Here is a 115,343-nt window from a genome sequence, read left to right as displayed (position 1 = left end):
AGTCGTAACTTCTCATGTAATCGAGAAATGCGCGCATGGCAGCGCTCGGGAGGCGGCGGCTGGGATAGTACAGAAACCAGTGCGGCAAAGTCAGGCTCCAATCGGAGAGAACCTCCACCAGCCGACCGCTCCGGATATGAGGTTTGGCATAATCGTCGAAGACATGTGCGAATCCTCTGCCGGCCAGCGCCGCCTGCAGCTCATTATGCGCCGAGCTGACCGTCAGGCGGCCTCTGGGTGAGATCGTCACCTCTTCATCCCCCTCGGCAAACCGCCAGGTGACGAGCGTACCGCCTGGAAACCTGCGCTTGATGCAGTCATGACTGACGAGGTCTTGCGGTGTCTGCGGCTGGCCGTGCCTTTTGATGTAGTCCGGTGACGCGACGATGGCATATCGAAGCGGGGGGCCAAACGGAAGCGCGATCATGTCCTGCGCGAGCTGCTTGCCAAACCGGACGCCGGCATCAAACCCGTGCTCCACAATGTCAATGACAGCTGCGTCGCTGATGATTTCAATCTTCACCTCACGGTGGATATCCATGAAGTCGAATGCCAGCGGACAGAGAAAATGATCGACGGCGGGGGCCGGCGCGTTGATCCGCAAGGTTCCGGAGGGGCTATCCCTCAACTCATCGACCTCTGCGATGGCGAGCCTGATCTCACTCAGTGCAGGGCTCAGACGTTCGAGGAGGCGTTGCCCTGCTTCCGTCGGAGACACGCTTCGGGTCGTCCGATTGAGGAGACGGATGCCGAGTGCCTCTTCCAGGGCGTTCATCGTTTGGCTCAAGGCCGAGGACGACACGCCTCGCTCGAGTGCTGCTGCGCGGAAGCCGCCGCAGCGGACAATCGCCACGAACACATCGAAGCTGTCCAGGCGAACCGGATCCATTGCGAAGCACTTCTTACCAAGCTTGTCAATTTTGTGCAGATTATCAGATCAATAGTCTCGTGTCATGGTTGTAGAAAAATCGGTCGGCGCGCCCTGACTGCTTCCTTTCACCGGTCGGATCGAGGCTGACGCTGAAACCCGGGCCGCTGTCGGCTTCGACGGGACTCACATCGAGCCTGCCAACCCCGCCAGTTCCGAATCTCAGGAAAGAGGAGAGATTTCATGAATCAGCCGAAGATCAACAGACGTCGTTTTCTCGGCACCATGGGGGCGGCGGCAACAGGGCTGGCCCTGGCTACCCACGCCACGGCACAGGTCCCAGGTCCGAATACGGTATCGCCAGTGTCAGGATCGATTCCCGATGTATTGACCCGCACCTTGCCGCGCACCGGCGAACGGGTCACGACCCTCGGGCTCGGCACCTTCCTGACCTTCGATCTGAAGCCGGGCGCCAGCCGCGATGGTCTCCGGCAAGTCTTCGAACGCTACATTGCAGCAGGCGGCCGCGTGGTCGACACTTCGCCGCTCTACGGCTCGGCCGAAGTCAGCGTCGGCCAGTTCATGGGCGAGCATCCGGGATCTGACGAGATCTTCCTCGCCAACAAAATCTGGGCCACCGGAGAGTATCTCGGCGATGAAAGCCACGCGGAAGAGAGCTTCCGGCAGTCGCGTCTGCGGACATGGCGCGACAGGATCAATCTTATGCAATGCCACAGCATCATCAATGCGCCAGTCATCATCCCACTCATGAAGGCCTGGAAGCAGGAGGGCCTCATACGCCATGTCGGCGTAACCCATCACGATTCGGCAGCACAGGACCAGTTGACGGCCATTGTGGAACGCGAAGATGTCGACTTCATCCAGACGAACTACTCAATCTTCAACCGCGACGCCGAACGCCGCCTGCTTCCGGCGGCCGCCAACAAGGGCGTCGGCGTGCTTATAAATCTACCGCTTGAAAAGGCGCGACTGATGAAGGTGGTCGAGGGTCAGCCGCTGCCAGGCTTCGCGCAGGAGTTTGGCGCGACGAGTTGGGCGCAGTTCTTCCTCAAATGGGTCATGGCGCATCCCGCCGTCACGAGCGTGCTGTGCGGTACGTCCAACCCCGACCACATGAGCGACAACGTCCAGGCGATGACCGGCCCGCTTCCCGACGAACGCATGCGCGCCCGCATGGTGGCACATATGGAGACGATCCCAGGCTTCGGATCTGTCGGCTCCATGCCTTGGTACCCCGGCAAGGAGAATATGTATTCAGGCCTGATCCGCGAGGCTCAGTCCAACGCCGCGCGACGCCTGCGGTGAGCGGCAGATGCCGGCGAGACACCAGAAACCGGCATCTGTCGGGATCGATCAGCCATCAGAGCCGGCTTTCCGGGTCGGCATCTACGGCAGGCCCGCCCCGTAAGAGGCCAGCCCCTCCAGACGCGAAACCTTGCCCACATAGCCCAGATCCCGCCGCGCGGCGCTGTCGTTGATCGTGAACGGGCTGCCGATCAGGCGCACCATCGTTCGGCTCAGCGGGGGATCCTGATCCGAGCGCCTGACGCGGGCGCCCAGTTCCATCATGCGCCCCATGAAGAAGGCCGCCCCATAGGGAACCGAACGAAGCGTGTCGATCGACAGCCCCTGCAGCTTCGCCAACCCGTCGATGAAGGCGCGGAAGGTCGTGTTCTCGGGATCGCGGATGAAATAGGCCCGGCCGCCCTCGCCCCGGTCGAGCGCGCAGATCAGCGCTTCGACGACATTGTCGACATGGCAGGTGGAATAGGGATAGTCGCCGCGCGCGATGAAAGCGAACCGGCCCGACCTGATCGCGTGCGGGATGTTTCGGCTGAAGGCGTCGCCCGGCCCCCAGATGCCCGGGGGACGAATGGCGATGGTGCGGAGACCGGAGCCGCTGGCTGCCAGAACGCCGGCCTCGCTGGTCGCCTTGCTGGCGATGTAGGGCGAGAAACTCTTCGAAAAGGTCGGCGCCCGCTCGTCGGCATTGCGGATCGGCGAGCCATGATCGTCCATGATGACGGCCGCCGCCGTCAGATAGATGAAGGATGACGCCCCCGCTGCCCGCGCGGCCTTCAACAGCGCTTTCGTGCCGTCGACATTGACGCGGAAGTATGGCGCGCGCGGACCGGCAAAGCGGAAGTGAGCCGCCAGATGGATGACCGCGTCGACCGGCGGCATTGCCATGTCGCCGGGATTGTTCATGTCGCCGCGAACCGGCACCGCCCCAAGCGCCCGCAGCTTGCCATCGGCCAATGGCGAGCGGGCCATGGCCAGCACCTCGTGGCCTTCCGCCATCAGCCTGGGGATAAGGCGCGCGCCGAGAAAGCCGGACCCGCCGGTCACAAAGATTTTCATGCGTCTACTCCGGTAGAGCCGGGGTGCAGATCGCCTGCACGGCGCCATCGCGCAGCCGGGCGATGGGGACGGGATCGGGAGTGCCCATATCGACGCCGGGCTGAAGCGTGGTGCCGAGGAACAGCAGCGCGGCGGAATTCGCCGAGGCCCAGATGACCTGAACGGCCGCCTCGGGCGCGATCGCCAGCCGGCCGGCAGCCTCGATCTGCGCAATGCGCTGGCGCAGCATGGCCTGTCCCTCCCGCGCTGCCGGCAGATCGGCGCCCGAGAGGAACCGCGCCATCATCGCCGCGTAAAGGCGGGGGCGCGCCGCGGCGAATCCGACATAGTTGTCCCAGCCTTCGATCAGCGCCGCGACCGGATCCGTCGACCGGATGGCCGCCCTCTTCGATGACAGGAACTGTTCGAACGCTTCGGCGATCGCCGCGCTCAACAGACCGTCGGCGCTCCGGAAATGATGATAAAGGGTGGGCGCCGTCACCTTCGCGATGTCGCAGACCGCCCGGGTCGAGAAAGCCGCCGCGCCCTCCTTCTCGATCAGCGTCAGGGCCGCCGCCACCAGTGCCGTCTTCGTATCCATATCGGGTGCCGCCCTCCTGACCGTTTTCAGACTATAGCACCGCTATAGGATCGAGTCTATAGCAGTGCTATATCGGCCTTGGGATCAGCTCTACTGGCACAAAGCGGCGACGACGGTCTTTCGCCGATGGGCCCGATGAAGCCGACGATCCCAAGCCGGTGGAACAGGTCGAAACTCAGGAGCAAGTTGTCCGGTAAGGCTGTGAGTCCTGGAAGACGAAAACCGCCGAAGCTTTCGCCCCGGCGGTTTCCCTCAGTCCAGCGATCTGTCAGAGGCCGCGGCCCCTCACTCCCACTCGATCGTTCCAGGCGGCTTCGACGTCACGTCATAGGTCACCCGGTTGATGCCCTTGACCTCGTTGATGATCCTGTGCGCCACATGGCTCAGGAAGGCGTGGTCGAAGGGGTAGCTGTCGGCGGTCATGCCGTCGGTGGAGGTGACGGCGCGCAGCGCGCAGACATTGTCGTAGGTGCGGCCGTCGCCCATCACGCCCACCGAGCGGACCGGCAGCAGCACCGCGAAGGCCTGCCAGATCGCGTCGTAAAGGCCAGCATTGCGGATCTCTTCCAGATAGATCCGGTCGGCCTTGCGCAGGATGGCGAGGCGGTCTTCGGCCACGGCGCCCAGCACGCGGATGGCGAGGCCCGGTCCCGGGAAGGGATGGCGGCCGACGAAGCCGTCGGGCAGGCCCAGTTCGCGGCCGAGGTCGCGGACCTCGTCCTTGAACAGTTCACGCAGCGGCTCGACGAGCTTCATGTTCATGCGCTCGGGCAGGCCGCCGACATTGTGATGCGACTTGATGGTCACGCTCGGGCCGCCGGTGAACGAGACCGATTCGATCACGTCGGGATAGAGCGTGCCCTGGGCCAGGAACGAGGCGCCGCCGATCTTCTTCGCTTCAGCCTCGAACACGTCGATGAAGGTCGCGCCGATGATCTTGCGCTTGCGCTCAGGATCGTCCACGCCCGCCAGCTTTTCGAGGAAGAGCGGGCCGGCATCGACATGGACCAGCGGGATGTTGAAGGCGCCGCGGAACAGGTCGACCACCTGTTCGGCCTCGCCCGAGCGCAGCAGGCCGGTGTCGACGAAGACGCAGGTCAGCTGGTCGCCGATCGCCTCGTGGATCAGCTTGGCCGCAACCGCGCTGTCGACGCCGCCCGACAGGCCGCAGATCACCCGCTCGCGGCCCACCTGCTCGCGGATGCGCGCGATCGCGCTCTCGCGGAAGGCGGCCATGGTCCAGTCGCCGGGGCAGCCGCAGATGTCGCGGACGAAATGACCGATCAGCTTCGCCCCGTCCGGGGTGTGCACCACCTCGGGGTGGAACTGCACGCCGAAGAAGCGGCGGGTATCGTCGGCGATGGCGGCGAAGGGCGCGCCGTCCGAGGTGCCGACCACGCGGAAGCCCTCGGGCAGCGCGGTCACGCGGTCGCCATGGCTCATCCACACCTGGTGGCGCTCGCCCGGCGCCCAGACGCTGTCGAACAGCGGGCAGGCATCGCGGACATCGACATAGGCGCGGCCGAACTCGCGGTGATCATCGGCTTCCACCCGGCCGCCCAGCTGATCGACCATGGTCTGCTGACCATAGCAGATGCCGAGCACCGGCACGCCCAGGCGGAAGACCACGTCCGGCGCACGCGGCGTCGCCGCCTCGGTCACCGATGCGGGGCCGCCCGACAGGATCACGCCTGCGGGTGCGAAAGCCTCGATCCACGCGGAATCGACGCTGAACGGCTTGATTTCGGAATAGACCCCCGCCTCGCGCACACGGCGCGCGATCAGCTGCGTCACCTGGCTGCCGAAGTCGAGGATCAGGATGCGGTCGGTCATCGCGCCTCCTGAGGGTCGGGGCGGTGCCGCCGGACCATCGCGCCGGCCACCGCCCGGTGGAGCGGAGAGAACCACGACCGGGCGGGTTTGGCAAGGGCGCAGACGGCGCGGGCGGCCCATGCGATCAGCCGCGGACCATCTCGCTCTCCTCGTCGCCCGCGCGATCCGTCCGCTCTGCCCGGGTAACCGCCCGGCGGGCCATGCGCGCATGCTCCCACGAGATCATGAGCACGCTGGCGAGCACCACCACAAAGCCGGCCAGATGCACCATGCGGAACGGCTCCCCCAGCAGAATGTAAGACAGCACCAGTGCCGACATCGGCATCAACGCCATGAACCCCGCCGCCACGGCCCCCTGCACCCGGGCGAGCCCGGCATACCAGAGCCAGTTGCCCATGGCGAGGGTGCCGGCGCCGTACCAGACGGCCGCCGCCCAGGCCTCGCCACCCACCGCGCGCGGGGTGAAATCGGGCAGCTGCCAGAGCGCCAGCGGCAGGAAGACGATCAGCGCCATCCAGGCAGACAGGGCCGCGACGAGCACCGGATCCACCCGCTGCGCCGCCAGCTTGCCGAGCAGGGTATAGGCGACCTGGCAGCACACGGCGGCGAAGACCAGCAGCATGCCGATCCAGCCCGGCCCGCCGCTACCGCCACTACCGCCATTGCCGCCCTGGCCGCCGCCACCGGCCCCCTCGCCCGCAACGCCGCCGGCGCCCAGCTGCAGCACCAGGACACCCGCCACCGCCAGCGCCACGGCAACCACCGTCCGCCAGCTCACCCGATCCTTCAGCACCAGAACCGAGGCGAGCGCCGTCACCGCGGGCGTGGTGCTCATCACCACCGAGCCTTCGATGCCCGAGACCATCTGCATGCCGTAGAGCATGAAGACGGTAAAGCCGACCATGCCGAAGGCGGAAATGAAGACGATCAGCCACCAGCTCCGCCGGTCGATCGCGGCCAGCGCCTTGCGCCGCCGGATGATCACCGGCAACAGCAGCAGGGCGCCGATCACCGCCCGCAAGCTGCCGGCCACGAAGACCGGCATCGCCGCGGTCACGATCCGGGCGACCGGCGTCGCCGAGCCGAACAGGACCATCGCCAGGGCGAGTTCCGCCAGGGCACGCCGCGTGCTGCCCGATGCCTGGTCACCCTGCTGATCGGCGGCGCGCACGGCCGCCTTCCGGCCGGTTACCTCCGTCATAAGACCTCCTCGATTGCCGATACCGGGAGTGGTATCGGGTCGGGAGCAACGAACAGCGAAACCGAGTGTTCCTTGCGGTCGATCGACTACGGTCGTGCCCGCTCAGGCTGCCCCGGCGGCGGCGGTCGGGGTGCCGAGGAAGCCTGCGAGCACGGCGTTGAAAACCTCCGGCGCCTCGATGAACGGGAAATGCGCGCCGCCATCGGCTTCGTCGAGGATCACCAGTTCGGCCTCCGGCAACCGGTCGCGGATCCAGATCTGCGAGCGGATGTCGACATGGCTGACCCGGCCGCCGATCACCAGCACCGGCATGTCGAACCGCGCGAACACATCGCGCCAGTCGATCGAACAATGATCCGCGAACAGCGCGGCGATGGTCCGGGCCTCGGGGCGAAGGTTCTCGTCCAGCAGGAAGCGCCGCAGCTCCGACGGGATGCCCGGAGTGATCATGCCGTCGAGAAAAGCCTCCCGCGCCGCCGCACTGTCGGGCCCCGCCAGCTGGCTCGCGATGCCGATCATGGTCGCGGCATCGAACAGGGCGCCGGCATCGGCCGCCTCGTCGTCGGTCATGCCGGCCTGACGCATCACCGAGGCGGGCTCGTCGACGAAGACGCAGCGGTCGATCCGCCCGCTGCCGAAAAGATCGACATAGGCCCAGAGCACCGACGCCCCCATCGACCAGCCCAGAACAGTTGCCCGCCGGATGTCTTCCCGCTCGATCAGCTCGGCCAGATCGGCCGCAAAACGGTAGATGCGATGACCGTGGGCGCAGTCGGGGGATGTGCCATGCCCACGGAAATCGGGTGCGATCACCCGCCGGATCCCGGCGAACTCCGCAATCTGATGCCGGAACATCGCCGCCGACTGCGCCCAGCCATGCAGCAGGATCAGCACCTCGCCGGCCCCCTCGTCGACATAGCGGATGGTGGCGCCATCGGATGTGAGCATGGATTTGTGCATGGACATTTCCTCCCGCCTCCCTGCGGCCCGTTGAGTGGGCCTGGTTGTCATCAGGGCATGTCCGATTGTACGAGCGCGACCCTCACTGTTCCACGACGCACAGGATTTCATGCCGCCCATCAGGCAGGCGCCGGCGGATCAGGCGGTCGGCGAGGCGTGTCATCAGCGCCAGCACGACGCCGTTCATCACCCCGTCTTCGTCGACATGATCCTCGAGGCTCGGCTGTGGTCCGGGTTCGAGCGCCGTTCCCGTCCAGCTCAGCGACACTTCCAGGCGGTATTCATCCATGCGCGTGGTTACCGCGACCGGGCTTGCGCCGGCGAGCGCCGGGGCTGCATGGCTGAATTCGTCGGCCAGCTGGACGAGCCGCAGCATGGCATCGGCGCGCACGCCGCCGGCCTCGCCGCTTTCGCGCAGAAAATCACGCAGCGGCGCGAAGCCGTCGGCGGGCCGCCAGGCGAATTGCCGGGTCGTCCGGCTGCCGATCCGGAAGGCCGCGTTCAGCAGCAGGGCCGTCAGCAGCCCCAGAACCAGGGACGAGGTCACCACCGGCCGCAGCAGGTCGGGCAGGTTGTCCGCATAAAAGGCGGGCATCTGGTCGAACGAGACCCAGAGCAGCAGCCCGAGCCCGATGACGATCGTCCGGCGGGCATCCAGCATGCGCTGGCCGAGAATGGAGATTCCGGCCAGCACCACGAAACAGGATGCAAAGAGCAGCGCTGCGCCAAGCACGCCCTGCGGAATGGCCAGGACGAAGGTCGCCGAGCCGGGCAGGAAGGCGAGCACGACCCACCCGGCCCCCGCGACCAGCGCAACCCGTCGTGCCCGGATGCCGGTCACGACAGAAAGGCCGACACTGGCCGAATAGGTGTTGATGCCCATGGTGCCGATCACCCCGGCGAAGACGCTGCCGATGCCGTCGGCGAGCACGCCCGCCTCGATGTTCGGATAGTCCGGGCGCCTCCAGTCCCGATCTCCGGCCTTCTGACTGGCCACGACGTCGCCGAAGGCCCTGAGCGTGCAGGCGAGCGCCCCGACCAGGAAGCCAGGCAGGGCCGTGGCCTCGAAGGTGGGCACGATCAGCGGCCATTCGATCACTTCCAGCGGCGCCGCCCCGTCTGCAAAGGGCAGCCCCATAGTCAGGCTGGCGCCGAAATAGGCGATCGTCCCCAGCCCCATGCCGATCAGCACCGCCAGATTGCGGATACGCGCCCCGCCCCAGACCGACAGGCCCAGCATGACCGCAAGCGCCAGGATCGCCGTCCCCGTACCGCGCGTTTCGAGCGGCTGCGGCTGCCCGATCCCCGTGATCAGCCTGAAGGCCACGATCCCCAGAATGATGCCGATCATGAAAACGACCAGGCCCACGATCTCGATCGAGAGATAGGGCCGCAAGCGGCCGATCAGTCGGCTGAGCACGATCTGCGAGAGGCCGGCCGCGATGGTGAGCCCGGCCACCGCCTCAAGTCCGCCGGTCCGGGCCACCTGAAGCGCGGGCGGCAGATAGGCGGCGGCAAACACCGCCGGCAGAAGGAAACCGCTGCCGATCCTGACGCGCCCGAAAAGCCGTCCGCCCCAGGCCTGGATCAGCGTGCCCACCCCCATCGCCAGCATGGACAGCTGCATGTAGTGGCCCTGCATCGAGGCATCGGCCCCTGCCGCGCGGGCGATCAGCAGCGGGAAAACCAGCGTGACCGCCATCAGCCCCATATGCTGGGCAGCGGCCGCCAGAACCACCGGCAGGGGCGGATGGGACAGCCGGTCATAGACCATGGGGACAGCCCTCCGCCGCGCCGGCCTGCCATTTCTGCGCCTGCCTCTCAATTGCAGCCGCCTGCCATCGGCTGCTCCGGCCCGATCTGCCCATCCACACTGCCTGATCCCCCATCATCATGTCGGATCAGCAAACCGGGTGCGATGGCGATTGGCAAGCGCGCCCTGCATGCGGAGCAATGGATGTCGACAAGGACCGGCGGTCAGTCCTCCTCCTTGTCGCTCCCCGGAATGAGCTTCGAGACGATCCTGACCAGGGTGACGATGATCACCCCGAGCCCCACGCCCACCGCCACCAGACGCATCTGCCCCGCGCCCGAAGCTATGCCGATGGCTGCAGCAAGCCAGATGTTGGCAGCCGATGTCAGGTTATGGACGGCGGACTTCGAGACAAAAATCGCCCCGGCGGCGACAAAGCCGATCGCCTGGGCCAGGCCCTGGACCACGCGCAGCGGATCCAGATCGGGCTGCCCCGAGGCCCGCAGATCATCGTAGAGAATCAGCGCCGACACCGTAATCAGCGCCGAACTCATCGCCACCAGCGCATGGGTACGGATGCCGGCCGAAATCCCGCGCAATTCGCGGTCGAGGCCCAGCAGCAGACCGGCGGCAGTGGCGATGCCGAGGCGGAGGATGATTTCTGAGGTGTCCATGACGACGGCGTTGGCAGGCGGCCGGATAGCGGACCGCTTCACAGATCCTGGAATGTCCGGGCCGGCCGCCGTCACCTGCGGATCATGTGGCAGCAGAATCCGACCCTGTCTCCACCACAAAACCCGCCACCCGCGCACTTGTTCCCACATCATCGAGCACGGCTGCGCCGGCGCCCGGCCTGATCGAGACGATCCGGCATGCCCGGCCTTCGTCTTCGGGACGGACAACCGCGGTGACGCCTTCCGACACCAACACCTGCTGCCGATCAGGCGTCAGCCCTTCCCGCGGCCGCAGGACGCGAAAGATGCGCGGGGATGGCGGAGGATCAGTCCGCGCCGACAGAAAGCAGATCTGGGCACCGTCGCTCCAGGATGCATCGCGGGTGATGATCTCGGCAACGACATCGGCATCGGTGGTCGACCGGCACACTGGCCTTGGCAGACCACGCAGCCGATCGACCAGTCGCTGAAACCGGCCTTCCGGAATTGCAGCCGCAAGATCACCACCCGGCAGTTGCACCCAGCCGTGCCCCGATGGTGACGGATCCTGCCATCCGATCAACGTCACCCGCGCACGGCGAACCAGCCCTTCCGCAAACACCCCGGCCACGATCGCCGGAAGACCGGCATCCGGCGGCGGTGGATCAATCTGCCATTGCAGCCAGTGGCCATCTCCGGCCGCAAGCTGCCGGATGGAGACGGAGACGATCCGGGCCATCTCCAGCACTGCCTCTCAAGCCACGACTACCTATAGTTTCTCAGAGGCGCGGCTCTCCCCGGGGTCACCTTATCATGGCAAAAATGGGCTGACCAGGCGCTCAGCCGCCCGCCGTATCCCCCTGCACCGCCTCGGTCGGCGCCGGGTCGGCGATGCGTTCGAAGGCGACGGCATAGAAGCCGTCGGTGCCGTGGGTGGCGGGGTCGAGCGCGAGATCGGGGCCGTCGAGCTTCAGCGCGGCGGCCAGATCGCCTGGCAGGATCTCGCGGGCGTCGAGCCGGCGGAATTCGCTGCCATGGCTGGCGAGGAAGGCCTCGGCGCGCGCCTCGTTCTCTTCGGGCAGCAGCGAGCAGGTGGCATAGACGATCCGCCCGCCGGTCTTCACCAGCCGGGCGGCACTTTCCAGGATGCGGCCCTGCAGCTCGGTCAGCTCGGCGATGGTTTCCTCGGTCAGCTTCCACTTGGCATCGGGCGCGCGGCGCCAGGTGCCGGAGCCGGTGCAGGGGGCATCGACCAGCACCCGGTCGAACTTCAGCTTATGGCGACGGACCCACGGGTCGCGCTCGTGCTTCAGGGCGCGGCGCTCGATATTGTGCACGCCGGCACGGCGCATGCGCTCGGACATCCGCTCCAGCCGCGCTTCCGAGATGTCGAGCGCCATGATCCGGCCCTTATTGGCCATGGTGGCGGCCATGGCCAGCGTCTTGCCGCCGGCACCGGCGCAGAAATCGGCGACCTGATCGCCCGGCTTCGCATCGACCAGCAGGGCCACCAGCTGCGAGCCCTCGTCCTGAACTTCGGCCAGGCCGTTGCTGAACGCGCGGGTGTGGAAGATCGGCATGCGCCGGGCGAGCCTGAGGCCCATGGGCGAGAACGGGGTCGGCTCGGACTCGACGCCTTCACGTGCCAGCTGCTTCGCCACTTCGTCACGATCGGCCTTGATGCCGTTGGCGCGCAGATCGACCGGTGCAGGCGTGTTCATCGCCTCGCCCAACGCTTCCAGCCGGTCGCCGAACCGGGCCATCAGCCGGTCGGCAGCGATGCCCGGCAGGTTCAGGCGCACGGCGCGGGGCTGGCCTTCCACCGCCAGATCCTGGCCATGGAGCATCTGCACAGCCATCTGTTCGATGTCCGACAGTTTCGAGGGGCCGTGGGTCGAGCCGTCGAACAGGGTCGGCATCTCGTTGCCGGTGCGGTGGTCGATCAGCATCAGCGCCACGATCACCAGGCTGCGCGCCCGCGCCGGCAGGCCGACGCGCGCCGCCCACCATTCCAGCCGCTGCTTTTCGCGCAGCGAGGCATAAACCGCCTCGACGATCCAGCCGCGATCCTTGGAGCCGACATAACGCCGGCCGCGCAGCCAGTGGGCGATGACCTGATCGGCAGGACGGGTTTCGCGCAAAACGGTGTCCAGAAGCTCGATCGCGGCATCGACACGGGCGGCGGGGGTCATGGGGCTCTGGCTCCTGAACGGATGACGGCGGGACGATGACAGGCAGGGAATGAATGACCGATCGGGGCGCGCGACCATCGGCCGCCCGCCCCGATTGGAAAAGTCGTCAGTCGGGTGACCGGATAACGTCAGCCCTGGCGATAGTTCGGCGCCTCGCGGGTGACGGTCACGTCATGGACATGGCTTTCGCGCAGGCCAGCGCCGCTGATCCGGACGAAATTCGCCCGCTCCTGCAGATCGGTGATGGTCGGGCTGCCGGTATAGCCCAGCGCCGCGCGCAGACCGCCGACCAACTGGTGAACGACGCCGGCGACCGGGCCCTTATAGGGGACCATGCCTTCCACGCCTTCCGGCACCAGCTTCAGCGTGTCCTTGATTTCCTGCTGGAAATAGCGGTCGGCCGAGCCGCGGGCCATGGCACCAACCGAGCCCATGCCGCGATAGGATTTGTACGACCGGCCCTGATAGAGCACCACCTCGCCCGGCGCCTCGTCGGTACCGGCCAGCAGCGAGCCCATCATGGCCGCATTGGCACCGGCGGCCAGCGCCTTGGCCAGATCGCCCGAGAACTTGATGCCGCCATCGGCGATCACCGGCACGTCGCGCTTCTTCGCCACCTCGGCGCAATCCATGATCGCGGTCAGCTGCGGCACGCCCACGCCCGCCACCACACGGGTGGTGCAGATCGACCCGGGGCCGATGCCGACCTTCACCGCATCGGCACCGGCGGCAATCAGCGCCTCGGCGGCCGCGGCAGTGGCGATATTGCCGGCGACGACGTCGAAATCGCCCTTCATCTGACGGATGCGCTTCACCGCCTCGACCACGCCACGGCTGTGGCCATGGGCGGTATCGACCACCAGCAGGTCGACGCCGGCGGCAATCAGCGCCTCGGCGCGGCCGACGCCGTCGGGGCCCACACCCACCGCCGCACCGACGCGCAGCCGGCCCTGATCATCCTTGCAGGCATTCGGGAAAGCCTGGGCCTTCTCGATGTCCTTCACCGTCATCAGGCCGACGCAGCGATACTGGTCGTCGACGACGATCAGCTTCTCGATCCGGTAACGGTGCAGCAGGCGCTTGGCCTCGTCGCGGGTCACGTTCTCGGTGACCGTGACCAGGTTCTCGCGGGTCATCAGCTCGTGCACCGGCTGGCGCGGATCGGTCGCAAAACGTACATCGCGGTTGGTCAGAATGCCGACCAGCTTGCCCGAAGCCTCGGTGACCGGGATGCCGCTGATCTTGTGGCGGGTCATCAGCTCGTGGGCATCGGCCAGGCGCGCATCCGGGCGGATGGTCACCGGGTTGACGACGATGCCGGCCTCGAACTTCTTGACCTTGGCCACCTCGCCCGCCTGGGCATCGACGTCGAGGTTCTTGTGGATGACCCCCAGGCCGCCCAGCTGCGCCATGGCGATCGCAAGGCCGCTCTCGGTGACGGTGTCCATGGCCGCCGAAACCAGCGGGATGCCCAGTTCAATGTTGCGGGTCAGGCGGGTCGCCGTCTGCACCTGAGCGGGCAGCACGTCCGATTCGCCCGGAACGAGCAGGACGTCGTCAAAGGTGAGGGCTTCACGAATGGTCATCGGTTTCCAGCCTCGCGTTCTCGGCCGTGGGCGCCCGGCCGGCATACGCGCGCCGACCCGGCGGGTACGCGGAAAACCCGGATCGATCAGGCCGGGCAGACCGTGATCGGGCCGAGTGTGGCGGGGTGAACAGCGCGTACCGTGTATGGGCGCGCAATATACACCGATGCGGCCGCGCTTGAAGCCGGTTTCTGTTCCGCCGGACGCAGGGCCGCCCTTCGTGCGGCGCATGCGCCCGGAACGAACGTTTCAGTCCTCGGCGGCACCTCCGCCCTGGCGCGCCCGCTCGGCCGCGGCGACCTCGGGCCGGAAACCCTGAGCGATCACATACATCTCGGAACTTTCCGGCCGGCTGGCCGCCGGCTTCATGTGCTTCACCGTGCGGAACAGCCGCTGCATGCGCTTCACCAGCTCCCCCTCGGCACCGCCACGGAAGACCTTGGCGACGAAGGCGCCGTCTTCCGCCAGCACCTCGGCGGCGAAATCCAGCGCGATCTCCAGCAGATGCATGATCCGCAGATGATCGACCTGCGGATGGCCGCTGGTCTGGGGCGCCATGTCCGACAGCACCAGATCGGCCGGCCCGCCCAGCGCCTGTTTCAGAAGGTCCGGGGCGGCATCGTCCAGGAAGTCGAGCTGGATCAGCGTCGCATGCTCGATCGGCTCCACCGGCAGCAGGTCGATGCCCACAACCCGGCCACCGCCCGCGCGGCCCGCCTTCGTCCGATCCACGGCGATCTGGGTCCAGCCGCCGGGGGCGGCGCCCAGATCCACGACCCGCTGCCCCGGCTTCAGCAGCCCGTATTTCTCGTCCAGCTGCAGGATCTTGAAGGCCGCGCGCGAGCGGTATCCCTCGCGCTTCGCCGCCACGACATAGGGGTCGTTCAGCTGCCGCTCCAGCCAGCGGGTGGACGAGGCCGACCGCCGACCGGCCGTGCGGACCCGCTGCTTGACCATGCGCTGGCCGGCGATCGGATCGCCGCCGCCGCCACTGCGTCCGGCCCGGCCGGTACCACCGCGTCCCGATCCGTTACGGCCGCCGCGGCCGCCATTGCCCGTCGTCATGGGGATGGATCTCCCGTTATGCCTTGCCAGGGGGCCGCCGATATCCGGTTCAGCGGCCATGCCGCCCGCCACGCCGCCCCGGCCGGCGGCGGCTGGCCCGATGGGCCGCGATCATCTCGTAGAGCATGCCTTCGCGCAGGCCCCGATCGGCGACGGTGAGCGACGCCACCGGGAAGGCATCACAGACGCCTTCCAGGATCGCCGCCCCGGGCACCACCAGATCGGCGCGCGAGCGCCCGACGCAAGGATGCCGCCCGCGATCACTCAGGTCCATGGCCCTCAACCGCTCGGCCGTCTCCCGCATCGCCGCCACCGCCACCTCGCGACCGTCCACCTGGTCGCGATCATAGCTCGCCAGATCGAAATGCACGCCGGCAAGTGTGGTCAACGTGCCGCTGGTGCCCACCAGCTGCACGGCGCCATCGGCGATATGACGGTCCAGTTCGACCCGCGCCACCAGCTCGGCCAGCCGGCCCGACACCTCGGCGCGCATCGCCCGATAGGTGTCGGGCGGTACGTCACCGCCGCCGAAACGATCGGCCATGGTCACCACACCCAGCGCCAGCGACACCCAGTCCACCCGACGCAGCCCGCCGGGGGCCTCGGGATCGGGGGCGATCACCGTCAGTTCGGTAGAGCCGCCGCCGATATCGACCACGATCACCCGCCGGGCACCGCGATCGATCAGCGGTGCGCAGCCGATCACCGCCAGCCGGGCTTCCTCGTCGGCGGGAATGATCTCGAGGTCGAGCCCCGCCTCGTCGCGCACCCGCGCCCGGAATTCCGTGGCATTGCCGGCCCGGCGGCAGGCCTCGGTGGCGACCAGCCGCACGCCGGCCAGCGGCCAGCGGCGCAGCTTGGCGGCACAGACCTTGAGCGCACGAAGCGTCCGGTCCATCGCTGCCTCCAGCAGCACCCCGCCCGCCTCGACGCCCTCGCCCAGCCGGGTAATGCGCGAGAAGCTGTCCAGCACGACGAAATCCTCGCCGGACGGCCGCGCGATCAGCAGGCGGCAGTTGTTGGTGCCAAGATCCAGGGCCGCAAAGGGCGGCACCGTCGGTCGCGCCGCCGGATGTCCGCGGTCGTCCCGGGGATCGAGTGCCCGAGACGGCGCTGCCCGAGACGGCGCTGCCTGAGACGATGCCTTCTGGCCGTCGGGCCGCGCTGCCTTTTGCGAGGATGGCATGGCAGGTTTCGGGCGCGGCCGTGCCGGCTGCGCCGCCGGGGCGGCAGACGGCAGGGACACGGCAGGCGGCGGCGCAGCCGGCGGGGGAGGCGGAGGCACAGACGCCGGGGTGCCGGCTGCTGCTGCCTTCCGCCGGCCGCGACGCGCCCGCCTCCGCCGCCGCGACTGTCGCGCGGCACGGTCGTCAGGTGTCTCGGTCACTGCTCTTCCCGTCCGCGGAAACCGGATCCCGGCTCCGCGTCGTTGACTTGAAAGAAATATCTCGCCGATCCGTCATGAACCGGCCGTCCCTGCCGTTCTACCGCCTTTCCATCCGCTTTGAAAGCGCCGCCATGGGGCCGGCGCCGGCCACGGCGTGGTTTCAGGCCCGGGCAAAAAAATGCGCGAAGCCCGCTTGACATCACGAAGCCGTCTTATTAGGTTCCCCAACACGACGAGGGCGGCACAAAACACTGCCCGGCGGACGCGAAAGCGACACCGCAATCCTGATGGGGGATCGTCTAGCGGTAGGACTACGGACTCTGACTCCGTCAGCCTAGGTTCGAATCCTAGTCCCCCAGCCAGTACTGAAAGGCCCGGTTCTTCGGAACCGGGCCTTTTGCATTTCCCGGCAGAACTGCGGCATGATGATCGGCATCTCCTTGCAAGAATGGGGACTTGACCCGTGATTGCTCTGCGTCCGCCGCCCGCCCGCTGGGTCCGCGTCGATCCCGCCGGCTGGCTGGTCCGGCCCGTTGCCGCCGACAGCGACCCCCCACCCGTCATCCGCCTGGTGTGCTTCCCCCATGCCGGTGGCGGTCCCGCAGCCTTCAGACCCTGGGCCCTGGTTGCCGGCCGCGATGCGGCCGTCACCGCCATCCAGCTGCCCGGCCGCGAACAGCGGGCGACCGAAGCGCCGGTCGGTTCGATCGCCACGGCGGCCGATGCGGTGACCGCGGCGCTCATCGCCCATGATGACGGCCTGCCGCTGGTGCTCTACGGGCACAGCATGGGCACGCTGGTCGCGCTCGAGGTGGCACATCGCCTGCACATGGCCGGTCACACGCCCCGCCTGCTGGCGGTCGGCGCACGGATTCCGCCCGACCAGCCGAGCCGTGCCACGGCACTTCTCGATCTCGACGACGATCGCTTCTTCGATGCCCTCGACCGGCTCTATGGCGGCACACCGGTCGCGGTACGAAACGACCCGTCGCTCCGGGCGCATTATCTGCGGCTGATGCGCGCCGATTTCGCCATCGGCAGCGGAGCAGTGGCGGCAGCGGATGGCACGCCCCTGCCCTGCCCGATCCTTGCGCTCTCCGGCGCCGACGACAGGGCAGCTCCGGCTGCCGCCATGGCCGGCTGGGCGGCAGTCACGGCGGCCGGTTTCAGCGCCGTCACCCTTCCCGGCGGTCACTTTTTCGCGATCGAGCGGCCACGCCCTACCGTGGCGCGGATCCTGGCCGCGGCCAGATCCTGAAGTCAGATCCTGAAGACCAGCGGCGGCGGCAGCGTCAGGCGCGTGCCCGGGTATCGCCGCCGGCCGCGTCCCATTTCGCCTTCTCTTCGGCGACCAATTCCTTCTTCGACAGCTTGCCCACGGGCGTCTTCGGCAGTTCCTCGCGATATTCCACCGCCGCCGGCATCTCGTGCCGGCCCAGCTTGTCGGCCAGATAGCTGCGCCAGCCCTCGATATCCATCTCCTCAGCCCCCGGCTTCAGCTTGACGAAGGCCTTGGCCGACTGGCCGCGATAGGCATCGGGCACGCCGATCACGATCACCTCCGACACCGAGGGATGCTCGTAGATCGCCTCTTCGATCACCCGCGGATAGACGTTGAAGCCGCCGGACAGGATCATGTCCTTCTTGCGGTCCACCAGATACAGATAGCCCTTCTCGTCCATATAGCCGACATCGCCGGTGTGGAAGCGGCCGCCGGCAAAGGCCTCGGCCGTGGCGTCCGGGCGCTTCCAGTAGCCCTTCATGACATTCGGGCCGCGGATGCACAGCTCGCCGGTCTGGCCGGGTGGCAGCAGCCGGTCCGGATCGTTCAGATCCACGATTTCCAGAATCAGCCCGGGCAGCGGCAGGCCGCAGGAGCCGCGCGGCGTACGATAACCGTCCCGCGCCTGGCTGGCGGTCCCGGCGGGTGACGTCTCGGTCATCCCCCAGCCTTCCAGCACGGGAATGCCGGTCGCCCGTTCGAAGGCATCGCGCACCTCGACCGGCAGCGGCGCCCCACCCGACGCACAGGTCTTCAGCGCCGAGAGATCGGTCTGGCGGAACTCGGGCAGCGCCAGCATGGCGGTATACATGGTGGGCACGCCGGGGAAGATGGTCACCTTGCGGGCAGACAGATCGCGCAGCACCGTAGCCGCGTCGAAACGCGGATGCAGGATCACATGCCAGCCCGCATCGACCGCCCGCAGGAAGCAGGGGGACAGCGCGTAGATATGGAACAGCGGCAGGACCAGCAGCATGGTCTCTTCGCCGCGCTTCAGCAGCGCATCCTCTCCGGTCATCGTCCAGGCATGCTGCATCTCCGTCGCCACCATCAGATTGGCGTGGGTCAGCATCGCGGCCTTGGGCACGCCGGTGGTTCCGCCGGTATATTGCAGCACCGCCACCTCTTCGGCCGGATCGGCAATCGCGGCCGGCGTCACCGGGTCGGTACAGGCGATGACGTCCTGATAGTCATGCACCCGCGGGTCGTCGGGCAGCGGGACCGGCCCATCGCCGGGCAGACCGTCGGGCCGCCGGGCCATCACCAGCGTGCCGAGCCCGGTCTCGTCGGCCAGCTTCAGCGCGGTCTCGGCAAAGGGCGGCAGGGCCAGGGTCACCAGCACGGCCACCTGGCCGTCCTCCACCTTGTGGCGCAGCTCGCGCAGCGCGTCGAGCGGGCTCATATTCACCACGATCGCGCCCAGCTTCATCGCGGCAAAGAACATGATCGGATAGACGGGCGTGTTGGGCAGATAAAGCCCCAGCTGCCGCCCCGGCCCCACCCCCAGCCGCGCGAGCCCCGCCGCAGCGCGGTCTGACAGCCGGTCGATCTCGGCATAGGTGAAGCTGGTCTCACCGAAGGAGACCATCGGCTTCGGGCCGAATTCGGCCACGGCCGAGGCCAGCACCGTCGTCACCGCCCGCGGCTGCCAGGGCAGGCGCCAGTCGATGCCCGGCGGATAGCTCGATGCCCAGTAGGGCAGAGGCTCGTCGGTGACCGGGACATTGGCGCCGGTGGTCTCGGGATGACGGGACGACTGCGTCATGCGGCCCTCTTCGGCTGGGGTTTCCTCGCGGGCGGGGACGGCATCGCGTATGGCCGTCACCTCGTTCTTCTGAAAACAGTGTTACCGCCACCCCGGGCACGCGCAATGATCTTTTATGCCGGTGATTTTCCGCGGAATATGCGAGGGTATATCTACCGCAAATGCGAAAAAGATTACCGCACCGCGTCAAAGTGCAACAGCCCCCGATCAGTCGACGGCGAAGGGATGAATGGTCACACGGCTCGCCGGAACCATCGCCTCGATCTCTGCGCCGATCCGGCGGCTGCGGGCGGCGATCTCGCCGATCGAGAGATCCGCGGCGAACCCAAGCTCGATCTCCACCACCGCCTGACCGCCGGCCCGCCGGGTCCGGATGCGGCCCAGATCGTCATACAGGTCGAAATGCCGGCCCAGCGCCGTCACCACCGGCATGTGGACCTCTTCGCCGCAGGCGGCGTCGATCAGCTCGCCCAGCGCATTGCGCATGATCTGGAACCCCCACCAGGCCATGGAGGCCACGATCAGCAGGCTGGCGACGGGATCGATCCAGCCCCCGGCCGGATGGCCGGCCATCGCCCAACCCAGGCCCAGTGCCACCACCATCAGCAGGTTCGACGTGACCTTGTCGACGAACAGGCGGGCCTGCGCCTTCAGCAAGGGCGACGGGTCGGATGTCACTGCCCGGCGCAACCGGGCGAGGATGGTGGCGTTGACCACCAGATAGACGCCGTTGACCGCAAGCCCCAACGCCACCGCCGGGCCGGTCGGCGCCGATGCCCCTTCGACCAGATCGATCACCGCCAGCGTGATCACCAGCATCATCGACAGCACCAGGAAGATGCCGGTCCCGGCCGCCGCCAGGCTTTCCAGCCGCTCCAGCCCGTGTTCCAGGCGGATCGGCCGCCCCTGCCGCGCAAGCCGGGCCACCGTCCAGGCCACCGCCAGCGAGGCGGTATCGAGCATCGACAGCAGGAAATCGGCCAGAAGCGCCACCGAGGACGAGCCGAAGGCCGCCACCGCGGTCAGCGCCAGCATCGGCAGGGCCGAGATGATCGCGGCCCGGGCCACCCGCTCCCGCAGTGCCAGGCGATCGACCGTCACAGGGGTAGCGGATGCCGGGGGTGCGTCCGGGGCCTGATCGGCCGATGATGTCGTCGTCACGGAAATGGCACGTCCCCCGGGTTTACAGCTCCGCGCTCATTAGCCGATCATCGCACGGTCGAACACCCGCCCAGAGTGCAGAAAGATCAACGGCCGTCAACATGTCCAACCCGTCCGCCGCCCTGCTCGTCGTCGACGTCCAGGAAACCTTTGCACCCTCGGCCGCGCTGGTCGACCGGATCGCCGCCCTTGCCCGCCGCTACCCGTCGGTCGCCACCATCGAACTCCACGACGAGACACAGGTGCCGTTCGCGGCGCAGGTCGGCTGGACACCGCGGACCAGCGACCGCTGCCTGGTTCCGGTCGACCGGGTGTTCGTGAAACATGGCTATCTGCCGCCCGATGCCGCCATCCGGCATCTGGCGGCGCTGAAACCCGCACAGGTGCTGGTGGCCGGCATCCAGGCGGATACCTGCGTGATGGCCGCGGGCTTCCGGCTGTTCGATGCCGGGCTGCACCCCACCCTGCTCAGCTTCGCGGTCCGCGGTTCGTCGGCCGATCCGGATGCCGCCATCGCCCGCAAGCTCTGGGTGCATCATTTCCGCAAGGTCATCGACGATCCGGCCGACCTGCCCTGAGCCTCGTCAGCCGCCCGGCCGCCGGATGCCGTGGCGGCGCAACTTCTCGTAAAGCGTGCTCTTGGCGATGCCCAGCCGGCGGGCGGTCGCGGCAAGGTTCCAGCCGGTTTCGGTCGCCGCGGCCAGGATCGCCTGAACCTCGGCCTCGTCCAGGCTGACCGCCGTCTCTGCCGGCTGCGGCCGCAGGACATGGCCGGCCCCGATCGTGGCCGGCAGATCGGCGGCCTCGATCCGGTCGGCGAGGGTCAGGATGGTCGCCTGTTCGATCACATTGCGCAACTCGCGGACATTGCCGGGCCAGTCATGGGTGGCGAGCCTGGCCAGCGCCTCGTCCGCGGGCGGATGGCGGACCAGCCCGTGGCGCCGGGCGGCCGACGCGGCGAAATGACAGGCCAGCCGGGCGATGTCGGGGCCGCGTTCGGCCAGCGGCGGCAGGGTGATGGCCGTCACCGCGATCCGGAAATAGAGATCGGCGCGGAAGCGTCCGGCCGCGACCTCGGCCGGCAGGTCGCGATGGGTGGCGGCGATCAGCCGCACGCGGACTGGCCGCTCATGCGCCTCCCCCACCCGCACCACCGCCCCCTGCTCCAGCACGCGCAGCAGATGGGCCTGCAGCTCGGCCGGCATCTCGCCGATCTCGTCCAGGAACAGCGTGCCGTCATGGGCCGCCTCGAACTTGCCGGCCATGCCGCCCTTGCGCGCGCCGGTGAAGGCGCCCTCGGCATAGCCGAACAGCTCCGTCGCCAGCAGATCGCGGGCCAGCGCGCCGCAATTGACCGCGACGAACGCGCCCTGCCCCATCGCACTCGCCCGATGGATCGCCCGGGCGAAGACCTCCTTGCCGGTGCCCGTAGGGCCGGTCAGCAGAACCGGCACCTCCACCCCGGCCAAGCGCCGGGCGGTGGCCTTGGCCTTGATCATCGGCGGGCTGTCGCCGATCACCTCGTCGAAGGGGTCGGCCGGCCGCTCGCAGATCGGGGGCGGGGTCAGATCGCGCGCCCGCGCCCCGCCGGGCAAATGCGGTCGGCCCTGCGGCACCACGCAGACCGCCCCGATCCGGCGCGCAGCATCGAAAACCGGCTCGGCGGCTTCAATCTTCAGCCAGTCGGGCAGCGCCGCGCCGCCGGTGCCGGTCCGTGCCGGATCCAGCGCCATCTCCTTCAGCAGCCGCCGGGCGCGATCGCCGATCCGCACCGGCCGGCCGCGATGATCGAAAACCACCAGCCGGTCCATCGGCCAGCGCTCCTCGCTCAACACCGCCTCGATCAGCCGGGCGCGCAGGTTCAGATCGCGCTTGGCGATCCGCCCCTCGATCCGCCCCGCCGCCGTTACCGCCAGCGCCAGGCAATGGGCGTTATGGGCGCCCGAAAGCCCTGAGATGTCCAGTACGCCAAGCGCCGTGCGGTCCACCGGATCGCGGATCACCGCCGCCGAACAGGTCCATTGCTTGATGCCGGCGCAGAAATGCTCCACCGCATGGATCTGCACGGGCGCCCCCAGGGCCAGCGCCGTGCCGATCGCATTGGTGCCGCTTGCGGTCTCGGTCCAGTCGGCGCCCGGCATCAGGCGGATCACCTCGCCCCGGTCGCGGGTGCGGCCATCGCCTTCGACATCCAGCACCACCCCGTCGGGATCGGCCAGCACCATCATGGTGCCGGTCTCGGCCAGGAAGGCGCGGGCATCGCCCATCACCGGGGCGGCGGCGCCGCGCAGATCCTCGGCACGCTCCCGGCGCAGGCCCAGCCGGTCTTCGGAACAGACCAGCGGCGCCTCGCGTCCGGCGGGGTCGACGCCGGTCTTCAGGCAGCGGCGCCAGCTGTTTTCGACCAGATCCCGCACGCCGGCGACGGCGCGGGCATCACCGGTGACCAGCGTCTCCCAGGCGTCGAAAACCGACGGCACGGACGGCGGATCGCCCGGGGGTTGGGTTTCCCCTTGCATGACGGCGTCCTCCCCAACACGGATTTTTATCGTTGGGACAGCAGCTTGCACCACTCTCCCACGACCTGTCCACCCGCCTCGATACCGCAGGACGCCCCCATCCGCGCGAGAGGCGTCCGGTTTCCGGACGCCCGACCGACATCCGGACGGCCGCACGCGACCGGTGCGGCCGCGAAACGGCACCGCAACAGAATCCGCAATCCGATATGCCATAAGGCTTTGCGAAGATTTCGCCCGTCTGGCACGCCGCTTGCCATTCATGTCTTCCGAGGGCGACGCCGATCGCCCCCGCCAACGACAGATCCTGGGAGGACACATGACACGCGCACAGACGACGGAGGACGCCCGGACCCCGGTTCCGGTGCAGGTGATGGGCATCGATGCCGGCGGCACGATGACCGACACCTTCTTCGTGCGCGCCGACGGCCATTTCGTGGTCGGCAAGGCGCAGAGCAATCCCGAGGACGAGGCCCGCGCGGTGATGGAAAGCTCCGCCGACGCGCTGGAGCAATGGTCGCGCGGGGTGGAAGAGGTCTATGACGAACTCGTCACCTGCGTCTATTCCGGCACCGCGATGCTGAACCGCGTGGTTCAGCGCAAGGGGCTGGAGGTCGGGCTGATCGTCAATCGCGGGCTTGAAGACCATCACCGCATGGGCCGGGCGATCCAGAGCTATCTGGGCTATGGTTTCGAAGACCGCATTCACCTGAACACCCACCGCTACGACCAGCCCCTGGTGCCGCCCGAGCGGACCCGCGGTGTGACCGAGCGGATCGACAGCCAGGGCCAGGTGGTCATCCCGCTGCGGGAAGACGAGGTCCGCACCGCCGTCCGCGAGCTGGTCTCGGCGGGGGCGAAGGCGCTGGTGATCAGCCTGCTGCATTCCTACAAGAACGGCACCCACGAGCGGCGCGTCCGCGACATCGCGATCGAGGTCACCCGCGAGCTGGGCGCGGATGTGCCGGTCTTCGCCTCGGTCGACTACTACCCGGTGCGCAAGGAAAGCCACCGCACCAACACCACCATTCTGGAGGCCTATGCGGCGGAGCCCTCGCGCCGCACACTGACGAAGATCAGCGACCGGATGCGCGAGGTCGGCGGCCGGTTCGATCTGCGGGTCATGGCCAGCCATGGCGGCACGATCAGCTGGAAGGCCAAGGAACTGGCCCGGACCCTGGTCTCGGGGCCGATCGGCGGGGTGATCGGCGCGCGCTTCCTGGGCCAGATGCTGGGCTATGACAACATCGCCTGTTCCGACATCGGTGGCACCAGCTTCGATATGGCCCTGATCACCAAGGGCAATTTCGCCATCGCTTCCGACCCCGACATGGCCCGTCTGGTGCTGTCGCTGCCGCTGGTGGCGATGGACTCGGTGGGCGCCGGCGCCGGCAGTTTCGTGCGGCTCGACCCCCATACCGGCGCGATCAAGCTCGGCCCCGACAGTGCCGGCTATCGGGTGGGCGTGTGCTGGGCCGAGAGCGGCATCGACACGGTCACCGTCTCGGACTGTCATGTGGTGCTGGGCTATCTCAACCCCGACAACTTCCTGGGCGGGGCGGTCAAGCTGGATGTCGCCCGCGCGCATGAGGCGATCCGCCACCAGCTTGCCGAACCGCTGGGGCTGACGGTCGAAGCCGCAGCCGCCGGGGTGATCGAACTGCTCGATCTGTCGCTCCGCGACTATCTCCGGGCGACGATCAGCGCCAAGGGCTACAGCCCGGGCGATTTCGTGTGCTTCTCCTATGGCGGCGCCGGTCCGGTGCACACCTATGGCTATACCGAAGGGCTGGGCTTCCGGGATGTGGTCGTTCCGGCCTGGGCGGCGGGTTTCTCGGCTTTCGGCTGTGCCACTGCCGATTTCGAATACCGCTATGACAAGAGCGTCGACGTGGCGATCCCGGCCGTCGCCGACGACGAGGCCAAGACCCGCGCCTGCGCCACGCTTCAACAGGCCTGGGCGGAGCTGGCCGACCGGGTGATCGAAGAGTTCGCGATCAACGGCTTCAAGCCGGAAGACGTGATGCTCCGGCCGGGCTATCGCATGCAGTATCTGGGGCAGCTCAACGATCTGGAGATCATCTCGCCGATCACCAGCGCCGCCACGCCCGCGGATTGGGATGCGCTGGTCGATGCATTCGATGAGACCTATGCCCGGGTCTATGCCGATGCCGCCCGTTCGCCCGAACTCGGCTTCAGCGTCACCGGTGCGATCATGCGCGGCGTGGTCACCACCACCAAGCCGGTCCTGCCGGAAGAGCCCGAGGCCGGGCCGGTGCCGCCCGAAAGCGCACGCCTCGGCACCCGCCGCTTCTATCGCAGCGGCCGCTGGGAAGACGCGACCATCTGGCGGATGGAAGACCTGAAGGCCGGCAACCGGATCGAGGGGCCCGCCATCATCGAAAGCCCGGCCACGACCTTCGTGCTGCCCCGCGGTTTCGCCACCCGGCTCGACGGCCACCGGCTGTTCCACCTGATCGAGACCGGCCGCGGCTGACCGACACCCGCTTCCCTGAAAAACCTCATCAGACGAAGGACCTGCATCAGATGAACGTGATGTCGTCCGAACGACGCGAGGGCCTGGTCCGCGGCGGCCTGACCCTGAAGGAGAACCGGGCCCGGGTGCTCGATCTCACGGCAAAGACCGGCCACTATGCCGGGCTCGAGACCCTGGCGCTCAAGCAGTCCGACCCGATCGGCTATGAGAAGATGTTCTCGAAGCTCCGCGGCGGCCTGGTTCATGCCCGCGAGACCGCCAAGAAGATCGCGGCCTCGCCGATCGTCGAACAGGAGGGCGAGCTGTGCTTCACCCTTTATAACGCCGCCGGCGACTGCGTGCTGACCTCCACCGGCATCATCATCCATGTCGGCACCATGGGGGCTGCGATCAAATACATGATCGAGAATGGCTGGGAGACCAATCCCGGCATTTCCCCCGGTGACATGTTCACCAACAACGACTGCTCGATCGGCAATGTCCACCCCTGCGACATCGCGACCATCGTGCCGATCTTCTGGCAGGACAAGCTGGTCGGCTGGGTCGGCGGCGTCACCCATGTGATCGACACCGGATCGGTCGGCCCCGGCTCCATGTCCACCGGCCAGATCCAGCGCTTCGGCGACGGCTATCAGATCACCTGCCGCAAGACCGGCATCAACGATGTGCCCCTGCGCGACTGGCTGCATGAAAGCCAGCGCTCGGTGCGCACCACCAAATACTGGATCCTGGACGAGCGCACCCGCATCGCCGGCTGCCACATGATCCGCGATCTGGTGGAAGAGGTGCTGGAAGAACACGGCGTCGACCACTGGGAGAGCTTCGCCTACGAGGTGATCGAGGAAGGCCGCCGCGGCCTGCAGAGCCGGGTGAAGGCGATGACCATCCCCGGTACCTATCGCAAGGTCGCCTTCGTCGACGTGCCCTATGCGCATGAAGACATCGGCTGCCCCTCGGCCTTCGCCAAGATCGACAGCATCATGCATGCGCCGGTCGAGATGACCATCAATGCCGATGCCTCGTGGCGGCTCGATTTCGAGGGCGCGAGCCGCTGGGGCTGGCACACCTACAATGCCAATCAGGTCGCCTTCACCAGCGGCATATGGGTGATGATGACCCAGACCCTGGTGCCGACCGAGCGGATCAATGACGGCGCCTATTACGGCACGAAATTCCGGCTGCCCAAGGGCACCTGGATGAACCCCGACGACCGGCGCACCGGCCATGCCTATGCCTGGCATTTCCTGGTGTCGAGCTGGAGCGCCCTCTGGCGCGGCGTGTCGACCGCCTATTACGGCCGCGGCTATCTGGAAGAGGTCAATGCCGGCAACGGCAACACCTCCAACTGGCTGCAGGGCGGCGGCATCAACCAGGACGGCGAGGTGCATGCGGTCAACAGTTTCGAGACCGCGGCCACCGGCACCGGCGCCTCGGCGATCCGCGACGGGCTGAACCATGCCGCCGCGATCTGGAACCCCGAAGGCGATATGGGCGACATGGAGATCTGGGAGCTGGCCGAGCCCCTGATCTATCTGGGCCGCAACGTGAAGGCCAATTCGGGCGGCTATGGCAAATACCGCGGCGGCTGCGGCTTCGAGACCCTGCGCATGGTCTGGAAGGCCGAAGACTGGACCATGTATTTCATGGGCAATGGCTACATGGTCAGCGACTGGGGGCTGATGGGCGGCTATCCCTCCGCCACCGGCTACCGTTTCGAGGCCCATGACACCGGCATCGCCCGCCGGATCGCCGCGGGCGAGCCCCTGCCCTTCGGCGCAGATCTCGATCCCGATCATCCGGAATACGAAACCCGCATCGATCGCAGCGCCCGGGTCAAACGCGACCATCAGGCGATGACCACCGAGGCGGTATTCGAGAACCACGATCTCTACCTGAACTACATCCGCGGCGGGCCGGGCTTCGGCGATCCGCTGGACCGCGACCCGGCGGCGATCGAGCAGGATCTGAACGAGCGCGCCCTGCTGCCCCGCTATGCCGCCTCGGTCCATGGCGCCGTGGCGACGAAGGTCGCCGGCGGCCGCTGGCAGGTCGACCGCGAGGCGACCGCCCGGCGCCGCGCCGAGATCCGCCGCGAGCGCATCGCCCGCAGCCGCCCGACCCGCGCGTGGATGGCGGAGGAGCGGGAGCGGATCCTGGCCAAGGAGGCGTCGCTGCCGGTCCGGCACATGTACGCCACCAGCTTCGGGCTTTCGGGCAAGTTCCTCGACCAGTTCCGCAGCTTTTGGGATCTGCCGGCCGACTGGACGATCGAGGAGAGCGAACTGGGCATCCCCTCCTTCGGTTCGAAGCACCGCATGGACCTCTCGGCCCTGCCCGACGTGACCACGATCCGTCTGGTGGAGGAGTGAGGCGCGGGCATCGCCGGGCCGGTCTTCCTCCCCCGGCGCCCGCCCCGGCGATGCCCCCTCATTTTCCCGAAATCACAATCTCTTGTAAGGAAGTCCGCAGATGTCGAGCTATACCCCGAAACAGGTTGCCGATCTGGTCGACGGCCGCCTGGATCCGGATGTCGTCCATCGCATGCTCTCCATGCCCAAGGATGCCGACCGGTTCGTGAAATATATCGAGGTGCTGCAGTCGCGCGCCGCCTGGCCGGACCGGATCCTGCTGCCGCTGGGGCCGCACCTGTTCATCGTTCAGGATGCAGCGAAGCACTGGAAGATCAAGTGCAGCTGCGGCCATGTCTTCTGCGATCATGACCGGAACTGGAAGCTGGAAGCGCTGGTCTGCGTCCGTGACACCGAAGCGGCGCTGAACGAGGTCTACCCGAAGCTGATGGCGCCCGATCCGGCCTGGCAGGTCTATCGCGAATACTGCTGCCCGGACTGCGGCGTGCTGCTGGACGTCGAGGCACCGACGCCCTGGTATCCGGTGCTGCATGATTTCGAGCCGGATATCCCGACCTTCTACCGCGACTGGCTGGGGCTTGCCGTCCCCGAACGCGCCAGCGCCTGACGTTTCGACATCCGGAAAGCCGGCCGTCCGTTCAGGACGGCCGGTTCACCATCCAGATCCCGCCCGCGACCAGCACCAGTGCGATCGCGAAGGCGGGCGTCAGTGCGTCACCCAGCACGGCCGCCGCCGCCCCGACACCGAAGAGCGGGGTCAGAAAGCTGAAGGCCGAGAGCCTGGAGGCCGGATAGCGCGAGATCAGCACGAACCAGCCCAGATAGGACAGGCTGGCCACGCCGACGATCTGAAATGCCATGGCACCGATCACCGTATCGGTCAGCGGAATGGCGAGATCGGCGCCCATGACCAGCGCCAGCACCACCAGCGCCACGGCCGAGACGCCCAGCTGATAAAGCAGCGTCACCAGTGGCGCCGTGCGCGAGAGCACGCTGCCCTTGATCAGCAGGGTGGTCAGCCCCCAGGCGATGGCGGCCGCGACCATCAGCAGGTCGCCCGCGATCGATCCGCCGCCTTCGACCAGCCCGTCGGCGAAGGCCGCGACGATGCCGCCGAAGGCCGCCAGCAGCCCCATCACCTGCCAGCGGCCCAGACGTTCGCCCGGGATCAGCAGATGGCCGCCGATCGCGACCACGAAGGGGGCGGTGTACAGAAACACCACCGCCCGCGACGCGGTGGTCAGCGACAGCCCGGTATAGAGCAGCGCAAATTCCAGCGCGAAAAGCAGCCCTGCCCCGATCCCCGGCCAGATCGTGCCCATGGGGATCACGCCCCGGCGGCGGCCGAGTGCCAGCACCACCACGCCCACGATGATGGTGGCACCGATCGAGCGCAGCGCCGCCTGGGCCATGGGGGCGGCACCATCGGCGACCGCCATCTTCACGGCCACCTGCTGCAGGCCCCAACAGGCGCACAGCACCACCATCATCAGCGCCGCGCCGGCATCCAGCCGGTTGGGCTGCACCGGCCGGCAGCCGGCCTCGCTCACGCTCGCCATCGGTACGGGGGATCTCCTCGGGCGGTTCCTCGGGCCACCGGTGCGTTGCCGGTAAACCATTGTGTCTTCTGGTCATACGCGGAATTCCACCCAGGGGCAACCCGGCCGACCCATGCATGCAGAACATGATTGACGGGCAGGAAACGAGGGGCTTAAGCTTATTTGGAAACATGGTTTCCCAATAGGAAACTTCTTGATGAAGTCTTTGACCTCGGCCCTCGCCATCTACGGCGCCTTCTCCACCACACGTCAGCCGCTCGGCATCACCGACATCTGCGAGCGGACCGGGCTTGCCAAAAGCCAGGTCTCGAAGGTGCTGGCCACCTTCCGCGAGCAGGGTTTCCTGGATCAGGATCCGGTCACCCGCAAATACCGGGTCGGGCCGATGAGCTTTCTGGTCGGCGTCGCCTATGCCCATACGCATGTCCTCACCCGTCAGGCGCTGCCGATCATGCGGGAGCTGGTCGATCGCTGCGGCCATTCCGCGGTGTTGAGCGTGCGCGAGGGCGACACCGTCTTCCATCTGCTGGCGGTGGAAGGGCCGTTCTTCGTCGACAGCCGCTGGCGCGTGGGCATGTCGGTGCCGTTCCACGCCACCGCGGCCGGCAAGATCCTGACCGCCTTCGATGGACCCGAGGTGCTCGACCGGCTGATCGCGGCCCACGGCCTGCCCCAGATCACGCCCAAGACCATCACCGATCCGGCCGGCCTTGCCGACCATCTGGCCGAGGTTCGCGCCGCCGGCGCCGCCGTCACCGCGGGCGAGAGCGCGCCCGGCCTGGTGGCGATCGCGGTTCCGGTCTTCGGCGAGCACGAACACATCCGTGCCGCCCTCAGCTTCATCATGCCGCTTCAAGGCTACGAGCCCGACGCGGCCGAGGCCCATGTGGCGGATCTGCAGGCTGCCGCGCGCAGCCTGTCCTTCCGCCTGGGTGCCGAAACCTATCCCTTCGGCACCGCCTGACATCGACACATCCCGGCCGGACGGATCCGCCAGAGATCCGCCGCCGGATGGAGACCCGCCGCGCAAAGCCGGTGCCACGCCCCCGCGGGCACTGCCACCGCGCAAGACGCAGCCCATCAAGAAACACGTGAGGCTACATGTTCCGGACCATCGATCGCCGCATGCTCGGCGCCGCCGCCGTCGCGGCCCTGATGCTGCACGCAGCCCCCGGCTTCGCCGCCGACGAGGGCAAGCCGAAATCGCTCACCATCCTCGCCGGCCCGACCGGCAGCTCGTTCTATGCCACCGCCGCAGGCGTCGCCGCCATCCTGGGTGACGAGGGCGTGCGCGCCAATGCCGAAATGGGCGGCGGCACCTCCAACGTCGTCGGCGTCTCACGCGGGACGGGAGAGCTGGGCCTGACCATGAGCATCGTGCCCAGCGTCGCCGCCGCCGGCAAGCCGCCCTTCCAGGAGCCGATCACCAATGTCCGCGGCATCGCCTCGTTCACCTCGATGCTGGCCCATATCGCGGTCGCGGGCGATTCGGGCGTCCAGTCGATCGGCGACCTTGCCGGCAAGCGCTTCGCCTCGCAGCCGGTGGGCCAGGCCACCGCACTGATCTTCGACGACCTGCTCGCCGCCACCGGCACCGATGCGTCGAAGATCGACATCGTCCGCGGCGGTCTCAGCTTCCAGACCGACCAGATCAAGGACCATCATTCGGTCGGTATGGTCTCGGTCGCGAACTATCCGGCCAGCTTTTTCACCGAGCTTGCCAGCACCTCCGACATTCGCTTTCTGACCATCGATGACGCGCTGGCGGCAAAGCTTCAGGAGCTGAACCCCGGTTATGCCCGCGCCGAAATCCCGGCCGGCACCTATCCGGGCCAGGATGCCGCGATCCCGACCGTCGGCACCTCGATGATGATGATCGCCTCGGACGAGATGCCCGAGGACGAGGCCTATTGGCTGACGAAGACGCTGATCGAAAAGTTCAAGCGTCTGCAGGGCGCCCATGCCGCCCTGGCCCGGCTGGAGCCGGCCGACATGGCCGCCATGCCCGGTATCACCATCCATCCGGGTGCGCTGCGCGCCTATCAGGAAGCCGGCGTCCTCGCGAAGTGAGGCGCAGGGCGCGGGCGCCCGGTGACCCCGGCCCCGCCCGCGCCCGTCCGACGCATCCTCGTCCGGAAGAAGATCCAGGATGACCACCGTCTCCGCAGCGGGCGAGGGCTCAGGCCTTCGCACCGTGCTGCGCCATGCCGCCCACGCCGTCGCGATCGGCATGTCGCTCTTCCACATCCATGCGGGCATCTTCGGCGAAGCGCCGGCGCTGGCCTATCGTCCCATCCATCTGGCGCTGGCCTTCGCGGTGCTGCTGCTGACCGCCGCCTCGATGCGGGCGCCGGAGACCGGGGCAAAACGCTGGATCGGCCTCGCCTGGGATACGGCGATGCTGATCGTGGTGCTGGCCTCGACCCTGTTCCTGGTCTTCGACCAGACCCGCATTTCCGAGCGCATGGAATACATGACCCGGCTGCTGACCGCCGAGCGCGTGCTGGGCGCCCTGCTGCTGCTGGTGGTGCTGGATGTCGTCCGGCGCAGCATCGGCTGGCCGATGGTCGTGATCACCCTCGTCTTCCTGGTCTATACCCAGGTCGGCGACAGCCTGCCCTATCCGTTCTGGCACCGGGGCTATTCCATCGACCGGGTCATCGAGCAGATGTACCTCACGGTCGACGGCATCTGGACGGTGCCGCTGGCGGTGACCGCCAGCTACATCTTCCTGTTCGTGCTGTTCGGCTCGCTGCTGGTCGCCTCGGGCGCCGGCGAGTTCTTCACCGATCTGGCGCGCGCCCTCACCGGCCGGATCGTCGGCGGGCCGGCCAAGACCGCTGTCGTCTCTTCCGCCTTTTTCTCCATGCTTTCGGGCAGCTCCACCGCCAATGTGGTGACCACGGGCAGCTTCACCATCCCGGCCATGAAACGCGGCGGCTTCTCGGGCTCATTCGCGGGCGGCGTTGAAGCCGTGGCGTCCACGGGCGGGCAGATCATGCCGCCGATCATGGGCGCTGCCGCCTTCATCATGATGGAGACGCTGGGCGTCCCCTATGGCGACATCATGATCGCCGCGATCCTGCCGGCGATCTTCTATTTCGCCACCGTCTTCGTGATGGTCGATCTGGAAGCCCGGCGGCTGAACCTGCGGCCCGCTGAAGACGAGGAAATGCCGAAGGTCTGGCCGGTGCTGCGCTCGCGCGGCTATCTGCTGGTCCCGGTGATCTTCATGGTCTGGGCCCTGGTCTCGGGCTATACCCCGGCGCGGGCCGGCGTCTGGGCCATCGGCATGCTGGCGGCGATGATCGTGATCTTCGATCGCCGCAAGGGCGTGCGCGGTCTCGCCCGGATCTTCGCCGACGCCCTGATCAACGCGCCCAAGCTGATCGCGCCGATCACCGCCGCCTGTGCGGTGGGCGGCATCATCGTCGGCGTGGTGTCGATGACCGGCCTCGGCTATCGCATGGCCACGATCATCATCGAAACCTCGCACGGCATCCTGCCGCTCGCGCTGGCGCTCACCATGATGGTCGCGGTGATCATGGGCATGGGCATGCCGACCAGTGCCGTCTATGTGGTGCTGGCCGTGATCCTGGCCCCGGCCTTCGTCGATTTCGGCGTGGCGCCGATCGCGGTGCATATGTTCATCTTCTACTATGCCGTGATCTCGAACATCACACCGCCCTTGGCCGTCGCCTCCTTCGCCGCCGCCGCGGTCGGCAATGCCGATCCCTGGCGGACCAGCATGCATGCGGTACGCCTGGGCCTGCCGGTCTTCGCGATCCCCTATGTCTTCATCTACCACCCCGAATTCCTGGCCCAGGGCACGATCGGCGAGATCGCCTATGTCTGCCTGCTGATGGCGATCGCGATCTTCGCCATCTCGGTCGCCTCGATCGGCTGGCTGAAGGTGCCGCTGTCGCGCGCGACCCGTGCGGCGGCCCTGCTCTTCGCGCTGCTTCTGCTGCCCTCCGAACATGTCGGCCTGATCTATCAGATCGCCATCCTGGCCGGCAGCTTCGCCCTGTTCTGGCTGTGCTACACCCTGGACCTTCGCCGCAAGGCCGGGGCCGCCACGGCCGGAACCGCCTCCCCCCACGGAAGAGACCCCGCCTCGTGACAATCATCACCGATCATCTCGCCCGGCTCGCCCCCGCGAGCCGCGGCCAGGGCCGCCTGGTCGCCGGTTCCACGGCGACCGGCGCCGAGATTTCCATCCCGTATATCGCCGCCCGTGGTGCGGCCGACGGCCCCACCCTCTGGGTGACCGCCACCGTCCATGGCGACGAGGTCAACGGCACGCTGGCGGCACTCGATTTCGTCCGCAATCTCGACCTCGCCGCCATGCGCGGCGCCTGCATCGTGATCCCGGCCGCCAATCCGCTCGCCTTCGATGCCCGGGCCAAGACGGCGCCGCAGGACGGGCTCGACATCGACCAGCAATTCCCCGGCGCCGCCGGCGGCCTGACCACCCAGCGGGTCGCCGACCGGCTCTGGCGCGAGATCGAGCGCGCAGGCGACTGTCTGGTCAGCCTGCACACGCTCACCGCCCATTTCGAGGCGAAGCCCTATGGCGTCTACAAGCTGCATCCCGACGGTCCGGTGGCCGAGGATGTGCTGCTGCGCCACCTCTCCTTCTATGACCCCAGCGTCGCCTGCCTGATGCCGACGGTGAAGGCCGCGGGCGAGCTGCCGGGCAACATCTCAGGCGCCATCGACTACCAGTTCCAGGCGCTTGGCAAAGCCGCCTTCATGGTCGAGCTGGGTGCCGGCAGCCGGATCGAATGGCCCTATGTCGAACAGGGCTCGGCGGGTCTGCGCCGGACCGCCGCCGAGATCGGGATGTTCGAGGATCGCCCGGCCCCCGGCGGCATGCTGCGCAAGGTTCTGAAGCGCCGCCACGTCACGGCCGATACCGGTGGTCTGTTCCGGGCCGCCTGCACACCCGGTGACATTCTTCAGCCCGGATCGCCATTGGGCGTGATCACGGACATTTTCGGCGATATCGTCGACACCGTGACCTTCGCCGAGCCGGTCCTGGTCATCGCCGCCCGCCGTGATCCGGTGGTGGCGACCGGCGACCGCATCGGCTTCGTCGCCACCGCCTGGGAGTCCCGGACCCTCCAGAGCGCCTGATCATCCTGCCCCCGCGTCCGGGCCATCAGAACCGAGAACCGTGTCCGCCATGTCCGATATCCGCCGTGTTCCGACTGCCTCCCATTGGGGTGCCTTCACCGCCGTCGTCCGCGATGGCCGTCTGGTGGAGGCGATCCCGCGCGAAGGCGATCCCTACCCCTCGGACATGGTCCGGACCATGCCGGACGCGGTTCACAACCGGGCGCGGGTCGCCCGCCCGTCGGTGCGCCGCAGCTGGCTCGGCAATGCCCCCGATCGCGGCCGCGAGCGCCGCGGCGCCGAGGATTTCGTCGCCGTTCCCTGGGACGAGGCGCTCGACATGGTCGCGGCCGAGGTCGCCCGGGTGCGGCGCGAGCACGGCCATGAGTCGATCTTCGGCGGATCCTATGGCTGGTCCTCGGCCGGGCGTTTCCACCACGCCAAATCGCAGCTCCATCGCTTCCTGAACGTCGGCGGCGGCTTCACCACCCAGGTGCAGAATTACAGCTATGCCGCTGCGATCACGATCCTTCCCCATATCCTGGGATCGATCGATGCCGTCCAGGGCCCCGTCTCGTCCTGGGACGGGATCCTGCAGCACTGCCGGCTGATGATCTGTTTCGGCGGCCTGCCGCGGATCAACATGCAGATCGAAGCCGGCGGCATGGGCGCCCATGAAGGCCGCGACTGGCTGCAGAAGATCCTGGATGCCGGCATCCGCGTGGTCTGCATCACGCCGTCGAAGGAAGACGTGCCGGATGGTGCTGAATGGCTGACCATCCGCCCCAATACCGACACCGCCGCCATGCTGGCCATGATCCATGTCCTGCTCGATGACGGCGTGGTCGACCATGAGTTTCTGGCCCGCTGCACCGTCGGCGCCGACCGGGTGATCGCCTATGTCGAAGGCCGCGCCGATGGTGTGCCCAAGACCCCGGACTGGGCGGCGGCGATCACCGGCCTCGACGCAGACACCATCCGGGCGCTGGCCCGCGGCCTCACGCGCCAGCGTTCCTTCATCAATGCCTCCTGGTCCCTGCAGCGTGCCGATCGCGGCGAACAGGCCTATTGGGCGGCGATTGCGCTCGCCTGCATGGCCGGCCATGTCGGGCTGCCGGGTGGCGGCTTCGCCCTCGGCCTCGCCTCGCTGGGCAATATGGGCGTGCCGCGGCGGGGCATGACCTCGCCGCGCCTGCCGATGGGCATGAACCCGACCGGCAGCTTCATCCCCGTGGCACGCATCTCCGACATGATGCTGACCCCCGGCGGCCGCTATCGCTATGACGGCGAAGACCTCACCTATCCCGATATCCGCCTGGTCTACTGGTGCGGCGGCAACCCCTTCCACCATCACCAGGATCTGAACCGGCTGGTCCAGGCGTTCCGCCGGCCCGAGACCGTGGTCGTCCACGAACAGTACTGGACGGCGACCGCCCGCCATGCCGATATCGTGCTGCCGGCGACCACGACGCTGGAGCGCAACGACATCGGCGCCAGCGGCCGCGACCGCTTCATCCTGGCGATGCACAAGGCGATCGAGCCGGTGGGCGAGGCCCGCGACGATTTCGCCATCTTCACCGCCCTCGCCCGACGGCTGGGCCTGGAAGAGGCCTTCACCGAAGGGCTCGACGAGATGGGCTGGCTGCGCCGGATCTATGCCGAAGCCGCCGGGGCCAATGCCGCCCGCGGCATGCCTTTCCCGGAGTTCGACAGTTTCTGGGCGGCCGGCCATATCGAGGTGCCGCCCCTCGACGAACCCTTCACCATGTTCGGCGATCTGCGCCAGGACCCGGCCGCCCACCCGCTCAACACGCCTTCGGGGCTGATCGAGCTGTTCTCGGCCCGGGTCGCCTCGTTCGGCGATCCGCACTGCCCCGGCCATCCGGTCTGGATCGAGCCCGATGAATGGCTGGGCGCGCCGCTGGCCGCCCGCTACCCGCTGCACATGCTGAGCCACCAGCCCAAAACCCGGCTGCACGGCCAGCTCGATTCGGCCGAACTCAGCCGCAGCGCCAAGATCCATGGCCGGGAGCCGGTCCATATCCACCCGGAGGATGCCGCCCGGCGCGGCATCAGCGACGGCATGGTGGTGCGGGTCTTCAACGACCGCGGCGCCACGCTCGCCGGCGCGGTGGTCACCGCCGATGTCATGCCGGGGGTGATCCGCCTCGCCACCGGCGCCTGGTACGATCCGGCGGAACCGGTGGCTCCGGGCAGCCTGGACAAGCACGGCAACCCGAATGTACTGACCGCAGATCGCCCGACCTCGGCCGTGTCCCAGGCCCCCACCGCCCATTCGACCCTGGTCGAGGTCGAACCTTATCGCGGGGCGCTGCCCGAGGTGACGGCCTTCGATCCGCCCGTCGCCGACATCGCCGCCGAATGAGCCGCGCGCGGATCCCTGGCCGCCGCCAGCAGTGCCTGCGTATAGGGATCCCGCGCCTTCGCCCCATGAATATCCGCCCGGGTGAGTTCCTCCACCGCCCGGCCGCGATGCATCACCAGCGCCCGGGTGCAGAGATGGGCGACGACCGCCAGATCATGGCCGACCATCAGCAGGGTCAGGCCATGATCGGCGCGCAGCCGGTCGAGCAGGTTCAGCACCTCGGCCTGGACCGACACGTCCAGCGCCGAGGTCGGCTCGTCGAGCAGCAGAACCCTGGGCTCCAGGATCAGCGCCCGCGCGATCGCGACCCGCTGGCGCTGGCCGCCTGACAGCTGGTGCGGAAAACGGAAGCGCAGCGACGCATCCAGCCCCACCGCCGCCATCGCCGCCGCAATCCGCCGCTCCACCTCCCCCACCCCGTGGATCACCAGCGGCTCGGCCAGGATCCGGTCGACCGTGTGCCGCGGATGCAGGGCCGTGGACGGGTCCTGAAACACCATCTGCATCAGCCGCGCCCGCGCCCGCCGGTCGGCCAGGCTCTGGCGTCCGGCCGTGACCACCGGCCGGCCATCGAACATCACGCGACCGCCATCCGGCGACAGCAGGCCCGCGATCGCGCGCAGCAGGGTCGACTTGCCCGACCCGCTTTCCCCGACCACGCCCACCGCCTCGCCCCGGGCGACGCTCAGCGACACCTGGTCGACCGCGGCCAGGCCCTGAAAGCGCACGGTCAGCCCCTGGACCTCGATCATCATCCGTCCTTCCACGCCGGGTCGCGGACCAGCACCGGCAGCGGCGCCACATGGGCATCCAGCCGCGGCCGGCAGCCGATCAGCCCGCGGGTATAGGGATGTCCGGCATGATCGAGTGCGCCGGCGGCCAGCGTTTCCATCACCCGGCCGGCATACATCACCGCAACCCGATCGGCAAAGGCCGCCACCAGATCCAGATCATGGGAAATCAGTACCAGCCCCATGCCCCGCTCGGTGACCAGCCCGTCGATCAGCTCCAGAATCTCGCCGCGCACCGAGACGTCGAGTGCCGAGGTCGGCTCGTCGGCGATCAGCAGGTCGGGTTCCCCCGCCAGCATCATCGCGATCATCACCCGCTGGGCCATGCCGCCCGACATCTGGTGCGGATGCAGGTCCAGCACCCGTTCCGGCCGGTCGATGCGCACCGCGGCCAGCAGTTCCAGCGCCGCAGCCCGGGCCGCGCGGCGACCGAGGCCACGATGCAGCCGCAGACCCTCGGCGATCTGCGCACCCGCGGTCATCACCGGATCGAGTGCGGCCTTCGGATCCTGCATCACCATGGCGATGCGCCGGCCACGCAGGCGCCGGATGGACCGCTCGCCGCCCTCGATCAGATCGATGCCGTCGAAGGCCAGCCGGTCGGCGGTCATGCGGGCCTGGCGCGGCAGCAGCCCCATCACCGCCCGCATCGAGATCGACTTGCCGGAACCGCTTTCGCCCACGATCGCCAGCCGTTCCCCGGGGGCCAGCGACAGTGAGACCTCGCGTACCGCCCGGACCGGCCCCTCGGGTCCCGGGAACGACACCGCGAGATTGCCGATGTCGAGCAGAGCTGCGCCGCCACTCATGCCTCACCCCCGGTCTGGGCGCGCGGGTCCAGCACGTCGCGCAGCCCGTCGCCCAGCAGGTTGAAGCCCATGCTGACCACGAAGATCGCCGCACCCGGCAGGGTCGCCACCCACCATTGATCGATGATGTAATCGCGGCCGGTCGCGACCATCGCCCCCCATTCCGGCGCCGGTGCCTGGGCGCCCAGGCCCAGAAAGCCCAGCCCGGCAAAGATCAGGATCACGCCGGCCATGTCGAGCGTCAGCCGCACGATCACCGAGGACAGGCAGAGCGGCGCCACATGCAGCACCAGAATCCTGAGATCCGAGGCCCCGGCCAGCCGGGCGGCCTGGACGAATTCCCGCTCCCGCACCAGCTTCGCCTCGGCCCGGGCCAGCCGGGCATAGGCCGGCCAGCCGGTGACCGCGATCGCCACCACCGCATTGCCGATGCCGGGGCCCAGCACCGCCGCCAGCGCCAGTGCCAGCACCAGCCGCGGGAAGGCCATGACGATATCGGTCAGCCCCATCAGCACTGCATCGACGCGGCCGCCGAAATAGCCGGCGGCGATGCCGATCGCAAGCCCCACCGGCCCCACGATCACCGCGACCGACAGCACCACCGCCAGCGTGATCCGCGCCCCGTACAGGATGCGCGAAAGGATGTCACGGCCCAGATGGTCGGTCCCCAGAAAATGCTCTGCGCCAGGGGCTTGCAGCCGATCGTTCAGGACCTGATCGATCGGATCATAAGGTGCCAGCACCGGCGCCAGGGCAGCCGCCAGGATCAGGGCCAGCACGATCAGGGTGCCGATCACGGTCGCCGGATTGGCCAGCGCCCGGGCCAGGAAACCCGCCGCCGCATAGCGCCGCGCCTCGGCCCGGCTGCGGGGCGTGCGGGCAGCGATGCGGGCAAGGGACGCGACCCCGATCATGCCCGCACCTCCTGCCGCATCCGCGCATCCAGCCGGCGATGGATCAGGTCGGCCGTGCGGTTGATCAGCACGAAGCCGAGCCCGACGGCAAGCGTACCACCCAGCACCGCATTCATGTCGGCCGCGAACAGCGCCTGGGTGATGTAGAGCCCGATGCCGGGCCAGGCGAAGACGGTTTCGGTCAGCACCGCACCTTCCAGCAGATGGGCGAAGGTCAGCGCGATCACCGTCACCAGCGGGACCGCGACATTGCGGAAGGCATGGCCCCACAGGATCCGGACTTCGGGCACGCCCTTGGCCCGGGCGGCGACGACATAGTCCTGCGACAGCTCTCCGATCATGAGCGACCGGGTCATCCGTGCCACATAAGCCATGGAGAAATAACCAAGAATCGAGGCGGGCAGGATCAGGTGGCGCAGGGCGTCCACCATCGCCTCGGGCTCCCCCGCCAGCGCCGTGTCGATCAGCACGAAGCCGGTCACCTCGGGGATGGTATAGGCCCAGGCGACATCCAGCCGGCCGGGCCCTGCCACCCAGCCGAGCCGGGCGTAGAAGACCAGCAACCCGACCAGCCCCAGCCAGAACACCGGCACCGAATAGCCGACCAGGGCCACCGCCCGCACCGCATGATCGGCCAGCCGGCCGGCGCGTGCCGCCGCCAGCACCCCCAGCGGCACCCCCAGCCCGACACCGATCAGGGTGCCTGCAACCGCGAGTTCGATGGTGGCCGGGAAGACCCGTGCCACATCCTCGGCCACCGTCAGCCCGGTCATGGTCGATCGACCCAGGTCGCCGTTCAGCACATTCCAGACATAGACCGCCAGCTGTTCATGCAGCGGCAGGTCCAGCCCCAGCGCCGTGCGGGCTGCGGCATAGGCCTCGGGGCTGGCCCTGTCGCCGGCGACGACCAGCGCCGGATCGATCGGCACCACCCGGCCGATCAGAAAGGTGACGACGATCAGGCCGAGCAGGGTGACGGCAAGGCCGGCCATGAAGCCGGCCGTCACCCGCACCATGCGCAGCCCCGCAGGCGCTGCCTTCACTTCGTGATCCGCCAGTAGATATAGGTGTCGAAGGCCGGGCCCGAGATCCAGCCTTCAACCGGCTTGCGCATCGCGGTCGGCTCGGTCTGCTGGAACATCACCGCCACCGGCCCCTCCTCGCGCAGCCGGCGCTGGATGTCGTGATAAAGCTCGACACGTCTGGCATCGTCACGTTCCAGCACCGCCGCGCGGGCCATCTCACCCAACTCGTCATTCTTCCAGGCATTGCGCCAGGCAATGGTCTTGGCGGTGCCGGTATCGGCGTTGTCGGGGTTGCGGGCGAAATAGTCGACCGTCGAATTGGGGTCGCCATAATCCGGCGACCAGTACATCAGCAGCAGCTCGTGGCCGCGCGCCCGGTACTTGGTCAGCACCTGCCGGGTATCGGCGGTCACGATCTTCAGCCGGATGCCGATATCGGCCAGATTGGCCTGCAGTGCCTGGGCGATGTCACGATAGGGCGCCGTGCCCGAGACGTCGATGGTCAGGTCCAGCCCGTCGGGATGGCCGGCTTCGACCATCAGCGCTTTCGCCTTTTCCACATCGCGGGTATAGGGCAGATCGTCTAGGGCCGCAAAACTGCCGGCGCCCAGGATCGACTGATGCGGCCGGTAGAGCCCTTCCAGCAGGTTCGCGGCGATGCCCTGATAGTCGATCGCCCGGCGGATCGCCTCACGCACCTTGGGCTCGGTCAGCGCCGGCACTTTCTGGTTCATCGCCAGATAATAGATCGTCGCCTTGGGCTCGGTTTCGACCTTGAGATCGGGATTGCCGGCGATGCCCTTCAGCTGTTCGGTGCCGAGCCGGCGGGCGATATCCACATCGCCCTTCTCCAGCAGCAGTCGCTGGGCGGTGGGCTCGGGCACATGGCGGATGATCACCCGCTTCATCTTCGGCGCGCCCATGTAAAAATCCGGGTTCGCCTCCAGCACCACGGCCTCTTTCGGCCGCCAGGTCACCAGGCGATAGGCGCCGCTGCCGGCGGTGTTGGTCTTCAGCCAGCCATTGCCCAGATCGCCATCGGTCTCATGCGCCAGCGCCTCGGTGCGGTCGACCACGGCGCCGACGCTGGATGACAGGCTGTTCAGCACATAGCTCGGCGCGAAGGGCTCCGACATGGTCAGCACCAGGGTGGTGTCGTCCTTCGCCACCACCATCCGGTCGACGTTTTCGGGCGTCCAGCCCAGCGCGTTCAGGATGAAGACCGGCGATTTGGCAAGCTTCACCACCCGCTGCAACGAGAAGGCGGCATCATGGGCGGTCAACGGCCGTCCGGTATGAAATTTCACCCCCGGCCGCATGGTGAAGGTGTAGGTGAGCCCGTCATCCGAGATCGTCCAGCTCTCGGCCGCCCCGCCCAGGATCTTCGTGAAATCATCCGGATCGGGCACGGTCAGGCGCAGATAGACGTTGTTCAGAATCTCGCCGGTGGCCAGCTCGAAACTCTCCGCCGGGTCGAAACTTGTTACGTCATCAATATAATGCGCCATCACCAATGTGTCGGGTGGCGTGGCCGCCCGCGCCTCTCCGGCCGGTAGCCCCTGGGCTGCGAAAAGGCCGATGGCCAGGGCGGCACAGGCCCTCAGCAGACCATGGCGCAGCCGATGACACAGCGTCGCGGGCGCCGACATTCGGGCCGTCGTCGATTGGATCACGGTCGTCACTCCCGGCGTGAAGGGGCTGCGGCCCAAGCCGGCCGCATCTGTCACGCATCATGAAGCAACTGGGCCGCCCTCGCCAAGCCCGCCCGCCACGGCAGTCAGCCCAGGGCATCCTCCACCTCGGCGTCCGGACCGGCCGGGCCGTCGGGCCCGGCATCGTCCGACAGCGGCAGCACCAGCCGCGCGACCGTGCCGAAGCCGTAGGTGCTCTCGATCTCGATCCGCCCGCCCTGCAATTCCGCCAGGGCCTTGGCGACGGTCAGGCCAAGACCGGCGCCCTCGAAGCGCCGCGACAGGCCGTCATCGGCCTGGAAGAAGGCGTCCGTCACCCGGTCCAGGCTGTCGGCCGGAATGCCCGACCCGCTGTCGGTGATGGTGATCGCGCCGGTGCCGTCCTCGCGCCGCTCCACCAGCAGCACCACCTCGCCATCGGCCTCGGTGAACTTGATGGCATTGTCGATCAGATAGTCGAGCACCCGCACCGCCAGCCGCGGATCGCCCAGAACCTCCACCGGCCCGTCATCGACATGGTCCAGCCGGACACCGCCGCGACGCGCCCGATCTGCGGCACTCCGCATCGCCGACCGGATGGCGGACTGGGCATCGAAGCTGCGCAGCTCGCAGCGCTCTTCGCCGCCGTCGATCCGACCGAGCCCGATGATCGCGTCGACCACCGAAATCAGCCGCCGGCCGGCGCGGGAAATCTCGTCGACATAGCCGTCATAGACCTCGGAACCGAGGGGCCCATGCAGGCGCGCCGTCATCAGATCGGCATAGCCCAGCACCGCCGCCAGAGGTGTGCGCAGTTCGTGGCTCATCATCGAGATGAAGCGCGACTTCGCCCGGCTGGCCGCATCGGCCAGATCCCGCGCCTCGGCAAGCGCCGCCTGCACCGCGGCGCGTTCCTCGACATCGTGGAAGGTCACCACCAGGGCCGCCACCGCCGCTTCGTCGCGCAGGTCGCGGAGTTTCACGTCGCAGGCCCGCACCCCTCGGGCGCCCATATCGACACGCAATTCCTCGGTCGCCGTGCGTTCGCCACCGGTCAGCACACGCTCGAACAGCGCGCGCAGGCGCTCCCGATCCTCGGTGACCACCATCCGCGCCAGGGGCCGGGCGCGGGCGATCGCAACCAGATCGGCCGGGCCCACCACATCCCTGATCGCGTGATCGGCATCGGCAACCACGATCAGATCGGATCCGGTGGCCAGCAGCGCCGACATCCGCCGGCTGCCCAAGCGCAGCGTCTCCGCCTCGCGCGCGGCCGACAGGGCGAAGCGTTTGTCGATGGTGGCCGAGGCGATGATGATGGTCACCACCAGCGCGGCGCTGACCGCCACCAGCACGGCGATCACCTGGGGATGCACGGCATAGGCGGACGCCTCGAGCCAGAGCAGCCGGCCGAGCGCCATGGTCTGGCCGGGTTCGAAACGGGCTGCCGCCATGCCGGTGTAATGCATGCCGCAGATCGCCACCGCCATGACCACCGATGCGCCCAGCTTGGCCGGGATGGAAACCTCCCGCCGGGCAATGGCCAGTGCTGCGGTTGCCGCGACCAGGGCTATGGCGACACTCAGCGCGAAGGTCCAGGGCTCGTAGAGCAGCCGGGCGGGCATGCGCATGGCTTCCATGCCCATATAGTGCATGCCCACCACGCCGGCACCGGTGGTGATCCCGGCGCCCAGCAGGGCACCCGGGTGGTTCCCGGCCCGCGATACCCAGGCAAGCCCCAGCCACGTCATCAGCACGGCGATGATCAGGGAGCCGACGGTCAGGTTCAGGTCGTAATCGACCGGAAAGGGCAGTTCATGGGCAAGCATCCCGATGAAATGCATCGACCAGATGCCGCCGCCCAGCACCACGCTGCCAGCCGTGATCCACACGGCGCGCATCCGGGGCCCTGCAGTTGGAATCCGGCCGACGGTCTGCAGCGCCGCGTAGGACGCGAACAGTGCGACCGCGACCGACAGCACGACCAGCCGCGTATCGTAGCCGCTTTCGGCATAGTGCCCGCCAGCGCCGTGGACGAACTCCAGAAACATATGTCAGCCGCCCTTCCGAAGGCCGTCACCGGAAACCCGGCGCGAACGTCGCCGCCGCACCACACATGGTTCCGAAGCGCGTCGGGCAGGGCGCAACGGACCAATTTTCATGGCATTCTGCCCGACGAGAGTAAAGGAAACATGGACGGAACCCATGACGAATTCAGAAGATCCGGCCCGTATCGCCGCAGCCGTGGCGGCTGCATCGCGCCGCGTGGGAGAAACCATGGCCGGCCGGCGCAGCACCCGCGCCTTCCGACCCGATCCGGTCCCGCGGGAGACGGTGGAACGGATCCTGGCCCTGGCGGCCCGCGCCCCCAGCGGATCGAACATCCAGCCCTGGAAAGTCCACGTCCTGGCCGGTGCCGCCCGCGCGCGCGTGGTGGCTGCACTGACCGCCGACCACGCCGCCGGCGCCCCGCGCGCCGCCTGGGGCTATACATACTATCCGGTGAAGTGGCGGGCGCCCTATCAGGATCGCCGTCGGGCGCTCGGCTGGTCGCTCTACGGCCTGCTCGGCATCGGCAAGGGCGATCAGGATCGCATGCAGGCGCAGGAGCGGCGCAACTTCACCTTCTTCGACGCCCCGGTCGGGCTGATCGTCACCATCGACCGCGACATGGAACAGGGATCCTGGGTGGATGTCGGGATCTTCGTCGGTCAGGTCCTGCTGGCAGCCGAAGCGATGGGCCTGCAGACCTGCCCGCAGGCCGCCTTCGCCATGTATGACGGCATCCTGCGCGACGAGATCGGCTATCCCGAAACCGAACAGGTGGTCTGCGGCATCGCCATAGGCCATGGCGATCCCGACGACGTGACCGCCCGGCTCCAGACCCCGCGTGAACCGGTGGAAGGCTTCGCAACCTTCCAGGGTTTCGCAGACTGAGACGCGGAGGCCGGCGCTGGGAGGGTAGTCCCCGCCCTGCGCCGGCCGTCACTGCTGGTCAGGCGGCATCCCATTCGGGTGCGAAGGACGGATTGATCATCCGGCCGTTGCCGCGCAGCGCATCGATCTTCGCCCGCTCGGCATCGCTCAACCGGATGTCGAGTGCTGCCAGATTGGCGCGGATATGGGCTTCGCTGCCGGCCTTCGGGATGGCGCTGACCATGGGCTGATCGATCAGCCAGCGCAGCACCACCTGCGCCGGAGAAGCGTCGTGCGCCTCGGCGATCTCGCGGATCACCGGGTCGTCGGCGACCTTGCCGCGGGCCAGCGGGCTGTAGGCGGTGACCATCATGCCATGGGCACGGGCATAGGCCAGCACCGGATCCTGGTTCAGATAGGGGTGGTATTCCACCTGATCGGCGGCGACGTCCACGCCCAGCTCTTCGACCACGCGCTTCATCAGCGCGACCGGGAAGTTGCTGAGGCCGATCAGCTTCGCCCGGCCGGCCGCCTTCACGCCTTCGAGCGCGCGCATGGTCTCGGCCAGATCGATCTTCGGGTTCGGCCAGTGGATCAGCAGCAGGTCGACCTGATCGACCTGAAGCTTCTTCAGCGACTCGTCCACCGATGCCTCAAGCGTGCCGGCGGCCAGTCGTTCATACCAGACCTTGGTGGTCAGGAAGACTTCCGAGCGGTCGATCGCGGACTCGGCGATCGCCTCGCCCACCTCGGCCTCGTTGTCATAAATCTGCGCGGTATCGATATGCCGGTAGCCGAGGTCGAGCGCGGTGCGCACCGCACGTACGCAGGCCCGGCCGGTGATCTGCCAGGTGCCGAAGCCGAGCGCCGGAACCCGGGCACCCTTGACGTCGATGATGGTCTGGTCAGGCATGGCTCATCTCCGGAAGCGGAAGGATAGGGTCCGCCGCGTCGGCGCGCGGGCGGCGCAGGGGAGGACGTCTTGTTGTGTTTGCCCCCGATGCGGGGGGAGAGATGGTCCGGCGGCGGCGGGCGTCAATCCAGCGTGACGCCCAGGCGCTCGGCCAGGAAGTCGAGACGGTCCTGGCCCCAGAAGGGTTCGCCGTCGAAGATATAGGTGGGCGCGCCGAACACGCCGGCCGCAATGGCATTGTCGGTCATGGCGGCGCGCTTCGCCGCCAGATCCGCGGTCGCCGCATCGGCGCGATCGAGCAGCGCCGCATCCAGCCCCTCACGCCGCAGCAGGTCGGCGAGCGTTTCGGTATCCGTGATGTCCCGCCCCTCGGCCCAGACCGCGCCGAGCACGCCGCCGATCAGCCCGGCGGGATCCACGCCCTCGGCCATGGCCTGCAGCACCAGATGCGCCGCCCGGGTGTCGTCGACCGGGAAGAAGCGCGGCTCCAGCTCCAGCGGCACGCCCAGCCGGTCGCGCCAGCGCTTCAGCTCGTACATGCGATAGGTCTGGCGCTGCACCGGGCGCTGTTTCAGCGGCACCCCGCCCGACGCTGCGAAGATCTTCGCAAAATCCACCGGATGCCAGCGAATGACGGCGCGGCCACGATCGGCGATCGCCACGAAGCGGTCATGGCCCAGATAGGCCCAGGGCGACATCAGCGGCAGGTAGCAGTCGACGATCCGTGTCATGGAACGGCTCCGGCAAGGGATGTGGGGCGGCCGTCGCGACGATGCCGCCCGCGAGCGGGCTCGCGGGCGGCATCCGGCAGGCGGCGCTTACGGTATACCGTTCAGGCGGGTCGGACAACGTAGCCGATGCGGGGGAAGTGCACGGCGATCTCTCCCAGCGCGGGATCCTCGCGCCGGATGCTGATCCGCCGCCGGCTGATCGCGGTCACCTCGCCGGCCACCGGGTCCTTGCCGAAATCCTCGGGCGTGACCGTCACACTGGTGCCGGGCTGCGGGGCATTGTCGTCCGCCTCCCCCATCGTCTCGGGCGGCAGCGGGGTCGCTTCGCGGGCGATGGCGAGTGCGGCATCCGGCTCCATCTCGATGCGCGTGCCGTGGCGGAACTCACGCACACGGCCGTTCCAGGCCTGGGCGTTCAGATATTCGGCCATCACCCCGCCGACCTTGCGGCCGTTGTTCTCTAGGAACCAGATCGGATGATAGGCGGCGAAATCCGCCAGGCTCGGCTCGTCGCCGAACAGATAGAGCGTGCCCTGCCCCAGCGCATCGTCGAGCACGGCAAGCGCATTGTGGAGCTGTTCCTTGAACATCGGCGCCGCCGCCTTCATCCGCTCCACATCGGCCCGCGGCGCGCCGTTCATCCGCGCACGGTCTTCCAGAAGTTCCGGCGGCAGCTTGTCGGCATTGAACGCCATGGCATAGCGCACCGCCGGCCAGAACAGCATGCGCTCGGCCCAGAGCGAGAAGGCGAGCAGGCCGCCCCAGCCGCCGGCGGCGGTGCCGTTCTCGGGGAACAGGGTCGGCTGCGGATGGCGGCGCTCCAGCTCTTCGGCGATCAGATTGGTGTCGACATAAACGTCGGCCCCGATCTGCATGACCGGCGTGCGGCGATAGCCGCCGGTCAACGGCGTCAGCTTCGGCTTCGGCGCCCAGATCGGCTGGACCACCGAATTCCAGGTCAGCCCCTTGAAGCCCAGCATCAACCGGGCCTTCTCGGCAAAAGGCGACGAATCGTAGTGATGGAGGATGATCTCCGTCATCGTCCTCTCCTGTCTGCGCGACATCCCGGCCACCGGGCACGAGCCGCCGCAGGTCTGAGCGTCCGGACCAGTCTCGTTCTGGCACTCTTCTCGTTTTGAGAACTCTATCCGGCGATCATTATACCCATGGTTTATTTTCCCGCCAGTGACGGCGGGGCTCAGTCTTCGGCGCTGCGCGGCGGCAGGGGGATCGGGCGCACCCGCTCGAAGGCTCGCGCCACCCGCAGAACCAGCGCATCCGCCCCCACCGGCCCCACGATCTGCAGCCCGACCGGCAGGCCGTCGCGATCGAAGCCACAGGGGATCGAGGCCGCCGGCTGGCCGGTCAGGTTGAACGGGTAGGTAAAGGGCGTCCAGTCGTTCCAGGTGGTCGCCGCCGGATCGCCCGGATGGTTGCGCCCGGCCTTGAAGGCGGTATCCGGCAGGGTCGGCGTCAGGATCACATCGAAGCGCCGATGCAGCCCGGCCATATGCGCCGCCAGCCCCGCGCGGCGGAACTGCGCCTGGGCGAGTGTCACGGCATCGAAGCCCTGGCCGATATTGGCCGCCGCCATCAGGGTCTGGTCCAGCCGGCGGCGCTGGTCGTCGCTCATGCCCGCGGCCATCAGGGCCGCGCCCGTGGTCCAGATGATCTGAAAGATCCGGCGGGTTTCGGGCAGATCCACCGTCACCGGCTCGACCATCGCGCCTTCGGCACGGAAAACGTCGATCGCGGCATCGACCGCGGCGGCAACGTCGTCGTCGACCGGCTCGTCATTAATGGTCGGCGCATAGCCGATGCGGAGCCCGCGCACGCCCTCTTCCAGCTCGGCGGTGAAATCCTCCACCGGAAACGGTTTCGCGTACCAGTCGCGCGCATCAGGCCGGGCCAGCACCGCCAGCATCAGCGCTGCATCGCGCACGGTCCGGGTCATCGGCCCGACATGCGACACGCTGGACAGCGGGCTGGCCGGCCAGGCCGGCACCCGGCCGAAGCTCGGCTTCAGGCCGAAAATGCCGGTGAAGCTGGCGGGGATGCGGATCGACCCGCCGCCATCGGTGCCGATATTGAGCACGCCCAGCCCGGTCGCCGCCGCCACTGCCGCCCCGCCCGACGAGCCGCCGGGTGTGCGGTCGCTGTCCCAGGGATTGCGGGTGATGCCGGCAAGCGGGCTGTCGGTCACCCCTTTGTGGCCGAATTCGGGCGTGGTGGTCTTGGCGGTGAAAACCACGCCGCTTTCACGCAGCCGGGCCACGGCCGGCGAATCCTCGTCCCAGTCCTGCCCGGGGTCGACCGCGCGGCTGCCGCGCAGCGTCGGCCAGCCGGCCGAGAGGAGCAGGTCCTTGATGGTGGCCGGCACGCCGTCGAGCGGCCCCGCCGGCTCACCCGCGATCCAGCGCAGTTCCGAAGCCCGCGCCTGGGACCGGGTGGTTTCGGGGTCGAGGAAGGCGCAGGGGTTCAGCTCGGGCTGAACCTCGGCGATGCGCGCAAGGCAGGCCTCGGCCACCTCCACCGGCGAAACCCGCCGGGCGGCATAGGCCTCGACCAGCGATGATGCGTCGGCGAAGCAGAGATCGTCGGGCAGGCTCATGATGGTCGGCCTTTCAGGGGGGAGAGGTAGGCGCTCAGGAAACCGGTTCGGGGTCGTCTTCGTCGGCCGGGGGGCGGCGCCAGCCGATGGCCGCGATTTCGGCGGCGATCCGGCCGGCAAGTTCGGCGCCCGGGCCCTGGGCGTCGGGCTGGTCGGGCAGCACCCGGCCGCCATCGGCAATCCGCAGCAGGCTGCGGGCAACCGCGGCAAACAGCGCCTCGGGCGTGCCCGGATCATCCAGCACACCGGCCGCCCCGGCCGCCAGCAGGCCCGCGGCAAGCACGGCCGGCGGCCGGTCGCCTTCGGCCGCCACCACCAGCAGCCGGCGGGCCGGCAGCCGCCCGAGCAGGGCACGGATCCCGTCCTCGGCCGCCGTCAGCGGCCGGCGCAGCGGCATCACGATCAAGAGGTCCGGATGATCGGCCAGGCGTCCCGGCAGATCAGACGCCGTCACCTCGATCGGCGGCGTCGCGGTCACGGCGGCAAGGCCGGTCCGCCAGGCGGCGGCGGTCAGGGCATCACCCTCGGGTCTGACCAGCAGAACCTGCGGCAGGCCAGGCATCACCGCCTCATCTCCCGGGGGTCGTGGCAGCCAGCCCCTGCGCCAGCCGCCGGGCCAGACCGTCAATGGCGCTGCGCGCATCCGCGAACCAGGCGGTCATGTGCAGGAAGCCGTGGAACATGCCTTCGGCGCAATGGTGGTCGGCCGCAACGCCGGCCGCCTTCAGCACCGCGGCATAGGCCTCTCCCTCGCTCTGCAGCGGGTCGAAACGCGCGGTCAGAATATGGGCGGGTGGCAGCCCGGCCAGGCTTGGCGCGTGGATCGGCGACAGCCGCGGATCTTCCAGCGAAACAGCCTGATCGGGGATATAGCAGGCGCGGAACCAGCGCAGCAGCCGCTCGGTCAGGAACAGTCCTTCGCCGGGCTTCTTCTCGCGCTTTTCGCCAGTGCCCAGATCGGTTGCGGGATAGATCAGCAGCTGGAAGACCGGCTGCACCGCATCGCCGGCATCGCGGAGCGCGATCGCGGCCGCCGCGGCCAGATTGCCGCCGGCGCTGTCACCGCCGATCGCCAGCCGGGCCGGGTCGAGCCCCAGCGCGCCGGCCCGCCCCGCCAGATCGCGGAAGGCCGCGACGGCATCGTCGAACCCGGCCGGAAACGGATGTTCGGGGGCCAGACGATAATCGAACGAGATGACCACGGCCCCCGATCCGACCGCCAGCCGGCGGCAGATGTCGTCATGGGTATCCAGATCGCCCAGCACCCAGCCGCCGCCATGCAGGAACAGCAGGGCCGGCGCAGGGCTTCCGTCGCAACCATCCGGCCGATAGATGCGCGCGGGCCGGTCGCCGGCGGCCCCCTTCAGCACCAGGGCATTTACCGCCACACCGCCCTGCACAGGGCCGCGGAAGCGGAGCATGGTGTCGCGGAACAGGGCACGCGCCTCGCCCAGCGCCATCTGGTCATAGGGCGGTGGCGGGCTGGCGCGCAGCATGTCGATGAACAGCTGCGCCTGCGGATGCAGGCCGTCGAAAGTGAACACCGGCACTCCCCTGGCTGGTCGCGTGACCCGCCGATGATCCGGCGAGGTCGCCTCCGACGTCAAGCCGGCAGTCTGCAACCTCGCCGCATTATAGGGAACGGCCCGTGCCTCTATCTGCCGTCGAAGACCGGCGCCCGCTTCTCGCCGAAGGCCCGCCGACCCTCGACATAGTCGTCGCTGGCGAAGCAGGCATCGACCGCCAGATCGGCGGCCTCGGCCATGGCCGGGTCGCCCAGCAGCACATGTTCGACCGACAGCTTGGCCGCCATGATCGTCAGCGGCGCCAGACCGGCCAACATCTGGGCCCGTTCGGTGACCACATCGGCCAGCGCCACATGCGGCACCACATCCGACACCAGCCCCCAGGCCAGGGCCTGGCTCGCCTCCAGCCGGCGGGCCGAGACCACCATTTCCCGCGCCCGGGCCGGGCCGACCGCGGCGGCAAGCCGGGCCAGCGCCTCGCGGCCATAGCCCACGCCCAGCTTCGCTGCCGGAATGGCGAAGACCGCATGCTCGTCGGAGATCCGGATATCGCAGGCGAGAGCGAGGTTGAGCCCGCCGCCGACACAGGCGCCGTGGATCATCGCGATCACCGGCAGCCGGCTGCGGGCGATGCGATGCAGCACCGACCTCGTGGCCTCGGCATAGGCCTGCACGCCCGCCGGTTCCGACCGTTCCTGGTCGAAGCGGGAGATGTCGGCCCCAGAGGCAAAGGCACGGCTGCCCTCGCCCCGGATCACCAGGGCGCGGATGCTGGTATCGGCCGAAAGCTCGTCCAGCGCCTGGGCCATCGCGTGCCACATGTGCAGGCCGATGGCATTGCGCCGGTCGGGATTGTCGATGACCAGGGTGGCGACCGCGCCCTGGGTGTCGACGCGGATGCGCCCGGCTTCGGGCATGGACATAGGCGTGTTTCCCCTCGATCGAGGACGGTGACGGACCGGTCAGATCAGATCAGATGACGCCCCGGTCCCGCAAGCCGTCGATCGCATCGGCTGCAAGACCCAGATCGCTCAGCACGCGATCCGTATCGGCGCCGAGCGCCGGCGGCGGCCCCGCGATGCCGCCCGGGGTCGTGGTCAGCGTGACCGGCAGCCGCAGCAGCGCCGTGCTGCCAGCCGCGTGCCCCGGCAGGTCGACGGGGGTTGCGAGCCGCAGATGGCGGACCTGGTCATCGGCGAAGACCTGGGCCATGTCGTTGATCGGCCCGGCCGGCACGCCGGCGGCGTTGAACACACGCGTCCACTCGTCCGCCGTCCGGGCTTTCAACCGCTCGGCGATCAGCCCATTCAACCGGTCACGATTGACGAGCCGCGCCTCCCGATCGGCGAAATCCGGATCGGCTGCCAGATGCTCCAGCTCTGCCACTTTGCAGAAGCGCTGCCAGATCACCTCGCCTGCCACCGCCAGATTGATCGGCCGGTCCGCGGTCGGGAAAACACCGGTCGGGATCGAGGTCGGGTGGTTGTTGCCGGCCTGGGCCGGCACCTCGCCCTCGACCAGGGTGCGGGCGGCCTGGAAGTCCATCATGAAGACCTGGGCTTCCAGCAGCGAGGTGTGCAGCCACTGGCCCTCGCCGGTCGCACGCGCATGCAGCAGGGCCGCCAGGATGCCCAGCGCGCAGAACATCCCCGCCGTCAGATCGGCCACGGGGATGCCGGCTCGCACGGGCCCCTGCCCCGGCAGCCCGGTCACCGACATCAGCCCGCCCATGCCCTGGGCGATCTGGTCGAAACCCGGCCGCCCGGCATAGGGCCCGTCCTGGCCGAAGCCCGAGATCGAGGCCATCACCAGGGCGGGGTTGATCGGTTTCAGATCCTCCCAGGCGATGCCGAGGCGCTGTTTCACGTCGGGGCGGAAATTCTCGATCACCACATCGGCGCGCGCGACCAGACGGCGGAAGAGATCCAGCCCCTCCGGCGCCTTCAGGTCCAGCGTCATGCTGGCCTTGCCGCGGTTCAGATTGGCGAAATCGCTGCCCTCGCGCCCCATCATGCCGTCGCCACCCGAAGCGGTCTCGGGCGGTTCTATGCGGATCACCCGTGCACCCCAGTCGGCGAGCAGTCGCGTCGCCGCCGGGCCCGAGCGCACCCGCGACAGGTCGAGCACGGTCAGCCCGGCGAGGGGGCCGCGCGGGGCCCCCTCGCCTGCCGTCCGGCCCACCTGATCCCGATCAGGAGACCCCGGCATAGCGCTTCCACAGCTCCATCAGCTTGGCGCCGTCCTCGCCATGGGCATCGACATAGCCCTGATAGATCGGCTTCATCAGCTCGTCGATGCGGGCGCGATCCTCGGCCGAGAGATCCTGGCTCACCTTGGCCAGCTTCTTGATCTCGGCATAAAGCTTGTCCTGCTCGGCCTTGAAGTTCTCGGTCGACCAGGTGATGGTCTCGGCCACTGCCTGTTCCACCGCCTTCTGCTGCTCGGCATCCAGCGCCTGCCATTTGCGGCCGTTCATGATCAGCAGATAGGGCGAGCGCACCAGATTGGCGTCGACATGCACCGGTGCGACGGTCGCGAGATTGTTGTTCACATAGGACGACCAGGTGGTGGCGATGCCGTCCACCGTGCCGGTCTGCAGCGCCAGGAACTGTTCGGCCGCGCTCATGAACACGATCGAGGCGCCCATGGCACGCAGCGCTTCGTCGGAGAGGCCGCCGGCGCCGCGGATCTTGCGGCCGTTCAGGTCGGCGACGCTCTCGATCGGGTCGCGCATGAACATGCCGACATCGCCCGAGCTGTTGATCACGCCCAGCATGCGCACGCCGAAGCGGCCGAGCGAGCGGTCGATGACCTCACGGACCTCCGGATCGGACGCAAACTTCGCCTGGGCGGCATCGTCATAGCTCGCCGGCGGGAACGGCAGGGTGAAGATGTTGAGCAGCTTGGCCTGGCCGGTGATGTAGCCCGCATAGATGGAATACATGTCGACGGTGCCCTGAGCCGTCGCCTGCAGTCCTTCGCGGCCTTTCACCAGGCTCTCGGCCGGGAAGACCTCGACCTTGATCGTCTTCGACAGGGTCTGGATGCGGTCGGCCAGGTACTGCGCGGTACGGCCGCGGAAATCCTCGGTCGCGAAATAATGGCCGAAGCGGAGTGTCACCTCGGCGGCACTCGCGGCACCGGCCGAGATCAGGGCGAGGGTCGCCGCGGCGACACCGGCGGCGAGCCGGGCGCGCAGCCGCGGGCGGCGCGCATTGGTCCGGAACAGGGGCATGGCGTGTCCTCCCTTTGGACGAGTTCGACTGTCATTGGGTTTTGGGCCGGCAGCCTCGGGGCCGCCGGCCGGCAGGCGTCAGCGGATGAAGCCGGTGACGAGCTCGGGGAAAAGGCAGAGCACCACGATCACCGCCGCCAGCAGCCCCATGAAAGGCAACGTTCCGCGCACGACCTGGGAAATGCTGGTACCAGGCAGGCAGGATTTGGCGACATACAGGCAGAGCCCGACCGGCGGCGTGATCACGGCGAAGGACATGTTCACGATCAGCACCATCGCGAACCAGACCGGGTCGAAACCCAGCTTGATGATGGTCGGGTACACGATCGGCATGGTGATCAGGATGATCGAGGTGACCTCCAGGAACATGCCGAGCACGAAATAGGCGGCCATCAGCAGAGCGAAGACGGCCCAGCGCGACAGCCCCATATGCAGCACCCAGTCGCTCAACCCCTGGGGCACGCGCAGCAGGCCCAGCAGATAGCCGAACAGCATGGCGCCGATCAGCACGAACATCACCATGCAGGAGGTGCGGGTGGCATTGACAAGTGCGGTGCGGAAGGCCGGCCAGCTGAGCTTGCCCGACACCGCCGCCAGCAGCAGCGCGCCGATCACGCCCACGGCAGCCGCCTCGGTCGGCGTCGCGATGCCGACATAGATGCTGCCGATGACCGCCACGATCAGCACCACCGTCGGGCCGGCCAGACGGATCGAGGCCAGCCGCTCCGCCCAGGTGAAGCGCGGCCGCGGCGCGTCGGGCTCGATGCCGTGGCCCAGCGAGACGGCGACCATGATGTACAGGCAGAAGGCGGCGATGATCAGCGCCCCCGGCACCAGGCCGGCCAGGAACAGATCGGCGATCGGGGTTTCGGTCACCACGCCGTAGAGGATCAGCGGCAGGCTGGGCGGAATGATCATGCCGAGTGCGCTGGAGGCGGCGACCGTGCCGGTCGACATCTCGCGCGTATAGCCGCGACGGACCATTTCGGGGATGGCCACGCCGCCGATCACCGCGGCCACACCGACGCCGGTGCCGGCGACGGCGCCGAAGGCGGCACAGGCCACCACGCCGGTCATGGCAAGCCCTCCGGGCAGCCGGCCCAGCCAGCGCTCGATCGCCAGGAACAGGTCGCGGCCGATTCCGGTGAAGCTGATGATCTCGCTCATCAGAATGAACAGCGGCACCGCGGTCAGCACGAATTCCGAGGTGGCCCCCCAGCTGATGTTGGAAAGCGCGGTCAACGCCCCCGCATCGCCGAAGGCGAGCAGCCCGGCCAGCGTCGCACCCGACAGTGCGAAGCCGATCGGTACGGCAAAGAAGACGAAGCCCAGCAGCAGGATAAGAGCGACGACGCCACCGGTCATGACCGCACCTCGGGTGCCGCGGCGGAACCGGTCAGACGGGTGACGGCATCCAGCGCCCCGGCAAGCGCCGACAGGGTCAGCACCGCCGCCCCCACCGGGATCGCGGCCTGCGGCAGCCAGAGCGGGGTGGCGAGCATGGTGGGGCTTTCCCAGCCGAAATCCCAGCTGTCATAGGCCATCCAGGCGCCGGTCCAGGTCATGGCGGCGCCCACGGCGCCGGCGATCAGGTTGCCGAACAGCGCCAGCGCCGCCCGACCCCGCGGCCCGGTCATTTCTTCCAGCATTTCCATGCGGACATGGCCGCCCTGGCGCAGGACCCATCCACCGGCAAGGAAGGTGGTCGCAACCAGCAGATAGCCGCTGACCTCGTTCACCCAGATGGTCGGCCGGCCGACGACGTAGCGGGCGACCACCTCGTAGAACACGAACACCGCCAGGCACATCACCAGCACGGCCGAGAGTGCAAAGGCGGCACGGGCCAGGCGGTCGGCGCCGGCCAGGATCACTTTCATGAAGGTCCTCCCCGAGGGATCGCCGCCGGTTTGCCCGGCAGGCTTCGTGATGAACATCAGTGTAGGCGGCGCCGATCAAAGTGTATATACTTTTCTAAATACGGGATGCATTGCACTGCAAAAGGAATACTGTTGCGCCGCACCCGAAGCCGCGACACTTTGGACGACCGCACCCTAGAATGTGCAGACGCATGCACCCGCAAACCGGATCCGGGACCCGATGACCGAGCAGACCCGCCCACGCCGCCCGACGATTGCGGAAAGCGTTCAGAAGCGCCTGGCCGACGACATCCTGTCGGGCGAGCTGCCGCCAGGTTCCGTCGTCGAGGAAACCCATCTCGCCGAACGCTATGGCGTCTCGCGCACCCCGGTGCGCGAAGCGGTGCGGCGACTGGCGGAAAGCGGGCTGATCGAAACCCGCCCCCGGCAGCGGGCGGTGGTCGCCCGGCCCACGATGTCGTCGGTGCTGGAAATGTTCGAGGTGATGGCCGAGCTGGAAGGGCTCTGCGCCCGCCTCGCCGCCCGCCGGATCACCGAGCGTGGCCGTGTCGCCCTGCAGCAGGCCTGCGCCGACGCCCATGCCCAGGCGGTGAAGGGCGATGTGAACGCCTATTACGAGGTCAACGAGCGCTTCCACGAGCTGATCTACGAAGCCGCCCATAACCGCTATCTGGAACAGGAAACCCAGCGGCTGCGCGACCGGCTGCGGCCCTATCGCCTGCATCAGGGCCGCAGCCCCGGCCGGCTCGGCCGGTCTGACGACGAGCATGGCGAGGTGATGGCCGCGATTCTGGCCGGAGAGGCCGACCGCGCCGCCGATCTGATGCGCGCCCATGTCGTCATCCAGGGCGATGTGCTGCGCGACTTCATCCTTCGCCCGCCGCCCGGCCTTGCCGAGACCGGCTGAGTTTTCGTTCGACCCGGACTTCACGCCCCACAGATCCCCTCCCCGGAAGGCAGACAGATGACCGACCAGACCCAGGCCGCCGACACCCCGGCGGTCACGCTTTCCCTCGACCGCGGCGTTGCCGTGCTGGAAATCCGCAACCCGGCCAAGCGCAATGCCGTCAGCTACGGCATGTGGGTGGCGATGGCAGAGCATCTGGCCGGGCTGCGCGACATGAGGCCGGGCGAGCTGCACGCCGTGGTCGTGCGCGGCCATGGCGAGCGCGCCTTCGTATCGGGCGCCGATCTCAGCGAGTTCAACGAGGCCCGGTCGGGCACCGAGGGGCCGAAGCGGTACGATGCGGCGGTGGAAGCCGCCTCGGCGGCCCTGGAAGCGATGCCGGTGCCGACCATCGCGCTGATCCACGGCGCCTGCATCGGCGCCGGCATGGGTGTCGCGCTGGCCTGCGACCTGCGCTATGCCGACGAGCGTGCGACCTTCGGCATCCCCGCCGCCCGGCTCGGCATCGGCTATCACGAAACCGGCGTCCGCCGGCTGGTCGACGCGATCGGCGCCGCCCCCGCCCGCGAATTGCTGATGACCGCAAAGCGCTATGACGCCGCCGCGGCGAAGGCGATGGGGCTGGTGAACGCCGTGCTGCCGGTCGACGCGCTCGACGGCCATGTCGAGGCCATCCTCGACACGCTGCGCGAAAACGCGCCGCTCTCGATCCGGGCGTCGAAATACTCGGTCCGCGCCGCCACCCGCCCCGAGGACGCCGCCGCCGTCACCGCCGCCCGCGCGGCAATCGCCGCCTGCAATGGCAGCGCCGACTATGCCGAGGGTCTGGCCGCGCTGACCGAGCGCCGCGCGCCCGCCTTCACCGGCAACTGACCCTCCCGCTTTCACCCGCATCACCACCGGAAGCCCTCAGCCGATGACCCGTACCCTGCACGCCCTGATCGATGCGGGCCTTGCCCGCAGCCCCGACGCCATCGCCATCCGGACCGGCGATGGCGGCACGGTGACCGCGCGGGCGCTTGGGGTACGGGCCCGGGGCTTCGCCTCCGCCCTGGCTGCGGCCGGGGTGCAGCCGGGCGACCGGGTGGCGGTGCGGGTGGAGAAGAGCGTCGATGCCATCGCCCTCTTCCTCGGCACGCTGCGGGCAGGCGCGGTGTTCCTGCCGCTCAACACCGCCTACACCCCGGCCGAACTTGGCCCCCTGCTCGCGGATGCCGCCCCCCGGATCTTCGTCACCGACCCGGCAGCGGTCGATCAATGCCGCGCGGCAATCCCCGAGGGCACCGCGCTTCGCACCCTCGGCACCCGGGGCGAGGGCGATCTCGCCGCCGCGGCCGATGCCGCCATCGCGGGCGGCGTGGCGGCACCTGCACCTGAGCTCGGGCCTGACGATCCGGCGGCCATGCTCTACACCTCGGGCACCACCGGCAGGCCCAAGGGTGCGCTGCTCAGCCACGACAACCTGCGCAGCAATGTCGAGACTCTCTGCACCGCCTGGGGCATGACCTCGTCCGACGTGCTGCTGCACGCCCTGCCGCTGTTTCATGCCCATGGCCTCTTCGTCGCCGCCGGCACCATCCTTGCCGCCGGCGGCAGCATGATCCTGCTGCCGCGCTTCGACGCGGAGACGGTCCGGGCCCGCCTGCCCGAGTCGACGGTGTTCATGGGCGTACCGACCTTCTATGCCCGGCTGCTCGACCTGCCGGGTTTCGGGGCCGCCGACTGTCTGAAGCTCCGGCTCGCCACCGCCGGTTCGGCCCCGCTCGGCCCCGATCTGTTCCGACGATTCGAAGCGGCCACCGGCCACGCCATCCTCGAGCGCTATGGCGCGACCGAGATGAGCATCGTGGTGTCCAACCCGCTCGACGGCGAGCGCCGCCCGGGCAGCATCGGCTACCCCCTGCCCGGCATCGAGGCGCGGATCGCCGGCGCCGGCGACATGCCCCTGCCGGCCGGCGAGACCGGCGAGCTGCAGATCCGCGGGCCGGCGGTGTTCCGCGGCTACTGGCACCGCCCCGAAGCGACGGCCGAGGCCTTTACCGCTGACGGCTTCTTCCGCACCGGTGATCTCGCCCGCGCCGACGCCGACGGCCGGCTGTCGATCGTCGGCCGGTCGAAAGACCTGATCATCACCGGTGGCTACAATGTCTACCCCCGCGAGGTCGAAATCCTGCTCGACGACATGGAGGGGGTGGGCGAAAGCGCGGTGATCGGCCTGCCCCATGCCGATTTCGGCGAGGCGGTGACCGCCGTCGTGGAGCCGGCCCAGGGGGCGCCCCGGCCCGACGAGGCCCGGATCCTGCCGGCCCTGCGTGCCGCGCTTGCTGCCTATAAATGCCCGAAGCGGGTGCTGGTGGTCGACCGGCTGCCGCGCAACACCATGGGCAAGATCGAAAAGGCGCGGCTGCGGAGCGAGCATGCCGGGCTTTACACTGCGGCGCAAAAAAAGTGATGTGTGGCGCATCCGAACAGTCCGATCCCGTGTAACATGATTGAGTCACGTCGCGCCGGCTTGGCCTTCCACCCGGAAACCGACTAACTTGGCGCGGATGTGAGGCAATCAGCCGGGAGAGGTGCATGCCGACAGGCGCCGGACCGCGTCGATCCGACGCTTCCGACATCACACAGACCAATTCGCCCGAGACCCGTTGGCCCGAGGCCAGCTGGACCGACGGCCCCCACGGGCGCAGGCTCGTGGTCCGCGGCGACTGGACGACCGCAAGGCTCGACCGGATCGAGCGGATCCGGCGGGGCAAGGAACCGCCGGCCGGCGAGATCGATATCGGTGAGGTCACCGCCATGGATGCCAATGGCGGGCTGATGCTGCTGACGCTCGCCGGTGTCTCGGAAGCCCCTGAGCAGACCGACGGCCGGCTTGCGGTCGCCGGCGGCGATGACCGTTATCGCGATCTGCTGAAGACATTGATGCCGGCGGCCTCGGTCGATTGCGGCACCCGCCGCCGTGCCGGTGGCTTCCTCGGCATGGTCGAAACCCTGGGCCGCGCCACGATCGGGGCGTTCAAGGAAGCGCGCGACCTGGTGGCCTTCATCGGCCTCGTGACCATCGCGCTGATGCGCACCGTCTTCCAGCCACGGCGGATGCGCTGGACGGCGCTGGTCAGCCATATCGAGCGCACCGGCCTGGACGCCATGCCGATCGTAGGCCTGCTGGGCTTTCTGATCGGTGTGGTGCTGGCCTATCAGGGTGCAGACCAGCTCCGCCAGTTCGGCGCCGAGATCTTCACCGTCAATCTGGTCGGTGTCGGCGTGCTGCGTGAAATGGGCATCCTGTTGACGGCGATCATCGTCGCCGGCCGCTCGGGCAGTGCCTTCACGGCAGAGATCGGCTCGATGACGCTGAACGAAGAGGTCGATGCGATCCGCACGCTGGGCCTCGACCCGGTCGACCTGCTGGTGATGCCGCGCATGCTGGCGCTGATGATCACCCTGCCCCTGCTCACCTTCTTCGCCGACATGATGGGCATCTTCGGCGGCGCGGTGATGGCGCTGCTCGCCCTCGACATCTCGTTTTCGCAGTACTTCCGCCAGCTCGGCACGGCGATCACGCTGACCACTTTCCTGGTCGGCATGGTCAAGGCGCCGATCTTCGCGGCGATGATCGCGGTGATCGGCTGCTTCCAGGGCCTCCGGGTCGGCCGGTCGGCGGCGGCTGTCGGCCGGGCGACCACCGCCTCGGTGGTCGAAGGCGTGTTCGTGGTGATCCTGCTCGACGCGCTGTTCTCGGTCCTGTTCTCGATCCTGGGGGTGTGAGGGCATGACCAGTTCGACACGCAAACCCTCCGGGGAACCGATCGTCGAGGTCGAGGGGCTGGTGACCCGCTTCGGCAGCACCGTCATCCACGATCATCTGAGCTTCACCGTCGATCGCGGCGAGATCATGGGCGTGGTCGGCGGCTCTGGCTCGGGCAAGTCGGTGATGCTGCGGACGATCCTGGGCCTGATCCATCCGGCCGAGGGCCGCATCCGCCTGCTGGGTGAAGAAATCACCGGCTCCGACGATGCCGCGCGCAGCCGCCGCCAGCGGCGCATGGGCATGCTGTTCCAGGACGGCGCGCTGTTCAGCCAGCTGACCATTGCCGAAAACGTCGCCATGCCGCTGATCGAACATGCCAATGTCCGGGCCGACACCGCGCATCGGCTCGCGATCGAGAAGCTGGTGCTGGTGGGCCTCAAGCCGGGGGATGGCGGCAAGCTGCCCTCGGAACTTTCGGGCGGCATGCGCAAGCGCGCCGGCCTCGCCCGGGCGCTGGCGCTCGACCCCGAGCTTCTCCTGCTCGACGAACCGACCGCCGGCCTCGATCCGATTTCGGCCGAGGGCTTCGACCAGCTGATCCTGGACCTCAACCACGCGCTGGGGGTGACCGTCATGCTGGTCACCCACGACCTCGACACCCTGCACGCCATCTGCGACCGGGTCGCCGCACTCGTCGACAAGCAGATCCGCATTGCGCCGATCGCCGAGCTTGCCCGCGACCCGCATCCATGGCTGCAATCCTATTTCGGCGGGCCGCGCGGCCGCGCCGCGCTCAGGGCGACGGAGATGCCGCGGGCTTCGGCCGGCACTCCCGAACCCGAGGCGCGGCCGGATGCGCCGCCGGCCCGTTGAACACCGGGGACGAAACCGATGGAAACCCGTGCCAATCATCTGATCGTCGGCAGCTTCGTGCTGGTCCTGCTCATCGGGCTCGTGGGCTTCGTGCTCTGGGTGGCGGGCAGCCGCTCCGACCAGTCCTATACCCAGTACGACATCTTCTTCGCCCAGGCGATCACCGGCCTCAGGACCGGCGATCCGGTCAGCTATCGGGGCATCCCGGTGGGGCAGATCGCCTCGATCCGCATCGCGCCCCAGAACCCGGATTACATCCTGGTCACCGCCGACATCGCCGAGACCACGCCGATCGGTCCCAACACCGTGGCGACGCTCGCCCTGCAGGGCATCACCGGCGGCGCCTATATCCTGCTCGACACCGATGATTCCGGTGCACTCGCCACCACGGGGATACGGGCCGAAAGCCCCAGCGGCCATCGGGTGATCCCGTCCAAGGCCTCGCGGATCGACCAGATCATCGCCGGCGCTCCGGATCTGATCTCGCGCGCCATCACCCTGCTCGATCAGGCCAACGAGGTCTTCGGTCCCGAAAACCGCGCCATGATCACGGCCACCCTGTCGGATCTGAAGACGGTGAGCGGTGCGATCGCGCAGAACCCCGAACGGCTCGACAAGGTGATGGCTGATGCAGAGGCGACGGTCGCGGCGGCCCGCGCCGCCGCCGAACGCTTCGACGGCATGATGACGAAGCTTGAAGGCACGGCGGGCAATCTCGACAGCCAGCTGAGCCGGACGCTCACCGAGCTGCGCAGCACAGTCGGCAATATCGATCAGGGGGCGACCCAGCTGCTCACCGAGCTGCGCGGCACCAACCGCAACCTCAACAGCCTGATCGACGAAAACCGCACGCCGATCAACGACTTTACGTCCAACGGCCTTTATGAACTGACGGCGCTGCTGGCCGAGGCCCGCAGCCTCGTCACCACCTTGAACAGCCTCGCCGTGCAGATCGAGCGCGACCCGCAGCGCTTCCTGCTCGGCGGCCAGCAACAGGGATACACCCCCGGTGACTGACGCGACCGCACCCCAGATCAACCGTCGCGCCGTGTTGCGGACCGGCATGCTCGCCGCCACCGCGGCGCTCGTCCTCTCCGCCTGCTCGCCGGGCTCGCTGCTGCTCGGCGATCCGCCGCAGCTCTATCGTCTGACGGCGCCCGAACAGATCCCGGGGGTGGCGACCGGCGGCCCGGACTGGCAGCTGTCGGTCGAACGGCCCACGGCCTCCGCCGCCCTGGATACCTCGCGGGTGGTGTTGCAGCGCGGACGGTCCGAGATCGGCTATTTCGCCAAGGCCAACTGGACCGACCGCACCACCGGCATGATGCAGTCGCTGATGGTCGATGCCTTCCTGAACGCCCGCTCGCATGTCTCGGTGGCGCCGGCCTCGGTCGGGCTCAGGCCCGATTTCACCCTGCAGTCGGAACTGCTGAACTATCAGGCGCAGTACCCGGCCGAAGGCGCGGGCGCACCGGTGATCCGGCTGGAGGTCAACACCCGGCTGGTCACCATGCCCGACCGGCGGATCGTGGCCCAGAAGCGGTTCGAGATCCGCCAGCCGGCCGTGACCGACGGCGTGCAGCCGGTGATCAACGCCTTCGACGCCGCGACCGACCGGTTCCTGCAGGAGCTGGTGGTCTGGGCGATCGATGCCGGCACGGCGGCCCTGCCGCCACGCTGAACGATGCCGATGATGTAGCCTGTCATGGGGAGGTGGCGATGAGCGGCATGATCCAGGGCCTGGTTCCGACGCTCGCCGCTGCCGCGGGCGGCTGGGGCCTCGCCCGCTATGCCATCGCCGCCGCCATCGCCCGCAATGAAGGCCGCGCCGGCCCCGTCAGATCGCGCGTCGATCATCTCCGCCGCCTGATCACCCGCGGCCGCCGCGCCACCACGGCCGAAGAGGATGCCGAGGCCTGGCGGCACCAGCGGAACCGGCAGGATGCAGGGGCGATCGCACCCGAGGCAGACGGCTTCGGCTGGACGCCGCCGGCCTCCCCCGGTCGTGCCGCCCTGGGCGCCGGGCTGCTCGCCGCCCTGGCGGTTCTGGTCGGCCTGCTGATCGGCTCTCCCGCGCCGCCAGCACAGGTCGCGATCCTGGCCGCCGGCTGTGCCGCCCTCGGCGCGGCCGATCTGCTCCAGGGCCGCCTGCCCGATCCGCTGACCTGGGGGCTGCTGATCCTGGGTCTGCTCGCCTCCCCCGACGATGCCGCACTGGGCGAGCGCACGCTTGCCGCAGCCGCGGGCTTCGGCGGCATGTGGCTGGTCGCCATGGCCTATCGGCTGGGGCGCGGGCGCGACGGCATCGGCATGGGTGATGTGAAACTGGCGGCCGCCGGCGGTGCCTGGCTGGGCGCGGCGCTGCCCTGGGGGCTGGCGCTGGGGGCCGCACTCACCGTCGCCCTGGCGGGGCTGCTCGCGGTCAAGGTCTCGGCCGACCGCCGCCTGCCTTTCGGCCCGGGGCTTGCGGCCGGGATGGTGATCCTGTTTCTGGCGGCCCCCGCTCTCGGGTGAGCCGACCGCTCAGCCGGCCGCGAGCTTAGGGACCAGCCCGGTTACATCCTCAAGCCGGTCAAGCACCAGATCGGCGGCCGCGGCAACCGTGGGGTCGATGCGCGCCCCGCCCTTCACCACCACGGCAAGTCCTGCACCACCCGCCCGCGCCAGGGCGACGTCGTGCAGGCTGTCGCCCACCACGGCCACCACGGAAGCAGGCCGGCCGATCGTGGCGGCAAAGGCGGTCAGCATGCCCGGCCCGGGCTTGGCGCCATGGCCGCTGTCATAGCCGGCGACGAAGTCCAGATGGGCATGCAGCCCGCACTGGGCGACCAGGGCCTCAGCCCCTGCGGCGCTGTCATTGGTGGCGATGCCGAGCCGCAGGCCGCCGGCGCGCAATGCGCCGAACAGCGCCGGCAGATCGCAGACCGGCTGGGCCGCGCCGGCGCCGAAGCTCACGAACATGCGATCGATCTCTCGCGACAGCCGCAGCGCATCGGGCTGGCCGGGCAGGAAGGGCGACCAGGTCCGCGCCAGGCTGATGCTGTCGCCCATTGCAAACAGGGATCCGGGCAGCACCCGGTCGGTTTCGGGGTCGTGGCCGGCCGCTTCAAGCAGGCGATGGGCCAGGCGGAGATCGCCCCGCGCCAGACGCTCGGCGACCCGGCGATTGACAGGGCCCCAGCTGGCATCGAAATCGACCAGCGTGCCGTCCTTGTCGAACAGGATCGCTTCGATCCTGGGCCGTTCCGCCCCGATGGTCATGGCAGCTGCCCTCTCCCCCCTGGTTCCCGTCCTGATCGCCGGACCATGCCCGAGCCGGGCGGCGGGATCAAGCCTGCGTCCTGCGCATGGCTGCGGGCCGCCCCCGTCACCGGGCTTGCGATCCCCGCCATGGCCGGCCCACAATCCCGGGGCATACCTGCCCGGGCGTGACCGCCCGGCACCAACCGCTCCCGGACCCACCCCCCCATGGCCCGCAACCGGCTGAAGCCGCTTTTCCGTGCGCTCGCCGCACCCGCCTATCGCCAGTATACGATCGGCAATGCCACCTCGCTGATCGGCATGTGGGTGCAGCGCCTCGCCATCGGTTGGATGGCCTGGAAGCTGACGGGGTCCGGCGCCTGGCTGGGCGTGCTCGCCATGTGCGAGTTGCTGCCGACGGTGATCCTGAGCCCCGCGGTCGGCGCGCTGGCCGACCGGCTGGACCGCCGCCGGCTGATCATCGCCACCCAGGGCCTGATGCTGGTCCAGTCCCTGACCGCCTTCACCCTGGTGGCGACCGGGCTGATCACCATCGGCTGGCTGGTGGCGCTGGGTCTGGTGCTGGGCGTGGTCACCGCCTTCGGTCAGCCGGCACGTCTGGCGCTGGTGCCCGAACTGGTGCCGCGCGACGATCTGCCAGCCGCGGTCGCGCTGAATGCCAGCCTCTTTAACCTGGCACGCTTCCTGGGCCCGGCGATCGCCGCCCCGCTGCTGGCGCTGGAGGACGGCACGGCCGCTTTTGCCGCCTATCCGCTGACGCTGATCCTGTTCCTGGTGCAGCTGATTCGCCTGCGCGTACCGGTGGCGGAAGACGCCGGCAGCGGCCGCGCGCGCACCGCCACCCGCCCCGGCCTGATCGCCGATTTCCGAGACGGCCTGGCCTTCGCCGTGCGCCATGGGGGTATCGGGCCGCTGCTCGCTCTGCTCTGTTTCGCCAGCCTCGGCGCCCGCGCCTTGCCCGAGATCCTGCCGGCCCTGGCCGATGGCCATTTCGGTGCCGGTGCCGGCGGCTATGCCGCCTTCACCGCCGCCATCGGCATCGGCGCGCTGGCGGCGGGGCTGTGGATGGCGATCGGTGCGGGCGAACGACGCCTGGTGCAGGTGGCGGTGGTGGCCACCGCCCTCGGCGCCGTCGGTACGGCGCTGTCGGCCCTCGCCCCCACCGAACCGGTGGCGATCGCCCTGCTGACCCTGGTCGGCTTCGCCATCACCTCCAACGGCATCTCGATCCAGACCCTGCTGCAGCTGCATGCGCCGCCCGACCGCCGGGGCCGGGTGATCGGGCTTTATCTCGTCGTCATGCGCGGCGTGCCGGCGCTGGGCGCGCTCGCCATCGGCAGCGCCGCCGATCTGGTCGGCATCACCCTGCCCCTGCTCGCGGCCGCCCTGATCGCGGCGGCAGGGGCCGCATACGCCTGGACCCGCCTGCCGCGGATCGAGGCCGGCCTTGCAGGAAGTGCCGCATCGGGCCGGAGCGAGGGCTGAGCCTCGCCCCGGTTCCGACATCAATGCGCGAACAGCACCGGCAGCGGCGAACGGTGCAGCAGGTCGTTGGTGACGCCGCCGAAGATCATCTGCCGGAAGCGGCTCTGGGTATAGGCGCCCTTCACGATCAGGTCGGCGCCCATGGCATGGGCCTCGGCGATGATCACCTCGGCGACGCTGCGGTCACCCTCGTCCAGCGTGCGCGCGCCGGCGGCGACGCCGTTGCGGGCCAGATGCCGCGCCAGTTCCTCGGCCGAGGGACCGGGCACCATGCCGCCCTTCACCGCCAGCACCAGCACCTCGTCGGCGGTGGTCAGCCAGGGCATCGCCATCGCCACGCATTGCGCGGTCTCGGTGCTGCCGTTCCAGGCGACCAGCACCTTGCGGCCCAGCTCGGCGCGCGGGGCCTGCGGGGTGACCAGAACCGGCCGGCCGCCGTCGAACAGCACCGCCTCGGCGGTCACCCGCCAGAGGTCGCGCGCCGGATCGTCGGGGCGGGCGACGATGGTCAGATCGAAGACCCGCGACTGATGGCCGACCACCTCGGCTTCCTGGCCCGAAAGCTCGCGCCAGGAAGCGGTCGGGCAGCCGAGTGCCGCACCGCCGGCATCGATCTCGGCCTTCTGAATGCCCAGCCGGGTGACCGTCTCCTCATACACCTTGCGCACCCGCTCGGCCATGTTCTGCCAGCGATTGCCCATCTCGACCAGATAGTCCGACGGGATGACCAGGCCGTCACCGGCCAGGATCTGCGGGTCGTGGCGGATCAGCAGGGCTTCGATATGGCTCTTGAAATGCTGCGCGACGGAATGGGCGGTCTCGAGCGCCACGGCGTCGCCATCGTCGCCATGCATGGGGACCAGTATCGTCTTCATCGGCCGGCTTCCCTCGTTCCAAGGTGTCAGACGCTCCGGGACCCCGGAACGTCCGGTGTCGCGCGCCGGAGCCCTGGCACCGCAGATGCACAATCCGCGTGGCGGGCAGCACGGGCTCCGGAGCCGAAGTTTAGCGCCCGGACCGGCCCCGCGCCACGGCGGAAGCCGAAATTCGCCGCGGTGTCACGGATCGATACCGGGTCGTCAAAAAAGCGACACGCAATCGGACTATGGTGCGCCGGATCAGGGAGCGGGAGGGGCCTCCGTCGCAACCGGGATAGACCGCCACCCCAGGTGGTGCGGTCCCGTCTTTGCGAATGATCGGTGACGTGCGATGCTACCCCGCGCAGCGAAAGCGTTTCGGGGAGCGTGAACGTCGACCTGCATTGGCAGTCCATCGCGGGAAGACGTACGCCGGGCACAAGGTCACCCTCCGCAGCCCCTGCCTGAAACAGCCCTCCGGGTCGGGCGATACGCCCCGGTGCCGGATCCAGACTGCGTTCGAGAGGAGCCGACGATGACCGACAAGGTCGATGCCAACTCCGTGGCGGCCGGGACCGCCGCCGCGGCCCGTGCCTTCACCCGCCGTGGCCTGCTCAAGGCCTCGGCTCTCGGCGGCGCCGCCCTCGCCCTCACGGGTCCGGCGATCCTGAACCCGGCCCGCGCGGCAGGTGGCGAGGTCCGGATCTTCGCCTGGGCCGGCTATGTCACCGACGAGATGCTGGACGCCTTCAAGGCGGCCACCGGCATCACCCCGGTGCGCACTGAATACGGCACTAATGACGAGCTGCTGAACCAGCTCCGCGCCAGCCAGGGCGGCGGTTTCGACATCATCTGGCCGACCGTCGACCGCGTGCCCAACTATGTCGAGTTCGAGCTGGTGCAGCCGATCGACGAGGGCAAGGTCGCCTTCGACCGCCTGCTGCCCGCCACCATTTCGGGCTCGGCCGGCATGGGCGGCGTGATCAGCGGCAAGCGCTATATCGTGCCGGTCGACTGGGGCACCGAGGCGCTGACCTTCCACAAGCAGCAGGCGCCGCTGGAATACGGCAAGGCCAGCTTCGGTGATCTGTGGAAGCCGGACTTCGCCGGCAAGGTCACCGTCCGCGCCCATTCGGCCCTGGCGGGCCTGGGTCTCTGGCTCGAATCCGAAGGCAAGCTGCCCGCGCCCTATCGCGACAGCTTCAAGGACGAGGCCACGATGACGAAGAACTACGACGTCATCATCGCCGAGGCCATCAAGCACAAGAAGAATGTCGGCCAGTTCTGGAGCAACGAAAACGAGGCCCAGGGCGCCTTCCGCGCCAATGGCTGCGTGATCGGCCAGACCTGGGATTCGTCGTCGCTCGCCCTGTCCAAGGAAGGCCTGCCCTTCGGCTATGTGGCGCCCAAGGAAGGCGCGCTGGCCTGGATGGAAGGTGTGTGCCTCACCTCCAAGGCGCCCAACCTCGACAATGCCTATGCCTTCATCAACTGGCTGCTGACCCCGGAAGCGGGCGCGATGCTGGCCAACCACATGGGCTACAACTCCACCGTCAAGGGCGCCGACGCGCTGCTGACGCCCGAGAACAAGGCCTTCTTCGCCGCCGCCTATCCGGGCGACGCGCTGGACAAGCTGTGGTGGTGGCCGGTGCAGGAAAGCTGGTTCGTCGCCAAGCGCAACGGCTATCAGGACCAGTTCCTGTCCGCCTGAGCCGGAACGGCCTGAAGCGGCGCCCCCGGGCCCGGGGGCGCCGCTTTCGGAGTCCACCCACCGGAGACGAAACGGCACCCCATGAGCCACGGCGTCACCCTTGAACACGTCACCATGCGCTTCGGCGCCGGCCCTGCGGCCGTCGACGACGTCGACCTGACCATCGCCCCCGGCCATTTCTTCTCGATCCTGGGCCCCTCGGGCTGTGGCAAGACCACGCTGCTGCGCATGATCGGCGGGTTCCTGGAGCCGACCTCCGGCCGGGTGCTGATCGGTGGCCGCGACATGGCCGGCCAGCGGCCCGAACAGCGGCCGACCGCCATGATCTTCCAGAACCTGGCGCTGTTCCCGCTGATGACCGTGGCCGAAAATATCGGCTTCGGCCTGGAAGTCCGCGGCATCGCCGCGGCCGAGCGCCGCAAGCGGGTCGAGAAGCTGCTCGACGTGATCGCCCTGCCCGGCATCGCCGACAAGAAGGTCACCGACCTCTCGGGCGGTCAGCGTCAGCGCGTCGCCATCGCCCGCGCGCTGGCGGTGGAGCCCCAGGTGCTGCTGCTCGACGAGCCGCTGTCGGCACTGGATCTGAAGCTGCGCCAGCACATGCGGGCCGAACTCCGCGCCCTGCAGCAGCGCACCGGCGTCACCTTCATCTACATCACCCATGATCAGGGCGAGGCGCTGGCCATGTCCGACGAGGTGGCGGTGATGAGCGCCGGCCGCGTCCAGCAGGTCGCAGCCCCGGCCGAACTCTACGACCGGCCGCGCACCGCCTTCGTCGCCGGCTTCGTGGGCGAGGCCAACCGCATCCCCGGCCGGGTGACCGGCATGGACGGCAACGAGGCGGTGGTCGACACCGCCTTCGGCCCGATGGCCGGCATCGCACCGGCACCGCTCAAGGCCGGCCAGCCGGCCGCCCTGTTCGTGCGCCCCGAACGCATGCGCCTGACCGCCGCCGAGGGTCTCTCCGCCATCGGCGCCCTGCCGGCGGTGGTGACCGATCAGCGCTTCGAAGGCCCCTTCCTGCATCTGGTCGCCCGGCCCGAGGGCCATGGTCCGGGGCTACCGGCCGAATTCCTGGCCCAGCTGGTCAATGACGGCAATCTGCCGCCGCTGGCGCCGGGTGTGCGCATCGGCCTCGCCTTCGGGCCGCAGGATGCGGTGGTGCTGGCCGATGGGTGACATGATCCGCCGACGCGGCCCGGCCCTCGCCTTCGCCATTCTGGGGATCAGCGCGGTCTGGGTGCTGATCCTGGTGGTGCTGCCGCAGCTCTGGATGTTGGACTATTCGCTGCGCCCCAACCTGCCGCCCTCGAAGGTCGGCGGACCGGAGGACATCCGCAGCTTCGCCAACTATGCCGCGCTGTTCTCGAACCAGATCCATTTCGCCATCTTCATCAAGACGATCTGGGCGAGCGCACTGGTCACCCTGCTGACCCTGGTCGCCTGCTACCCCATCGCCTATTACCTGGCCCAGGTCGCCACCCGCAGGCGGGCGGCGACCGTGATGCTGATCCTGATCATTCCGTTCTGGATCAACGAGGTGCTGCGTACTTTCGCCTGGTACATCATCCTGGCGCTGAACGGGCCGCTGAACGGCCTTCTGCTCGGCCTCGGCGTCATCGATCAGCCGGTGCGCTGGATCGACGGCAACGGCGCGGTGCTGGTCGGCATGGTCTATGCCTATGTGCTGTTCATGGTCTTTCCGATCTACAACGCGATCGAAAGCCTGGACCGGGCGCAGATCGAGGCCGCCCGCGATCTGGGGGCCGGCTGGCCGCGCATCCACCGCCGGGTGGTGATCCCCCATGCCAAACCCGGCATCGCCACCGGCTGCATCATGACCTTCATGCTCGCCGCCGGATCCTATGCCGTACCGGCCCTGCTCGGCTCGCCCGGCAGCCGCTGGTTCACCCAGATCATCTATGACTGGTTCTTCGAGGGCGGCAACTGGCATATGGGTGCGGCCTATGCCTTCGTGCTGCTGCTGATCTGCATGGGCTTCATCATGATCATGATGCGGGTGTTCAAGGTCGGCGTGGGAGACATCGCGAGATGAGCACCGGAACCGCCACCGGCGAAGACCGTCTGGGCCGCATGATGATGCGGCTCTATCTGGGCCTGTTTCTGTTCTACCTCTTCCTGCCGCTGATCGTGATGGGGGCGGCCACCTTCAACGACAGCCGCCTGCCCACCATCACCCCCTGGGCCGGCACCACGCTCAAATGGTTCGACGCCCTCTGGTCCGACAGGCAGATGTGGGAAGGGCTGACCACCAGCCTGCTGGCCGCGGCCGGCGTGGTCGCGGTCACGGTGCCGGTCGGTACCGCCGCAGCCCTGCTGCTCGACGGGCTGCGCGGGCGGGCGCGCAGCTTCGGCTTCGCGCTGATGGTCTCTCCCCTGCTGACGCCGGGCGTGATCATCGGCATCTCGACCCTGGTCTTCTGGCGCCAGATCGAGGTCGGCGGCGGGTTGTTCCTGATCATCGTCGCCCAGTCCACCTATATCGCGGCCTATGTGATGCTGATGGTCCAGGCGCGGCTGCAGCGCTTCGACCGTGGGCTGGAGGAAGCCGCGCGCGATCTGGGGGCCAGCCCCTGGACCTCGTTCCGCCGCATCACCCTGCCCTTTCTGGCGCCGACCATGCTGGCCGCCGCCTTCATCGCCTTCCTGCAGAGCTTCGAGAACTACAACACCACCCTGTTCGTGCGCGGCTTCGATACGCCGCTCACCGTCTATATCGCAAGCAAGGTGCGCACCGGTGTCACCCCCGCGGTCAATGCGCTGGGGCTGATCCTGATCGCGCTCACCATTCTGGGCGCGGTGATCTGGGAGCTGAACCGCCGGCGGGCCGCCAAGCGCATCGCCCCCGCCGGCTGATCGCCCGTCCCGACCCCTGCCCCGTCCCGACCCTGGCCCCGACCCGCCCCTACCCCAGCCGCCACCAGCCAGGGCGGCGGCTGCGGTTCGGGATGTCCTCGTCCAGCGCGCCGGTCATCACATGCAGCATATCGGCACGCACCACGGCATTGTTGCGGAAATACTGGTGGCCGGTCGGGTCGTCCTCCCAGGCGCGATCCCCGGTCAGATTGCGCAGGATGGCCGGAGAGACGTTGATCGCGGCAATCTTGGCCGGCAGGGTGTCGGGCCTGAGCGGACCCGACAGGCCCAGCCGGTCGGGATTGCCCATCGCCACATCACTCGCCTTCAGCGCCAGATCCTGCTGGTTGTAATAGACCGTCAGCCGGCGGCAGCCGCGCAGCAGCGGCGCCAGTTTTTTCGGCGCGGTCAAGGTGTCGTCGTCCTCGTCCGCGGCCGTCAGGATCACCTCGTCGAACAGCGGCGGAATGTTGTCGCCGACGAAGGTGCGCATATGGCCGATGCCCCCACGCAGCACCCAGTTGCCCATGCTGTGGGCCAGAAGGTGAATCCGCGCGATGCACACCGCCCCGGGGTCCCCCGCCCCGGCCGGGCCGGCGCGCAGGAAATCGGCGGCCTTGAGCAGCAGCCGGCCGAGCGCCGGGCCCGACATCTGCGCCCGGCCGCGCTCGTCCCGATAGGTGCGGCCGCTCACCCCGCGGCCGAGCGACGGCCAGGCGAACAGAACCATCACCATGTCCCGCCCGCCATCGGCCAGCCATTGCTGGATCTGCACGGCCCGCCCCAGCGACTCGCGGAAGCTGTGATTGTAACCATGAACAAACAAAAGCACATCGCGATTGCCGGAAACGGCCTGGCGAATGGCGGCGAAGGCATCGGTGCTGCCCAGGCGATTGCGGGCCAGATTCTCGGGCCGGATCGTCACCTCGGCACTGGCGGCGACCGCGTCCAGCGGCGCGCGATAGAGCGCGGATCCGTCGAAGCTTGCGGTGCCGAAGCGCAGCTCGTCCGGGTCGTCGTTGAAGCTTTCCGAGAACACCGTCTTCGGTGCCGGTCTGCGGTTGGTCGCGAAATGGATCATGGTCGCCATCAGCCTCGCCCCTCTCCCTGTCGGCCGTGATGGGAGAGAGGTTCAGATTGGCGCACATAAAAATCAAGGCGCGTGGTGTTGCCGCATGCCAGACGTCAGGGTAATGCGGCGCGCCTTGCGGGCTATGGCGCCACCAGTCGCTGCGGCAGCAGGGTGACCAGGCCGAAGATCATGGCCGCCGCCACCACCACGGCGGGTCCGGACGGCAGATCCCAGAACAGCGAGGCGCCCAGCCCCAGCGTGACCGCCACGGCGCCGGTCAGGGCCGCGATCACCGCCATTGCCTCAGGGGTTGGCGCCAGCCGCCGCGCGGCGGCGGCCGGGATGACCAGCAGCGACGTCACCAGCAGAACGCCGACGATCTTCATGGCGAGTGCGATCACCAGCGCGATCAGTGCCATGAAGGCCAGTTGCACGCCCAGCACCGGCACGCCCTCCACGCGGGCCAGATCCTCGTCGACGGTGATGGTCAGCAGCCGGCGCCAGAGCAGCGCCAGCACCGCCAGCACGGCAGCGCCGCCCAGCCAGATCGACCAGAGATCGCCGCCATGGATCGCCAGGATGTCGCCGAACAGATAGGCCATCAGGTCGACCCGCGGATTGCCGGCCAGCGCCATGGCGACCAGCCCCAGCGACAGCGCCGAATGGGCCAGGATGCCCAGCAGCGTGTCTTCGGCAAGCGGCTGGCGACGCTTCATCATCACCAGCAGCACCGCGACCGACAGGCAGGCGATCACGATGCCCGGCCCGAAGCCGAGCCCGGTGACGGTGCCGAGCGTGATGCCGAGCAGCGCCGAATGGGCCAGCGTGTCGCCGAAATAGGCCATGCGCCGCCAGACCACGAAACAGCCGAGCGGCCCCATCACCAGGGCGAGACCGATGCCGCCGGCAAGCGCCCGGAGCAGGAATGCGTCGAAGATCATCAGGGGGACAGGGTCCGGTCAGTGGTGATGGTGGTGGCCGACGGCAGCATGATCATGCGGTACCTCGTCCGGCCCGCAGCCCGCGGTGCACCCCCCGGGCCCGTGGACATGGTCGTGCACATGGTCATGGGCGTGGTGATAGGGCGCCAGCGCATCCGCCCCCAGCGGCCCGAACAGGGCAAGGAAGGCCGGGTCGCGGCTGACATCGTCGGGGTGGCCCGAACAGCAGACATGGCCGTTCAGGCACAGCACATGGTCGGTCGCCGACATCACCAGATGCAGATCATGGCTGACCATCAGGATGCCGCAACCGCGCCGGTCGCGGATCGCCCGCAGCGTGCGGTAGAAGGCGATCTGGCCGGGCATGTCCAGATGGGCCGCCGCCTCGTCCAGCACCAGCAGATCGGGCTGCTGCAACAGGGCGCGGGCCAGCATCACCCGCTTGGCCTCGCCCCCCGACAGCTTGTGGAAGGACCGGGTCTCCAGACCTTCCGCCCCGGCTTCGGCCAGGGCCTCGGCGATCTCGGATGCCCTGGGCCGGCGGCCATGGACATCGGCAAGTGTCATAAAGCGCCGCGCGGTCAGCGGCAGGGTGCGATCTACGGCGAGCGATTGCGGCACATAGCCGATCCGCAGCCCCGGCCGCCGCACCACCGTGCCGGCGGACGGCGCCACCAGGCCGAGCGCCGCCTTGACCAGCGTCGACTTGCCGGCCCCGTTCGGGCCGATCAGGGTGACGATCCGCCCCGGTGCGATGGCAAGGTCGATGCCGTCCAGCAGCCGGCGGCCGTCGCGCTCCACCAGCAGGTTGCGGATCTCGACCAGTGGCGGCCCGGAGGGCCTGGTCGCCGGGCGACTGTCCGACATCAGGCCGACCGCGGTCATGCGGCATCCCCTTCGCCGGCCGCGGTGGTGCAGGCGGGGCAAAGCCCGTGCAGCTCCACCATCTGCCGCTTCAGCGTGAAGCCGGCCGCCCTGGCCAGCGCCGCCAGGCGGTCGCTGGTGCCGGCATCGGTCACCTCGGCCACCCGGCCGCAGGCATCGCAGATCAGGAACTGGCCGGCATGGCTGCGCCCGGCCAGACCGCAGCCGACAAAGGCGTTCATCGACTCGATCCGGTGCACCAGTCCCTGTTCGAGCAGGAAGTCGAGCGCCCGATAGACCGTGGGCGGTGCGGCGCCGCTGCGCTCGTCCTTCAGCCGGTCCAGCACGTCATAGGCGCGCACCGGCTCGTGCCCGTCCAGCACCAGCTCCAGCACCCGGCGGCGCAGATCGGTCAGCCGTGCGCCATTGGCCGCACAGATCCGCTCCGCCGCATCGAGCGCGGTGGCGACACAGGCGTGATGATCGTGGTCGCCCTGCGGAAAGGCGTCCGCCGCGCCCTCGGCGGGTGCGGGACGCGGGCTGGCATGGGCGTGGTCATGAGCGTGATCGGCCATCTTGCGCTACGCTATAACATTCCGTACTCTGCGGGTTCACTGAGTTATGTTATATCGATGCCCGGATCATTGCCAGCCCGGGCAGATCCTAGGAGGGCCTATGCGAGGCATGACGGGTGTGCAGGCAACCGCGGCGGCAGCCCTGCTGCTGGCCGGAACCGCCCTTGGTGGTGCGTCTTCGGCACGGGCTGACGTGCCCGTGGTCGTGGCGACGATCAAGCCGCTGCACGCGCTGGCGGCCGGCGTGATGGCCGGCGTGGGCACGCCCGACCTGCTGGTCCAGGGCGCCGCCAGCCCGCATGACTATGCGCTGAAGCCCTCTGATGCCCGCCTGCTCGACCGGGCAGGCGTGGTGATCTGGGCCGGCCCCGGGGTCGAAAGCTTCATGCCCCGGATCGTCGACGGTCTGGCCGGCAAGGCCCGCACGCTCGCCATGATCGACGCGCCGGGGGTGAAGCCCCTGCCGATCCGCGAAGGCGGGGTCTGGGAACCGCATGAACACGCCCATGGTGATCACGACAATCATGATCATGACCATGAAGATCATGGGCATGACGACGACGGGCATGACCATGACGACCATGCCCACGACGACCACGGGCACGACGACCACGGGCACGGGGATCACGACCACGATCACGGCGCCATGGACGGCCATGTCTGGCTGTCGCCGGCCAATGCCCGCGCGATGGTGGCTGAAATCGCCCATGTGCTGGCCGAAGCCGATCCGGAGCATGCCGCGCGCTATCGCGACAATGCCGCCGCCTATGATGCGCGTCTGGCAAAGCTGGACCAGACAGTCACGGCCGAACTGGCGCCGGTGAAGACGCGGCCCTTCATCGTCTTCCACGACGCCTATCAGTATTTCGAGACCGCCTATGGTCTGGCCGGCGTCGGCTCGGTGACCCTCAACCCCGAGCAGCCGCCGGGCGCACGCCGTATCACGGAGCTGCGCCAGCGGATCACCGATGGCGGCGTCGCCTGCGTCTTCGCAGAACCGCAATTCGATCCGCGCCTGGTGAAAACGCTGACCGAGGGCACATCGGCCAAAAGTGCCGTGCTCGACCCGGTCGGCGCCGATCTCACCCCCGGCCCCGACGCCTATCCGGAACTGATCACCGCTCTTGTGCGTTCCATGACCGACTGCCTCGCCCCCGGCGCCTGAAGCGCCGGGTGGGAGCAGTCGGTTCCTGACGCTTCCGCTTCTGCTCCGCCTGAGCAGCGACTGGCCCCGCCGCCCTTCCGGACGGCGGGGCGTTTTTCGTCAGCCGTGAGTGTGATCCTGCGCCGCCTGATTCTCGGCCTGCACGGTCGCCTTCACCTCGGTGCGCGGTACCCGGAACCACAGGGCGTAGATGGCCGGCAACGCCAGCAGGGTCAGCACGGTGGCACCCATCAGCCCGCCCATGATGGTCAGCGCCAGCGGCCCCCAGAACACGCTGTGCGACAGCGGGATCATGCCCAGGATGGCGGCCAGTGCCGTCAGCACCACCGGCCGCGACCGGCGCACGGTGGCATCGACGATCGCCTGGGCCCGGCTGTGGCCGGCACGGACATCGGCCTCGATCTGGTCGATCAGGATCACGGTGTTGCGCATGATCATGCCGGCGAGCGCGATCAACCCCAGCAGAGCCACGAAGCCGAAGGGCTGGTTGGTCACCAGCAAGGCGCCCACCGCGCCGATCAGCCCCAGCGGTGCGGTCAGGATCACCAGGATGAGCCGCGAGAACGACTGCAGCTGAACCATCAGGATGGTCAGCATCACGATCAGCATCACCGGCATCACCGCCGCGATCGCCTTGTTGGCCTTGGCGCTCTCTTCGATCGAGCCGCCGGTATCGATCCGGTAACCGGCCGGCAGCTCCGCCTTCAGCCCGGCCAGGGCCGGCAGCAGTTCATTGGTGACGTCGGGTGGCTGAACGCCGTCGATCACGTCGCCGCGCACGGTCAGCACGATCTCGCGGTTGCGGCGCCAGATGATCGGCTCTTCGAAGACATAGTCGATGCGCACCACCTGATCGAGCGGCACGGGTACACCGTCGCGCGTGGCGATCGTCAGCCCCGCCAGATGGTCCAGATCCAGCCGTTCCTCGGGCACCGCCCGGGCGACGACGTCGATCAGATCGTTGCCCTCGCGATACTGGGTGATGGTGTAGCCGTCGAGCAGGGTGCGGAGCGATTCCGAAATGTCGGCCGGCGTCATGCCCAGCGCCCGGGCGCGATCCTGATCCACCACCAGACGCAGGCTTTTCTGCTGCTCGTTCCAGTTCAGATGCGGGTCGACGACCTTGTCATTCTGCAGCATCACATCGCGGACCCGATAGGCGATCTCGCGCACCTTCAGCGGGTCGTCGCCCACCACCCGGAACTGGACCGGGAAACCCACCGGCGGGCCGAAGACGAAGCGGTCGACGCGGGCGCGCGCCTGAGTGACGGCCCCCTCTTCGATCGCCTTGTCGAGCCGCGCCTTCACCCGTTCCCGCGCCTCGGTGTCGCGGGTCAGGATCACGATCTGGGCGAAGGCGGTGTTGGGCAGCACCGGGTTCAGGCCCAGCCAGAAGCGTGGCGAGCCCTGGCCGACATAGGTGGTGTAAGAGAGGATGTCCTCGTCGCCGACCAGCAGCCGTTCCGCCGTGCGCGCGGCGGCATCGGTCACCCCGATCGCCGTGCCCTCGGGCATGCGCAGTTCGAAGAACAGTTCCGGCCGGGTCGATGTCGGGAAGAACTGCTGCTGTACCATGCCGGTGCCGACGATCGAGGCCGCGAACATGCCGACCGTCATCAGAATGACGATGATCCGGTGGCCGACGCACCAGCCGATCATCCGGCGGAGGATGCGATAGATCCGGGTGTCGTAGACCGCGTCCGGGTCGTGATGGGCGCCCTTCTTCTTCGAGAAATCGGGCAAGAGCTTGTAGCCCAGATAGGGCGTGAAGATCACCGCCACGAACCAGGACGCGATCAGCGCAATGCCCACCACCCAGAAGATTGCGCCGGCATACTCGCCCGAGCTGGATTTGGCGAAACCGACCGGCAGGAAGCCCGCGGCGGTGACCAGCGTGCCGGTCAGCATCGGGAAGGCGGTGGAGGTCCAGGCGAAGGTGGCGGCGCGCGCCCGGCTCCAGCCCTGTTCCATCTTCACCACCATCATCTCGATGGCGATGATCGCATCATCGACCAGCAGGCCGAGCGCGATGATCAGCGCTCCCAGAGAAATGCGGTGCAGGTCCATGTCGATCGCGAACATCACCAGGAAGACGATCGCGAGCACCAGCGGCACCGAGAAGGCGACCACGATACCGGTACGCAGGCCCAATGACAGGAAGCTCACCGCCAGCACGATCACCAGCGCCTCGATGAACACCTTCACGAATTCGGCGACCGATTCGTCCACGACATGCGGCTGATCGGCGATCTGGACGACATCGATACCGACCGGCAGTTCGGCACGGATATCGGCCATGGCCGCGGTCAGATTCTCGCCCAGAGTCAGGATGTTGGCGCCGTCTTCCATGGCAACGCCCACGCCCACCGCAGTCTTGCCGCCCTGGCGGACCAGATAGTCGGCCGGATCTTCATAGCCGCGGCGGACATCCGCCACGTCGCCCAGCCGGAACACCCGGCCGCCGGCCTGGATCGGCGTGGCGGCGATCCGCTCCACCGCATCGAAGGCGCCGGTGACGCGCAGATAGACCCGGTCGGCGGTGGTATCGACGGACCCTGCCGGTGCCACCGCATTCTGCCGGGCAACGCTTTCGAAGATCGCCTGCGGGGTGATGCCCAGCGTCGCAATGCGCGTGTGACTGAATTCCACCCAGACCCGCTGATCCTGGTTGCCGATCACGTCGACCTTGGTGACGTCGGGCACCTTCAGCAGCCGGCTGCGCATGCCCTCGGCCACCTTTTCAAGGGCGGCCGGGTCCAGCCCGTCGGCGGTGATCATGTAGAGCGCCGAATAGACGTCGCCATATTCGTCGTTGAAGAACGGCCCCTGCACGCCCGATGGCAAGCGGTTGCGTATGTCGCCGATCTTCTTGCGCACCTGGTACCACAGCCCCGCCACGTCGCGCGGCGGTGTCGCATCCGACAGAGTCACCTGCACGAATGTGGCGCCGGGCTGGGAATAGGTATCCAGCCGTTCGAGATGGGGCAGCTCCTGAAGCTTCTTCTCGATCTCGTCGGCGACCTGAGACTGCATCTCCAGCGTGGTCGCCCCCGGCCAGCGGGCCGAGACCACCATGGTCTTGATGGTGAACGACGGATCCTCGGCCCGGCCGAGCTGGATATAGGACCAGATCCCGCCCACACCCAGGATCAGGATCATGAACAGCACCAGCGCCCGGTGGCTGATCGCCCAGGCGGACAGGTTGAAGCGCACCGGCCCCTGATCCTGAGCAGGTGCAGCGTCATGGCCAGAGGGGGCGTCATGGCCAGAGGGGGCATCATGGGTGGAGGGGGCGTCGGCACCGGGGGCGCGGTGCGGCGTCTCTTCGGACATCGGGGCCTCTCGACGGCGGGCCTTCAGCAGCGGGTGACGGCGACGAAGCGGAAGCTCAGCCGTCCTTCAGCATCCGGACGGCAACGCCGTCGCGCAGCTGGTGAACGCCCAGCGTCACCACCTGTTCGCCGGGCTTCAGCCCGGCTTCGACCAGCGCCACCTCTTCGGTGAAGCTGCGCAGCGCCACCTTGCGGCGATGCAGGATCGAGGTATCGGGGTCGACCACGAACACCGAGGCGCCAGAGCCGTCATTCATCACCGCCGCCAGCGGCAGGCGCGCCACCTCGCCATTGCCCGGCAGCGCCAGGGTTACGGTCGCGGTCATGCCCAGTGCCGGAAGGTCGGCCCCGGCCGCATCGATGGTGAAGCGGGCGGCATAGGTGCGGGTCACCGGATCGGCCTGGGGGGCGAGTTCGCGCAGGCTGGCAGGCCAGGCATCGCCCCGATCGGCCCAGAGCCGGACAGCCGCGTTGGCGCGCCGCGCCTCGGTCAACCAGCTTTCCGGCAGGGCGACCTCGGCCTCGCGCGGGCCGTCGCGGGCGACCGTCACCACCGTCTGGCCGGTCGCCACCACCTGCCCCGGCTCGGCGCCCACCGAGACCACCACGCCGTCGGCATCGGCGACCAGGTCGCCATAGGCCAGCTGGTTGCGGGCCAGATCCAGCGACTGGCGGGCCTGTTCAACCCGGCTGGCGGCGGCGTCCAGTGCCGCCTTCTTACGTTCGTATTCGGCCACCGGGGCAAACCCGCGCGAGCGCAGGCTGGCATAGCGCGCCTCGTCGGATTTGGCCTGGGTGTAGTTCGACCGCGCCGCATCCAGCTCGGCCTCGGCGCTGCGCACCTGCAGGGCCAGATCGGTCCGGTCCAGCCTGGCCACCACCTGCCCCGCCGTCACCCGGTCGCCCACATCCACCGGCCGCTCGACCAGCTTGCCCGCCACCCGAAAGCCCAGCGCGCTTTCGGTGCGCGCACGGATCACGCCCACGAAATCGCGGGTCTCGGCCGTAGAGGCATAACGCACCGTCGCCACCTTCACCGGCCGTTCCGGCGGCGGGGCATCGGCGCGGGTCTGCTCCTTGCAGCCGGCGAGCCCCACCGCCGCCACGATCAGCGCCGCAGCGGACACGCTGCGAAACAGGACGGCCGGGCGCCGTGCAGAACGGGCGAGGTCAGGGCGTGCAGGCCCGGTTTCGGTGCGGTTCATGGATCGTCTGGCTCCTCGGCCGCGGTCTGCGGCGGTCAGGCTTTATGAACCACGGCCGGTGGGGGGGCGGCCGCAGCGCGAGGTCCGGTGGTCAACCGGCAGGGCGTCCGGCGGTTGCGAAACCCGCCAGCAGATAGCGCAGCATCTGCCTTGCCTCGGCATCCAGATCGTCGTCCAGATGGTCGGCGATCATCATCGGATGACAGAAGCGGGTCCCGGCGCTCAACAAGGCAGAGGCCGCATCTTCGGCATCCAGGCCCGGAAACTCGCCGCGCCGGACGCCGTCGGCCAGAATCCGGGCCATCACGGTGCGGATCCGGTCTTTATGGGCCAGGATCGCCTGCCAGTTCTCGCGAATCGCGATCACCACCACATCGTGGATGCGCTGTTCGCGCAGCACGATCCGGCGGTGATAGTCCAGCACCCCCAGCACCAGTGCCTCGATCCGTGCCGCCGCCGGCTCCGGCCGGTCGGCGATGCGATCGCAAAGCACCACCACCTCTTCCAGATAACGGCTGCAGATGCTTTCGACGATCGCGCCCTTCGACGGGAAGAAGCGATAGACATTGGCCGGCGACATGCCGAGTTCGGCGGCGATGTCGGCGACCGTGGTCTTGGCATAGCCCAGCCGCCGGAACAGCTCTTCGGCGACGTCGGCGATGCGGACGCGGGTTTCGTCGTGGTCGGTGCGGGGGGCCATGGCGTGCGGGCGAGCCTCGTTCTCCGGATCTGACGACTGATTCCTGACGAAAGAGATAATTCGTCAGCCTTCAGGCGTCAATGGACCCGTCGGCGAAATCTCGATGTGTGGTCACCGGGTTGGCGGTCACCGGGTGGGCAGGGCCCCCGCCACGCCCTCGTCCAGCAACTGCGGCGGCCCGGCCTCGCCGGCGGCGATCGTCGCGCGCACGCGCCCGCGGGCGATCTTGCCGGAACTGCCCAGCGGCCAGTCCTGCACATGCCACAGCATCCGCGGCAGCTTGTGGCGCGCCAGCCGCCCGGCCAGCCGGCTGCGCAGCTCGATCAGATCGACCGGCGGCGTCTCAGGCCCGGCCCGCAGCACGGCGGCCACCGCTTCACCCCAATAGGGGTCGGGCACGCCGAAGACCAGCGCCTCTCCCAGTCCGGGCAGGGCGGCGATCGCCGCCTCCACCTCGCCCGGATAGACGTTCAGCCCGCCGGTGATGATCATGCCGCCGGCCCGGCCCAGAATGTACAGATGTCCGTCTGCATCCAACCGGCCCAGATCGCCCACCGTGGACCAGCCCTCCTCCAGCGCCACGAAGCCGCTGCCGTCCTCGCCCCCCATCACGTACCCGGCCGAAACCATGCGGCTGCGGATGTCGATCCGCCCCACCTCGCCCGCGGGCAGTGCCTCGCCCGCAGGGCCGGTGATGCGCAGCTCCACGCCCCGGAAGGCACGCCCGACCGACTCCGCCGGGTCGCCCCGGCCGCTGCGGGCAAGGGTCACGAAGCTCAGCTCCGACGCGCCGTAATATTCGTGGATCTCGGCACGCGGCAGCGCGGCGCCAAGGCTTCGGGCCAGCGCCGGCGGCAGTTTGGCCCCGGCCGAGACCACAGCCCGCACGCCCGGCAGCCGGGCGCGCGCATGATCCAGCCCCCGCCCCAGCGCCTCGAACATCGTCGGCACGCCGACCAGCAGATCGGCGCGTTCCGCCGCGGCCACCGCGGCGGCGCGGGTCGCGTCGAACCGATCCAGCAGCACCGCCGTTGCGCCGGCGGCCAGCGCCTCCATGGTCGCATAGAGCGACAGGCCATGGACCAACGGCCCCATTGCCAGAACCGTCTCGCCAGGTGCGATGGCGAATTCGGCGATGCTGTTGCGGAAGCTCTCCGCCCAGCTCTGATGATCGCGGATGAATGCCTTGGGTTCGGACGAGGTGCCCGATGTGGTGGCGATCAGGAAGGGCTGATCGGGTGCCACGGCGGCCGGCAGATCTGCGGTTGCCGGCTGCTCCCCCATCGCCCGGTCGCGCCACAGCCGGTAGGGGCAGCCCATGCCGCCTGTCAGCGCCAGAAATCCGCCCGCCAGCAACCCGGCCTCGGGGCTCGACACCCAGCCGGCGACGGCGGGGTCGTGGATCACCAGATCCGGCGCCAGCCGCTCGAACAGTTTCAGCCCCTGGTCAGTGGTCAGCTTGGGGTCGACGACCAGCACCACCGCGCCGGCCATGACGGTGCCGAGAAAGGCTTCGACGAACTCGATCCGATTGCCGGCGACCAGGGCAACCAGCCGCAATGAACGCAAGGGCCGCGGCCGTCGCGCCATGGCAGAGGGCGACGGACGCGGCAGGCCGGCAATGGCGCCCGCCACCGCCAGGCCGCGGCTCAGCAGCCGGCCATAATCCAGCCGGACATGGCCCAGCACCAGAGCCTCGTCGGCAGGGCGGGCCCGGGCGCGCTCCGCGAAGGCCTGAAACATGGCGTGGTGCCGTGTGTTGCCGCTGGCCCGCATTGCGCATCTCCCCTCGGATGGGGCAGGCCGCGCGGGCGATGTCAGCCGCCCGTCAGCAGGATCTTGCCCCGACGGTCGCGGCGCCCGGCCGCGGCCAGCGCCGCCCGCCAGTCGTCGAGCGCGAAGGCCGCCTCGGCCGGCAGGCACAGATCGCCCGACCGGATGGCATCGAAGATCTCCGCAAAGCCATCCCGCCAGGCATCGGCGCCGGCCTGATCCTGCCAATGCCGCAACCAGAACGGTCTTACCGTTACACCGGATGCGACCTCTCCGGCAAGACCAGCCCCAAGGCTGCGGCCGGAAAGCAGGCCATAGAAGCGGAACGCGCCGCCCGCCGACACGGCAAGCGCCACGCCCGTCCCGATCTCGCCGCCCACGGCGTCCAGCCCGGCATCGATCCGCCCGCCCGCGGCCCGGCGCAGCCGGACCGCCAGCTCCACCGCCGGCTCGCCCGCTTCGGTCACCACCACAGCGGCAGCGCCGGCCGCCTGCAGGGCACCTGTTCGTGCCGCCGCCGTGGTCACCGCCACCACCTGCCAGCCATGCCGCCGGGCGAAGGCCAGCACACAGGCTCCGAAGGCCGATCCGGCGGCATCGATCGCGATCACCGCACCGGCCGGCAGGGCCAGTTCGTGGGCCAGCAGCGCCCAGGCGGTCAGCGGATTGATATAGGCCTGGGCCGCGGCCTCGTCGGAAATGGCCGCCGGCACGGCCACGCAGAACGACGCCGGCGCCGTCACCCGACTGGCCCAGGTACCGCTGCCGCGCAGCGCCAGCACCCGGTCGCCGGGGGCCAGAGCCGAGCCGCCCGGCGCCCGTTCGACGATGCCGACGCCCTCGTACCCCGCGATACGCGGCGGCGCCACGCGATGGGCATAGGCGCCGGTGATCGGGATCAGGTCCGAAGGATTGATCGAGCGATGGGTCATGGCGACCACCGCCTCTCCGGCAGCCGGTGCCGGTGCGGGCTGCGCCTCCAGCGCCAGCACCTCGGCCGGGTCGCCGAAACGCCGGAAAATCAGGGCCCGCCCGCCGGTGTCGGTCATGCGCCGCCCGGCGCAGCGAACGGACCGGGGCCGCCGGAGAAGCGCACCCCGAAAGAGTGAAGGTATGTGGAAGCGGCCCGTGACATGGGGTCAGAGATTACGCCAGACCGAAGCCGCCGTCGACGGTGACGACCGACCCGGTCATGAAGGCTGAAGCGTCCGACGACAGCAGCAGCAGCGCGCCGTCCAGATCGACCGCAGCCCCCAGCTTGCGCTGGGCCACCTTGCGCAGCAGCTTCTGGCCGCCCTCGGTCTCGAAGAACGAGGCGTTGATGTCGGTTTCGATATAGCCGGGGGCGATCGCATTGACCCGGATGTTGTAGCGGGCCAGTTCCAGCGCCATGGCCCGGGTCATGTGGTTGACGCCGGCCTTCGACGCGCAATAGGGCACCAGATTGCCCATCACCTCGGTTCCCAGCACCGAAGCGATGTTGACGATGCTGCCGCCGCCGGTCTCGACCATCCGCTTCGCCACCGCCTGGGCGACCAGGAAAGCGCCCTTCAGATTGGTGTCGACCGTCGCATCCCAATCCTCTTCCGTCAGCTTCAGGAAGGGCTTGGATACGGCGATGCCGGCATTGTTGATCAGCACGTCGATCCGCCCACCCAGCTTCTCGGCCGTCTCGGCGATTGCGGCATCGATGGCGGCGGCACCCGAGGTCACGTCCATGGCCACGGTTGCGGCACTGCCGCCGGCCGCCTCGATCTCGGCCTGAAGCGCTTCGAGCTTCGACACCTGGCGGGCGGCAAGCACCAGCTTCGCGCCATGGGCCGCAAGCGTGCGGGCGAAATTCGCCCCCAGCCCCTGGCTGGCGCCGGTGATCAGGATGCCGCGGCCGGCGACGTCGAAGGTGTTGCGGGTGGGCGTGGTCATCATTGGTTCCCGGGTCTGATCGTTTTGGAAAGCGGAACGTATAGGCAAAGGTCAGCCGCGCGCCTCGATCAGCCGGCGGCCGACATCGGCCACCAGCCGGGCCTTGCGGCCGCGTTCAAGTGCGTAAGGCGACGAGGCATTGCCCTGCAGGGCGCGGGCATAGACCCCTTGCAGGATGCCGACCGAACGGAACAGCGCGAAGGCGACGTGGAAGGTCCAGTCGTTGATCGCCGGCCGCCCTGTCAGCCGGGCGTAATGGTCCAGCAGCTCGGCCTCTGCCGGCAGGCCGAGGGCTGCGATATCGATGCCGACATAGCCGCCGAAGTCATCCGCCGGCATGTAGTGGTGCATCAGATGATAGCCCAGATCAGCCAGCGGCTCGCCCAGGGTCGACAGCTCCCAGTCGAGCACGGCGCGGATCTCGGAGCCGTCTTCGGCCGCGATGCAGTTTTCCAGCCGGAAATCGCCATGGACCAGGGTGGTGCGCTCGGGGTCCTTGGGCATATTGGCCGGCAGCCAGGCGATCAGGGCTTCCATACCCTCGATCCGGTCGGTCTCGGCCGCGCGGTAATTGCGGGTCCAGACCGCGATCTGCCGCTCGTAGAACCCGCCCGGCCGGCCGTAATCGCCCAACCCGACCGCCGCCACATCCACCTCGTGCAGGGCGGCGAGCGTCTCGATCAGCCGGAAGCACACGGTGCGGCGCTGATCGGGCGTCAGCTCCGGCAGGCGCATATCGCCGAAGGTGGCACCCGCCACATGCCCCATCAGATAGAAGGGCGTGCCCAGGATCGATGCGTCCTCGCAGTAATGCAGCGCCGCCGGCACCGGCACGGGCGTGGGCCCCAGCGCCGAGAGCACCCGGTATTCGCGATCGATCTGATGGGCCTTGGGCAGCAGCTTGCCGGCCGGCTGCTTGCGCAGCACATAGGACCCGCCATCGGTATCCAGCCGGAAGGTCGGGTTCGACTGGCCATTGGTGAAGCGATGCAGGCGCGCGGGGCCGCGAAAGCCGGGCACCGCCCGTTCCAGGTATGCGGTCAGGCGGTCCTGCACCTCTGGCCGGGCCAGGTCGAAGGGATCGGCGGTCATCGACGGGCATTCCTCCGCTGGGCGGCCGCCTCGGCCCGCCCGGCGGGCGGATGCCCTGCCGGAAGATGCGCGGCGGCTCTGTCATTCAGACGTTCGTTCAAAACGTCTGTCCGCGCATATTGCCCGACAGCTGAGCCTGCGTCGACTGATCAAGCGCAGGGTCAGGCCGCCGCCGCTTCCGTCCAGGCCATGCAATGGTCCAGGAAATCGTCATAGCCGTCGAATTTTTTCGGCAGTTTCAAGCCGCTGTCGGCATAGACCCGGCCGATGCCGTCGATCATCTCGGCCTCGCGGGCAAGCGCGCCGCGGACCTTGACCAGCGCCTGATCGATCGCCGACTCATCGACCGTCGACAGCCTGGGCAGGCGGGCGGCGAAGTCGGTCATCTGTGCTTCCGACAGGAACAGCCGCGCCACATAGGGGAACAGGCTGGTGGCCGGATGCGACCAGTGCCGCTCGCACAGCACTTCCGACAGGGTATAGATCCCGTCGACCGCCTTGCGGCTGAGGGGCGCCCAGCGTTCGGCCCAGCTGTTGCAGGCAGCGCATTTCGGCCGGCCCTGCTTCATGACCATGGCGTCCTCGGCAAGTTCGGTGCGGCAGCGCTTGCACCACCAGCTCTGGCTGTACTGGAATGGGATGTTGATGAAAAAATCCCAATCGGCCTCGGGCACCACCTCGATACCCTCGGGCGGGGAGTGGATCAGAGGTGCGCGTCGGGCCAGCTGAAAGCGGGTCGGCTTCACGGTCAGCACGTCCCGCCCCTTCTCGGTCAGGAAGCGGAACAGCGGCAGGACATGGTGGATGGGCTCACCCGGATAGCCCACGATGAAGAAGACATGGTTCCAGATGCCCGCCGCGGTGGTATTGGCCAGGCTGCGGGCATATTCGTCGGGCGTGTTGCCCTTCTTCATCGCCTTCAATGTGGCGGGCGCGATGCTCTCCAGCCCGAATTGCAGGAAGCGCCCGCCGGCCTCGCGGATCTGCACGCAGGTATCGGGCTCCAGATAGGCGCGCTCGAACCGCGCATAGGCCTCCCAATGGATCTCGGAGAGGCCGCGCCTGGCCAGGTGTTCCCCCAGTTCCAGCATTTCCGAGACCCGAAACCATTCATCGGTGAAGCTGAACCGGGTGCGGCCGGTCTCGCCATGCCAGACCGCCAGATCCTCGGCAACCATCTCGATCGGCCGGAGGCGCTTGCGGAACTTCACCTTCACCGCCCCGTCGGGCTGGGTCTCGTGGGTGACGCTGTCATAGCCCTCGTTAATGTCGCAGAAGCTGCAGATCCCCGAGTAATAGCAGCCGCGATAGATGTTCAGTGCCGTCACCGGCTCGGGCGTCCAGGGCGCATAGGCCTCGGGGTCGGGCCGCGGCAGGCGGTCGAGCGCGATCGGCATGGAGGGCGGGCCGGAGACCGGCCGCGTGCCGTCGAAACGGATCACTTGCGGCACCGGCCGGTTGGCGACCCGGCCATGGACCAGTTCCTGGAGCAGCTGGTCCAGCGGCTGTTCGCCCTCGTGATGGATGAAGCTGTCGACCACGGAGTAGAGCGCTGCGGTCTCGGGTTCGTCGGCTTCCAGCGAGGTCTTCAGCCGCGCGATCAGATTGCCGCCGATGGTGATATGGGTGTCGGGCAGCGCCTCGCGCAGCATCGAGGCCAGCACCATCGACGGGATCAGCTGGTGATGGTCGTTCACCGACAGCCCGACCAGCCGCGGCTGCAGCGCCCGGATCGCCGGTACCTCGACGTCGCGGTAATAGTCGTGGAAGAGATGGGTTTCGCGGTCGCGCACCGCCGCCATCACCCCCGCACGCCGGCGGGCATCATGGGCCGAGATGTATTGCAGCGTGTTGCGGAAGATGCGGAAGGTGTCGGGCACCGCCGCATCGATCACCAGCGAGGCCTGTTCGATCACCTGCTTGGCGGCGAGATAGGGTTCAAGCGCGTGATGCGCCTGCCAGTCGCGCATGGTGGCGAGCGCCGGGCCGATCCCCGACACCAGCTCGGCCGGGGCGTCGGCGCGGGCCAGCGCATCGGGGCGCAGCGCATGCTCGATCGCGGGGATGTTGGCGTCGCGCTGTACCACCTGCCAGCCGCGCGACCGCAACCAGGCGGTAAGGTGCGACAGGCCGGGTGCCACGAACCACGGGTAATAGGAGGGCGGGAAGACCAGCACGGCATCGGTCATCGGGCACGTTCCTCGAAATCGACGCAGGGGTGCCCCATCGACTGTCGGCAGGACGGCACAATCATCAGGGCAGCACTTGAGCGGAAGAGGAAGGTGGTGCCGGAGGCAGGACTTGAACCTGCAAGGACACGAAGGCCCCGGCGGAAGAACGACCAGGGCCGCACTTCCGGTGTCTGCCAGTTTCACCACTCCGGCATCAGGTCCGACGGCGCATGATGGTCAGCGGTTGACCGTTGTCGTCTTTGTCGCGACAGGCCATCGTCTTGGGATGATGATATTTTGAATCACCAATCACCATCAACCAAAAATTGCAGAATCTTTGCAGACATATCGCAGTTCAAGATCACCAGACCACCAGCCCCACCACCGCGCCGGTCATGCAGGTCGCGATCGTGCCCGACACCAGCGACAGCGGCGCCAGCCGGACGATGTCGGTGCGGCGTTCCGGCACCATGGCCACCATGCCGCCGATCATGATGCCCAGGCTGCCGATATTGGCGAAGCTGCCCAGGGCATAGGTCAGGATCACCCGTGCACGCGGGCTGAAGGCCGAGGGGTCGGCGGTGAACTGCAGATAGGCGACCAGTTCGTTGATCACGACCTTGGTGCCGAGCAGCGGGCCCGCCGCCAGGGCTTCGGGCCAGCTCATCCCCATCGCCCAGGCGACCGGCGCCATGATCCAGCCCAGCATCCGCTCCAGCGTCAGCGGCGCGCCCCAGACGTCACCGGCAAGGCCCAGGATCATGTTGGCGAGGGCGGCGAGCGCGATGCCGGCGATCAGCATCGCCACCACGCTGATCAGCAGGTTGACGCCGTTGATCACCCCCATCGACCGCCGCTTCCAGGCTGGTCGCTGCATCCGATGGCGGGGCGGTCGCATCATCGTCCACAGTCCGCTCGCCATGCGCCGGCGGCATCATGACCATCGCCACCACCAGCGCCGCAGGCGCCGAGATCAGCGATGCGGTCAGCAGCTGGCCGATCGGGTCTTCGACCGTGCCGGTCAGGAAGGCGGCATAAAGCACCATCATATTGCCGGCCAGCGTCGCGAGGCCCGCCGTCATCACCATGAACAGCTCGGGGTTCGACAGTCGCGCCAGATAGGGCCGCACGAAGAGCGGCGCCTCGACCATGCCCACGAAGACATTGGCCGCGGTCGATACCCCCACCGCGCCGCCGATGCCCATGGTCCGGCGCAGCAGCCTGGAGAATGCGCGCACGAAGAACGGGATCACGCCCCAGTGATAAAGCAGCCCGGCAATGGCGCCCACCACCAGGATCAGCGGCAGGCCCTGAAAGGCGAGCACGAAGGAATTGGCCGGATTGGTTGCCTCGAACGGGGCCGCACCGCCCCCCAGATAGCCGAAGACCACGGAGGTGCCGGCTTTGGTGGCGGCGACCAGGGCCGAAACCGCCTGGTTGATCCAGACGAACACCGCCTGCACCGGGGGCAGTTTCAGCAGGATCAGCGCGATCGCCACCTGGATCACGATGCCGATGCCCACCGCCCGCCAGGGCACTCCCTTCGGCGCCCGGCCGATCATCCAGGCCAGCGCCACCAGCGCCAGCACCCCGAACGCGCTCTGCGCAACGCCGCCGAACGACGCTCCGGTTACTCCGTCCATATGCCCCTGCCCCCACTGCCGTCGCGTCTTGTGCCAGCTCTGCGCCCGGCCCCCAACCGAAACGCGAGACACCCTGTCATGGAGCCGACTCTAGGCGCAAACCGGCCCGGCGGTCCAGAACCGTGCGGGGCCGGTCACGCCGTCTCGTCCAGCCCGCGGCCGATCAGCAGATCCTGTTCCCGGCGGACCAGATCGCGGATGTATTCGGCAACCGTGCGCACCCGAACGATGTCGCGCAGATCGGCATGGGTCACCAGCCAGAAGCTGCGCTGGATGCTGGTCTCGCGCGGCATCACCGGCACCAGCCCGGGCACGGTCGCCGCCACGAAACAGGGCAGGATACAGAGGCCGAGCCCGGCCAGCGTCGCATCGCGCTGCACCACCAGGCTGGTCGATCGCATCACCACCTGCGGCGCCCGGACCAGCTTGTCCAGATAGCGCAGTTCGGGGGCGAAGATCAGGTCGTCGACATAGCCGATGAAATCGTGCCCCTCCAGCTCCTTCAGCGTGCGGGGCGTGCCGGCCCGCTCCAGATAGGCGGGCGTCGCATAAAGACAGAGGCGATAATCGGTCAGCTTGCGCGCCACCAGCCGGCCCGAGGTCGGCCGGGCGAGCCCGATGGCCAGATCCGCTTCGCGCTTCGACAGGCTGAGATAACGTGGCGCCGCCACAAGATCGATCTGGATACCCGGATGGGTGGCGAAGAAGGGTTGCAGCCGGGCCCCAAGAAAGGCCGTGGCGAAGCCTTCAGGCGCCCCGACCCGCACGGTGCCCGACAGATGCAGATCCTGGCCCGCGATGCTTTCCTGGATGGCGAAGGCGGTGGTTTCCATCGCCTCGGCATATTCCACCAGCTGTGCGCCCGCCGGTGTCAGGCTGTAGCCTGCGGGGGTACGATCGAACAGCTTGGTGTTCATCCGCTCTTCCAGGGCCTGGATACGCCGACTGACGGTGGTATGATCGACCGCCAGATGACGCGCAGCGGTCACCAGCCGGCCGCGGCGGCTGACTTCCAGGAAGAAGCGGAGGTCGTTCCAGTCGAACATCCGGGCCTCGTGTCAGGTGTGCATCCGCGCAGACGGCCTCTGCGCGTTTTGGGCTGGCCGTGCAGTTTTACATCGTTATCGTAGCGTCACCAAGCCGTCCGGACAGAGATTGTCCGGGATACCGGCGGCGTAACAATCAGGGCGGTGCAGGCCCCGGGGCCCTCACCCTCCGTGCAAGCCGGGGAACGGGCTCGGTCCTACACCCTCGCAACGTTGAGGAAACGCGGGATGGTCAAGCAGATCCATCACTTTATCGGCGGCAAGATCGTCGAGGGCACCAGCGGCAATTTCGGCGACGTGTTCAACCCGTCGACCGGTGAGCTGTCGGCGAAGGTCGCGCTGGCGACCAGGGCCGAGGTCGAGGCCGGCATCGCCAATGCGGCGGAAGCCTTCCCGATCTGGTCGAACACCTCGCCCATGGCCCGTGCCAAGGTGATGTTCAAGTTCAAGCAGCTCGTCGAGCAGAACATGGACAGCCTGGCCGAGCTGCTGTCCAGCGAGCATGGCAAGACCTTCACCGACGCCAAGGGTGACGTCACCCGCGGCCTCGACGTGGTCGATTTCGCCTGCGGCATCCCGCATCTGCTGAAGGGCGAGTATTCCGAGAACGTCGCCCGCGGCATCGACGTCTATTCGATGCGTCAGGCGCTGGGCGTCTGCGCCGGCATCACGCCGTTCAACTTCCCGGCCATGGTGCCGATGTGGATGTTCGCGGTGGCGATCGCCTGCGGCAACACCTTCGTGCTGAAGCCGTCGGAGAAGGACCCCTCGGTCCCGATGCGTCTGGCCGAGTTGATGATGGAAGCGGGTGCGCCGGCCGGCGTGCTGAACGTCGTCAACGGCGGCAAGGAAGCGGTCGACACCATCCTGACCGATCCGCGCGTGCCGGCGATCAGCTTCGTGGGCTCGACCCCGATTGCGAAATACGTCTATGCGACCGGTGCGGCGCACGGCAAGCGCGTCCAGGCCATGGGCGGCGCCAAGAACCACATGATCATCATGCCCGACGCCGACCTCGACCAGGCGGCCGACGCGCTGATCGGCGCCGGCTTCGGCTCGGCCGGTGAGCGCTGCATGGCGATCTCGGTGGCGGTGCCGGTGGGCGAGGCGACCGCGGAAGCCCTCCGCGAGCGTCTGGTTCCGCGGGTCCAGAATCTGAAGTTCGGCCCCTCGATGGCCGATGGCGATTTCGGCCCGCTGGTTTCGGGTGACCATCTGCGCAAGGTCCGCGGCTATGTGGATCTGGGCGTGCAGGAAGGCGCCGAGCTGGTCGTGGACGGCCGCGAAGTCAACATCCAGGGCTACGAGAACGGCTTCTACATGGGTGGCTGCCTGTTCGACCGGGTCACGCCTGAGATGCGCATCTACAAGGAAGAGATCTTCGGCCCGGTGCTCAGCATCGTGCGTGCGAAGTCCTTCGACGAAGCGGCAGCCCTGCCCACCGAGCACGAATTCGGCAACGGCGTGTCGATCTTCACCCGCGACGGCGACACCGCCCGCGAGTTTGCCCGCAACGTCCAGGTCGGCATGGTCGGCGTGAACGTGCCGATCCCGGTGCCGGTGGCCTTCCACACCTTCGGCGGCTGGAAGAACTCGGCCTTCGGTGACACCAACCAGCACGGCCCCGAGGGCGTGCGGTTCTTCACCAAGATCAAGACCATGACCAGCCGCTGGCCGACCGGCATCCGCTCGGGTGCGGACTTCCACATCCCGACCATGGGCTGATCGCCCGTCGCGTCCGGCTTTCGCCGCACCGCCCCGCGGACCGGATCTTCCGGATCGCGGGGCGGTGGGGTGCAATAAGATCGTGGAGGTGACATCCGTGGATTTCTCCCTGACCGAAGACCAGCGCGCCTTCCAGGAGATGGCCCGCGGTTTCGCGACCGACCGGCTGGCCCCCGGGGCCGCGGAGTGGGACGCGAAGAAGATCTTTCCCGAGGCGGAGCTGCGCGAGGCGGCGGCCCTCGGTTTCGGCGGCATCTATGTCCGCGACGACGTCGGCGGCTCGGGCCTCACCCGCCTCGACGCCGCGATCATCTTCGAGGAGCTGGCCGCCGGCTGCACCTCGACGGCGGCCTATATCTCCATCCACAACATGGCCGCGTGGATGATCGACCGCTTCGGCAATGACGAGCAGCGCAACCGCTTCCTGCCGAAGCTGTGCTCCATGGAACATTTCGCCAGCTACTGCCTGACGGAACCGGGGGCCGGCTCCGATGCGGCCTCGCTCCGCACCCGGGCGGTGCGCGATGGCGACCACTATGTCCTCAACGGCTCCAAGGCGTTCATTTCCGGCGGCGGCCGCTCCGACATCTATGTCGTGATGGTCCGCACCGGCGGCGACGGCCCGAAGGGCATTTCCACCCTCGTGGTCGAAAAGGACACGCCCGGCCTGTCCTTCGGCGCCAATGAGCGCAAGCTGGGCTGGAACAGCCAGCCGACCGCGGCGGTGATCTTCGAAGACTGTCGGGTGCCGGTGGAAAATCGCCTCGGCGAAGAAGGCGACGGCTTCAAGATCGCGATGATGGGGCTGGATGGCGGCCGCATCAATATCGGTGCCTGTTCGATCGGTGCCGCACGCGCCTCGCTGGACGCCGCGCGGGAATACGTTCAGGGCCGCCAGCAGTTCGGCAAGGCACTGGCCGAGTTCCAGGCCACCCAGTTCCGCCTGGCCGATATGATGACGGAGCTTGAAGCTGCCCGGCTGATGATCCGCCGGGCCGCCTGGTCGCTGGACAGCCAGCATCCCGAGAAGACCGCGATCTGTGCGTCCGCCAAGCGGTTCGCCACCGATGCCGGCTTCCGGATCTGCAACGAGGCGCTGCAGCTGCATGGCGGCTATGGCTATCTGATGGACTATCCGATCGAGCGCTATCTGCGCGACGCCCGGGTCCACCAGATCCTGGAAGGCACCAACGAGATCATGCGTGTGATCATCGCCCGCCGCCTGCTCCAGGGCATGGCGATCGATTGAGCCTGGCCCGCACCGGACCGGCGCGACCACACGCTGCACGACCTTAAAGATCAGACAAGATCGACCCGATCACACAAGATCGACGACTTCAGGGAGACGTTCCGAAGATGGCGACCATCGGTTTCATCGGCCTCGGCAATATGGGCGGCCCCATGGCGCTCAACCTGCTCAAGGCCGGCCATGCGGTGAAGGGCTTCGACCTCTCGGACGAGGCGGTGCAGCGCATCGTCGATGCCGGCGGCAGCAAGGCGGACAGCGCCGTCGCGGCCGCGACGGATGTCGACGTGGTGGTCTCGATGCTGCCTGCCGGGCGCCATGTGAAGGGCGTGTATCTGGGCGATGCCGGCATCATCGCCGCCTCGCGCCCCGGCACCCTCTTCATCGACTGCTCGACCATCGACGTCGACAGCGCGCGCGAGGTGATCGCGGCCGCCGAAGCCGCCGGCCGGCCGATGGTCGACGCCCCGGTCTCGGGCGGCGTCGGCGGCGCGGCCGCCGGCACGCTGACCTTCATGGTCGGCGGCACCGGGGCCGCCTTCGCGGCGGCCGAACCTTACCTGCAGAAGATGGGCAAGAAGATCGTCCATGCCGGCGGCGCCGGCAACGGCCAGGCGGCCAAGATCTGCAACAACATGCTGCTCGGCATCTCGATGATCGGCGTCTGCGAGGCCTTTGCGCTGGCCGAAAAGCTGGGCGTCGAGCACCAGACCCTGTTCGACATCTCGTCGACCGCCTCGGGCCAGTGCTGGTCGCTCACCACCTATTGCCCGGTCCCGGGCCCGGTGCCGACCTCGCCGGCCAATAACGACTACAAGCCCGGCTTTGCGGTCGACATGATGCTGAAGGACCTGAAGCTCGCCCAGGACGCCGCCGGCTCCTCGGGCGCCGCCACGCCGCTCGGCGCTGCTGCCGCTGCCCTCTACCAGCAGTACTCCGACGCCGGCCAGGGCGGCGCCGACTTCTCGGGCATCGTCCGCATGCTGCGCGAGATGGCCGGCAAGGCCTGAACCGACTCGTCATTATTCCTGCAATGCGGCCCTCCCCGAACGGGAGGGCCGCATTTTTTTCACGTGTCCCCGGGCATCACGGGGCGTAGAACTCGAAGAGTGCGGTGATGCTGCGTTGCGGGATCACCGCGTCAGAACCAGAACCGGCCACCGGTTCGCGAATGTCCGGAGTATCCGTCTTGGCTGCACCTGCCGATATCACCGTCCTGCTCGACATGGACGGCACGCTGATCGATTCCCACGACGCCGTGGTCCGCTGCATCCATATGACCATGGAGGAAATGGGCCATCCGGCGGATCGGACGGAGGATCTGGGCTGGACGATCGGGCCGCCGCTGACCGACACCATGGCGCTGCTGCTGGGGCGGCATGGCGACGACCGGGTGGCGGAAGGCGTTGCCGTGTTCCAGCGCCACCATGACGAGCTGGTGCTGGCGGAAAGCCCGCTCTTCCCCGGCATCCGCGAGGTGCTGGACCGCTTCGGCGCCGAGGGTCGGCGGCTGGTTCTGACCACCTCCAAGGCCCTGCCCGCCGCGCGGATGATTCTGGAACGCCATGGGCTGATGGCGCTCTTCGCCGGCACCTATGGCGCCAATGCCGACGATACCGGCGGCGAGAAGCCCGAGGTGATCGCCCGGGCGATCGCCGGCGAAGGGATCGATCCCGCCCGCGCGATCATGGTCGGTGACCGGCGCTACGACATCTCGGGCGCCCATGCCAACAAGGTGCGGGCGTTGGGCGTGCTCTGGGGTTATGGCGGGCGCGAAGAGCTGGAGAGCGCCGGAGCCGATGGGCTGGTCGACGAACCCGGGCAGCTGGCCGAGGCGATCGATGCGATGGCACGGGCTCTCTGACAAGTCTCCGTTCAAACGCTGATCAAAACGGCGAAACAGCGCCAAGATCAGCAATCCGTCGCGTCAAGTTGCGGATTGCTGTAGTCTGAGCCGCCAACCAGAACATACCCCGAGGAAACGCTCCCATGACCCCCAATCTGGTCATCACCGCGATCATCACCGCCGAGCCCGGCCATGCCGAAACCGTTCGCGCCGCCCTGGCCGAATGCACGGGTCCCAGCCGCGCCGAGGATGGCTGCCATCGCTATGACCTGCATGTCGACGTCACCAACGACCATCGCTTCGTCATGCTCGAGGAATGGACCGATGAGGCGGCCACCGTCGCCCATGGCAAATCCGACCATTTCCGCGCCCTGGGCCGGGCACTGAAGGGTATCGCGAAGTTCGAAGTGATCCGCCTGAAGCAGATCGCCTGACGCAAAGCCGGCCCGGTCCGCCTCCCCGACGGCCGGGCCGCGTGCTCTCCTAGAGCACCACGATATGCCCGTGCTCTCAGAGCACCACGACGTGATTATCCCAGGCGACCGGATGCGTGGCGCGCAGCTTCAGCCGGAAGCCCGCTTCCGCCGCCGGATCGGCCACCACCGCCAGCACCCGGCCGCGGCCGTCGGTGGCAATGAAGCCCTCGCCCTCCGGATCCGCCGCCAGACCGCAGACATCGGCGGCCACCAGCGCCGCGCGGAAGCGGCCGGTCTCGGTTTCGAACACCTGCAGCCGCCCGCCGACCGGTGAGGTCATCGCAACCAGATCGCCGCTGCGGTTGAAGGCGACCGAGCCGGCATAATTGCGCATCGCCGCATGGGCGGGCTCGGGTGCCGCGAGCAGCCGCACGGCCTCGCCCATCCGATGGAGCATCATCAGCGGCGGGCGTTCATGGCCGTCGCCCTGCCACTGCATCACCGCCGCACCCAGCCCGTCGGGACGGGTGGCGAGATGGCGGATGCTGTTCATGCGCAGCGCGGGCTCGTTCTCCACCGCATCGATCACGGCCCCGTCCGCCACGCGGATCCGGGTCAGATTGGGCTGCATGGTGCCGGGGTTCAGCACCTCGCGGCCCATGTCGGGATGGGTGGCATTGCCGCCATTGGCAACCAGCAGGGTGGCGCCGCCGGCTTCGAGCCGGATTTCGTGCGGACCCACCCCGCCCGACGACACCTCTCCCAGCCGCTTGTAGCCTGCCTCCACATCCCAGATGCCGACCCGGCCGCGCGCGCCCTCGTAATCATTCTCGGGCGTGAAGAAGGTCCGGCCGTCGGCCGAGAAGGCGCCGTGGCCATAAAACACCCGGCCCTCGGGCGGGGTGAAGCGCAGCTGCTCCCGCCCTTCGGCACAGTCCACCACCACGGCTTCGCGGCCGGGCCGGCGGGCAACGGCCACCGCCTCGGGCCGGGCGGGATGGACGACGCCGCCATGGCCCCGCTGGCCGAGCGGGATGGTGAAACGGATCTCGCCGCTCCGCATCAGCCCGTGAAGCGCATGGGACCCATCGGCCTGTTTCGCCGCCGCCAGGAAGTCAGGGGCGCCCGGCGCTGCCCAGAGCGCGTGATCGGGCCTGAGCACGGCGGCGGCCCCCGCCGCCAGCCCAAGGCCGCGCAGCATGGTGCGGCGGGTGATGGTGCCGGTCATGATCCCCCTCCCCCCTCAATCGCCGTCGAAGGAATTGAAGCCGACCCGCACGCCCAGCGCCGGGGCGAGTTCGGCCACAGCCAGCCGGCGGGCAGCGGCAAGCGCGGCCTTCAGCGCCTTCATCGCCTCCGCATCGTCCGGGGCGCGGGCCAGGGCCGCATCCGCAGCGGCGGCCGCTTTCTCCAGCGCCGCGGCCATGTCGACCTGCGCCACCTGATCGCTGGCCGCCGGGGCGAAGACCACCCGTTCGAAATCGATCAGCCCGCCGATGCCGGCGCGGATGTTCTCAAGCGACGCGCCCGCCCGCTCGTGCGCAGCCCGCGGGGTGCCGCCGGTCTGGTCAGCGGTGATGGCCGCCAGGCGCAGTTCCTCCAGCTCCTGCAGCGCCCCGTGGAAGGCGTTGAAGAAGGCGAAGGTGGTCTCGTCGGCCGAGAGATAGATCTGGTTCTCGTCGTCGCCGGCCGTGGTCAGCACATGTGCCGCCCCTTCCGGTCCTTCCCAGCCCTCGCGCGCCGAGACCGCCATCCGGGCCAGATTGCGGGCCACCGCCCGGATCAGCCGGTTGCGATACTCGGCCGCAGGCGTGCCGGCGGCCGGCACCGCCTCACGCGGGCGCAGCAGCCGTTCCATCGACACCAGGTTCTGCGCCCCGGCCGAGGCGCCGGCAAAGGCCTCCGGATCGTCGACGATCGGGTTCTTCGCCTTGACCAGGGCGCCGATCGCCCGATAGGCGATGCCGCTGCGCTCGGGCCAGAATTCCAGCCGGAAGCGCCGGCCCTCTTCTTCCAGCGGACCGAAGCGGAAGAACCAGATCCGCATCCAGGCGTCATAGGCGGCGTCATAGAGCGGCAGCAGCGCCTCGGGGCTCTGGTCGGTCTCGGCCTTGTCGGCCAGCGCCCGTGTCGCCGCCACGAAGCGGTCGAATTCGGGGCGGATATAGCCGTCGAGCGCGCGCGCCGTCAGCGCCGCATGGTCCGGACCGGCCGCCTCGGCCGCTGCCGCGGCCGGTGTGTCTGCCGCCATGGCAGCAGACAGTATCGGAGTGGCGACAAGCACGGCGGCCAGCGTGGCGAACAGGATCGGGCGGCGCATCAGAGCGACTCCAGGAAACGGATCAGGGCATCACGATCGGATTTCGGCAGGGCGACCACCGCCTGTTTCGCGGCCTCCGCCTCACCGCCGTGCCAGAGCACGGCCTCCAGCAGGCTGCGCGCCCGGCCGTCATGAAGATAGCTGGCCGGTTCGGCGACGCTTGCCGTCAGACCTATACCCCAGAGCGGCGCGGTGCGCCATTCGCGGCCGTCGGCCATGCCTTCGGGCCGGCCATCGGCCAGGCCGGGCCCCATGTCGTGGAGCAGCAGGTCGCTATAGGGCCAGATCAGCTGGAAACTCTGTTCCGGCCGGTCCTTCAGCCGCGCGGTGACGAATTTCGGCCGGTGGCAGGCGATGCAATTCGCCTCGGCGAACAGCTGCTTGCCGCGCAGCACGACCGGGTCGTCGAGATCGCGCCGGGCCGGCACCGCCAGATTTCGGGCATAGAAACTGACCAGATCCATCGCCGCGGCGTCGATCTCCAGCCCGTCGGTGCCAGGCGCATCTCCCCCATCGGGGGCCGCGCGGCAATCGGTCTGGGCGGGTGTGCATTCACCGTAACCCGCCGGATGCAGCGGGTTGGAGATGCCCATATCGCCGGCGAAGGCATCGGCCGATTGCTGGTGCACGGTGGGGGTGCCGGCCTTCCAGCCGAAGCGGCCCAGCATCACCCGGCCGTATTCCGGGCTCCAGGCGAAATTGGGCCGGCCGGAAATGCCGTCGCCATCGGCATCCTCAGGGTCCGCGAGCGCCAGGATGTCCTCGGCCGGGATCGCCTCCAGCAGACCCAATCCGATCATCGGCGGCGCCACACGCGGCGAGAGCATCACATCCGGGTGCAGCGGCCCATAAGCCGGGTCGGCGATGCTATAGCTCGGCCGGCGCAGATGTACGACCTCGCCGTCGGCCAGTTCAACCGGGATCTCGTCGTAAACAATCTCCATCCGACCCTCGGCCGGAATGCCCTGGATCGACATGTCCTGAAGCTGGGTGCCGTAGACCGGTTCCGGCACCACCATCAGCCGGTGGCTGGCGATGGCGGCCTTCAGCTCGTCGGTATCGGCCGGGATCGACAGCCGCAGGAACATCGAGATGCGGTCATCGTCGGGGTTTGCCGGCGGATGGCCGCGACCGTCCTTTACATGGCAGCTCTGGCAGGATCGGGCATTGAACAGCGGCCCCAGACCGTCGGAGGCCTTGGTCGACGATGGCGAGGAGACCCAGAATTTGCGGAACAGCCCGTTGCCGAGCTTGAAGTCCATCTCATGCGCGAAGGGCATGTTGGCCGAGAACTGCGAAAAGACATCGCGATTGACGGCCGCCTGCGTCGTGGCCGCCCCGCCCATGTTCAGCTCGTAATCTTCCGGCCGGGTAAAATCGCGGGTCGGTTCCACGACCTTCAGGATGCGGGCACGCTCTGCCGCCGTGCGCGGCACCTGGTTCAGATGCGGGTCGGGCTGTTCCAGCACATCGGACGGAATTGCATCCCCTGCCGATGCATCGCTCGCCACGGCCACCCCGGCCAGCACCGCCAGAGCGACCAGTCCGGTCCTCACCACCCCTGCCTGCTCCCCAAACCCGTCTCTGCCCCTGAACGCCAATGGCCGGCGACGCAGAGCGCCGCCGGCCGTCTGGCTGGACGTCGGTCGCTTACTTGAACACGGCCGTCGGCTGGTCCAGGCTGTCCGACCCCTCGATCGCCACCGGCTCCAGCTTCAGCGCCGTCACCGCGCGTTCGATCGAGCGGGTCTGCTGAACCAGGGCGTCGATGGCGGTGTTCAGCAGCGCCGCGCCGGCATCATTGCCGGGGGCGAGCAGCTGGTCGTAATGGGTGCCGGCCTCGGCCGTCGCCTTCACCGAGCCCAGCGCCGCCAGCGTCGTCGCCATATGGGCGCGGACATCGGCATCGACCTTCTGGTCCGCCGCAGCCACCAGCGACGACAGCGACGGTCCCTCGACCACCGAACCGTCGATGCGGACATAATGGCCGGTATAGACGTTCCACATGCCCACGGCGTCGTAATAGTGGGAGTTGTGGGTGTTGTCCGAGAAGCAGTCATGCTCCTCTTCCGGGTCGTTGAGCAGCAGGCCCAGCTTCATGCGCTCGCCCGCCAGCTCGCCATAGGACAGGCTGCCGAGGCCGGTGAACATGGTGCTGAGACCGGCTTCGGGGCTCACATCGGCCAGCGCCTTGCGCGCCTCGCCATCCTTGCCCCACTGGGCGGCCATCCACGACAGATCCTCGACCAGCAGGTCGGTCGCGGCCTGAAGATAGGCGGCGCGACGGTCGCAATTGCCGCCGGTGCAGTTGGCGGTGTCGTAATCGGTCCAGGGGCGGTTACCGGCGCCCGGGCCGGTGCCGTTCAGATCCTGGCCCCAGAGCAGGAATTCGATGGCGTGATAGCCGGTCGCGACGTTCGCCTCCTCGCCTTCCGCCTCGTGCAGCGCGCGCAGCAGGTCGGGGGTGATCTTCGAGGCGTCGACCGTCTTGCCCGACAGCGTGAAGCTCTTGTTGGCGATCACGTTCAGCGCCGCCGCCGCATTGCCCTCGGCCCCCATATACGAGCTGTCGACATAGTCGATCAGGCCCTCGTCGAGCGGCCAGGCATTCACCTGCCCCTCCCACTCGTCGACGATGGCATTGCCGAAGCGGAAGGCTTCGGTCTGCTTGTAGGGCACGTTGGCCGCGATCCAGGCGGCCTTCGCCGCCGCCAGCGTCTCGGGGCCGGGCTTGGCGATGAAGGCCTTCACGGCCGTCTGCAGCGTCTTCGCCGCGGTCAGGCTGTCGCCATAGGCCGCCTCGGCGATGTTCGCGTAATTGGTCACCACCGCGCGGGCATCACCGCCCGTCGCCGCCAGCGCCGAACCGGAGGCGAGCAGAACGCCCCCCAGCAGCATGCCGCCCAGCCTGCCCGTCTTGCCCACCATCTGTCGCTCCCTCGGTCCATGGTGCCGTCCCGCACATGCCATTCCGCAAGTGCGAATGACTTGCATTCCTACACCGGAGGTGGGGGTGACGTCCAGCGCGCTGACGGCCGGCCCAGGGATTTCGGACCCGTCAGAGCGGTGGTCGCCGGTTTCGCATCGGGCTTTGGGCTTCCAGCTGACGGCCCACGGCAAGCAGCCGGTCTTCCCGCCACCAGGGAGCCACCAGCTGCACGCCGATCGGCAAGCCTTCGCGGCTCAACCCGAACGGCAGCGACAAGGCCGGCAGGCCGGTCAGATTAAAGGGCACGGTGGCGCGCATCACATGACGGGCCGGGACCTTTGCCTCCGCCACCTCATACCCGGCCTGCCCAGGACGGGGGGCGGTCATGGGCAACACCGGGCAAAGCAGCAGATCATTGGCCCCGAACCAGCCGGCGAAGGCATCCCGCAGCCCCTGCACCGCCTGTTCCGCGGCGACGTAATCCGCCAGCGACGGCTCGGCCCGGGTCATAACATGACGGATCACCGGATGCACCTCCTCCACCCGCCCGCCGACCACGGCCCGGAAGAGCGGGCCGATCTCGGGCGCGTGCAGCACCGCACTCGCCTCCGTCCAGTCGTGATCCGCCAGCGCCGGAATGCCGGCCGGCGCCACCCGGTGTCCGGCCGCGGCCAGGGCGTCGGCGGCCAGGGCGACCGTGGCGACGATTTCGGGATCCACCGGCCCGAACCCCTCTGCCGCCATCCAGCCGATCCGCAGGCTGCTGGCGTCGCCGCGCATCAGGGGTACCGCCTGTACCGCATAGCCGTCGGCACCATCCGGCCCCGCCAGCAGATCGAGCGCCAGCGCGAGATCGCGGACACTGCGCGCCATCGGTCCGACATGCCACCAGCGCCGAAGCCCCGGCCAGTGGCCGGTGACGGGGATCCGGCCATGGGTCGCCTTCAGCGCCAGGATGCCGGTCATCGCCGCGGGCCCGCGTACCGAGATCGCCACATCGCTGCCCAGCCCCAGCGGCGACAGCCCGGCCGCGATCGCCGCCGCCTCGCCGCCGCTCGACCCGCCGGGGGTGCGGCTTCTGTCCCAGGGGTTGCGGGTCGGCCCCGACAGCGGGTTGTCGGTCTCGGTCCAGTACGAGAATTCTGGCAGATTGGTCTTGATCAACGGAATGGCACCCGCAGCTTTCAGCCGTGCCACCACGGTCGCATCGCGCCCGGGCACCCGGTCGGCAAACAGCCTGGAGCCGCGCCGGGTCGGCACGCCTGCGGTGTCGATGCAATCCTTGATCGAGAACGGCACGCCGTGGAGGGGACCTGCCGCCTCCCCCGCGATCACCGCCGCCTCGGCAGCGTGGGCCGCGCCGAGCGCGCTGTCGGCCATGACCTCGACCGCGGCCCCCAGCAGCGGATCGATCCGCGCGATCCGCTCCAGATGGGCCGCGACCACCTCGACCGGCGAGACCTCGCGGGCATGGATCATCGCGGCCAGCGCGGTCGCGTCCAGAAAACAGAGATCGGTGGCGTCCATGGCGGGGGCTCCCGGGCAGGTGGTCACGGCCTGCCGATCCTGTGCCCACCGCTGCCTCGTCACAATTCGCTTTGCGGCCGCGGGCCTTCCGGAAAGCTGAAGGCGCATGGCCGCTCAGGCGGCGCTGCGCGTCATTTCCGCCCGCAACCAGTCGCGCACCACCCGCACCGGCGGTGCCGGCCGGCTGCCGGTCAACAGATGGATGCCGCGCGAACTCGCCACCCGGTGATCCAGCGGCGCCACCAGCCGCCCGCTCTCGATCCAGGGCCGCACCAGCTGATCCAGAGCAATGGCCACACCCAGCCCGTGGGCTGCCGCTTCATACAGCATCTGCAGGCTGTCGAAGCCCCGCACCGGCGGCAACAGGGTGGGGTCGATGCCGACCGCCCGCGCCCATTCGGGCCAGAATTCCGGCCGGTGGGCGGGGCCCAGCAGCGGCAGATGCAGCAGATCCTGCGGCTGGTCCAAAGGCAGATCGGGGCTCGCCACCACCACCAGATGCAGCGGCATCGACGCCACCCGCATCACCCCCGGCCAGCCGCCCTCCCCCAGGCGAAGCGCCAGATCGGCGACACCGGCGCCGGGTTCGATGCAGTCGGCCGAGCCGTGCAGATCAAGCCGGATGCCCGGATGGGCCACCTGAAAGCCCGGCAGCCGCGGCAGCAGCCAGGTCATCGCAAGGGTCGGGATCAGGCTGATCCTGACCGCCCGGCGATCGACCTGACGCGCCCGCTCGGTCGCCTGGCGCAGGGCGTCGAGCGCCGGCAACAGCTCGGCGGCATAGGCGGCCCCCCGGGCGGTCGGCACCACGCCGCGCGGCAGCCGCTCCAGCAGCGGCGCACCCAGATGCTCTTCCAGGATCCGGATCCGCCGGCTGAGTGCAGGCAGCGACAGCCCCAGCGCCTCGGCGGCCGCGGTCAGGCTCCGCAGCTCCACGGCGGCGGCAAAGGCCTCGATCGATCGGAAGGGCGGCAGGGGTTTCATCGGCGGCATCCGGATGCAGGATCCCCGGACCTTAGCACCGCCCGTCGGTTTATCGAAGCCCGGCCGGGCATGGACGGGCTATGCTGCGGGCACGGAAACACCAGGAGATCCCCCGATGGCGCTGAAGAAGACCGTGAAGCAGATGGTGGCAGAGGCGACCGCCCGCATCCGCACCATCCCGATCGACGAGGCCCAGACCCTGCTCGACGACCCGGACACCCTGTTCGTCGACATCCGCGACGTCCGCGAGCTGGAGCGCGAGGGCATGATCCCCGGCGCCTTCCACGCCCCGCGCGGCATGCTGGAATTCTGGGTCGACCCGGAAAGCCCCTATCACAAGCCGGTCTTCGCCTCGGGCAAGAGCTTCGTGCTCTATTGCGGCGGCGCCTGGCGTTCAGCGCTGGCCGCCGACACCCTGCAGCAGATGGGGCTTGAACCCGTCGCCCATCTGGAAGGCGGCTTCAGCGGCTGGAAGGCCGCGGGCGCGCCGGTGGTGCCCCGGCCGGCCAAGGGCTGATCCGTCACAGGTCGCGCGCGGCTCAGCTGCCGCGCGGCTTGGCCCGATGGGTCGCGACCGCACCGGTCGGATCCTCGGGCCAGGGATGTTTGGGATAGCGGCCGCGCAGCTCCGACCTGACCTGGGCATAGCTGCCGGTCCAGAAGCCGGCGAGGTCGGCGGTCACCTGGACCGGCCGGCCCGCCGGCGACAGCAGGTGGACCAGCAGCGCCACCCGGCCGTCGGCGACCCTCGGGCCTTCGGCCGCACCGAACATCTCCTGCAGCTTCACCGCCAGCACCGGCGGGTCGCTCGCATAGTCCACCGCATGGCTGCGGCCCGACGGCACGGTCACCCGCTCGGGCGCCGCCTGATCCAGCCGGCTGCGCTGGCGCCAGTCCAGCAGCCTGAGCAGCGCGCCCTTGAGGTCGATCCGGGTAAGATCGTCCAGCCGCCGCACCCGCCCCAGATCCGGCCCCAGCCAGTCGTCGAGCCTGGCGAGCAGCCCGTCATCCGACACATCCGGCCAGCCGGCCCCGGGCCCGTCGATCCGCGCCAGGAAGGCGATACGGGCCCTCAGCGCCTTCGCCGCCTCGCTCCAGTCCAGCCGGTCGAGGCCCAGCCCGCGCACCCCTTCGGCCACCGCCGCGGCATGATGCTCGGGCGCGAGCTTCGCCAGCGGTTTCGCATCGATGACCAGCTGACCCAGCCGCCGTTCGCGCACCGCCACCAGGCCGCCGGATCGCTGGTCGAATTCCACCCGGTCCACCGTGCGGATCTCGCCGGCGAAGCTCTCCACGATCTCAGCCGGGGTGATCCGGGCGGCGAGAAAGGCACGAACGTCGCCCCCACCCTGTGTGCCGCCACCAGTCGTTGCGACCGCAAGCCAGTCCTCTGCGGCCAGCGGGTCGAGCGGATCAAGCGCAACCCCGCCGCCACCCATCAGCCGGAAGACAGCGTCACGCCCGCGCGCCTGCGCCAGCCGTTCAGGATAGGCCAGCGCCACCAACTGGCCGAGCGAGGGCGGTTCCACCCCCGCTGCCCGCTGCGGCTTGGGCAGCCGGCGCTCCAGTGCCCGGGCGCCGTCACGCAGCCGGGCGAGCGTGCCGCGGTCGACCACCGCCCCATCGGCACCGCCCATCGGGTCGCGGCCATCCGCCACCAGAGTCATGCGCCGGGCAAGATCGGCATCGGCGCGGGCGCGCTTGAACGGATCGCGTTCCGCCAGGATCTGGGCCAGGCGCGCCGCCTCGCGCCCAGCCCCCCGCCGGGCACCCTCGATCGCCAGATGGGCAAGCCGCGGATGCAGGCCCAGCTCGGCCATCGCCCGACCATGGCCGGTCACGCGCCCGGCCTCGTCCAGGGCACCCAGGCGACCGAGCAGCTCCCGGGCCTGGCCCCAGGCAGCCGCCGAGGGATGGTCGGCGAAGGCCAGGGCGCGGGTATCGTCCACGCCCCAGACCGCCAGTTCCAGCGCCAGCGGCGCCGGGTCGTCGACGGTGATCTGCGGGGCGGCAAAACCCGCCAGGGCGCGGGTCTCCGCCTCGGGCCACAGCCTCAGGCAAATCCCTTCGGCAATACGACCGGCACGGCCGCGGCGCTGCTCGGCCTCGGCGCGCGACACCCGCATCGTCTCCAGCCGGCTCATGCCGGTCGACGGGTCGAAACGCGGCCGGCGGGCGAAGCCGCCATCGATCACCACGCGCACGCCCTCGATCGTCAGGCTGGTCTCGGCGATGGCGGTCGCCAGCACCACCTTACGCCGGCCGGGCACCGAGGGGCGGATGGCACGGTCCTGCGCCTCTGCCGTCAGCTCCCCCGCCAGCGGCAGGATGTCGACCGCAGCCCCGCCGGCACCGGCCAGCAGCTCGGCGGTGCGTGCAATCTCTCCGGCACCCGGCAGAAAGGCCAGGATGTCGCCCGGCTCCGCCGCCAGCATCCGCCGCACGGCCGCCGCCATGGCCGGGGCCAGGTCGCGCGGCTCCGGCCGGCGATCGTCGTGGATCACCGTCACCGGGAACATCCGGCCTTCGGCCTGCAGCCGCTCGGCCCCGCCGATCAGCGCCGCCACCCGCTCGGCATCCAGCGTCGCCGACATGGCGATCAGGCGCAGATCCGGGCGCAGCGCCTGTTTCGCCTCCAGCGCCAGCGCCAGGCCCAGATCGCCATCCAGGCTGCGTTCGTGAATTTCGTCGAAGATCACCGCCGCGACGCCCTGAAGCTCGGGATCGCCCTGAATCCGGCGGGTAAAGATGCCCTCGGTCACGACCTCGATCCGGGTGGCGGGCCCGACCTTCTGGTCCAGCCGGACCCGGTAGCCCACCGTCTCCCCCACCGCCTCGCCCAGCATCGCCGCCATGCGTGCCGCCGAGGCACGCGCCGCCAGCCGGCGCGGCTCCAGCATCAGGATGCGCCCGCCAGCCGCCCAGGGGGCATCCAGCAGCATCAGCGGCACGGCGGTGGTCTTGCCGGCGCCGGGCGGCGCCTCGATCACCAGATCGCGCCCGCGCGCGAGGGCGTCGCGGATCGGGCGGGCAAGCTCCGCCACGGGCAGGGACCGGATTGCACGGGCGATCCGGTCGGGCAATGCGGGATCAGGCAGGGGGGCGTCCGACGTCAAGACGGGGTCAGTCTTCCAGGAAGAAGTCGATGGTCGTCACCACCCGCACCGTCTTCGTCACCTGGCGGTTCTCGGGCATGTTCGGGATGTCGGTGGCAGGCAGGATCTGGAACAGCCCCTGAGAGGCATTGCGGATCGCGCCGACATGGCTGCCGCTGTCGGTCGCGAACTGCGCGGCACCGTCGCGGGCATTGGCGGTCGCCTCGGCGATCATCTGCGGCTTCAGATCATTGAGCTTCGTGAAGATATAAGACGGGCCGCTGCCCCAGGCGCCCATGTCGTTGGACAGCACCACCCCGGCCTCGACCAGATCGCCCACCTTCTGCGAGGCGGCCTCGACCTTGTCGACATCGGTGGTCCGCACCGACACCGTCTGCGCCACGATATAACGCACCTCGACCGGCCCCGAGCGATAGAGCTGCGCGTTCTGGTCCGTCACCTCCAGGCTCAGCATCTCGATCGTCTCAGCCGGCAGGCCGGCATCGACGAAGAAGCGTCTGACCGTCTCGGTATCGCGCTTCAACTGGCCCAGCACTTCGTTCAGCTCGTTGCCCGAGGCGACATAGCGCAGCGACCAGACCGCCAGATCGGCCTTCACCTCGCGCTCCGCCAGGCCCTTGACCTGGACGGTGCGGTTGCCGAGACGGGCCTCGACAACACCCTGGCCGACCAGCCAGCCACCGGCGGCAATGCCCACGGCGATCACCGCGGCGCCGGCCAGCCCCAGAACATCCATACGCATCGGCAGATCTCCTGCACCGAAATTCGGCCCCGCGGGGGTTGCGGACAGCCATTGTCCCCTCTGCGGCGGCAGCCTGCGACGGGTCGTGGCCGGCGTCAAGCACGGCAGCGACACCGCCCGGACACGGGCAGGCCCCATTCGGGCCGTCTGACATCGCCCGCTCACAGCCGGCGGCTGCTTCATCATCTTCTACCAGTATTTGAAGACCAAACCTCACATGATTATGCCACAGCGCAGCACTTAACAATTTTCATCCAAGTTCCCAGATCATTGGAGAAGGCAAGAGAACTTGCCGGATTGCCGAACACAGGAGTAATTGACCATGTTCAAGTCCATGCGCGGCACGACCTCGGCTCTTGCGATCATCGTCGGTCTCGGTGCCGTCCCCCTCGCGGCCGGCAGCGCACTGGCTCAGGCCGCCTCGCCGGGTGCGGCACCCACTGAACAGCAGGCCCCGGCCGGCAGCGGCATGGGTGCAGGTGCCGGCAGCGCGGCAGCCCCCTCGGGCGCCATGCCCGCCACCCCGCCGGCTGGCGGCGGCGACACGGCCGAGGCCGAGGATCCGCAGCCGGCTGACACGCTGCTGTCGAACGACACCGTGGTCCGGACGCCGGATGGTGAGGAAGTCGCCTCCCTTCAGGGCGTGATTTTCGGGACCGACGGTCAGATCACCCATGCGGTGCTCGCCTATGGCGGCGTGCTGGGTTTCGGCGCCAAGGAAGTGATGGTGCCCTGGGATCAGCTGAAGGCCGAGCCGGCCGAGCAGGCCTTGATTGCCTCGGTGACGCCCGAGCAGCTGGAACAGATGCCGGCCTTCAAGTCGCAGGAAGCCGTGAAGAGCGATGCTGATGCCGCCACCGGCACCCAGCCGATGAGCACCACTCCCGCCCCCACCACCGCCCCCTCAGGCGGCTGATCCGGGCCTGACGTGGACGACGACTGACTGACTGACGACGGTCTTCCCCTGGACCACTGACGTTTCCTCCCGAACGTCTCCCTGCCTGATCACTTCGGGCGCCATCCTCCCCCCGCGAGGATGGCGCCCTTCTTTCGTGCCGCTTGCCCCAGGGCATCCCGGTCTTTATGGTGCGGGGCGACGGTTCCGTGCCGCCTTTCCCCGGAAAGGAGGCCGGCGAAGAGGGAATGCGGTGCGGCGCCAGGGCGCCCAGGCCGCGGCTGTACCCGCAACTGTAGGCGGTGAGCCCACCCCCATGACAGCCACTGGCGGTAACAGGCCGGGAAGGCCGGGGGTCCGGGCCTGGACCCGCGAGCCAGGAGACCTGCCGTCACCACCCCGCGTATCGCGCGGTCGTCGGGCGGGCATGACCGGCGGCAGGGAGATCCGGACAGGTGCCGGCCATCCCGTTCGCGTCGGTGCGCCAGCCATCGCGGGACCACGCCAGACCCATGACCGCCGCCGTCCGCCTGTTTCTGCTCGGCACCGCCCTTGCCGCCACCACCGGTGCCGCCCCGGCATTCGCCGATGACGAAAAAACCCGTCAGACCCTGACACCGCTGGTGGTGACCGCCACCCGCACAGCCGTCGACCCCGCCACCGTCGGCAGTTCGGTAACGGTGATCGACGGCGAAGAGCTGCGCCGTGCCGGCACCGTCTTCGTGGTCGATGCGCTGCGCCGCGCGCCCGGCGTGTCGTTCAGCCGCACCGGCGGCCCCGGGGCCGCGACCAATCTCAGGCTGCGCGGCACCGATGACAGCCAGACCAAGATCCTGATCGACGGGGTGGAGGTGAACGACCCGGCCAGCGCCAGCGGGGCCTTCGATCTCGGTCGGCTGCTTGCCGACGATGTCGACCGGATCGAGGTGCTGCGCGGCCCGCAGAGCGCGCTTTACGGCGCCGATGCCATGGGCGGCGTGGTTAACATCGTCACCCGCCGGGGTCTGCGCAATGGCGGCACCGGGGTGGAGGGCGACGCCTCGGCAGAATACGGCGCCTATCGCAGCCGTCGGCATTCCGCGGCGCTGCGCGGCGCCGGCGAGCGCTGGGACGGCGCCGTCTCGATCATCGACTTCCGCACCGAGGGGTTCTCGCGCCTGGAAGGCGGGCGCGAGGATGACGGTTTCACCGGCACCCAGATCGGCCTGAGCGGCGGGTTGACCCTGAGCGACCAGTTCGCGATCGAGGCCACCGGCACGGCCGCCCGCACTTCGGCCGATTTCGATCCGTCGCGCAAGCCCGAGGCGCCGGGCGAGAACGAGGCCGACAGCCTGAGCGGCCGGGTGACGGCCATCGCTACCCTGTTCGACGGCCGGGTTGAAAACCGCACCACGGTCTCGGGCTCGCGGCTCGACCGCAGCTCGAAGGACCCGACCTCCAGCTTTTCGGTTCGCACCGATTTCGACGGCCGGCGGACCGGGATCGAGAACCAGACCGACATCACCGTCGACGGTCATGACGACGTGGCCACCATCGGCCTCTCGCGCGAGCACGAGGCCGCCTCGATCGGTGATGCGAAGGCCCCCGGCGATCCGGTGATCAACACGCTCTCGGCCGATGCCGATACCACCGCGATCTTCGGCCAGTACCGGGCCGGGCTCTGGGACCAGCTCTATCTGACCGCCGGTCTTCGCCGCGATGATCATTCGGCCTTCGGGGCCGACACCACCTGGCGCTTCACCGGTGCCTGGATCGTGCCCGGCACCGGCACGACGCTGCGCGGCAGTTGGGGCACCGGCTCCAAGGCGCCGTCGCTCTACCAGCTTTATCACCCGACCTATGGCGATGCCGATCTGGAGGTGGAGAAGAGCCGGGGCTGGGATATCGGGATCGAACAGCAGCTGCTGGACGAGGCGCTGACCCTGGGCCTCACCTGGTTCCGCAACGACATCCGCAACATGCTGAGCTTCGATTCCGCCGCCAGCCGCTACCGCAACACCGCCCGCGCCCGCACCGAGGGGCTGGAGGCGACGGCAAAGGCGGTGCCGGCCGACTGGCTGACGCTTCAGGCGGCCTATACCTATCTGGAGACGACGGATCTGGAGACCGGCACGGCCCTGCCGCGCCGTCCGCGCCACACCCTGTTCGCCGCCGCCGATGTCTATCCGCTGGACGGTACCCGGATCGGCATCGAGGCGTCCCATGTCGGCGCGCAGGTCAATTCCGCCAGCCGGCCGACCAAGATCCGCCGCTATACCATCATGGGGATCAATGGCAATCAGCGCCTGACCGACGCGGTCACCGCCTATGCCCGGCTCGACAATGTCTTCGACGTGGACTATCAGGAAGTGGACGGCTACGCCACCCCTGGTCGAAGCCTCTATGTCGGCCTCCGGGTCGCCTTCTGACATTGGGAGACGTCGCCGATGGCAAGCTGCCTGATGGTGATGGGTACCGGATCCGACGTCGGCAAATCGCTGCTGGTGGCGGGGCTTGCCCGCATCGCGGTGCGCCGCGGGCTGAAGGTGCTGCCGTTCAAGCCGCAGAACATGTCGAACAACGCGGCCGTCACCGCCGATGGCGGCGAAATCGGCCGCGCCCAGGCGTTGCAGGCCCGTGCCGCCGGCGTGCCGCTTTCGGTCGACATGAACCCGGTCTTGCTGAAGCCGCAGACCGATATCGGCGCGCAGGTGGTGGTGCAGGGCCGCATGGCCGGCACGGCGCGCGCCGCCGAATATCGCGGCTGGCGCGATCGGCTGATGCCGAAGGTGCTGGAGAGCTTCGCCCGTCTCGCCGCCGGGTCCGATCTGGTGCTGATCGAAGGCGCGGGCTCGGTCTCGGAGGTCAATCTGCGCGCCGGCGACATCGCCAATATGGGCTTCGCGACCCTGGTCCGGGCGCCGGTGGTGCTGGTGGGCGACATCGATCGCGGCGGGGTGATCGCCCAGATGGTCGGCAGCCATGCGCTTCTGCCGGAAGATGAGCTGTCGCTGATCAAGGGCTTCATCATCAACCGGTTTCGCGGCGATGTCCGCCTGTTCGACGGCGGCCTGACTGAAATCGAGACCCGCACCGGCTGGAAGAGTTTCGGGGTGGTGCCCTGGCTGCCCGCCGCGGCGCGGCTGCCGGCCGAAGATGCGGTGGCGCTGGACACGCCGCGCGATCCGGGGCCCGGGGGCCTGAAGATCGCCGTGCCGATGTTCGCCCGCATCGCCAATTTCGACGATCTGGATCCGCTGAAGCTGGAACCGCAGGTGGCGCTGACCATGGTGCCGCCCGGCCAGCCCCTGCCGGTGGCCGATCTGATCGTGCTGCCCGGCAGCAAGGCGACGATCGCCGATCTCGCTTTCTTCCGCGCCCAGGGCTGGGATGTCGACCTTGCCGCCCATGTCCGCCGCGGCGGCCGGGTGATCGGCATCTGCGGCGGCTATCAGATGCTGGGCCGGGTGATCGAGGATCCGGACGGCATCGAGGGGCCGGCCGGCGCCGTGCCGGGTCTCGGCCTGCTCGACGTCGAAACCCGGCTCGGCGGCGACAAGGCGCTGATCGAGACCACCGGCACCGAAATCACCACCGGCGCGGCCGTGCGCGGCTATGAAATGCATGTCGGCGTCACCACCGGCCCCGGCACGGCACGGCCGATGCTGCGTCTGGCCGACGGCCGCCCCGACGGCGCCACCGGCCATGACGGCCGGGTCGCCGGCTGCTATCTCCACGGCCTGTTCGGCGCCGACGGCTATCGCGCCGCCCTGATCGAGGCGCTGACCGGCCGCCGGCCGGTGCCGATCGACTATGAGGCGTCCGTCGAGGCCGCCCTCGATGCCCTCGCCGACCATCTGGAAGCGGCACTCGACATCGAGGCCCTGTTCGCGGCCGCAGCCGAACCGGTGCTGCCATGACCGCCGCGCACCGCGATCACGGCGGCCGGCTTGCAGCCATGGCGGCCAGCCATCCCACGGCGCCAACGCCCTGGATCGATCTCAGCACCGGCATAAACCGCGACCCCTATCCCTTTGATCCAAGAGACATTCCTGCCGATGCCTGGACGCGGCTGCCCGATGGCGACCTGATCGGCCCCTGCCTCGATGCCGCCGCCCGCTTCTGCGGTGCCCCCGGCCCCGATCATCTCTGTGCCGGCCCGGGATCGCAGGCGCTGATCCAGGCCCTGCCCTTTGCCGTACCCCGGGGGCGGGTTGCCGTGCTCGGGCCTACCTATAACGAGCACGGGCCGGCCTGGGAACGCGCAGGCCACGTGGTTACGGTCGAGACCGATCCCGACCGGCTGACGGCTGCCGGTATCGACACCGTGCTGATCGTCAACCCCAACAATCCCGACGGCCGGCTGACCGGCCGCGACGAGCTGCGCCGGCTGGCACGGCTGATGGCCGATCGCGGCGGCCGGCTGGTGGTCGACGAGGCCTTCGCCGAGATCACGCCCGACGCCTCGGTGGCCGATCTGGCCGGGCCCGGGCTGGTGGTGCTGCGCTCCTTCGGAAAATTCTTTGGCCTTGCGGGCTTGCGCCTGGGCGTTGCGATCGCGGATCCGGCAACCACCCTGCGCATGACCGACCATCTGGGCCCCTGGGCCGTGTCGGGCCCGGCACTTGTGGTGGCGGCACGGGCCTATGACGATACGGCCTGGATCACTGAGACCCGGGCCCGCCTCGCCGCCGGGGCCGACCGGCTCTCGCACCTGCTTCATCGCAGAGGCCTTGTCCCGGTCGGCCAGACCGATCTTTTCGTCACCGTCGATGCCGGCAGCCGGGCGCGGGCGGCGGCGATCCTGGACCGGCTCGCCAGCCGCCACGGCATCCTGATCCGTGACTGGCCGGGCCCCGTCACCATCCCGGCCCAGGCCGGCTGGCTGCGCTTCGGCATCCCGGCCGAAGACGACGCGCTCGGCCGCCCGGGCGAATGGGCGCGGCTGGAAGGCGCGCTCGCCGATGCCGCGTCACACACGGAAGGCTGACAAGACACCCGGTTTCGGCTAACGATGTTCGGTCGGGGCGCATGGTCGGTCCTGCCCCCCGCCCTTTAGGAGAACTGCCGAGCGATGTCGTCGCGCCTGATCGGACTGGTCGCCTTTGTCGTCACCGCCGCGATCGCCTGGGGCTTCTGGTCATGGGCGAATGCGCCCGTGCAGCTGCCCGACGTTCCCAACGCCCACGTCGCCTGCACCTCCTATGCCCCCTTCCGGGGCCGCCAGACGCCCCATAACGAAAGCTTCGTGGCCCCGCCCGAGCAGATTGCCGAGGACATGGCGATCCTGAAATCGGTCACCGACTGCGTGCGGCTCTATTCCGCCCGCCAGGGGCTGGAAGAGGTGTCGGTGCAGGCCGCCCAGCTGGGCATGAGCGTGCTCCAGGGCATCTGGATCGGTGCCAACCCCCAGAACAATCAGATGGAGATCGATGCTGCACTGGACGTCGTCTCGCGCAATCCGCAGGCGATCAAGGCGGTCATCGTCGGCAACGAGGTGCTGCTGCGCCGGGAACAGTCGCCGGAGAACCTGCGCAAGCTGATCCGCGCGGTGAAGGCGCGCACCGACAAGCCGGTGACCTATGCCGATGTCTGGGAATTCTGGATGAAGAATCGCGACCTCGCCGACGAGGTCGATTTCGTCACCGTCCATATCCTGCCCTATTGGGAGGACGAGCCCGTCTCGATCGACGATGCCATGGCGCATCTCCGCCGGATCATCGACGAGGTCAAGGCCGCCTTCCCGAACAAGCCGATCATGATCGGCGAGACCGGCTGGCCCAGCGAAGGCCGCACCCGCGGCCCTGCGGTGCCGAGCCTGGTCAATCAGGCGAGCTTCATCCGCGACTTCATCCCCCTCGCCCGCAATCTGGGCGTCGACTACAACCTCATCGAGGCGTTCGACCAGCCCTGGAAACGGGTGCAGGAAGGCACGGTCGGCGGCCATTGGGGCCTGGTCGACGAATATCGCGAGCAGAAATTCCCGCTGACCGGCCCGGTGGTCGAGATGCCGAACTGGCACTGGCTGGCGGCCGGCGGCATCCTGGTTGCCGGCCTGCTGATGATCGCCGCCGGCCGGCGGATCCCCGATCACGAAATCGACGAGCATCTGGGCCGTGAAATCGCGGGCTGGGTATCGGCCGTCACCGCCGCCCAGCTGGCCGGCGCCACGCTGCTGCTCTCGATCGATCATCTGTCGCTGGTCAATCGCGGCCCGGTGGAATGGGCGATCGGCATCGGCCTCTGGCTGGTCTCGGCGG

At 68.7% G+C, this 115,343-nt stretch carries 95 protein-coding genes, 2 tRNA genes, 1 pseudogene and 1 riboswitch (2 of these 99 cut by a window edge); of the genes and pseudogenes, 39 read left to right on the top strand and 59 right to left on the bottom strand.

Translation table 11 applies throughout. The annotated features are described in order from the left end of the window. Nucleotides 1-889: the 5' portion of a LysR family transcriptional regulator gene (locus TMO_RS07295; RefSeq protein WP_014744967.1), read on the bottom strand. It extends 17 nt beyond the left edge of the window; 889 of the gene's 906 nt are visible here — the first part of the coding sequence; it begins with the start codon at nucleotides 887-889; its stop codon lies off the left edge, out of view. 222 nt (nucleotides 890-1,111) lie between these two features. Here TMO_RS07295 and TMO_RS07290 point away from each other — a divergent pair, with 222 nt between their 5' ends. Continuing rightward, nucleotides 1,112-2,194 carry an aldo/keto reductase gene (locus tag TMO_RS07290; RefSeq protein ID WP_014744966.1) on the top strand — a complete coding sequence of 361 codons (1,083 nt, stop codon included), beginning with the start codon at nucleotides 1,112-1,114 and terminating at the stop codon, nucleotides 2,192-2,194. An 81-nt stretch (nucleotides 2,195-2,275) separates the two neighbouring features. Here TMO_RS07290 and TMO_RS07285 read toward each other — a convergent pair whose 3' ends face one another. From TMO_RS07285 to TMO_RS07230, 12 genes are all read right to left on the bottom strand, one after another. Further along, nucleotides 2,276-3,250 (bottom strand): NAD-dependent epimerase/dehydratase family protein, encoded by a 975-nt coding sequence (locus tag TMO_RS07285; protein WP_014744965.1) that lies wholly within the window; start codon nucleotides 3,248-3,250, stop codon nucleotides 2,276-2,278. A gap of 4 nt (nucleotides 3,251-3,254) precedes the next feature. After that, the gene (locus TMO_RS07280; RefSeq protein WP_014744964.1) at nucleotides 3,255-3,830 is read right to left on the bottom strand and encodes a TetR/AcrR family transcriptional regulator; all 576 of its coding nucleotides are present in this window, start codon (nucleotides 3,828-3,830) and stop codon (nucleotides 3,255-3,257) included. Between the two features lie 285 nt (nucleotides 3,831-4,115). Further along, nucleotides 4,116-5,663, bottom strand: a complete 1,548-nt coding sequence (gene guaA / locus TMO_RS07275; protein ID WP_014744963.1) for a glutamine-hydrolyzing GMP synthase — start codon at nucleotides 5,661-5,663, stop codon at nucleotides 4,116-4,118. Nucleotides 5,664-5,787: 124 nt separating this feature from the next. After that, complete coding sequence (locus tag TMO_RS07270; protein WP_014744962.1) at nucleotides 5,788-6,864, bottom strand: DMT family transporter; 1,077 nt, start codon at nucleotides 6,862-6,864, stop codon at nucleotides 5,788-5,790. A gap of 102 nt (nucleotides 6,865-6,966) precedes the next feature. Then, complete coding sequence (locus TMO_RS07265) at nucleotides 6,967-7,824, bottom strand: alpha/beta fold hydrolase (protein ID WP_014744961.1); 858 nt, start codon at nucleotides 7,822-7,824, stop codon at nucleotides 6,967-6,969. 82 nt (nucleotides 7,825-7,906) lie between these two features. Further along, a complete protein-coding gene (locus tag TMO_RS07260) occupies nucleotides 7,907-9,598 on the bottom strand; it encodes a uracil-xanthine permease family protein (RefSeq protein ID WP_014744960.1) in 1,692 nt (563 codons plus the stop codon). Between the two features lie 203 nt (nucleotides 9,599-9,801). Continuing rightward, a complete protein-coding gene (locus TMO_RS07255; RefSeq protein WP_228382279.1) occupies nucleotides 9,802-10,326 on the bottom strand; it encodes an MgtC/SapB family protein in 525 nt (174 codons plus the stop codon). Nucleotides 10,327-10,333: 7 nt separating this feature from the next. Next, entirely contained in the window at nucleotides 10,334-10,969 is a 636-nt protein-coding gene (locus TMO_RS07250; protein WP_145978089.1) for a hypothetical protein, read from the bottom strand. A 100-nt stretch (nucleotides 10,970-11,069) separates the two neighbouring features. Then, nucleotides 11,070-12,422, bottom strand: a complete 1,353-nt coding sequence (locus TMO_RS07245; RefSeq protein ID WP_014744957.1) for an RsmB/NOP family class I SAM-dependent RNA methyltransferase — start codon at nucleotides 12,420-12,422, stop codon at nucleotides 11,070-11,072. Between the two features lie 128 nt (nucleotides 12,423-12,550). Beyond that, on the bottom strand, nucleotides 12,551-14,008 hold the full coding sequence (gene guaB, locus TMO_RS07240) for an IMP dehydrogenase (RefSeq protein WP_014744956.1): 1,458 nt from the start codon (nucleotides 14,006-14,008) through the stop codon (nucleotides 12,551-12,553). A gap of 249 nt (nucleotides 14,009-14,257) precedes the next feature. Beyond that, nucleotides 14,258-15,073 carry an RlmE family RNA methyltransferase gene (locus TMO_RS07235; protein WP_014744955.1) on the bottom strand — a complete coding sequence of 272 codons (816 nt, stop codon included), beginning with the start codon at nucleotides 15,071-15,073 and terminating at the stop codon, nucleotides 14,258-14,260. 49 nt (nucleotides 15,074-15,122) lie between these two features. Then, entirely contained in the window at nucleotides 15,123-16,127 is a 1,005-nt protein-coding gene (locus tag TMO_RS07230; protein ID WP_014744954.1) for a Ppx/GppA phosphatase family protein, read from the bottom strand. Nucleotides 16,128-16,171: 44 nt separating this feature from the next. On the opposite strand from TMO_RS07230, the gene TMO_RS31625 reads away from it, so the two are divergent. From TMO_RS31625 to TMO_RS07220, 3 genes are all read left to right on the top strand, one after another. Further along, on the top strand, nucleotides 16,172-16,657 hold the full coding sequence (locus tag TMO_RS31625) for a hypothetical protein (protein ID WP_187297843.1): 486 nt from the start codon (nucleotides 16,172-16,174) through the stop codon (nucleotides 16,655-16,657). A gap of 91 nt (nucleotides 16,658-16,748) precedes the next feature. Continuing rightward, nucleotides 16,749-16,822 (top strand) — tRNA-Gln (locus TMO_RS07225). A gap of 101 nt (nucleotides 16,823-16,923) precedes the next feature. Next, a complete protein-coding gene (locus TMO_RS07220; RefSeq protein ID WP_014744953.1) occupies nucleotides 16,924-17,718 on the top strand; it encodes a thioesterase II family protein in 795 nt (264 codons plus the stop codon). Between the two features lie 34 nt (nucleotides 17,719-17,752). Here TMO_RS07220 and TMO_RS07215 read toward each other — a convergent pair whose 3' ends face one another. Both TMO_RS07215 and TMO_RS07210 read right to left on the bottom strand, forming a co-directional pair. Beyond that, a complete protein-coding gene (locus TMO_RS07215) occupies nucleotides 17,753-19,567 on the bottom strand; it encodes a long-chain-fatty-acid--CoA ligase (protein ID WP_014744952.1) in 1,815 nt (604 codons plus the stop codon). 147 nt (nucleotides 19,568-19,714) lie between these two features. Beyond that, a complete protein-coding gene (locus TMO_RS07210) occupies nucleotides 19,715-20,668 on the bottom strand; it encodes a cation diffusion facilitator family transporter (RefSeq protein ID WP_145978087.1) in 954 nt (317 codons plus the stop codon). Between the two features lie 101 nt (nucleotides 20,669-20,769). On the opposite strand from TMO_RS07210, the gene TMO_RS07205 reads away from it, so the two are divergent. After that, nucleotides 20,770-21,246 carry an isochorismatase family protein gene (locus TMO_RS07205; RefSeq protein WP_014744950.1) on the top strand — a complete coding sequence of 159 codons (477 nt, stop codon included), beginning with the start codon at nucleotides 20,770-20,772 and terminating at the stop codon, nucleotides 21,244-21,246. A gap of 6 nt (nucleotides 21,247-21,252) precedes the next feature. On the opposite strand, the gene TMO_RS07200 is transcribed toward TMO_RS07205, so the two are convergent. Next, a complete protein-coding gene (locus tag TMO_RS07200) occupies nucleotides 21,253-23,187 on the bottom strand; it encodes a sigma-54-dependent Fis family transcriptional regulator (protein WP_051045324.1) in 1,935 nt (644 codons plus the stop codon). A gap of 316 nt (nucleotides 23,188-23,503) precedes the next feature. Between TMO_RS07200 and TMO_RS07195 the strand changes: the two genes are divergently transcribed. The 3 genes from TMO_RS07195 (at nucleotide 23,504) to TMO_RS07185 (ending at nucleotide 28,657) form a co-directional block, all read left to right on the top strand. After that, on the top strand, nucleotides 23,504-25,681 hold the full coding sequence (locus TMO_RS07195; protein WP_014744948.1) for a hydantoinase/oxoprolinase family protein: 2,178 nt from the start codon (nucleotides 23,504-23,506) through the stop codon (nucleotides 25,679-25,681). Between the two features lie 50 nt (nucleotides 25,682-25,731). Further along, complete coding sequence (locus tag TMO_RS07190; protein ID WP_014744947.1) at nucleotides 25,732-28,050, top strand: hydantoinase B/oxoprolinase family protein; 2,319 nt, start codon at nucleotides 25,732-25,734, stop codon at nucleotides 28,048-28,050. A 100-nt stretch (nucleotides 28,051-28,150) separates the two neighbouring features. Further along, nucleotides 28,151-28,657, top strand: coding sequence for an acetone carboxylase subunit gamma (locus TMO_RS07185; RefSeq protein ID WP_014744946.1), 507 nt, complete (start codon nucleotides 28,151-28,153; stop codon nucleotides 28,655-28,657). A gap of 31 nt (nucleotides 28,658-28,688) precedes the next feature. Here the strand turns inward: TMO_RS07185 and TMO_RS07180 are convergent, their stop codons facing one another. Beyond that, nucleotides 28,689-29,609, bottom strand: a complete 921-nt coding sequence (locus tag TMO_RS07180) for a DMT family transporter (RefSeq protein WP_014744945.1) — start codon at nucleotides 29,607-29,609, stop codon at nucleotides 28,689-28,691. Nucleotides 29,610-29,805: 196 nt separating this feature from the next. Here TMO_RS07180 and TMO_RS29205 point away from each other — a divergent pair, with 196 nt between their 5' ends. The 5 genes from TMO_RS29205 (at nucleotide 29,806) to TMO_RS07155 (ending at nucleotide 37,113) form a co-directional block, all read left to right on the top strand. Then, entirely contained in the window at nucleotides 29,806-30,573 is a 768-nt protein-coding gene (locus tag TMO_RS29205) for an IclR family transcriptional regulator (RefSeq protein ID WP_014744944.1), read from the top strand. Nucleotides 30,574-30,710: 137 nt separating this feature from the next. Continuing rightward, complete coding sequence (locus TMO_RS07170; RefSeq protein ID WP_014744943.1) at nucleotides 30,711-31,679, top strand: TAXI family TRAP transporter solute-binding subunit; 969 nt, start codon at nucleotides 30,711-30,713, stop codon at nucleotides 31,677-31,679. Nucleotides 31,680-31,758: 79 nt separating this feature from the next. Beyond that, nucleotides 31,759-33,732 carry a TRAP transporter permease gene (locus tag TMO_RS07165; RefSeq protein ID WP_014744942.1) on the top strand — a complete coding sequence of 658 codons (1,974 nt, stop codon included), beginning with the start codon at nucleotides 31,759-31,761 and terminating at the stop codon, nucleotides 33,730-33,732. Next, nucleotides 33,729-34,748 (top strand): M14 family metallopeptidase, encoded by a 1,020-nt coding sequence (locus TMO_RS07160; protein WP_014744941.1) that lies wholly within the window; start codon nucleotides 33,729-33,731, stop codon nucleotides 34,746-34,748. Before TMO_RS07165 ends, TMO_RS07160 begins: the two co-directional genes overlap by 4 nt. A gap of 49 nt (nucleotides 34,749-34,797) precedes the next feature. After that, complete coding sequence (locus tag TMO_RS07155; protein WP_014744940.1) at nucleotides 34,798-37,113, top strand: molybdopterin-dependent oxidoreductase; 2,316 nt, start codon at nucleotides 34,798-34,800, stop codon at nucleotides 37,111-37,113. Here the strand turns inward: TMO_RS07155 and TMO_RS07150 are convergent. The 6 genes from TMO_RS07150 to TMO_RS07125 form a co-directional block, all read right to left on the bottom strand. Continuing rightward, a complete protein-coding gene (locus TMO_RS07150) occupies nucleotides 37,047-37,868 on the bottom strand; it encodes an ABC transporter ATP-binding protein (RefSeq protein WP_051045323.1) in 822 nt (273 codons plus the stop codon). The genes TMO_RS07155 and TMO_RS07150 overlap by 67 nt on opposite strands. Then, the gene (locus tag TMO_RS07145; RefSeq protein ID WP_014744939.1) at nucleotides 37,865-38,713 is read right to left on the bottom strand and encodes an ABC transporter ATP-binding protein; all 849 of its coding nucleotides are present in this window, start codon (nucleotides 38,711-38,713) and stop codon (nucleotides 37,865-37,867) included. Before TMO_RS07145 ends, TMO_RS07150 begins: the two co-directional genes overlap by 4 nt. After that, nucleotides 38,710-39,627 carry an ABC transporter permease gene (locus tag TMO_RS07140; RefSeq protein ID WP_014744938.1) on the bottom strand — a complete coding sequence of 306 codons (918 nt, stop codon included), beginning with the start codon at nucleotides 39,625-39,627 and terminating at the stop codon, nucleotides 38,710-38,712. The genes TMO_RS07145 and TMO_RS07140 overlap by 4 nt, the downstream gene beginning before the upstream one ends. After that, nucleotides 39,624-40,670, bottom strand: a complete 1,047-nt coding sequence (locus TMO_RS32555; RefSeq protein WP_014744937.1) for an ABC transporter permease — start codon at nucleotides 40,668-40,670, stop codon at nucleotides 39,624-39,626. The genes TMO_RS07140 and TMO_RS32555 overlap by 4 nt, the downstream gene beginning before the upstream one ends. Continuing rightward, a complete protein-coding gene (locus tag TMO_RS07130) occupies nucleotides 40,667-42,301 on the bottom strand; it encodes an ABC transporter substrate-binding protein (protein ID WP_014744936.1) in 1,635 nt (544 codons plus the stop codon). Before TMO_RS07130 ends, TMO_RS32555 begins: the two co-directional genes overlap by 4 nt. A gap of 128 nt (nucleotides 42,302-42,429) precedes the next feature. Further along, nucleotides 42,430-44,373 carry an MHYT domain-containing protein gene (locus tag TMO_RS07125; protein ID WP_014744935.1) on the bottom strand — a complete coding sequence of 648 codons (1,944 nt, stop codon included), beginning with the start codon at nucleotides 44,371-44,373 and terminating at the stop codon, nucleotides 42,430-42,432. Between the two features lie 226 nt (nucleotides 44,374-44,599). On the opposite strand from TMO_RS07125, the gene TMO_RS07120 reads away from it, so the two are divergent. Then, nucleotides 44,600-45,259 carry a nitroreductase gene (locus TMO_RS07120; protein WP_014744934.1) on the top strand — a complete coding sequence of 220 codons (660 nt, stop codon included), beginning with the start codon at nucleotides 44,600-44,602 and terminating at the stop codon, nucleotides 45,257-45,259. 58 nt (nucleotides 45,260-45,317) lie between these two features. Here TMO_RS07120 and TMO_RS07115 read toward each other — a convergent pair whose 3' ends face one another. The 11 genes from TMO_RS07115 to TMO_RS07065 form a co-directional block, all read right to left on the bottom strand. Further along, nucleotides 45,318-46,151: an aldo/keto reductase gene (locus TMO_RS07115; protein WP_014744933.1), complete on the bottom strand. Its 834-nt coding sequence runs from the start codon at nucleotides 46,149-46,151 to the stop codon at nucleotides 45,318-45,320. A gap of 122 nt (nucleotides 46,152-46,273) precedes the next feature. Then, entirely contained in the window at nucleotides 46,274-46,882 is a 609-nt protein-coding gene (locus TMO_RS07110) for a 2-hydroxychromene-2-carboxylate isomerase (protein ID WP_014744932.1), read from the bottom strand. Nucleotides 46,883-46,983: 101 nt separating this feature from the next. After that, complete coding sequence (locus TMO_RS07105) at nucleotides 46,984-47,922, bottom strand: glutathione S-transferase family protein (protein ID WP_014744931.1); 939 nt, start codon at nucleotides 47,920-47,922, stop codon at nucleotides 46,984-46,986. Between the two features lie 158 nt (nucleotides 47,923-48,080). After that, nucleotides 48,081-49,493 carry an amidase gene (locus tag TMO_RS07100; protein ID WP_014744930.1) on the bottom strand — a complete coding sequence of 471 codons (1,413 nt, stop codon included), beginning with the start codon at nucleotides 49,491-49,493 and terminating at the stop codon, nucleotides 48,081-48,083. Between the two features lie 34 nt (nucleotides 49,494-49,527). Further along, entirely contained in the window at nucleotides 49,528-50,055 is a 528-nt protein-coding gene (locus TMO_RS07095; protein WP_014744929.1) for a hypothetical protein, read from the bottom strand. A gap of 7 nt (nucleotides 50,056-50,062) precedes the next feature. Beyond that, nucleotides 50,063-51,037 carry an alpha/beta hydrolase gene (locus TMO_RS07090; RefSeq protein ID WP_014744928.1) on the bottom strand — a complete coding sequence of 325 codons (975 nt, stop codon included), beginning with the start codon at nucleotides 51,035-51,037 and terminating at the stop codon, nucleotides 50,063-50,065. A 110-nt stretch (nucleotides 51,038-51,147) separates the two neighbouring features. Continuing rightward, entirely contained in the window at nucleotides 51,148-51,942 is a 795-nt protein-coding gene (locus TMO_RS07085; protein WP_014744927.1) for an enoyl-CoA hydratase, read from the bottom strand. A 49-nt stretch (nucleotides 51,943-51,991) separates the two neighbouring features. Then, nucleotides 51,992-53,227, bottom strand: coding sequence for a CaiB/BaiF CoA transferase family protein (locus TMO_RS07080; RefSeq protein ID WP_014744926.1), 1,236 nt, complete (start codon nucleotides 53,225-53,227; stop codon nucleotides 51,992-51,994). Continuing rightward, nucleotides 53,211-54,254, bottom strand: coding sequence for a TRAP transporter substrate-binding protein (locus tag TMO_RS07075; protein WP_014744925.1), 1,044 nt, complete (start codon nucleotides 54,252-54,254; stop codon nucleotides 53,211-53,213). The genes TMO_RS07080 and TMO_RS07075 overlap by 17 nt, the downstream gene beginning before the upstream one ends. A 78-nt stretch (nucleotides 54,255-54,332) precedes the next feature. Then, nucleotides 54,333-55,619: a TRAP transporter large permease gene (locus TMO_RS07070; protein ID WP_014744924.1), complete on the bottom strand. Its 1,287-nt coding sequence runs from the start codon at nucleotides 55,617-55,619 to the stop codon at nucleotides 54,333-54,335. Beyond that, the gene (locus TMO_RS07065) at nucleotides 55,616-56,131 is read right to left on the bottom strand and encodes a TRAP transporter small permease subunit (protein ID WP_014744923.1); all 516 of its coding nucleotides are present in this window, start codon (nucleotides 56,129-56,131) and stop codon (nucleotides 55,616-55,618) included. Before TMO_RS07065 ends, TMO_RS07070 begins: the two co-directional genes overlap by 4 nt. Before the next feature lie 220 nt (nucleotides 56,132-56,351). On the opposite strand from TMO_RS07065, the gene TMO_RS07060 reads away from it, so the two are divergent. The 8 genes from TMO_RS07060 to TMO_RS29200 all read left to right on the top strand — a co-directional run bounded on the left by TMO_RS07060 (nucleotide 56,352) and on the right by TMO_RS29200 (nucleotide 64,179). Then, the gene (locus TMO_RS07060) at nucleotides 56,352-57,038 is read left to right on the top strand and encodes a GntR family transcriptional regulator (RefSeq protein ID WP_014744922.1); all 687 of its coding nucleotides are present in this window, start codon (nucleotides 56,352-56,354) and stop codon (nucleotides 57,036-57,038) included. A gap of 57 nt (nucleotides 57,039-57,095) precedes the next feature. Next, the gene (locus tag TMO_RS07055) at nucleotides 57,096-57,911 is read left to right on the top strand and encodes an enoyl-CoA hydratase-related protein (RefSeq protein WP_014744921.1); all 816 of its coding nucleotides are present in this window, start codon (nucleotides 57,096-57,098) and stop codon (nucleotides 57,909-57,911) included. 43 nt (nucleotides 57,912-57,954) lie between these two features. Then, complete coding sequence (locus tag TMO_RS07050; RefSeq protein ID WP_014744920.1) at nucleotides 57,955-59,490, top strand: AMP-binding protein; 1,536 nt, start codon at nucleotides 57,955-57,957, stop codon at nucleotides 59,488-59,490. 125 nt (nucleotides 59,491-59,615) lie between these two features. Continuing rightward, nucleotides 59,616-60,809, top strand: a complete 1,194-nt coding sequence (locus tag TMO_RS07045; RefSeq protein ID WP_014744919.1) for an MlaE family ABC transporter permease — start codon at nucleotides 59,616-59,618, stop codon at nucleotides 60,807-60,809. 4 nt (nucleotides 60,810-60,813) lie between these two features. Continuing rightward, nucleotides 60,814-61,665 (top strand): ABC transporter ATP-binding protein, encoded by an 852-nt coding sequence (locus tag TMO_RS07040; RefSeq protein WP_014744918.1) that lies wholly within the window; start codon nucleotides 60,814-60,816, stop codon nucleotides 61,663-61,665. Nucleotides 61,666-61,683: 18 nt separating this feature from the next. Continuing rightward, nucleotides 61,684-62,682, top strand: a complete 999-nt coding sequence (locus TMO_RS07035; protein WP_014744917.1) for an MlaD family protein — start codon at nucleotides 61,684-61,686, stop codon at nucleotides 62,680-62,682. Next, nucleotides 62,675-63,346 (top strand): ABC-type transport auxiliary lipoprotein family protein, encoded by a 672-nt coding sequence (locus tag TMO_RS07030; protein WP_014744916.1) that lies wholly within the window; start codon nucleotides 62,675-62,677, stop codon nucleotides 63,344-63,346. The genes TMO_RS07035 and TMO_RS07030 overlap by 8 nt, the downstream gene beginning before the upstream one ends. A 38-nt stretch (nucleotides 63,347-63,384) precedes the next feature. Then, nucleotides 63,385-64,179: a prepilin peptidase gene (locus TMO_RS29200; RefSeq protein WP_014744915.1), complete on the top strand. Its 795-nt coding sequence runs from the start codon at nucleotides 63,385-63,387 to the stop codon at nucleotides 64,177-64,179. Nucleotides 64,180-64,188: 9 nt separating this feature from the next. Here the strand turns inward: TMO_RS29200 and TMO_RS07020 are convergent, their stop codons facing one another. Further along, a complete protein-coding gene (locus TMO_RS07020) occupies nucleotides 64,189-64,926 on the bottom strand; it encodes an HAD family hydrolase (protein WP_014744914.1) in 738 nt (245 codons plus the stop codon). A gap of 207 nt (nucleotides 64,927-65,133) precedes the next feature. Between TMO_RS07020 and TMO_RS07015 the strand changes: the two genes are divergently transcribed. Next, nucleotides 65,134-66,411 (top strand): MFS transporter, encoded by a 1,278-nt coding sequence (locus TMO_RS07015; RefSeq protein WP_014744913.1) that lies wholly within the window; start codon nucleotides 65,134-65,136, stop codon nucleotides 66,409-66,411. A 20-nt stretch (nucleotides 66,412-66,431) separates the two neighbouring features. On the opposite strand, the gene TMO_RS29195 is transcribed toward TMO_RS07015, so the two are convergent. After that, entirely contained in the window at nucleotides 66,432-67,286 is an 855-nt protein-coding gene (locus TMO_RS29195; protein ID WP_051045321.1) for a universal stress protein, read from the bottom strand. Between the two features lie 517 nt (nucleotides 67,287-67,803). Between TMO_RS29195 and TMO_RS07005 the strand changes: the two genes are divergently transcribed. The 4 genes from TMO_RS07005 (at nucleotide 67,804) to TMO_RS06990 (ending at nucleotide 71,856) form a co-directional block, all read left to right on the top strand. Further along, nucleotides 67,804-68,979 (top strand): extracellular solute-binding protein, encoded by a 1,176-nt coding sequence (locus TMO_RS07005; protein ID WP_014744911.1) that lies wholly within the window; start codon nucleotides 67,804-67,806, stop codon nucleotides 68,977-68,979. An 81-nt stretch (nucleotides 68,980-69,060) separates the two neighbouring features. Beyond that, complete coding sequence (locus tag TMO_RS07000; protein ID WP_014744910.1) at nucleotides 69,061-70,158, top strand: ABC transporter ATP-binding protein; 1,098 nt, start codon at nucleotides 69,061-69,063, stop codon at nucleotides 70,156-70,158. Beyond that, nucleotides 70,151-71,035, top strand: a complete 885-nt coding sequence (locus TMO_RS06995; RefSeq protein ID WP_041604866.1) for an ABC transporter permease — start codon at nucleotides 70,151-70,153, stop codon at nucleotides 71,033-71,035. The genes TMO_RS07000 and TMO_RS06995 overlap by 8 nt, the downstream gene beginning before the upstream one ends. Further along, nucleotides 71,032-71,856, top strand: a complete 825-nt coding sequence (locus TMO_RS06990) for an ABC transporter permease (RefSeq protein ID WP_014744908.1) — start codon at nucleotides 71,032-71,034, stop codon at nucleotides 71,854-71,856. Before TMO_RS06995 ends, TMO_RS06990 begins: the two co-directional genes overlap by 4 nt. Nucleotides 71,857-71,905: 49 nt before the next feature. Here TMO_RS06990 and TMO_RS29190 read toward each other — a convergent pair whose 3' ends face one another. From TMO_RS29190 to TMO_RS06970, 4 genes are all read right to left on the bottom strand, one after another. Next, nucleotides 71,906-72,946, bottom strand: a complete 1,041-nt coding sequence (locus TMO_RS29190) for an alpha/beta hydrolase (protein ID WP_014744907.1) — start codon at nucleotides 72,944-72,946, stop codon at nucleotides 71,906-71,908. 122 nt (nucleotides 72,947-73,068) lie between these two features. Beyond that, nucleotides 73,069-73,869: an iron chelate uptake ABC transporter family permease subunit gene (locus tag TMO_RS06980; protein ID WP_014744906.1), complete on the bottom strand. Its 801-nt coding sequence runs from the start codon at nucleotides 73,867-73,869 to the stop codon at nucleotides 73,069-73,071. A gap of 18 nt (nucleotides 73,870-73,887) precedes the next feature. Then, complete coding sequence (locus TMO_RS06975) at nucleotides 73,888-74,754, bottom strand: metal ABC transporter ATP-binding protein (RefSeq protein ID WP_014744905.1); 867 nt, start codon at nucleotides 74,752-74,754, stop codon at nucleotides 73,888-73,890. After that, nucleotides 74,751-75,308, bottom strand: a complete 558-nt coding sequence (locus tag TMO_RS06970; protein WP_014744904.1) for a transcriptional repressor — start codon at nucleotides 75,306-75,308, stop codon at nucleotides 74,751-74,753. Before TMO_RS06970 ends, TMO_RS06975 begins: the two co-directional genes overlap by 4 nt. Before the next feature lie 109 nt (nucleotides 75,309-75,417). On the opposite strand from TMO_RS06970, the gene znuA reads away from it, so the two are divergent. Then, nucleotides 75,418-76,473: a zinc ABC transporter substrate-binding protein ZnuA gene (gene znuA / locus TMO_RS06965; protein WP_228382275.1), complete on the top strand. Its 1,056-nt coding sequence runs from the start codon at nucleotides 75,418-75,420 to the stop codon at nucleotides 76,471-76,473. A 99-nt stretch (nucleotides 76,474-76,572) separates the two neighbouring features. Here the strand turns inward: znuA and TMO_RS06960 are convergent, their stop codons facing one another. The 11 genes and pseudogenes from TMO_RS06960 to TMO_RS06915 form a co-directional block, all read right to left on the bottom strand. Beyond that, nucleotides 76,573-79,806 (bottom strand): efflux RND transporter permease subunit, encoded by a 3,234-nt coding sequence (locus TMO_RS06960; protein ID WP_014744902.1) that lies wholly within the window; start codon nucleotides 79,804-79,806, stop codon nucleotides 76,573-76,575. A gap of 55 nt (nucleotides 79,807-79,861) precedes the next feature. Continuing rightward, on the bottom strand, nucleotides 79,862-81,010 hold the full coding sequence (locus TMO_RS06955; RefSeq protein ID WP_014744901.1) for an efflux RND transporter periplasmic adaptor subunit: 1,149 nt from the start codon (nucleotides 81,008-81,010) through the stop codon (nucleotides 79,862-79,864). Between the two features lie 91 nt (nucleotides 81,011-81,101). Then, a complete protein-coding gene (locus TMO_RS06950) occupies nucleotides 81,102-81,710 on the bottom strand; it encodes a TetR/AcrR family transcriptional regulator (RefSeq protein WP_014744900.1) in 609 nt (202 codons plus the stop codon). 126 nt (nucleotides 81,711-81,836) lie between these two features. After that, entirely contained in the window at nucleotides 81,837-83,486 is a 1,650-nt protein-coding gene (locus tag TMO_RS06945; protein ID WP_014744899.1) for a class I adenylate-forming enzyme family protein, read from the bottom strand. A gap of 41 nt (nucleotides 83,487-83,527) precedes the next feature. Continuing rightward, nucleotides 83,528-84,532, bottom strand: a complete 1,005-nt coding sequence (locus TMO_RS06940) for a zinc-dependent alcohol dehydrogenase family protein (protein ID WP_014744898.1) — start codon at nucleotides 84,530-84,532, stop codon at nucleotides 83,528-83,530. A 97-nt stretch (nucleotides 84,533-84,629) separates the two neighbouring features. Beyond that, nucleotides 84,630-85,406, bottom strand: a complete 777-nt coding sequence (locus TMO_RS06935) for an SDR family NAD(P)-dependent oxidoreductase (RefSeq protein WP_014744897.1) — start codon at nucleotides 85,404-85,406, stop codon at nucleotides 84,630-84,632. A gap of 51 nt (nucleotides 85,407-85,457) precedes the next feature. Further along, nucleotides 85,458-86,498 carry a phosphotransferase family protein gene (locus TMO_RS06930; RefSeq protein WP_014744896.1) on the bottom strand — a complete coding sequence of 347 codons (1,041 nt, stop codon included), beginning with the start codon at nucleotides 86,496-86,498 and terminating at the stop codon, nucleotides 85,458-85,460. 161 nt (nucleotides 86,499-86,659) lie between these two features. Beyond that, nucleotides 86,660-88,687, bottom strand: a complete 2,028-nt coding sequence (locus tag TMO_RS06925) for a B12-binding domain-containing radical SAM protein (protein WP_014744895.1) — start codon at nucleotides 88,685-88,687, stop codon at nucleotides 86,660-86,662. A 94-nt stretch (nucleotides 88,688-88,781) separates the two neighbouring features. Next, nucleotides 88,782-88,882: transfer RNA gene (locus TMO_RS31475), tRNA-OTHER, on the bottom strand. Nucleotides 88,883-89,030: 148 nt separating this feature from the next. Then, a pseudogene (locus TMO_RS06920) lies at nucleotides 89,031-90,312 on the bottom strand (NupC/NupG family nucleoside CNT transporter). Between the two features lie 134 nt (nucleotides 90,313-90,446). Next, nucleotides 90,447-91,358, bottom strand: a complete 912-nt coding sequence (locus tag TMO_RS06915) for a LysR family transcriptional regulator (RefSeq protein ID WP_014744892.1) — start codon at nucleotides 91,356-91,358, stop codon at nucleotides 90,447-90,449. A 228-nt stretch (nucleotides 91,359-91,586) separates the two neighbouring features. Between TMO_RS06915 and TMO_RS06910 the strand changes: the two genes are divergently transcribed. From TMO_RS06910 to TMO_RS06890, 5 genes are all read left to right on the top strand, one after another. Further along, on the top strand, nucleotides 91,587-93,083 hold the full coding sequence (locus TMO_RS06910; RefSeq protein WP_014744891.1) for a CoA-acylating methylmalonate-semialdehyde dehydrogenase: 1,497 nt from the start codon (nucleotides 91,587-91,589) through the stop codon (nucleotides 93,081-93,083). Between the two features lie 97 nt (nucleotides 93,084-93,180). Continuing rightward, nucleotides 93,181-94,332, top strand: a complete 1,152-nt coding sequence (locus TMO_RS06905) for an isobutyryl-CoA dehydrogenase (protein WP_014744890.1) — start codon at nucleotides 93,181-93,183, stop codon at nucleotides 94,330-94,332. A gap of 107 nt (nucleotides 94,333-94,439) precedes the next feature. Next, complete coding sequence (mmsB, locus tag TMO_RS06900; RefSeq protein ID WP_014744889.1) at nucleotides 94,440-95,339, top strand: 3-hydroxyisobutyrate dehydrogenase; 900 nt, start codon at nucleotides 94,440-94,442, stop codon at nucleotides 95,337-95,339. Nucleotides 95,340-95,518: 179 nt separating this feature from the next. Beyond that, nucleotides 95,519-96,193, top strand: coding sequence for an HAD hydrolase-like protein (locus tag TMO_RS06895; RefSeq protein ID WP_014744888.1), 675 nt, complete (start codon nucleotides 95,519-95,521; stop codon nucleotides 96,191-96,193). Nucleotides 96,194-96,318: 125 nt separating this feature from the next. Further along, on the top strand, nucleotides 96,319-96,609 hold the full coding sequence (locus TMO_RS06890) for a putative quinol monooxygenase (protein ID WP_014744887.1): 291 nt from the start codon (nucleotides 96,319-96,321) through the stop codon (nucleotides 96,607-96,609). A gap of 76 nt (nucleotides 96,610-96,685) precedes the next feature. On the opposite strand, the gene TMO_RS06885 is transcribed toward TMO_RS06890, so the two are convergent. The 6 genes from TMO_RS06885 to TMO_RS06860 form a co-directional block, all read right to left on the bottom strand. Beyond that, a complete protein-coding gene (locus TMO_RS06885; protein WP_014744886.1) occupies nucleotides 96,686-97,819 on the bottom strand; it encodes a DUF1513 domain-containing protein in 1,134 nt (377 codons plus the stop codon). A 15-nt stretch (nucleotides 97,820-97,834) separates the two neighbouring features. Beyond that, nucleotides 97,835-98,911 carry an imelysin family protein gene (locus TMO_RS06880; protein WP_014744885.1) on the bottom strand — a complete coding sequence of 359 codons (1,077 nt, stop codon included), beginning with the start codon at nucleotides 98,909-98,911 and terminating at the stop codon, nucleotides 97,835-97,837. After that, nucleotides 98,911-100,422, bottom strand: coding sequence for a di-heme oxidoredictase family protein (locus tag TMO_RS06875; RefSeq protein WP_322111261.1), 1,512 nt, complete (start codon nucleotides 100,420-100,422; stop codon nucleotides 98,911-98,913). Before TMO_RS06875 ends, TMO_RS06880 begins: the two co-directional genes overlap by 1 nt. 139 nt (nucleotides 100,423-100,561) lie before the next feature. Continuing rightward, entirely contained in the window at nucleotides 100,562-101,839 is a 1,278-nt protein-coding gene (locus TMO_RS06870; RefSeq protein WP_014744883.1) for an imelysin family protein, read from the bottom strand. A 130-nt stretch (nucleotides 101,840-101,969) separates the two neighbouring features. Next, entirely contained in the window at nucleotides 101,970-103,367 is a 1,398-nt protein-coding gene (locus TMO_RS06865; protein ID WP_014744882.1) for an amidase, read from the bottom strand. Between the two features lie 114 nt (nucleotides 103,368-103,481). Continuing rightward, nucleotides 103,482-104,351, bottom strand: coding sequence for a LysR substrate-binding domain-containing protein (locus TMO_RS06860; protein WP_051045320.1), 870 nt, complete (start codon nucleotides 104,349-104,351; stop codon nucleotides 103,482-103,484). Between the two features lie 115 nt (nucleotides 104,352-104,466). On the opposite strand from TMO_RS06860, the gene TMO_RS06855 reads away from it, so the two are divergent. Beyond that, nucleotides 104,467-104,868, top strand: a complete 402-nt coding sequence (locus TMO_RS06855) for a rhodanese-like domain-containing protein (RefSeq protein ID WP_014744880.1) — start codon at nucleotides 104,467-104,469, stop codon at nucleotides 104,866-104,868. 22 nt (nucleotides 104,869-104,890) lie between these two features. On the opposite strand, the gene hrpB is transcribed toward TMO_RS06855, so the two are convergent. Further along, nucleotides 104,891-107,467 (bottom strand): ATP-dependent helicase HrpB, encoded by a 2,577-nt coding sequence (gene hrpB, locus TMO_RS06850; protein ID WP_228382272.1) that lies wholly within the window; start codon nucleotides 107,465-107,467, stop codon nucleotides 104,891-104,893. A 7-nt stretch (nucleotides 107,468-107,474) separates the two neighbouring features. Next, nucleotides 107,475-108,209, bottom strand: a complete 735-nt coding sequence (locus tag TMO_RS06845; protein ID WP_014744878.1) for an SIMPL domain-containing protein — start codon at nucleotides 108,207-108,209, stop codon at nucleotides 107,475-107,477. Between the two features lie 322 nt (nucleotides 108,210-108,531). Between TMO_RS06845 and TMO_RS06840 the strand changes: the two genes are divergently transcribed. The 5 genes from TMO_RS06840 to TMO_RS06820 form a co-directional block, all read left to right on the top strand. Beyond that, nucleotides 108,532-109,125 (top strand): PRC-barrel domain-containing protein, encoded by a 594-nt coding sequence (locus tag TMO_RS06840; RefSeq protein ID WP_014744877.1) that lies wholly within the window; start codon nucleotides 108,532-108,534, stop codon nucleotides 109,123-109,125. Nucleotides 109,126-109,289: 164 nt separating this feature from the next. Continuing rightward, nucleotides 109,290-109,512, top strand: a riboswitch (cobalamin riboswitch). Between the two features lie 104 nt (nucleotides 109,513-109,616). After that, nucleotides 109,617-111,512 carry a TonB-dependent receptor plug domain-containing protein gene (locus TMO_RS06835; RefSeq protein WP_014744876.1) on the top strand — a complete coding sequence of 632 codons (1,896 nt, stop codon included), beginning with the start codon at nucleotides 109,617-109,619 and terminating at the stop codon, nucleotides 111,510-111,512. Nucleotides 111,513-111,530: 18 nt separating this feature from the next. Then, entirely contained in the window at nucleotides 111,531-113,003 is a 1,473-nt protein-coding gene (locus TMO_RS06830) for a cobyric acid synthase (protein ID WP_014744875.1), read from the top strand. After that, nucleotides 113,000-114,073 (top strand): threonine-phosphate decarboxylase CobD, encoded by a 1,074-nt coding sequence (cobD, locus tag TMO_RS06825; RefSeq protein ID WP_014744874.1) that lies wholly within the window; start codon nucleotides 113,000-113,002, stop codon nucleotides 114,071-114,073. The genes TMO_RS06830 and cobD overlap by 4 nt, the downstream gene beginning before the upstream one ends. An 84-nt stretch (nucleotides 114,074-114,157) precedes the next feature. Next, nucleotides 114,158-115,343, top strand: the 5' portion of a protein-coding gene (locus TMO_RS06820; protein WP_014744873.1) for a glycosyl hydrolase family 17 protein. It continues 491 nt past the right edge of the window; only the first 1,186 of its 1,677 coding nucleotides appear in the window; it begins with the start codon at nucleotides 114,158-114,160; its stop codon lies off the right edge, out of view.

Origin of the sequence: Tistrella mobilis KA081020-065, from assembly GCF_000264455.2 — a bacterium.
Taxonomy (GTDB): domain Bacteria; phylum Pseudomonadota; class Alphaproteobacteria; order Tistrellales; family Tistrellaceae; genus Tistrella; species Tistrella mobilis.
Note: the sequence above shows the minus strand (reverse complement) of the source record. Positions and strands in the feature narration are given on the sequence as shown.

Coding starts and splice junctions, on each gene's coding strand:
- TMO_RS07290 (WP_014744966.1), top strand. CDS start 1,112: ATGAATCAGCCGAAGATCAACAGACGTCGTTTTCTCGGCACCATGGGG.
- TMO_RS07285 (WP_014744965.1), bottom strand. CDS start 3,250: ATGAAAATCTTTGTGACCGGCGGGTCCGGCTTTCTCGGCGCGCGCCTT.
- TMO_RS07280 (WP_014744964.1), bottom strand. CDS start 3,830: ATGGATACGAAGACGGCACTGGTGGCGGCGGCCCTGACGCTGATCGAG.
- guaA (WP_014744963.1), bottom strand. CDS start 5,663: ATGACCGACCGCATCCTGATCCTCGACTTCGGCAGCCAGGTGACGCAG.
- TMO_RS07270 (WP_014744962.1), bottom strand. CDS start 6,864: ATGACGGAGGTAACCGGCCGGAAGGCGGCCGTGCGCGCCGCCGATCAG.
- TMO_RS07265 (WP_014744961.1), bottom strand. CDS start 7,824: ATGCACAAATCCATGCTCACATCCGATGGCGCCACCATCCGCTATGTC.
- TMO_RS07260 (WP_014744960.1), bottom strand. CDS start 9,598: ATGGTCTATGACCGGCTGTCCCATCCGCCCCTGCCGGTGGTTCTGGCG.
- TMO_RS07250 (WP_145978089.1), bottom strand. CDS start 10,969: ATGGCCCGGATCGTCTCCGTCTCCATCCGGCAGCTTGCGGCCGGAGAT.
- TMO_RS07245 (WP_014744957.1), bottom strand. CDS start 12,422: ATGACCCCCGCCGCCCGTGTCGATGCCGCGATCGAGCTTCTGGACACC.
- guaB (WP_014744956.1), bottom strand. CDS start 14,008: ATGACCATTCGTGAAGCCCTCACCTTTGACGACGTCCTGCTCGTTCCG.
- TMO_RS07235 (WP_014744955.1), bottom strand. CDS start 15,073: ATGACGACGGGCAATGGCGGCCGCGGCGGCCGTAACGGATCGGGACGC.
- TMO_RS07205 (WP_014744950.1), top strand. CDS start 20,770: ATGTCCAACCCGTCCGCCGCCCTGCTCGTCGTCGACGTCCAGGAAACC.
- TMO_RS07200 (WP_051045324.1), bottom strand. CDS start 23,187: ATGCAAGGGGAAACCCAACCCCCGGGCGATCCGCCGTCCGTGCCGTCG.
- TMO_RS07195 (WP_014744948.1), top strand. CDS start 23,504: ATGACACGCGCACAGACGACGGAGGACGCCCGGACCCCGGTTCCGGTG.
- TMO_RS07190 (WP_014744947.1), top strand. CDS start 25,732: ATGAACGTGATGTCGTCCGAACGACGCGAGGGCCTGGTCCGCGGCGGC.
- TMO_RS07185 (WP_014744946.1), top strand. CDS start 28,151: ATGTCGAGCTATACCCCGAAACAGGTTGCCGATCTGGTCGACGGCCGC.
- TMO_RS07180 (WP_014744945.1), bottom strand. CDS start 29,609: ATGGCGAGCGTGAGCGAGGCCGGCTGCCGGCCGGTGCAGCCCAACCGG.
- TMO_RS29205 (WP_014744944.1), top strand. CDS start 29,806: ATGAAGTCTTTGACCTCGGCCCTCGCCATCTACGGCGCCTTCTCCACC.
- TMO_RS07170 (WP_014744943.1), top strand. CDS start 30,711: ATGTTCCGGACCATCGATCGCCGCATGCTCGGCGCCGCCGCCGTCGCG.
- TMO_RS07165 (WP_014744942.1), top strand. CDS start 31,759: ATGACCACCGTCTCCGCAGCGGGCGAGGGCTCAGGCCTTCGCACCGTG.
- TMO_RS07155 (WP_014744940.1), top strand. CDS start 34,798: ATGTCCGATATCCGCCGTGTTCCGACTGCCTCCCATTGGGGTGCCTTC.
- TMO_RS07150 (WP_051045323.1), bottom strand. CDS start 37,868: ATGATGATCGAGGTCCAGGGGCTGACCGTGCGCTTTCAGGGCCTGGCC.
- TMO_RS07145 (WP_014744939.1), bottom strand. CDS start 38,713: ATGAGTGGCGGCGCAGCTCTGCTCGACATCGGCAATCTCGCGGTGTCG.
- TMO_RS07140 (WP_014744938.1), bottom strand. CDS start 39,627: ATGATCGGGGTCGCGTCCCTTGCCCGCATCGCTGCCCGCACGCCCCGC.
- TMO_RS07130 (WP_014744936.1), bottom strand. CDS start 42,301: ATGTCGGCGCCCGCGACGCTGTGTCATCGGCTGCGCCATGGTCTGCTG.
- TMO_RS07125 (WP_014744935.1), bottom strand. CDS start 44,373: ATGTTTCTGGAGTTCGTCCACGGCGCTGGCGGGCACTATGCCGAAAGC.
- TMO_RS07120 (WP_014744934.1), top strand. CDS start 44,600: ATGGCCGGCCGGCGCAGCACCCGCGCCTTCCGACCCGATCCGGTCCCG.
- TMO_RS07115 (WP_014744933.1), bottom strand. CDS start 46,151: ATGCCTGACCAGACCATCATCGACGTCAAGGGTGCCCGGGTTCCGGCG.
- TMO_RS07110 (WP_014744932.1), bottom strand. CDS start 46,882: ATGACACGGATCGTCGACTGCTACCTGCCGCTGATGTCGCCCTGGGCC.
- TMO_RS07105 (WP_014744931.1), bottom strand. CDS start 47,922: ATGACGGAGATCATCCTCCATCACTACGATTCGTCGCCTTTTGCCGAG.
- TMO_RS07100 (WP_014744930.1), bottom strand. CDS start 49,493: ATGAGCCTGCCCGACGATCTCTGCTTCGCCGACGCATCATCGCTGGTC.
- TMO_RS07095 (WP_014744929.1), bottom strand. CDS start 50,055: ATGCCTGGCCTGCCGCAGGTTCTGCTGGTCAGACCCGAGGGTGATGCC.
- TMO_RS07085 (WP_014744927.1), bottom strand. CDS start 51,942: ATGTCCATGCCCGAAGCCGGGCGCATCCGCGTCGACACCCAGGGCGCG.
- TMO_RS07080 (WP_014744926.1), bottom strand. CDS start 53,227: ATGCCGGGGTCTCCTGATCGGGATCAGGTGGGCCGGACGGCAGGCGAG.
- TMO_RS07075 (WP_014744925.1), bottom strand. CDS start 54,254: ATGCCCCTGTTCCGGACCAATGCGCGCCGCCCGCGGCTGCGCGCCCGG.
- TMO_RS07070 (WP_014744924.1), bottom strand. CDS start 55,619: ATGACCGGTGGCGTCGTCGCTCTTATCCTGCTGCTGGGCTTCGTCTTC.
- TMO_RS07065 (WP_014744923.1), bottom strand. CDS start 56,131: ATGAAAGTGATCCTGGCCGGCGCCGACCGCCTGGCCCGTGCCGCCTTT.
- TMO_RS07060 (WP_014744922.1), top strand. CDS start 56,352: ATGACCGAGCAGACCCGCCCACGCCGCCCGACGATTGCGGAAAGCGTT.
- TMO_RS07055 (WP_014744921.1), top strand. CDS start 57,096: ATGACCGACCAGACCCAGGCCGCCGACACCCCGGCGGTCACGCTTTCC.
- TMO_RS07050 (WP_014744920.1), top strand. CDS start 57,955: ATGACCCGTACCCTGCACGCCCTGATCGATGCGGGCCTTGCCCGCAGC.
- TMO_RS07045 (WP_014744919.1), top strand. CDS start 59,616: ATGCCGACAGGCGCCGGACCGCGTCGATCCGACGCTTCCGACATCACA.
- TMO_RS07040 (WP_014744918.1), top strand. CDS start 60,814: ATGACCAGTTCGACACGCAAACCCTCCGGGGAACCGATCGTCGAGGTC.
- TMO_RS07035 (WP_014744917.1), top strand. CDS start 61,684: ATGGAAACCCGTGCCAATCATCTGATCGTCGGCAGCTTCGTGCTGGTC.
- TMO_RS29200 (WP_014744915.1), top strand. CDS start 63,385: ATGAGCGGCATGATCCAGGGCCTGGTTCCGACGCTCGCCGCTGCCGCG.
- TMO_RS07020 (WP_014744914.1), bottom strand. CDS start 64,926: ATGACCATCGGGGCGGAACGGCCCAGGATCGAAGCGATCCTGTTCGAC.
- TMO_RS07015 (WP_014744913.1), top strand. CDS start 65,134: ATGGCCCGCAACCGGCTGAAGCCGCTTTTCCGTGCGCTCGCCGCACCC.
- TMO_RS29195 (WP_051045321.1), bottom strand. CDS start 67,286: ATGAAGACGATACTGGTCCCCATGCATGGCGACGATGGCGACGCCGTG.
- TMO_RS07005 (WP_014744911.1), top strand. CDS start 67,804: ATGACCGACAAGGTCGATGCCAACTCCGTGGCGGCCGGGACCGCCGCC.
- TMO_RS07000 (WP_014744910.1), top strand. CDS start 69,061: ATGAGCCACGGCGTCACCCTTGAACACGTCACCATGCGCTTCGGCGCC.
- TMO_RS06995 (WP_041604866.1), top strand. CDS start 70,151: ATGGGTGACATGATCCGCCGACGCGGCCCGGCCCTCGCCTTCGCCATT.
- TMO_RS06990 (WP_014744908.1), top strand. CDS start 71,032: ATGAGCACCGGAACCGCCACCGGCGAAGACCGTCTGGGCCGCATGATG.
- TMO_RS29190 (WP_014744907.1), bottom strand. CDS start 72,946: ATGGCGACCATGATCCATTTCGCGACCAACCGCAGACCGGCACCGAAG.
- TMO_RS06980 (WP_014744906.1), bottom strand. CDS start 73,869: ATGATCTTCGACGCATTCCTGCTCCGGGCGCTTGCCGGCGGCATCGGT.
- TMO_RS06975 (WP_014744905.1), bottom strand. CDS start 74,754: ATGACCGCGGTCGGCCTGATGTCGGACAGTCGCCCGGCGACCAGGCCC.
- TMO_RS06970 (WP_014744904.1), bottom strand. CDS start 75,308: ATGGCCGATCACGCTCATGACCACGCCCATGCCAGCCCGCGTCCCGCA.
- znuA (WP_228382275.1), top strand. CDS start 75,418: ATGACGGGTGTGCAGGCAACCGCGGCGGCAGCCCTGCTGCTGGCCGGA.
- TMO_RS06960 (WP_014744902.1), bottom strand. CDS start 79,806: ATGTCCGAAGAGACGCCGCACCGCGCCCCCGGTGCCGACGCCCCCTCC.
- TMO_RS06955 (WP_014744901.1), bottom strand. CDS start 81,010: ATGAACCGCACCGAAACCGGGCCTGCACGCCCTGACCTCGCCCGTTCT.
- TMO_RS06950 (WP_014744900.1), bottom strand. CDS start 81,710: ATGGCCCCCCGCACCGACCACGACGAAACCCGCGTCCGCATCGCCGAC.
- TMO_RS06945 (WP_014744899.1), bottom strand. CDS start 83,486: ATGCGGGCCAGCGGCAACACACGGCACCACGCCATGTTTCAGGCCTTC.
- TMO_RS06940 (WP_014744898.1), bottom strand. CDS start 84,532: ATGACCGACACCGGCGGGCGGGCCCTGATTTTCCGGCGTTTCGGCGAC.
- TMO_RS06935 (WP_014744897.1), bottom strand. CDS start 85,406: ATGACCACGCCCACCCGCAACACCTTCGACGTCGCCGGCCGCGGCATC.
- TMO_RS06930 (WP_014744896.1), bottom strand. CDS start 86,498: ATGACCGCCGATCCCTTCGACCTGGCCCGGCCAGAGGTGCAGGACCGC.
- TMO_RS06925 (WP_014744895.1), bottom strand. CDS start 88,687: ATGACCGATGCCGTGCTGGTCTTCCCGCCCTCCTATTACCCGTGGTTC.
- TMO_RS06915 (WP_014744892.1), bottom strand. CDS start 91,358: ATGTTCGACTGGAACGACCTCCGCTTCTTCCTGGAAGTCAGCCGCCGC.
- TMO_RS06910 (WP_014744891.1), top strand. CDS start 91,587: ATGGTCAAGCAGATCCATCACTTTATCGGCGGCAAGATCGTCGAGGGC.
- mmsB (WP_014744889.1), top strand. CDS start 94,440: ATGGCGACCATCGGTTTCATCGGCCTCGGCAATATGGGCGGCCCCATG.
- TMO_RS06890 (WP_014744887.1), top strand. CDS start 96,319: ATGACCCCCAATCTGGTCATCACCGCGATCATCACCGCCGAGCCCGGC.
- TMO_RS06885 (WP_014744886.1), bottom strand. CDS start 97,819: ATGACCGGCACCATCACCCGCCGCACCATGCTGCGCGGCCTTGGGCTG.
- TMO_RS06880 (WP_014744885.1), bottom strand. CDS start 98,911: ATGCGCCGCCCGATCCTGTTCGCCACGCTGGCCGCCGTGCTTGTCGCC.
- TMO_RS06870 (WP_014744883.1), bottom strand. CDS start 101,839: ATGGTGGGCAAGACGGGCAGGCTGGGCGGCATGCTGCTGGGGGGCGTT.
- TMO_RS06865 (WP_014744882.1), bottom strand. CDS start 103,367: ATGGACGCCACCGATCTCTGTTTTCTGGACGCGACCGCGCTGGCCGCG.
- TMO_RS06860 (WP_051045320.1), bottom strand. CDS start 104,351: ATGAAACCCCTGCCGCCCTTCCGATCGATCGAGGCCTTTGCCGCCGCC.
- TMO_RS06855 (WP_014744880.1), top strand. CDS start 104,467: ATGGCGCTGAAGAAGACCGTGAAGCAGATGGTGGCAGAGGCGACCGCC.
- TMO_RS06845 (WP_014744878.1), bottom strand. CDS start 108,209: ATGCGTATGGATGTTCTGGGGCTGGCCGGCGCCGCGGTGATCGCCGTG.
- TMO_RS06840 (WP_014744877.1), top strand. CDS start 108,532: ATGTTCAAGTCCATGCGCGGCACGACCTCGGCTCTTGCGATCATCGTC.
- TMO_RS06835 (WP_014744876.1), top strand. CDS start 109,617: ATGACCGCCGCCGTCCGCCTGTTTCTGCTCGGCACCGCCCTTGCCGCC.
- TMO_RS06830 (WP_014744875.1), top strand. CDS start 111,531: ATGGCAAGCTGCCTGATGGTGATGGGTACCGGATCCGACGTCGGCAAA.
- cobD (WP_014744874.1), top strand. CDS start 113,000: ATGACCGCCGCGCACCGCGATCACGGCGGCCGGCTTGCAGCCATGGCG.